At 30.7% G+C, this 115,343-nt stretch carries 94 protein-coding genes, 4 tRNA genes and 1 CRISPR repeat array (2 of these 99 running past the window's edge); of the genes, 14 read left to right on the forward strand and 84 right to left on the reverse strand.

Going from position 1 to position 115,343, the window contains the following annotated elements; genetic code table 11:
• The 4 genes from VJY32_RS07090 to VJY32_RS07105 all read right to left on the reverse strand — a co-directional run.
• Nucleotides 1-325 carry the 5' portion of a hypothetical protein gene (locus VJY32_RS07090; RefSeq protein ID WP_353677210.1) on the reverse strand. It extends 47 nt beyond the left edge of the window, so 325 of the gene's 372 nt are visible here — the first part of the coding sequence; its start codon is at nt 323-325; its stop codon lies beyond the left edge, outside the window.
• A gap of 11 nt (nt 326-336) precedes the next feature.
• Complete coding sequence (locus VJY32_RS07095) at nt 337-711, reverse strand: hypothetical protein (RefSeq protein ID WP_353677211.1); 375 nt, start codon at nt 709-711, stop codon at nt 337-339.
• Nucleotides 712-764: 53 nt separating this feature from the next.
• Complete coding sequence (locus VJY32_RS07100; RefSeq protein WP_353677212.1) at nt 765-938, reverse strand: hypothetical protein; 174 nt, start codon at nt 936-938, stop codon at nt 765-767.
• A 443-nt stretch (nt 939-1,381) separates the two neighbouring features.
• Nucleotides 1,382-1,660 (reverse strand): hypothetical protein, encoded by a 279-nt coding sequence (locus tag VJY32_RS07105; RefSeq protein ID WP_353677213.1) that lies wholly within the window; start codon nt 1,658-1,660, stop codon nt 1,382-1,384.
• 412 nt (nt 1,661-2,072) lie between these two features.
• Nucleotides 2,073-3,648: a CRISPR direct-repeat array (repeat unit 30 nt; unit sequence GTTTGAATCGAACCATAGTGGAATTGTGAC).
• A gap of 201 nt (nt 3,649-3,849) precedes the next feature.
• Here VJY32_RS07105 and VJY32_RS07110 point away from each other — a divergent pair.
• Nucleotides 3,850-4,062, forward strand: a complete 213-nt coding sequence (locus tag VJY32_RS07110; protein WP_353677214.1) for a hypothetical protein — start codon at nt 3,850-3,852, stop codon at nt 4,060-4,062.
• 793 nt (nt 4,063-4,855) lie between these two features.
• Here the strand turns inward: VJY32_RS07110 and VJY32_RS07115 are convergent.
• The 7 genes from VJY32_RS07115 to VJY32_RS07145 all read right to left on the reverse strand — a co-directional run bounded on the left by VJY32_RS07115 (nt 4,856) and on the right by VJY32_RS07145 (nt 14,735).
• Nucleotides 4,856-6,334 (reverse strand): type I restriction-modification system subunit M, encoded by a 1,479-nt coding sequence (locus VJY32_RS07115; protein ID WP_353677215.1) that lies wholly within the window; start codon nt 6,332-6,334, stop codon nt 4,856-4,858.
• A gap of 4 nt (nt 6,335-6,338) precedes the next feature.
• The gene (locus VJY32_RS07120) at nt 6,339-7,934 is read right to left on the reverse strand and encodes an RNA/DNA-binding domain-containing protein (RefSeq protein ID WP_353677216.1); all 1,596 of its coding nucleotides are present in this window, start codon (nt 7,932-7,934) and stop codon (nt 6,339-6,341) included.
• Entirely contained in the window at nt 7,931-9,484 is a 1,554-nt protein-coding gene (locus VJY32_RS07125) for a restriction endonuclease subunit S (RefSeq protein WP_353677217.1), read from the reverse strand. The genes VJY32_RS07120 and VJY32_RS07125 overlap by 4 nt, the downstream gene beginning before the upstream one ends.
• A gap of 71 nt (nt 9,485-9,555) precedes the next feature.
• On the reverse strand, nt 9,556-10,476 hold the full coding sequence (locus VJY32_RS07130) for a DUF3800 domain-containing protein (protein ID WP_353677218.1): 921 nt from the start codon (nt 10,474-10,476) through the stop codon (nt 9,556-9,558).
• Between the two features lie 29 nt (nt 10,477-10,505).
• On the reverse strand, nt 10,506-13,259 hold the full coding sequence (locus tag VJY32_RS07135; protein ID WP_353677219.1) for a type I restriction endonuclease subunit R: 2,754 nt from the start codon (nt 13,257-13,259) through the stop codon (nt 10,506-10,508).
• Nucleotides 13,260-14,452: 1,193 nt separating this feature from the next.
• Nucleotides 14,453-14,527 (reverse strand) — tRNA-Val (locus VJY32_RS07140).
• A gap of 135 nt (nt 14,528-14,662) precedes the next feature.
• Nucleotides 14,663-14,735, reverse strand: a tRNA-Gly gene (locus VJY32_RS07145).
• 84 nt (nt 14,736-14,819) lie between these two features.
• Here VJY32_RS07145 and VJY32_RS07150 point away from each other — a divergent pair.
• Nucleotides 14,820-15,494: a M50 family metallopeptidase gene (locus tag VJY32_RS07150; RefSeq protein WP_353677220.1), complete on the forward strand. Its 675-nt coding sequence runs from the start codon at nt 14,820-14,822 to the stop codon at nt 15,492-15,494.
• On the opposite strand, the gene VJY32_RS07155 is transcribed toward VJY32_RS07150, so the two are convergent.
• The 30 genes from VJY32_RS07155 to VJY32_RS07300 all read right to left on the reverse strand — a co-directional run bounded on the left by VJY32_RS07155 (nt 15,491) and on the right by VJY32_RS07300 (nt 45,446).
• Complete coding sequence (locus VJY32_RS07155) at nt 15,491-16,795, reverse strand: MFS transporter (RefSeq protein ID WP_353677221.1); 1,305 nt, start codon at nt 16,793-16,795, stop codon at nt 15,491-15,493. The two genes, VJY32_RS07150 and VJY32_RS07155, sit on opposite strands and share 4 nt — an antisense overlap.
• Nucleotides 16,758-17,240 (reverse strand): transcription antitermination factor NusB, encoded by a 483-nt coding sequence (nusB, locus tag VJY32_RS07160; RefSeq protein WP_353677222.1) that lies wholly within the window; start codon nt 17,238-17,240, stop codon nt 16,758-16,760. The genes VJY32_RS07155 and nusB overlap by 38 nt, the downstream gene beginning before the upstream one ends.
• Before the next feature lie 53 nt (nt 17,241-17,293).
• Nucleotides 17,294-18,319 carry a YdcF family protein gene (locus VJY32_RS07165; protein ID WP_353677223.1) on the reverse strand — a complete coding sequence of 342 codons (1,026 nt, stop codon included), beginning with the start codon at nt 18,317-18,319 and terminating at the stop codon, nt 17,294-17,296.
• On the reverse strand, nt 18,316-19,122 hold the full coding sequence (locus tag VJY32_RS07170) for an ABC transporter ATP-binding protein (RefSeq protein WP_353677224.1): 807 nt from the start codon (nt 19,120-19,122) through the stop codon (nt 18,316-18,318). The genes VJY32_RS07165 and VJY32_RS07170 overlap by 4 nt, the downstream gene beginning before the upstream one ends.
• A gap of 101 nt (nt 19,123-19,223) precedes the next feature.
• The gene (locus tag VJY32_RS07175; RefSeq protein WP_353677225.1) at nt 19,224-19,883 is read right to left on the reverse strand and encodes an energy transducer TonB; all 660 of its coding nucleotides are present in this window, start codon (nt 19,881-19,883) and stop codon (nt 19,224-19,226) included.
• A 97-nt stretch (nt 19,884-19,980) separates the two neighbouring features.
• On the reverse strand, nt 19,981-20,421 hold the full coding sequence (locus VJY32_RS07180; protein ID WP_353677226.1) for a VanZ family protein: 441 nt from the start codon (nt 20,419-20,421) through the stop codon (nt 19,981-19,983).
• Nucleotides 20,387-21,952: an NAD(P)H-hydrate dehydratase gene (locus tag VJY32_RS07185; RefSeq protein ID WP_353677227.1), complete on the reverse strand. Its 1,566-nt coding sequence runs from the start codon at nt 21,950-21,952 to the stop codon at nt 20,387-20,389. Before VJY32_RS07185 ends, VJY32_RS07180 begins: the two co-directional genes overlap by 35 nt.
• Nucleotides 21,953-22,411: 459 nt before the next feature.
• Nucleotides 22,412-23,845: an NADH-quinone oxidoreductase subunit N gene (locus tag VJY32_RS07190; protein ID WP_353677228.1), complete on the reverse strand. Its 1,434-nt coding sequence runs from the start codon at nt 23,843-23,845 to the stop codon at nt 22,412-22,414.
• Between the two features lie 14 nt (nt 23,846-23,859).
• Nucleotides 23,860-25,386: an NADH-quinone oxidoreductase subunit M gene (locus VJY32_RS07195; RefSeq protein WP_353677229.1), complete on the reverse strand. Its 1,527-nt coding sequence runs from the start codon at nt 25,384-25,386 to the stop codon at nt 23,860-23,862.
• 28 nt (nt 25,387-25,414) lie between these two features.
• Nucleotides 25,415-27,355, reverse strand: coding sequence for an NADH-quinone oxidoreductase subunit L (gene nuoL, locus VJY32_RS07200; RefSeq protein ID WP_353677230.1), 1,941 nt, complete (start codon nt 27,353-27,355; stop codon nt 25,415-25,417).
• A gap of 6 nt (nt 27,356-27,361) precedes the next feature.
• Entirely contained in the window at nt 27,362-27,670 is a 309-nt protein-coding gene (gene nuoK, locus VJY32_RS07205; RefSeq protein WP_353677231.1) for an NADH-quinone oxidoreductase subunit NuoK, read from the reverse strand.
• A gap of 19 nt (nt 27,671-27,689) precedes the next feature.
• Nucleotides 27,690-28,205 (reverse strand): NADH-quinone oxidoreductase subunit J family protein, encoded by a 516-nt coding sequence (locus VJY32_RS07210; protein WP_353677232.1) that lies wholly within the window; start codon nt 28,203-28,205, stop codon nt 27,690-27,692.
• On the reverse strand, nt 28,206-29,504 hold the full coding sequence (asnS, locus tag VJY32_RS07215) for an asparagine--tRNA ligase (protein WP_353677233.1): 1,299 nt from the start codon (nt 29,502-29,504) through the stop codon (nt 28,206-28,208).
• Nucleotides 29,505-29,641: 137 nt separating this feature from the next.
• On the reverse strand, nt 29,642-31,192 hold the full coding sequence (locus VJY32_RS07220; protein ID WP_353677234.1) for a Ppx/GppA phosphatase family protein: 1,551 nt from the start codon (nt 31,190-31,192) through the stop codon (nt 29,642-29,644).
• Complete coding sequence (locus VJY32_RS07225) at nt 31,189-32,289, reverse strand: glycosyltransferase family 9 protein (RefSeq protein ID WP_353677235.1); 1,101 nt, start codon at nt 32,287-32,289, stop codon at nt 31,189-31,191. Before VJY32_RS07225 ends, VJY32_RS07220 begins: the two co-directional genes overlap by 4 nt.
• Nucleotides 32,290-32,295: 6 nt before the next feature.
• Nucleotides 32,296-32,499, reverse strand: a complete 204-nt coding sequence (locus tag VJY32_RS07230) for a hypothetical protein (protein WP_353677236.1) — start codon at nt 32,497-32,499, stop codon at nt 32,296-32,298.
• 4 nt (nt 32,500-32,503) lie between these two features.
• Entirely contained in the window at nt 32,504-33,148 is a 645-nt protein-coding gene (locus VJY32_RS07235; protein WP_353677237.1) for a deoxynucleoside kinase, read from the reverse strand.
• An 8-nt stretch (nt 33,149-33,156) separates the two neighbouring features.
• The gene (gene folK, locus VJY32_RS07240; RefSeq protein WP_353677238.1) at nt 33,157-33,660 is read right to left on the reverse strand and encodes a 2-amino-4-hydroxy-6-hydroxymethyldihydropteridine diphosphokinase; all 504 of its coding nucleotides are present in this window, start codon (nt 33,658-33,660) and stop codon (nt 33,157-33,159) included.
• Nucleotides 33,650-34,018 (reverse strand): dihydroneopterin aldolase, encoded by a 369-nt coding sequence (gene folB, locus VJY32_RS07245; RefSeq protein WP_353677239.1) that lies wholly within the window; start codon nt 34,016-34,018, stop codon nt 33,650-33,652. Before folB ends, folK begins: the two co-directional genes overlap by 11 nt.
• A gap of 4 nt (nt 34,019-34,022) precedes the next feature.
• Nucleotides 34,023-34,931: a DMT family transporter gene (locus tag VJY32_RS07250; RefSeq protein ID WP_353677240.1), complete on the reverse strand. Its 909-nt coding sequence runs from the start codon at nt 34,929-34,931 to the stop codon at nt 34,023-34,025.
• Nucleotides 34,931-35,671, reverse strand: coding sequence for a peptidoglycan editing factor PgeF (gene pgeF, locus VJY32_RS07255; RefSeq protein ID WP_353677241.1), 741 nt, complete (start codon nt 35,669-35,671; stop codon nt 34,931-34,933). The genes VJY32_RS07250 and pgeF overlap by 1 nt, the downstream gene beginning before the upstream one ends.
• Before the next feature lie 27 nt (nt 35,672-35,698).
• On the reverse strand, nt 35,699-37,012 hold the full coding sequence (locus VJY32_RS07260) for a trans-sulfuration enzyme family protein (RefSeq protein ID WP_353677242.1): 1,314 nt from the start codon (nt 37,010-37,012) through the stop codon (nt 35,699-35,701).
• Between the two features lie 87 nt (nt 37,013-37,099).
• Nucleotides 37,100-38,077, reverse strand: coding sequence for a PLP-dependent cysteine synthase family protein (locus VJY32_RS07265; RefSeq protein ID WP_353677243.1), 978 nt, complete (start codon nt 38,075-38,077; stop codon nt 37,100-37,102).
• Nucleotides 38,078-38,122: 45 nt separating this feature from the next.
• Nucleotides 38,123-39,025 (reverse strand): methionyl-tRNA formyltransferase, encoded by a 903-nt coding sequence (fmt, locus tag VJY32_RS07270; protein ID WP_353677244.1) that lies wholly within the window; start codon nt 39,023-39,025, stop codon nt 38,123-38,125.
• A gap of 23 nt (nt 39,026-39,048) precedes the next feature.
• The gene (gene def, locus VJY32_RS07275) at nt 39,049-39,594 is read right to left on the reverse strand and encodes a peptide deformylase (RefSeq protein ID WP_353677245.1); all 546 of its coding nucleotides are present in this window, start codon (nt 39,592-39,594) and stop codon (nt 39,049-39,051) included.
• A gap of 1 nt (nt 39,595) precedes the next feature.
• Entirely contained in the window at nt 39,596-40,498 is a 903-nt protein-coding gene (locus VJY32_RS07280) for a hypothetical protein (protein WP_353677246.1), read from the reverse strand.
• Nucleotides 40,495-42,474, reverse strand: a complete 1,980-nt coding sequence (locus VJY32_RS07285) for a M1 family metallopeptidase (protein WP_353677247.1) — start codon at nt 42,472-42,474, stop codon at nt 40,495-40,497. The genes VJY32_RS07280 and VJY32_RS07285 overlap by 4 nt, the downstream gene beginning before the upstream one ends.
• 113 nt (nt 42,475-42,587) lie before the next feature.
• A complete protein-coding gene (locus tag VJY32_RS07290) occupies nt 42,588-42,980 on the reverse strand; it encodes an Hsp20/alpha crystallin family protein (protein ID WP_353677248.1) in 393 nt (130 codons plus the stop codon).
• Between the two features lie 61 nt (nt 42,981-43,041).
• Entirely contained in the window at nt 43,042-44,955 is a 1,914-nt protein-coding gene (gene dnaK / locus VJY32_RS07295; RefSeq protein WP_353677249.1) for a molecular chaperone DnaK, read from the reverse strand.
• 56 nt (nt 44,956-45,011) lie between these two features.
• On the reverse strand, nt 45,012-45,446 hold the full coding sequence (locus tag VJY32_RS07300; protein ID WP_353677250.1) for an Hsp20/alpha crystallin family protein: 435 nt from the start codon (nt 45,444-45,446) through the stop codon (nt 45,012-45,014).
• Between the two features lie 223 nt (nt 45,447-45,669).
• On the opposite strand from VJY32_RS07300, the gene VJY32_RS07305 reads away from it, so the two are divergent.
• Both VJY32_RS07305 and VJY32_RS07310 read left to right on the forward strand, forming a co-directional pair.
• Nucleotides 45,670-46,437: a biotin--[acetyl-CoA-carboxylase] ligase gene (locus tag VJY32_RS07305; protein WP_353677251.1), complete on the forward strand. Its 768-nt coding sequence runs from the start codon at nt 45,670-45,672 to the stop codon at nt 46,435-46,437.
• Nucleotides 46,438-46,446: 9 nt separating this feature from the next.
• Nucleotides 46,447-47,601: a cysteine desulfurase family protein gene (locus VJY32_RS07310; RefSeq protein ID WP_353677252.1), complete on the forward strand. Its 1,155-nt coding sequence runs from the start codon at nt 46,447-46,449 to the stop codon at nt 47,599-47,601.
• 101 nt (nt 47,602-47,702) lie between these two features.
• On the opposite strand, the gene accD is transcribed toward VJY32_RS07310, so the two are convergent.
• From accD to VJY32_RS07365, 11 genes are all read right to left on the reverse strand, one after another.
• Nucleotides 47,703-48,542 (reverse strand): acetyl-CoA carboxylase, carboxyltransferase subunit beta, encoded by an 840-nt coding sequence (gene accD, locus VJY32_RS07315; protein ID WP_353677253.1) that lies wholly within the window; start codon nt 48,540-48,542, stop codon nt 47,703-47,705.
• Nucleotides 48,542-49,261, reverse strand: a complete 720-nt coding sequence (locus VJY32_RS07320; protein ID WP_353677254.1) for a DUF1573 domain-containing protein — start codon at nt 49,259-49,261, stop codon at nt 48,542-48,544. The genes accD and VJY32_RS07320 overlap by 1 nt, the downstream gene beginning before the upstream one ends.
• Entirely contained in the window at nt 49,258-49,914 is a 657-nt protein-coding gene (gene tsaB / locus VJY32_RS07325; protein ID WP_353677255.1) for a tRNA (adenosine(37)-N6)-threonylcarbamoyltransferase complex dimerization subunit type 1 TsaB, read from the reverse strand. The genes VJY32_RS07320 and tsaB overlap by 4 nt, the downstream gene beginning before the upstream one ends.
• Nucleotides 49,911-50,336 carry a tRNA (adenosine(37)-N6)-threonylcarbamoyltransferase complex ATPase subunit type 1 TsaE gene (tsaE, locus tag VJY32_RS07330; RefSeq protein WP_353677256.1) on the reverse strand — a complete coding sequence of 142 codons (426 nt, stop codon included), beginning with the start codon at nt 50,334-50,336 and terminating at the stop codon, nt 49,911-49,913. Before tsaE ends, tsaB begins: the two co-directional genes overlap by 4 nt.
• Nucleotides 50,336-51,907, reverse strand: coding sequence for a T9SS response regulator signal transducer PorX (porX, locus tag VJY32_RS07335; RefSeq protein ID WP_353677257.1), 1,572 nt, complete (start codon nt 51,905-51,907; stop codon nt 50,336-50,338). The genes tsaE and porX overlap by 1 nt, the downstream gene beginning before the upstream one ends.
• 26 nt (nt 51,908-51,933) lie before the next feature.
• On the reverse strand, nt 51,934-58,584 hold the full coding sequence (gene sov / locus VJY32_RS07340) for a T9SS outer membrane translocon Sov/SprA (protein ID WP_353677258.1): 6,651 nt from the start codon (nt 58,582-58,584) through the stop codon (nt 51,934-51,936).
• A 534-nt stretch (nt 58,585-59,118) separates the two neighbouring features.
• Nucleotides 59,119-59,808 (reverse strand): metallophosphoesterase, encoded by a 690-nt coding sequence (locus VJY32_RS07345; RefSeq protein ID WP_353677259.1) that lies wholly within the window; start codon nt 59,806-59,808, stop codon nt 59,119-59,121.
• A gap of 2 nt (nt 59,809-59,810) precedes the next feature.
• On the reverse strand, nt 59,811-61,163 hold the full coding sequence (locus VJY32_RS07350; RefSeq protein WP_353677260.1) for an acetyl-CoA hydrolase/transferase family protein: 1,353 nt from the start codon (nt 61,161-61,163) through the stop codon (nt 59,811-59,813).
• A 27-nt stretch (nt 61,164-61,190) separates the two neighbouring features.
• Nucleotides 61,191-62,312, reverse strand: coding sequence for an alanine dehydrogenase (locus VJY32_RS07355; protein ID WP_353677261.1), 1,122 nt, complete (start codon nt 62,310-62,312; stop codon nt 61,191-61,193).
• A 102-nt stretch (nt 62,313-62,414) separates the two neighbouring features.
• On the reverse strand, nt 62,415-63,371 hold the full coding sequence (locus tag VJY32_RS07360; protein WP_353677262.1) for a 2-hydroxyacid dehydrogenase: 957 nt from the start codon (nt 63,369-63,371) through the stop codon (nt 62,415-62,417).
• 3 nt (nt 63,372-63,374) lie between these two features.
• The gene (locus tag VJY32_RS07365; RefSeq protein WP_353677263.1) at nt 63,375-64,988 is read right to left on the reverse strand and encodes a nucleoside recognition domain-containing protein; all 1,614 of its coding nucleotides are present in this window, start codon (nt 64,986-64,988) and stop codon (nt 63,375-63,377) included.
• Nucleotides 64,989-65,141: 153 nt separating this feature from the next.
• Between VJY32_RS07365 and VJY32_RS07370 the strand changes: the two genes are divergently transcribed.
• Nucleotides 65,142-65,903, forward strand: coding sequence for a nitrilase-related carbon-nitrogen hydrolase (locus VJY32_RS07370; RefSeq protein WP_353677264.1), 762 nt, complete (start codon nt 65,142-65,144; stop codon nt 65,901-65,903).
• A 327-nt stretch (nt 65,904-66,230) separates the two neighbouring features.
• On the opposite strand, the gene VJY32_RS07375 is transcribed toward VJY32_RS07370, so the two are convergent.
• The 18 genes from VJY32_RS07375 to VJY32_RS07460 all read right to left on the reverse strand — a co-directional run bounded on the left by VJY32_RS07375 (nt 66,231) and on the right by VJY32_RS07460 (nt 89,680).
• Nucleotides 66,231-67,499, reverse strand: a complete 1,269-nt coding sequence (locus VJY32_RS07375) for an NAD(P)/FAD-dependent oxidoreductase (RefSeq protein ID WP_353677265.1) — start codon at nt 67,497-67,499, stop codon at nt 66,231-66,233.
• 286 nt (nt 67,500-67,785) lie between these two features.
• Nucleotides 67,786-68,139, reverse strand: coding sequence for a nitrite reductase small subunit NirD (gene nirD / locus VJY32_RS07380; RefSeq protein WP_353677266.1), 354 nt, complete (start codon nt 68,137-68,139; stop codon nt 67,786-67,788).
• A gap of 51 nt (nt 68,140-68,190) precedes the next feature.
• Entirely contained in the window at nt 68,191-68,994 is an 804-nt protein-coding gene (locus tag VJY32_RS07385) for a uroporphyrinogen-III synthase (protein WP_353677267.1), read from the reverse strand.
• A 19-nt stretch (nt 68,995-69,013) separates the two neighbouring features.
• Nucleotides 69,014-71,563, reverse strand: coding sequence for a nitrite reductase large subunit NirB (gene nirB, locus VJY32_RS07390; RefSeq protein ID WP_353677268.1), 2,550 nt, complete (start codon nt 71,561-71,563; stop codon nt 69,014-69,016).
• A gap of 59 nt (nt 71,564-71,622) precedes the next feature.
• Nucleotides 71,623-72,033 carry a molybdenum cofactor biosynthesis protein MoaE gene (locus tag VJY32_RS07395; RefSeq protein WP_353677269.1) on the reverse strand — a complete coding sequence of 137 codons (411 nt, stop codon included), beginning with the start codon at nt 72,031-72,033 and terminating at the stop codon, nt 71,623-71,625.
• A 1-nt stretch (nt 72,034) separates the two neighbouring features.
• Entirely contained in the window at nt 72,035-72,277 is a 243-nt protein-coding gene (locus tag VJY32_RS07400; RefSeq protein WP_353677270.1) for a MoaD/ThiS family protein, read from the reverse strand.
• A 24-nt stretch (nt 72,278-72,301) separates the two neighbouring features.
• Nucleotides 72,302-73,267, reverse strand: coding sequence for a GTP 3',8-cyclase MoaA (locus VJY32_RS07405; RefSeq protein WP_353677271.1), 966 nt, complete (start codon nt 73,265-73,267; stop codon nt 72,302-72,304).
• On the reverse strand, nt 73,257-74,720 hold the full coding sequence (locus VJY32_RS07410; protein WP_353677272.1) for a rubredoxin: 1,464 nt from the start codon (nt 74,718-74,720) through the stop codon (nt 73,257-73,259). Before VJY32_RS07410 ends, VJY32_RS07405 begins: the two co-directional genes overlap by 11 nt.
• Nucleotides 74,717-78,241, reverse strand: coding sequence for a molybdopterin-dependent oxidoreductase (locus tag VJY32_RS07415; protein ID WP_353677273.1), 3,525 nt, complete (start codon nt 78,239-78,241; stop codon nt 74,717-74,719). The genes VJY32_RS07410 and VJY32_RS07415 overlap by 4 nt, the downstream gene beginning before the upstream one ends.
• Before the next feature lie 41 nt (nt 78,242-78,282).
• On the reverse strand, nt 78,283-79,596 hold the full coding sequence (locus tag VJY32_RS07420; protein ID WP_353677274.1) for a NarK family nitrate/nitrite MFS transporter: 1,314 nt from the start codon (nt 79,594-79,596) through the stop codon (nt 78,283-78,285).
• Nucleotides 79,597-80,254: 658 nt separating this feature from the next.
• Nucleotides 80,255-80,593, reverse strand: a complete 339-nt coding sequence (locus VJY32_RS07425) for a P-II family nitrogen regulator (RefSeq protein WP_353677275.1) — start codon at nt 80,591-80,593, stop codon at nt 80,255-80,257.
• 29 nt (nt 80,594-80,622) lie between these two features.
• Nucleotides 80,623-81,669, reverse strand: coding sequence for a porin (locus VJY32_RS07430; RefSeq protein WP_353677276.1), 1,047 nt, complete (start codon nt 81,667-81,669; stop codon nt 80,623-80,625).
• 21 nt (nt 81,670-81,690) lie between these two features.
• Nucleotides 81,691-82,983, reverse strand: coding sequence for an ammonium transporter (locus VJY32_RS07435; protein WP_353677277.1), 1,293 nt, complete (start codon nt 82,981-82,983; stop codon nt 81,691-81,693).
• A gap of 515 nt (nt 82,984-83,498) precedes the next feature.
• Nucleotides 83,499-86,057, reverse strand: coding sequence for a putative LPS assembly protein LptD (locus VJY32_RS07440; protein WP_353677278.1), 2,559 nt, complete (start codon nt 86,055-86,057; stop codon nt 83,499-83,501).
• Between the two features lie 82 nt (nt 86,058-86,139).
• Nucleotides 86,140-87,144 (reverse strand): Gfo/Idh/MocA family protein, encoded by a 1,005-nt coding sequence (locus tag VJY32_RS07445; RefSeq protein WP_353677279.1) that lies wholly within the window; start codon nt 87,142-87,144, stop codon nt 86,140-86,142.
• Nucleotides 87,141-88,376: a type IX secretion system plug protein gene (locus tag VJY32_RS07450; protein ID WP_353677280.1), complete on the reverse strand. Its 1,236-nt coding sequence runs from the start codon at nt 88,374-88,376 to the stop codon at nt 87,141-87,143. The genes VJY32_RS07445 and VJY32_RS07450 overlap by 4 nt, the downstream gene beginning before the upstream one ends.
• Nucleotides 88,358-88,597 carry a hypothetical protein gene (locus VJY32_RS07455; RefSeq protein ID WP_353677281.1) on the reverse strand — a complete coding sequence of 80 codons (240 nt, stop codon included), beginning with the start codon at nt 88,595-88,597 and terminating at the stop codon, nt 88,358-88,360. The genes VJY32_RS07450 and VJY32_RS07455 overlap by 19 nt, the downstream gene beginning before the upstream one ends.
• Before the next feature lie 165 nt (nt 88,598-88,762).
• Complete coding sequence (locus VJY32_RS07460) at nt 88,763-89,680, reverse strand: DUF4097 family beta strand repeat-containing protein (protein ID WP_353677282.1); 918 nt, start codon at nt 89,678-89,680, stop codon at nt 88,763-88,765.
• Between the two features lie 100 nt (nt 89,681-89,780).
• Between VJY32_RS07460 and VJY32_RS07465 the strand changes: the two genes are divergently transcribed.
• On the forward strand, nt 89,781-90,569 hold the full coding sequence (locus tag VJY32_RS07465; protein ID WP_353677283.1) for a phosphatase PAP2 family protein: 789 nt from the start codon (nt 89,781-89,783) through the stop codon (nt 90,567-90,569).
• 311 nt (nt 90,570-90,880) lie between these two features.
• Here VJY32_RS07465 and VJY32_RS07470 read toward each other — a convergent pair whose 3' ends face one another.
• From VJY32_RS07470 to VJY32_RS07480, 3 genes are read right to left on the reverse strand one after another with little or no spacing between them, the layout of a single operon-like run.
• Nucleotides 90,881-92,275, reverse strand: coding sequence for an NAD(P)(+) transhydrogenase (Re/Si-specific) subunit beta (locus VJY32_RS07470; protein ID WP_353677284.1), 1,395 nt, complete (start codon nt 92,273-92,275; stop codon nt 90,881-90,883).
• Nucleotides 92,276-92,283: 8 nt separating this feature from the next.
• A complete protein-coding gene (locus VJY32_RS07475; RefSeq protein WP_353677285.1) occupies nt 92,284-92,568 on the reverse strand; it encodes an NAD(P) transhydrogenase subunit alpha part 2 in 285 nt (94 codons plus the stop codon).
• A 9-nt stretch (nt 92,569-92,577) separates the two neighbouring features.
• On the reverse strand, nt 92,578-93,726 hold the full coding sequence (locus VJY32_RS07480) for a Re/Si-specific NAD(P)(+) transhydrogenase subunit alpha (protein WP_353677286.1): 1,149 nt from the start codon (nt 93,724-93,726) through the stop codon (nt 92,578-92,580).
• A gap of 371 nt (nt 93,727-94,097) precedes the next feature.
• On the opposite strand from VJY32_RS07480, the gene VJY32_RS07485 reads away from it, so the two are divergent.
• Complete coding sequence (locus tag VJY32_RS07485; RefSeq protein ID WP_353677287.1) at nt 94,098-97,433, forward strand: two-component regulator propeller domain-containing protein; 3,336 nt, start codon at nt 94,098-94,100, stop codon at nt 97,431-97,433.
• Nucleotides 97,434-97,462: 29 nt separating this feature from the next.
• Here the strand turns inward: VJY32_RS07485 and rpmA are convergent, their stop codons facing one another.
• The 10 genes from rpmA to glmS all read right to left on the reverse strand — a co-directional run bounded on the left by rpmA (nt 97,463) and on the right by glmS (nt 106,309).
• Nucleotides 97,463-97,723 (reverse strand): 50S ribosomal protein L27, encoded by a 261-nt coding sequence (gene rpmA / locus VJY32_RS07490; protein WP_353677288.1) that lies wholly within the window; start codon nt 97,721-97,723, stop codon nt 97,463-97,465.
• Between the two features lie 16 nt (nt 97,724-97,739).
• Nucleotides 97,740-98,048 (reverse strand): 50S ribosomal protein L21, encoded by a 309-nt coding sequence (rplU, locus tag VJY32_RS07495; protein WP_353677289.1) that lies wholly within the window; start codon nt 98,046-98,048, stop codon nt 97,740-97,742.
• Nucleotides 98,049-98,506: 458 nt separating this feature from the next.
• Nucleotides 98,507-98,579, reverse strand: a tRNA-Phe gene (locus tag VJY32_RS07500).
• Nucleotides 98,580-98,728: 149 nt separating this feature from the next.
• On the reverse strand, nt 98,729-99,631 hold the full coding sequence (locus VJY32_RS07505) for a DNA-methyltransferase (RefSeq protein ID WP_353677290.1): 903 nt from the start codon (nt 99,629-99,631) through the stop codon (nt 98,729-98,731).
• Nucleotides 99,628-100,110 (reverse strand): DUF6997 domain-containing protein, encoded by a 483-nt coding sequence (locus tag VJY32_RS07510; RefSeq protein ID WP_434968533.1) that lies wholly within the window; start codon nt 100,108-100,110, stop codon nt 99,628-99,630. The genes VJY32_RS07505 and VJY32_RS07510 overlap by 4 nt, the downstream gene beginning before the upstream one ends.
• A gap of 21 nt (nt 100,111-100,131) precedes the next feature.
• Nucleotides 100,132-100,410 (reverse strand): type II restriction enzyme, encoded by a 279-nt coding sequence (locus tag VJY32_RS07515; protein WP_353677292.1) that lies wholly within the window; start codon nt 100,408-100,410, stop codon nt 100,132-100,134.
• 69 nt (nt 100,411-100,479) lie between these two features.
• Nucleotides 100,480-101,412 carry an ornithine carbamoyltransferase gene (gene argF / locus VJY32_RS07520; RefSeq protein ID WP_353677293.1) on the reverse strand — a complete coding sequence of 311 codons (933 nt, stop codon included), beginning with the start codon at nt 101,410-101,412 and terminating at the stop codon, nt 100,480-100,482.
• Between the two features lie 333 nt (nt 101,413-101,745).
• Complete coding sequence (gene arcC / locus VJY32_RS07525) at nt 101,746-102,693, reverse strand: carbamate kinase (protein ID WP_353677294.1); 948 nt, start codon at nt 102,691-102,693, stop codon at nt 101,746-101,748.
• Nucleotides 102,690-104,009 carry a cyclic 2,3-diphosphoglycerate synthase gene (locus tag VJY32_RS07530; protein WP_353677295.1) on the reverse strand — a complete coding sequence of 440 codons (1,320 nt, stop codon included), beginning with the start codon at nt 104,007-104,009 and terminating at the stop codon, nt 102,690-102,692. The genes arcC and VJY32_RS07530 overlap by 4 nt, the downstream gene beginning before the upstream one ends.
• Nucleotides 104,010-104,476: 467 nt before the next feature.
• The gene (gene glmS, locus VJY32_RS07535) at nt 104,477-106,309 is read right to left on the reverse strand and encodes a glutamine--fructose-6-phosphate transaminase (isomerizing) (RefSeq protein ID WP_353677296.1); all 1,833 of its coding nucleotides are present in this window, start codon (nt 106,307-106,309) and stop codon (nt 104,477-104,479) included.
• 576 nt (nt 106,310-106,885) lie between these two features.
• On the opposite strand from glmS, the gene VJY32_RS07540 reads away from it, so the two are divergent.
• Nucleotides 106,886-106,959 (forward strand) — tRNA-Arg (locus tag VJY32_RS07540).
• A gap of 160 nt (nt 106,960-107,119) precedes the next feature.
• Here VJY32_RS07540 and VJY32_RS07545 read toward each other — a convergent pair.
• A complete protein-coding gene (locus VJY32_RS07545) occupies nt 107,120-107,794 on the reverse strand; it encodes a CDP-alcohol phosphatidyltransferase family protein (protein WP_353677297.1) in 675 nt (224 codons plus the stop codon).
• A 507-nt stretch (nt 107,795-108,301) separates the two neighbouring features.
• On the opposite strand from VJY32_RS07545, the gene cas6 reads away from it, so the two are divergent.
• From cas6 to csx2, 6 genes are all read left to right on the forward strand, one after another.
• Nucleotides 108,302-109,108 carry a CRISPR-associated endoribonuclease Cas6 gene (gene cas6, locus VJY32_RS07550; protein ID WP_353677298.1) on the forward strand — a complete coding sequence of 269 codons (807 nt, stop codon included), beginning with the start codon at nt 108,302-108,304 and terminating at the stop codon, nt 109,106-109,108.
• Between the two features lie 153 nt (nt 109,109-109,261).
• The gene (gene cas10, locus VJY32_RS07555; RefSeq protein WP_353677299.1) at nt 109,262-111,769 is read left to right on the forward strand and encodes a type III-A CRISPR-associated protein Cas10/Csm1; all 2,508 of its coding nucleotides are present in this window, start codon (nt 109,262-109,264) and stop codon (nt 111,767-111,769) included.
• Nucleotides 111,770-111,779: 10 nt separating this feature from the next.
• The gene (locus tag VJY32_RS07560) at nt 111,780-112,376 is read left to right on the forward strand and encodes a hypothetical protein (protein WP_353677300.1); all 597 of its coding nucleotides are present in this window, start codon (nt 111,780-111,782) and stop codon (nt 112,374-112,376) included.
• 2 nt (nt 112,377-112,378) lie between these two features.
• Nucleotides 112,379-113,095, forward strand: a complete 717-nt coding sequence (gene csm3 / locus VJY32_RS07565) for a type III-A CRISPR-associated RAMP protein Csm3 (protein WP_353677301.1) — start codon at nt 112,379-112,381, stop codon at nt 113,093-113,095.
• On the forward strand, nt 113,092-114,075 hold the full coding sequence (gene csm4, locus VJY32_RS07570; RefSeq protein WP_353677302.1) for a type III-A CRISPR-associated RAMP protein Csm4: 984 nt from the start codon (nt 113,092-113,094) through the stop codon (nt 114,073-114,075). Before csm3 ends, csm4 begins: the two co-directional genes overlap by 4 nt.
• 57 nt (nt 114,076-114,132) lie before the next feature.
• Nucleotides 114,133-115,343 carry the 5' portion of a TIGR02221 family CRISPR-associated protein gene (gene csx2, locus VJY32_RS07575; protein WP_353677303.1) on the forward strand. The gene runs 70 nt beyond the window's last position, so 1,211 of the gene's 1,281 nt are visible here — the first part of the coding sequence; its start codon is at nt 114,133-114,135; the stop codon falls past the right edge of the window.

Consider the following 115,343-nt stretch of genomic DNA (forward strand, 5'->3'; position numbering starts at 1 on the left):
GATTTCTTTTTTGTATAAAAAGAATTAAAACTGAGAGAGCATTTGACATCGTTAAACCCAATATAGCACCAGTTACTGCATCTCCAAATCCCAAAAATGAAATGAAAAAAGCTGTAGCTAATAAATCGATTAAAAAATATCTGCCATAATAAAAAAATAGAAATATGTTAATAAAAAATGCATAAATAGATTGTGCTGAAAAAAGTAAGATATTGTTTTTTTTATTTGGATAATAAATATTGTCAAGAAAAAATCGCAATTCATAATACCAGAAAATAACAGTAAGAATAACCATTGATATACCAAGTAATAATAACGCTGCCATAATATTTTATATTAATTTAAAATTTCAATTGGTTTTCTTTTGCCCCAGATATATTCCCATAAAATACTCTTTGCATATTCTAAAGCGCATTGGTATATATGCTCCTCATTTAATAATAAATTATCTTCAGGCAATTCCATAAAAATACCTATAATCGCGTTTTCTTTATAAATTATATCTTGCAGCATATCTTCAAAAATAACCATAGGCTTAGCATATATTTTCCATTTTTCATTTTCATCTCTACTAACTTTCAAAACAGATAATTCGTAAAATATTTCAAATGGAATTAACAAGTTGAATAAAGCTTCCAAAAATAATTTTTGCTTATCTGATAAATATTGAAGATTATTAATTGTTATATCGTAATTATTATTATTATTCATAATTGAATCTCATAATTCTTTTAACATACTAGTAGGCGAAAAACGAAATATTTCTAATTTTCTTTTGAATTATTTTCACCATTAGAATTATTATCAAGAAATGGTTCAATAAATATCACATAAATTATAAGAGCTATAACAATTAAGACATATATAAAGGGGGCAATTAAGCCAGCAAATAATAAAATAAAACCTGTAAGAATAATTTTATCAACTTGTAATTTCATTTTGCTTCATATAAAATTAATTCAATAAAATAAATTCTAATTTTAGATTAAGTTTTATATCAATATATGAGATAGAAGCAATAAAATTTTCTAAATTTTTTAAAAAAATTAAATAACAAAAAGATATGCATCAAAAATTAAATAGATAAAATACAACTTTGACTAAAAAACTCTATAACGAAATGATACTTTTAATATTATAATAAACTCACATTTTGATTTTGAAATAATGTAAAATACTGATAACCAAATTCTTATACACTTTTTAGACTGCTGCAAATATTTTTATTGACAATAAAATTGAAGACGTTACTTTTTCTGATGTACTTTCATCTTTTATAATCATTAACAAAATAACAACTTTGTTAATTGGTGTTATTTATTATCTCCTAATATTTAACATCAATAACAGCAACCGAAAATGGTAATACTTTTGTATATAATTACTTGAGTAATGCTAACACCAAAGTGTTGATAAAACTCTCAAAGGGAATTTTGTGGCCGTCTTTCTGTGCTGTGATTTTTCTGAGTCCGTCTCTCAAATAAACAACAGAATATTCCTGTTGTGCTATTTGTTGAGCTATGTTGTCATTCTTCGAAAAGTATTCTGACTCGATTATGACTTCATCAAGTCCATACTTTGCAAGGTCAAAAAACATGGGTCTGTATTGACCCATTTTCTCATTTGTGTCGATTGGACATATTTTGGCTTTTGAATACATAATACCTCCTGTTTTGATTGTGATTGAATAGGGGGTGGGCTCGCAGTGAAATTTCAATGGGACTCCTTAAGCCCACTTGATTAAGACCTGGTGTTGTAGAGCGAGAGGGGTTGTATAGAGGGTTAAATTAAATCAGAATAAAAAATACGAAAACAAGGTGCAGGTGAAAATTAGTGAATTTAGATGTTGAGAAAACAGCTCAAAATCGCAGGGAAATTCTCAAACCCCCGTTCAAAAAAGTAGACAGTGAGTGGCAAAGAGGTCAAAAATTGCGAAAACAGTTCAAAATCGAAACTCAAACCTCCCAGCATTTTTAAAGAAAAATAGGTTTGAGAAAATTTTCTTAAAAATTTATCAACAAAGTACTTGATTTTGAATTAAAAATGCATATTTTAGCACATAGAAATATACTGTTTGAATCGAACCATAGTGGAATTGTGACTGTGGCCACTGTATTACTGGTCAAGTGGGGTGACCAGCGGTTTGAATCGAACCATAGTGGAATTGTGACATAACAATACCAAAGTGTCGGCAGAAACTATCAAATGGGTTTGAATCGAACCATAGTGGAATTGTGACTGCCACCATATCTTTATGGTGACAATTAAAGAAATTAAAGTTTGAATCGAACCATAGTGGAATTGTGACCAAGGGCAGGACAACCTGCACCTTGCTTCAAGAGAGATTGGTTTGAATCGAACCATAGTGGAATTGTGACTGATCCCCGCATTATTGCTGTACATATTTATTTTTAGTTTGAATCGAACCATAGTGGAATTGTGACATGAGAACTATCAGTTCGAATGTGCTGAAAGATGGACTGTTTGAATCGAACCATAGTGGAATTGTGACGGGCGGAGTACATAGTTGCCTTTGTCTGTTGTAATGATTTGTTTGAATCGAACCATAGTGGAATTGTGACATGAGAACTATCAGTTCGAATGTGCTGAAAGATGGACTGTTTGAATCGAACCATAGTGGAATTGTGACTTTCTTTTTATTTATTCTAAATTTTGGCCCTCCTCATTCCGTTTGAATCGAACCATAGTGGAATTGTGACATATTTCGCAGTTTCAGGTTTGATGTCGGGGGGTATGTTTGAATCGAACCATAGTGGAATTGTGACGTAACCGTTGTGGTTATCTTTGGGAGACTGCTAAGGTTTGAATCGAACCATAGTGGAATTGTGACTTTGTATAACTTATAAGCTTCTTCAAAAAAACCAATCGTTTGAATCGAACCATAGTGGAATTGTGACTCTTTGACCGTCGAGTCAATGACTCTTTCTAAATTCGTTTGAATCGAACCATAGTGGAATTGTGACCAATAACTTCATTTTTCTAATATTTTCTTTCATAACATGTTTGAATCGAACCATAGTGGAATTGTGACCTCAGCCCCCACAAAGTTGATAAAATTTCTGCACATTGTTTGAATCGAACCATAGTGGAATTGTGACTATTCCACCAACCTTCGATACATTTTTGGGGAATTGTTTGAATCGAACCATAGTGGAATTGTGACTTTTGATAGTCGAGATTATCTTCGAGCTGTGGTTTAGTTTGAATCGAACCATAGTGGAATTGTGACTCGAGAATGCAAAGTTTTGTAAGTAAAACAGCTTTTTAGTTTGAATCGAACCATAGTGGAATTGTGACCTAATTATTTTGACTCCAAATTTTTTTAAAAAAAAGGTTTGAATCGAACCATAGTGGAATTGTGACCGCATTGGCCTTGCGGATCATCTGGTTTTTAATTTTGTTTGAATCGAACCATAGTGGAATTGTGACGCTTTGACATCCGGAGCTTCCTTGAGAGCACATTCGTTTGAATCGAACCATAGTGGAATTGTGACAAGTTGATATAAAGCTATAATTTTGTGCGTCTATATCAGTTTGAATCGAACCATAGTGGAATTGTGACGTTTCATCGTACCCTACGTAGGTACGAATGTTAAAGTTTGAATCGAACCATAGTGGAATTGTGACCTGTTGCCGTCGAGATAAATTTCCTCCACGGCAATTGTTTGAATCGAACCCCTGTTCGCCTCTGGCGAAATAGTGGAATTGTGACGGTGATAAAGAACAATTATCTCCCGTAACAGAAGAGTTTGAATCGAACCCTTGTTCGCCCCTAGCGAAATAGTGGAATTGTGACTTGTAGTTTTTAAGAATTAAGAGTAATGCATAATGAAGAAATTCGGTATCTTAATTGCAGTAATACTGGCTTTAGCACCAATAATTTTAATTGGTCAATTAGGCATATTGTGGATAGTATTTCTTACCCCTGTTTTTTTTACTCTGTCAAAGAAAGCCTTAAATGCAGCTATGGAAGATGATGAGGACGGAGATGCTGAAAATACAAACAACGATGAGGAAGTAAATTATAAACGCAGAAACTAATAAAGACAGTCGTTTTACTTCATAGAGTTATACTGGATTTGAATCGAATACTTGTACACCTCTGGCTAAATAGTGATATTATAACTCACTAATTTTCACGAAGAGCTAAATCTCAAAAAAATTTTTCAACCGAACTCCATCATTGCATATTCATAACTGTAGAACTCAACAATGTTTATCTTTGACAAAAAATTCATCATTGCCTTAGTTTAGAAAGGTTAGATAACCTATTTTTAAGAACTGCTCTGGACTTATCCCTAAGAATGAAATTTCCTCAAGAATATTCATCTGCTCAAAGTCATTCAAGAATATTCCAGCCATGCTTTTCTTTCAAGCAAGTCTTGAGAGTTCTTTCAACTTTTGTGGAATTTAAGGATTAGCTTTTCGAATGGAGAAACATTTACTCGGTGAGATTGTATGTAAGCTCTTTCTTTGGTAGGTAAGTATATGATTGTATAAAGCATTAAATGAGTTACTTTGAGGCTAAGCATGGGTGTATTAGATTCTATATTATAATCAAAGAATTTTTTTAAGAATTTACATAAAAATTTTTTCCATTCCTTTGACTCTCTAATATCAATTTATACAAATTATTTTACAGACTTAGTTAATATCTTTCATTTATTTCCTATCGAATGTAAGAACTCTATTTTTTTACATTATGTTCACATATATAAATTCTTCTATTTCATTTTTGTTATCAAGGAAACATTATATTGCTCAAATTTTAATCTTAGTTATACAATATCCTCTCATTGAGGAACTGAGTAATCCCAGAAATAATAAGATTGACTTACTCGTTTATGTTATTCCCAGTAATACTTCCAAATTGTTCAAGTGCTGATAGCAAATTCTCTACAATCTCTTGAGCAAGAATATCAGGGTCTGGCAAGTTTTCTGAATCTTCTAAACTTTCATCCTTTATCCAGAAGATATCCAAGTTGACTTTGTCTCTTTGCATAATTTCTTCGTAGCTAAAGCTTCGCCATCTGCCGTCGGGATTTTTCGGGTTCCATGTTGGTTTTCTGTCGTGGCGATTTGTGGGGTTATAGCATCGGATAAATTCTTCTAAATGCTCATAGCGAAGAGGATTGGTCTTTAAAGTAAAATTCATATTTGTTCTAAGGTCATAAATCCACACCTCTTTTGTCCATGGTTTTTCACTTGCAGGTTTACGGTCAAAGAATATGACATTTGCCTTTACACCTTGCGCGTAAAATATGCCTGTTGGAAGTCGTAAGATGGTATGCAAATCACACTCATCAAGCAATCTTCGCCTAACCACTTCGCCAGCGCCGCCTTCAAATAACACATTATCGGGAACCACAATTCCTACTCTACCATTTATTTTTGCCAATGATTTGACATGTTGCACAAAATTAAGCTGCTTATTGGAAGTAGTTGTCCAGAAATCGGGTCGCTCATATACCAGAGATTCTCTTTCTGCCCTTCCCTCGCCATTGACAATGGTGATACTGCTCTTTTTGCCAAATGGCGGATTGGTAAGAATTATATCATAATGTTCTTTTGGTTCTGCAACGAGTGAGTCACCTACTTCAATAGGACTTTCTTCACCGCCTATTCCGTGCAAATAAAGATTCATTACACACAAACGGGCAACATTATCAACAAGCTCTTTGCCAAAAATGGTATTGAATTTGAGAAACTTCTTTTGCTCCTTATCAAGAGTGTAGTTTTTCGAGAGGTATTCATAGGCCGCTAAGAGAAAACCACCCGTTCCACAGGCAGGGTCGCAAATAGTTTCACCTGGATTGGGCCTTATAACTTCAACTATGGCTTTGATAAGCGGACGAGGGGTAAAGTATTGACCTGCTCCGCTTTTGGTGTCTTCTGCGTTCTTCTGTAATAAACCTTCATAGATTTCACCTTTTATATCTATGTCCATTCCTATCCAGGTCTCTGCATTGATAAGTTCGATGAGCCTCTTGAGTTTTGCAGGGTCTTGTATTTTGTTCTGTGATTTTCTGAATATGACACCCAACATGCCTTTTTCTTTTCCAAGAGTTTCAAGGATATGACGATAGTGAACTTCAAGGGCGTCTCCATCCTTTTCAAGGAGACTTTGCCAGTCTAATCCTTTTGGAATTATAGATGGCTTATTAAACGGCGGTTTTGTTTGTTCATCTGCCATTTTCAAAAACAACAAATAAGTTAATTGCTCCACATAGTCACCGTAGCTTACGCCATCATCGCGCAAAACATTGCAATAATTCCAGACTCTTTGGACAATGGCTGGTGCTTCGTTGGGCATAATTCTATCTCCTTTTAATCCTTAGTTTTTTTACTTTATCTGTTATTACATAATGGCCTGTTTTAGGCGCACCTTTGAATTCTACAAAGCCTAATTTTCTTAATAAAGTTACATCCCTTTTAGCAGTTTTTTCTTGTATCATAAATTTTTCACAAAGAACTTTTAATTTAACCTCTTTATTAAACATTATATGTATGAGCTCATTTGCTAAACGTTTTTTAACAGCATCACTTACAGTATCACCCACAGCATCATTTACAACATTATGGACAACATCATTTACAGGGACATTTACAGGGACATTTACAGGGACATTTACTCCGCCAATTTCAATGCCAACCTTCTGGAATGTATTTATAATATCTTCAATAGTTTCAAACTCCTCTAACTCAATTTCTTCTGGTTTAATTATTTTCTTTTCCCTAATAGGAATTGGAATGATAGCCTTGAAAATATCCCCATCTATAAATTCCGGTTCTGCTCCTGGATAATAATGCTTCAAATATTTAGTTACATTCAATATTCCGGAACCTATTTCTTCAACTCTTCCAAGCTGCATAAAAAACTTTGATATTAGTGGATTTTTTGGATAAGGATGAAAGTTTTTAATATCAATTTTTCCATGATAATATGCTTTGTTTGCATTCAACAATTCTACTCTATCTTGATAGATGATAATTGAAGCTATATGGGCGTTGGTATATTCTCTATGAACAAGTAAGTTGGCAACTACTTCTCTAAATATTTTTTCTCGCAGGTCAATTCTTACTCCATTTTCAATAAAGAATTTATCGGGTAAATAAACAGACTTAAGTAAAAAATCCATAATTTTATCGTAAGCATCTATAAGATTTGTCGTTATAGTTAATCTATCATCATAGCGATCAACATCTTTAATTTTTACCAGCACCTCTATTTTGTAGTATGGGAGAATATTTTGAATGATCTCATCTTTTCCAAATAAAAGAGCAGCGGCAAGGGTATAACCTTCTTCACCTGTGATATAATCTTGCCGTTTTAAACCAGAAACTTTAAATATTTCTTCATTATTTAATGACAACCATAGATGTGATGGAGAACGACTTAAAATTAGATTTCTAACCTTTGGAAATAATTCTGTTTTGAAATCGCTAAATTTTATTTTGTTATAAATCTTCCCTTCAGTATAATAAGTGCTTTTTCTCAGATAAAGTTCTCTAATTTGTTGCTGGTTTCTTAATCTAAAGTCACCATCAGAATTTCTATCATAAATTTCGCCATTGCATTTATGAACCTGAGAACTTTCTGGCACCTGAATGTATATAATCAACCCTTCCTGTAATTGCATTTTCTGCGGGAAAAGGATAAAGGGGGGATTAAGTTTGGATGGATTATTGTAGGTGGTTACAATATCATTGATAATTTTATCTAAAACATCTGGGTTTACACCTGATATTTTCCCTTCATCATTAACTCCAAGGACTATTATTCCACCACCTCTATTTAAAAAAGCACATACGCTTTCAAACAGATCTGAGGGCATAGCATCTTTTGCTTCCTTAAATTCTACTTTTAATCCTTCACCCTGTTTGATGTATCTTCTTAGAATTTCTTCTGTCATTTTTTTCTGCTTCCTTTGGACTTATTTGCAAAATTGTTTCTGGTAATTTCAAATTGTTTTTCCTTCTCTGCCTTTATCCTTTCCAGCAACTTTTCCGCTGGTTCATCGTTTGGATCTTGTGGAACCAATTTTCCCTCGAATGCTCTTTTGAGGATGCTCTGACGCAACCGCTCTGCTTGCTTTAGGCTATTATCAATTGCCTTTTCTACCTCATCAGCCACAGAAAACCGCCGTTCGATTTCTTCGACGATTTTGTGCTGTTCGGAGAGCGGGGGGAGGGGGATTGGCATTAATGATAATTTTGTGCCATTTACATTGGCTTGTCCTACTTGTTGGGAGACCACAGATGCTATATATTCTTTGCCAAAAATTGAGTTTATAAAATATGATAATAAATCTGAAACATAAAAATTTTTATTTACTTTTATCCGAATCAGATAAGAAGCAAAAACGGCAGGAGGATGAAATTTTTTATAAACGGCAGTTTTACCTACTAATTCTGCACTGTTTGTTCTATTAAATAATATATCACCATCTTGGAGGATAAAATCATTGATGTATGGCCATTCTTTTGGAAAATATTTTAAATCTTTAAAAATAATTTTGCCATCTTGAATATTCCCCATCCTTAAGACTGGAATACCAGCAAATTCAGAAGTTGCTTTTTCAGACGTTCCATATTGTATCATTTCAGTGATCTCCCCCAATCTCACCCACACCCAGCCTTCGGGCAATTCAGGAAGTTCGGAGGTATCAACTGGCGGCAATTCTTTGTATTTTTTGCCGAGTTTCTTTTTTCGTTCTGCTTTTATTTTTTCAAGCAAGATAGAAGCGGGCTCGTAATTTTGAATGTTGAGTTTTGAATGTTGAATGTTTAATGTTGAGTTTTCGATTTGTTTTAATTCATCATTCAACATTAATAATTCAACATTATTCTTTCTCCATTCTTCAGTGAGTTTTCCTTCAAAGGCATATTTTAGCACTGCCTGACGATAGCGCTTGATTTGTTCTTTTGCTTTTTTCAGTGCCTCAACCCCGGCATCAAGCTTTGTGAAAAGCTCCTCTATTTTGGCAACAATGCGGTGTTGTTCGGGGAGAGGGGGTAGGGGGACATAAGAATTTTCAAACTTATACTTTGTTATATGTTGCATCCCTGTTCCATGAACTTTCCTTTTTAATTCTTCTATAAATGCCGTGAATAAAAAATATAAGAATTTTCTATCTATATACGGTTGTACTTTGAAAATATGTTGATTTAAAACAGCCTCTTCTCCCTTATAAATAAAAACTCCAAGTGTAGCAGACCATGAAATTAACAAATCTCCATTTCTAACAATAAATTTTTCTTCAATAGGTTTAGAATAGTAATTAATTTTATCAGTAGAGCCTGTAAGATTTTGTATTCTTATTATTGGTCGACCATGCTTCTCCCACTCAGACGGTTTAAATGCTCTCCCATTTATGTATTCACCAATCTCACCCAATCTCACCCATACCCAGCCTTTGGGGAGAGGCGGAAAAAAGGTTTTGTTTTTTAATTCATCATTCATAATTCAAAACTCTAGTTCAATAATTTGTAGATTTATATTTTCATAATTACTTATCCTTACAAATAGAATTTTCAAACACAACCAAAAAAATTTAATTGAGAGTTATCCATATCAATTATTCCCAAGGGTCCATTATTATAAATTAAACCATCATTATTCGGGAAATAACTAACTGAAAATTTTCTATGAAGTTTAAACTCTTGATTCCAAGGTTCTTTTCCAATATCTTCAATTAAGGGCAAAATTTCCTTTGCAAACCATATTTTTGTTTCTTTTTTTGTTTTCGGTTCTACCGCTGTTGCAATAGCCCCTAATAATAAATCTACCAACTGAAGTAATTCTTGCTCACAAGTGTAGGGCCCTCTTGAGGGACAATTTATACATTGAACTTGATCTAACAACTTTACTTTTGGACCATTATAATTATTTGTATCTTCTTTCAAACGCCTCATTAGGTAATATTCAAAATTATCGAAATTTATCCCGTCTCCCAAGATTCCTTGTGGTCTTCTGGTTTTTTCATCAGAAAATATTCTTAAATTTAAAAATTGTTTATCTTTAAAAAACCATAAAAGTCCACTCTTTATTGCTAAAGCAGTAAAACGGTTATAAGCATGGAAGTCCTTTGAAAACCTTTTATGATAATATTTTTTGTGCGTTCTATTAACTGATAATACATTAAAATATGACATATCTGAAATCTTGCCTTTCCATAAACTAAACCATTCTTTAGCCACTTGAGCTTTTCTACCAAAATCACCACCAAAAGATTTTGGAAATTTATTAAAGTGAATCTCTCCATTATAATTAAATTCTTTTCTTACATTCTGTAAATATTCACAAATTTCCTCTATATGCTCTTTATTAACCCATAATAGTCCAGTAAAAACCCAATTCCCAGAGTTATAAGATCCACTCTCATCGTGAAATACGTTAAATTCTTGTGGCGCCTCACTTTTGCCAAACAAATTCTTTGTTTCCAGTATCTCCATAATTCAAAATAAAAAATTCAAAATTAACATCACGCAACTAATGCCTCATTTAATTCTTCCAATATCTCATCAAGTTCATCCCCAAAAATCTTGTATGCCTTGATTAGCCCCCCTTCCTCATAGAAAGGCGATAGGTCAAAATCGTCTTTTTCAATGGTAAGAGAGGTTGCAATATGGTCTTTGATTTTAACAAGCCAGTCTATCTGCTCAGGTGTAAATTTTTTGCCCTGTTGTTCCTGCTCTTTTAGCCATTTATCAAACCGAAGATTGACAATCTCGGCAAAAGGAATAAGTTCGTTTTCCAAGCTAAGAGTAAATCGGAGAATTGAAATGATATCTGTCAAAAGCCTCTGTGGTCCTGCTTTTTTTACTTTTGACTTTTCAAGCTGTTCATACGCCTGCCAGAGAAGATCAGGTGTGAGATTGTATGGAGGTTTTTTGATGGCTTCTGCAAGTTCTTTTATTTCTTGATATGTAATATGCCGTCTGCCATAGGGTTTGTCATAAATCATCTGAAGTGCTGTGAGTTCATTTTTATTCTCTTCAATAAATTTTTTGAATGTATCAATGATTCCTTTTGCCCTCTCTTTTGCCTTATCATCGAATCCAGCCAATATAACTCTGTCTTTACTTATTGTATCAATAATCTGTTCATTTCTCTTCTTTATTTCTATCAAAAGATTCCTCAATTCAGGCTTATCAAATGGTGCACAGGCTTGGTTAATTAATGTCTGAGTTGCTTTATTTATTTGCTCTTGTGTAGGTTCTTCTGTTTTAAAAATCTCTTTTGCTTTTTCTATTGCCTTATCAGGGTCCGTTGCCTCTAAAAGATTATTGATTATTGTCTTTAGAGATTTTCCATCTGCTTCTTTTTCTATTTTTACTCTATCCTTTTCTTCAATTTCTCGATCCAACATGGCAAGCCTACCAGCCAGAGATGTGATTGAATCCGTATCTCTATTACCAAGTGCAATTGATAAAAGCAGTTTATCGAATGAAATACCCGGTTTTCTTTCAAGAGGGCGCGAGTCTGTTTTGTCGCTTTCGCAAACACCCACTGCATCTACAATAACAAAATGTGTTTTTTTGTATGCATCAGGGGTCACTGCATTAAGTTCAGTCTGTGAGAGAGTGCGAGTTCCTCTACCCTTCATCTGTTCAAAATAAACCCTTGATTTTACATCACGCATGAAGAGAATGCACTCAATAGGTTTTATATCTGTTCCTGTCGAAATCATATCAACAGTTACAGCAATGCGGGGATTGTAGGAGTTACGGAATGATTGAATAAGATCTTCAGGTCTTTCACCCGTTGTCTTATATGTTATCTTTTTACAAAATTCATTACCACGCCCAAACTCTTCCCTGACAATATGCACAACGTCCTCAGCATGCGAATCGTCCTTGGCAAAGATAAGCGTTTTGGGGACTTCTGTTCTACCCGGGAATATTTCTGTAAAAAGTTTCTCTTTAAATGTCCTAATCACTGTTCTTATCTGGTCAGGCGCAACAACGCTTCTATCCAGTTGATTTGGTGAATATTCAATATCTTCGTCAAGCTGTTCCCATCTCACTTTTCTGGTGAGTTTATCCCGCTTATCTATAAAGTAGCCTGCTTCTACTTTGCTTCCTTTTTCTGTAATTTCGGTTTTTATTCTATAAACCTCATAGGGCACATTCACACCATCAGCAACTGCTTTTTCGTAAGTATATTCCGAAACAAGGTTTTGATTGAAAAATCCAAACGTTTGCTTTGAAGGAGTAGCTGTAAGCCCGATGATATAAGCATCAAAATATTCCAGCACTTGACGCCATAAATTATAAATGGAACGATGACACTCATCGGTAATGATAAAATCAAATGTTTCAATGGGAATATTGGGATTATAGCTAATTTCTTTTGGTTGCAATTCATTGGGGTACACTTCAAAAATTGACTGTTCTTCCAGAGTTTCATCAAATTCTGTTTCGCCCTTTAACATAGAATAGAGTCTCTGAATTGTGGTGATACAAACCCGACTTACAGGGTCAATCACATTGGAAGTGAGATGCTGGATGTTATAAAGCTCTGTAAATTTTCTTCTGTCATCAGGCGTAATAAATTGCTGAAATTCCCTTTTTGTTTGTCTGCCAAGATTATTTCTATCAACAAGAAAAAGAATCCTTTTTGCATTGGCAAATTTAATAAGTCTATATACAAAATTAACTGCAGTATAAGTCTTCCCACTCCCTGACGCCATCTGAATCAAAGCCCGGGGTCTATCTTCAGCAAAGGACATCTCAAGATTTCTTATTGCTTCAATCTGACACTCTCTTAAGCCTTCTGTAATGAGAGGGGGAAGTTTACGAAGTCTCTGCCTAAGTGTTTCTTTTTGCATGAGCCATTCGGCAAGGGTTTCAGGTCTGTGAAAAGCAAAAACCCTTCGTGAGCGGGGTTCAGGATCTCGTGTATCTCTAAAAAATGTTTCTGTCCCTGTGGTCTCATAAGCGTAAGGGAGAGGTTTTTGTATTATAGGAAGATTTTTGGGTATTCCTGCAATATATGCCTGTGACTGTTCTGCTACTCCACTTAAAGTTGTACCTTCTGGTTTTGCTTCGATAACCCCAACCGCTTTTCTATCAACAAAAAGTAAATAGTCTGCAGTACCATTTTCCAGCGGAAACTCTCTTACTGCTACGCCCAAAGAAGCACCGAGATTTATACTCTGGAAGTCTTGAACTTTCCAGCCTGCAAGTTCAATTAGATGATCAATAGTTTGTCTCGCTTTTTCTTCTGGTTTCATATATAAATAATTTGCATATGAATTAAATTATCATAACCATTTATCATAGTTAAAATGACAATAATAATAGTAAGAAACAAAGCGGCACTATAAAAATTTTCATTAGGAATTCTTGTCCTCAATGCTGATAAATTTGTTATTAGTTTTTGATATCAGAACAACGAATAATGTTATTTTTCTAACCATGTAATTCTAAAAACTTTTGCATTTATAATTAGCATTTTAAAACTACACAGCAGTAATGGTATATCAACTAAAACAAGTCTATATGTTTATACAATGGTGCAATATAAAAAGCTAAGTCATTATCATCAATAAGAGAAATTACTAAGCACAACTCTTTTCGGTTATAGTATAAATATAAGACCAATAAATACAGAGAATTATCTGAATAAGTAACTTTGCATAAATGCCAATGAGGATAAAGAGATGAGGGTACGCTGTATCATTTAATTTTAATATACTTGAGGATCACAAGAACCTCAAAAAATATAGAGAACTGTTTGTAAAAATAATTCTCCATTTACAGACAATTAAATACAAATCAAGGAATACAACTGTCATCCAAACTGAAAATGAAATCCACTAAATTCGACCAACCATATGTAAGAAAGTCCTTTCATCATTAGAGAGATTGTAACAGAATTGCAAAGATTTTTTGAATGTAAGTGACTATCTCCTCTTCGCATATCTAACGGAAAGAATATCAATCCTTATAGTTGGCACTTGAGAGTTAGTATCTCTTATGTTAACTAAAGCAGTCTGACCCTTGCCCGATGAATGCAATCGGATTTCATAAGTGAGTTGAAAATTATTTTTGTTTTTTAAGTATGGATATGTTTTCGGGGAATTATGACTGTGTGAATATATTCTTTCGCGGAGAGGAATTTCTACTTCAGTTTCTACTTCAGTGATTTTTCTTTAAACCAAAAAGCCTTGTAACTTATTTAATTACAAGGCTTTATGGAGTGGGCGCTGAAGGATTCTGCCAAAGGCATTCCTTCGGAAGAACCTACGACCCCCTGCTTTGTTCTATGAAAACTTAAATTATTACTTTTAGCTGAATTTTAATATTCTTAATGCAAAATAGTTATTAAACTACTAAATTCGATTTTCTTTTCACAAATCACAAAGAAATGAATTACCAAAACCAAAAAGCCTTGTAACTTATTTAATTACAAGGCTTTATGGAGTGGGCGCTGAAGGATTCGAACCTACGACCCCCTGCTTGTAAGGCAGGTGCTCTGAACCAGCTGAGCTAAGCGCCCTTAAATATATCAATAAAAAATTATAGCTTTATTATCTTTTAAGATGAACCAGTAATTATAAAGAACTTTAAAATTTGCGCACCAATTATAGAATATTTAATTCAAAGTTTCAATTAGTTCATAAAAATTTTTTTGAGCGGGCGACGGGACTCGAACCCGCGACATTTAGCTTGGGAAGCTACTACTCTACCAACTGAGTTACGCCCGCTTCTATTACAAAAATAGAAATGACATAAATCTAATTCAAGACTTTTACTTAATTTTCTTCCTATAATTTTTATTAATTACGAACATGACTTCTTATAATAAGAATACCTTCGAACTCATACTTTTATTTTTATTAACCACTATTTCATTTTTCGTGTGGGATTCAATCTTATTTTTTCCAATTAAACTTTTTGTTCTCCTTTTACATGAAATTAGTCATGGTATAATTGCAATTATTACTGGAGGAAAAATACTTGCTCTTGAAATTAATTTTAATCTTGGAGGCAAATGTATAACTGAAGATGGGAATCAATTCTTAATTGCATTTGCTGGATACCCTGGCAGTTTCTTTTTTGGAGCCGCATTATTTTTTTCAACTTATAAACCTAAATTGAAAATTTTTATTTTATCCATTATAGCCGTTATTGTTTTTTTATTCGCAATAAATACAATGAATGATAATTTACTCAGTTTTATATCAATTATAATTGCTTTCTCTATTTTTGCCATTAATAAATTTGCACCTGTACATATTGCAAATTTTATTTTTAGAGTTATAGGTTTAATCAGCTGTGTTTATGTTATATATGATATTAAAGAAGATGTTTTTAACAATAACAATTATTTAAGCGATGCTTCTTTGATTGCAGAAATCACCGGGCTATCTTCTACTTTCTGGGGATTACTGTGGATTTTTATTTCTTTAATCGGGATTATACTCTTAGTAACTTTTTCTGTAAGAAATCACAAACTTTATTAATTATCTTTAACAAATGATAAAATTATTAAACCAACAATAAAGAAAAAACAAATCGATAGTATTGCATATTTTTGAGTTCCTGTTAGATAACTAACTAATCCAAAAATTAATGGTCCAACAATTGCGGAGCTTTTCCCAAAAAATGAATAAAAACCAAAGAACTCAGTTTTTCTATCAAAAGGAGTTAATTTTGACATCATACTTCTACTTGTGGATTGTGTTGCCCCCATGACACTACCCGCAAGTAATCCAATCAAATAAAAACTTGAATGTACAACAGTATCAGAGTCTAAAGAAAAGTTTTTAGAAATCAAAATGACTAAGAAACTTTCTTTTTCACTTGTTTGGAATGCTAATAAAATTGTAAACAACCAGATAATAAGTGAGATAATTAATGATTTTTTTGCCCCATAAGAATCTGCGATAACACCAAAAATTAACGAGCCCAATATTGCTGTCGTTTGAACAATAATGAAAAAGACAATAAGTTCTTGAAAAGAAAATTTTAATGTCGAACTTGCATAATTTCCTGAAAAATAAATTACTGTATTTACTCCTTCAATAAAAAAGAAAAATGACAATAAAAACAATGCAAGATTTTTATAATTCTTAAGATTGGTAATAGTATTTACTACTCTACTAAATCCTATCTTAAAAAATGAATTTTCTTTTACAACTTTTTTTCTCGAATCCTTTATAAAAAGGAATAAAGGAATTGCAAAGATTAAAAATATTAATGCAGAAAGAGGAAATATTTCTCTAATCATTTGCTTTTGAATAAATGGATAAATAATTGCAAGAGTTGTAAATGAACCAAGATAACCCATTGCAAATCCATAACCGCTAACTCTACCATAATTTTTTGGCTTTGTAATTTCAGGTAAGAATGAATCATAAAATACCAATCCTGCTTCAAACCCAATATTAGCTAGAATGAACAAAATTAACCCAGATAAAACATTCCCCTCATTAACAAAATAAAGAAATGATGTTGAAACAATACAAATAAGAGTGAAGAAAAGTAAAAATCTTTTTTTACCAGCTGAATAATCTGCAATAGCACCAAGCACAGGTGAAATTATTGCTGTAATAAGCATCGATATACTTGTTCCTAAACTCCAATAAAAATCACCAATTGGTTTTCCTTCCGCAACTGTCTGCTTAAAATAAACTGCATAGATAAATGTAACTACAATGATGGAGTATGATGTATTGGCAAAATCAAAAAGGGACCAGACAAATACACGAAACTTTTCGTTCTCTTTAAGAATCTTTAGATTTCTTGGGTAAAGATTTTTCAATAAGTCCTCTGCCCGATTTGTTTAACTGGCCGGAATTTTTTAGATCGTTATAAATTGCATCAAGAATGCCATTTATAAATTTATTGCTATTCGAAGTAGAAAAATCTTTTGCTATTTCAATTATTTCATTAATTGTTACTTTTGGAGGGATATCAGGGAAATATAATAACTCAGCAATACCAATTCTTAACAATATTCTATCAATAAGAGCAATTCTATCCATTTCCCAATTAGCAACTTTAGCTTGAATTTTTTCATCAAGAATTTCTCTATTTGCTATGGTTTTATTTATTAATTGTTTGGCAAAATCTATATCTGTTTGTGATGATAAATCTGACAATACAAATTCTGTAAGGGCAGATAATCCTTCTCCGTTTAATTCGTAAGCATAAAGAATTTGTAGAGTTTTTTCACGCAATAATCTTCTGTTCGATTTTTTTGCCATAATTTTCTTTAATTCTTTATTAGAATAATATTAAAGATAAATAAACTTAACAACTAAATAGCAAATAACCAGAATAAAAGTAAAGCCACACTTTCACGTAAACGGTAATAAACAGTTTTAGAGAAAGACAATTTATAGTTTGAAGCAACAGCAAAAGTTTTTAATCGAAAAAATTTACATATCTCAATAATTCGTGGTAGATGAAAACTATCTGATATTATTAATATTTTACTTTTATCGTCAAGATTTTTATTAAAATCTTGCAAATATTTAATTTGTTCTGTTGTTGTTGAAGTTTTCTTTTCAACAATCATATCACTTTCACGAACTCCCAGTCTTAAAAGTAATTTAAAAGCTGCTTCAGATTCAGGAATTTCTCCCGGAGCGTGGCTACCGGTTAAAATTATTTTATTAATTTTTTTCTCCTGATAAAGTTCAAATGCTTTGCGAATTCTTCCTTCAAATATTGGACTTGGTTTTTCTTTTTTCCAGACTGCAGCCCCTGGAATCAAAGCATAATCATAATGTTCATCTGGTTTAATATTTTCATTAAATCTCTTTACATTCCATACGAAAAAGGTTGAAAAGATTAGAAGGAGAATTATCATAAAGGAAGTTCTGACCAATGTTCTCAACTCATGTAATTTATCAAAAGCAAATATAAATCCCCAAACATAATTTATTGAGTATAAAATTAAAGTTTCGCTGATGATAAAGAAAAATCCAGTATAAACCTTCTTTATCTGAAAAGAAAAGAGATAAGTACTTTCATCATAGGTAAAAACTTTTACAGAAAGAAAAACAAGAATTAGTAGAATAACAGATAACAGCAGAAGTGTTGCTAAAAATTTATGTCTTGCACTATTAAAGTTTTTTTGTTTGACTTTAAGAATAACAATTCCAATCAATAAGAGAGCCGAAAAAATTATGTTGAGAACATTACCCATATAATCTACTTTATAAAACAAAATTGATATATCATTCAAATAATACTTAAGAAAAGATAAACCTATAAATTGAACGACAGTAAAAATGATAGTAATATTAAAAAAATTTAATATATTATTTTTATTACTCAATTTAATAAATCACCTGTATTTGGATTTATCAATACATTATAAATATTCTTTTCTCTTGATTTAAATATTTTTGTATGAACATGGAATACGTTTTGAATATTCTCTTCTGTAAAAACTAATTGCTTTGGACCACTTATGATAATTCTTCCATCGACAATAAATGAAATTTCATCTGAATAAATACCTGCTAAATTCAAATCATGAGAAACAGCAAGTATAGTAAGATTTTGTTCTTCTTTTAATTTATTAAGCAAATCAAAAATTGAAATCTGATGTTCAATATCAAGGTGAGCATTAGGTTCATCTAATAAAATAACTCTGGGTTTTTGAGCCAATGCTTTAGCAATTATTACTCGTTGAAGTTCTCCTCCAGAAATCTCATTAATTCCCTTCTTTCTTAAATGACTGATTTCAAGCAATTCAAGAATTTCGTTAACAATATTTCTGTCTTCTTTTGTTTCAAATCCAAGAAGGTTTAAATATGGGGTTCTGCCCATCATTACAATTTCATATACAGAATAAGGAAACAAAGTAACAATTGTCTGTGGAACATAAGCAACAAGTTTTGCATAATCTTTTCGGGAGAAAGTTTTTAATTCTTTGCCATCTAATCGAATGCTTCCAGTGTAATCATCAATAATTTTCATTAAGATTTTTAATAAGGTAGATTTTCCGCTTCCATTAGGTCCAAGTAGAATTGTAAAATTTCTTTCTTTTAATTTCCAGTTCAGAATTTGAAGACTAAAGTTATGATTGCTGGGTGAGTTGTAAGAAAACTTCAGATTGTCAATTTCAATAAGCAAGTTGATTACCAAAATTTATAATTAATAATATATAAATGAGTATGATGATTAATTTTGGGAAATACCGGATAACATAAAGGCGCTTTGAAAGCGCCCTTATGTTATTGAAGCTTAAATACTATAGGAATAGAAACCTGAACTTTAACAGGTTTACCTCTTTGTCTGCCGGGTTTAAACTTTGTTTGCATAACAGCTTGAATAGCAGCTTCGTCGCAGCCAGCACCAATACCTTTAATTACTTCAGCTCTAACAACATCACCATTCTCATTGACGAATGCTTTTATAAACACTCTGCCCTGAACACCCGCACGTTTAGCAATTTCTGGATAAACAATTTTTTGTTGAATTGCTTCTATTCCACCAATAGGTTCAGGTTGTTCTTCTACAGCTACAAAGAACACAGCTTCTTCTTCTTCTTCAACTTCCTGTTTTGGAGGTGGAGGCGGAGCAGTCGTTACTTGTGCATTTACATCTAACTCTGTTTCACTAATTGCTACATCTTCAAGCACATCTTCTGAAGGAGCTTCAATAGGTATTGGGGGCTTTGGTGGCGGAGGTGGTGCACTTTCCTGTTTAGTATTTACAACATCTTCAACATTTACTAATTCTTGAGCTGCCTCAAGTTTCACTTTTTCTTTTTGAAATTGTGGAAAATACTTAAAGGCAACTATCATTAATGCCAGAGAAATTATCATTGAAGTTTCGAATACTCTCTGGTATTTTCTTCTCAAATCGACTTTTGGGTTTTTCCTTAAAGCCACTTAAATCCTCCTTTTTCCCCATTTTTGCGATGACTAACTTAAGAAATAGGGAAAGAATTGTCAATGAATTCGCAAAATTTTACATTAATCTTTGCAATTATGTTTCCTGAATTTCATTTTTATTAGCATTTACTTTTATAAATGAATTCGATAAAAATATTCCAATTATTCCACCAATCATATCAGCACTCCAATCATAAATATCACAATAACGACCGGGCACAAAAAACTGATGAAGTTCATCAATAGTAGCATAAAGAATCAAAAAAACAACGGTAAACATTAAGTAATTTTTTGAAATCTTTACAGATTTTTTTTGAAAATGTAAACTCAAAGTAAGCAGAAATGATAATATAAAATAGGCTATTAAATGTTCAATTTTATCTTGAGATGTAAAAATTTGCGGCACTGCATCTAGAGGAATTGTTGTTAGAAAAAATAAAAAAATCCAATAAATACATAAGGGAAGATATAAATATAAATTTGGATTTGATTTTAAGATTTTATACAAACGAATTGATAATGAACTTAATCGCATAAGGAATTTTTTCCATTAAATCATTAGAAGTGTAACCAAATTCACTTTTTTCATTTAATAATAAATCAGCAGCAAGACTGTGAATGTAAACAGCACTTATAAGACTTTCTTCAATATCATCTGATTGTGCTTGAAATGATGCAATAATTCCAGTTAAAACATCTCCCGAGCCAAATTTTGCAAGCCCTGGATTTCCTGCTGAATTTATAAATGCTTCGCCCTGTGGATTAAAAATTATTGTTGGGGCTCCTTTCAATACAAGATAACAATTATTCTCCTTAGCAAAATCTTTCCCAATTTTCAAAATGTTGTTTTCTAAATCTTTACTCTCAATACCAATTAAATCTGCAAATTCTTTATGATGAGGAGTTAAAATTTTGCCTTTAAGATTTACTTTTTTGTATTCCTCATTTTTTAATGCAAATATTGCATCGGCATCAATCACGAAATTTTTTGATTTATAAGAACGTAATATTTCTCTTACTGCTATTTGAGTTTCTTCTTCCCTTCCAAGTCCTGGACCAATTGCAATTACATCAGCCCATTCAATTTTTTCTGATATTTCTTTTAAGTTATCTGAAGATAAAAAGCCTTTGCCGTTATCATCATAAGAGAAAACAATTGCAGATTCAATTTTTTGTTGAGCTAAAATTTTTAATGAATTTGGGAAAGCAAGAAAACATGCGCCAGCTCCTGATTTCATTATTGTATTTGTTGTAAAAAACGATGCCCCAGGCATTTTCGATGAACCTGCAATTACAAAAACTTTTCCAGCAGAATATTTATGAATATTTAAATCCTTTACCGGCAAACCTGAAAATGCATCTTCAGGTTCTATGAGATAATCATTCACAATTAATTTTTCGTAATATTCTTCTCCAATTCCGATAGAACCTTTTACTATATTTCCACAATTGATATATCCTTTGCCATAAAATAATCCAGTTTTAAATTCCGAAAGTGTAATTGTTAAATCAGCATTAAAAATTGTTTCTCCAGATGCAGTTTCTAAATCTAATCCCGTTGGTAAATCTACAGCGACATGGAAAGCGTTTAGTTTGTTCACATATTCCACTATTTCTTTGTATGGTTCTGATAATACTCCTCTACTTCCAGTCCCAAGCATAGCATCAATTATTATTTCACAATCATCAAGTGACGATAAATCTTTAATGTTTTGATAAACAATTAATTTCGATTCAGGGTATTCATTTAAAAGATTTTTAATAATTCTAAAATTAATTAGTGCATCTCCTTTTAATTCTTCCTCTGCCCCAAGTGAAATCACAAAAACTTTAAAACCATTATTAACAAAGTGACGTGCAGCAGCAAAACCATCACCGCCATTATTCCCTTTCCCGCAAATCAAACCAACGGTTTTACTTTTAATGAATTCTTGGGCATAATCAATTACTGCTGAATAAATGCTTCTTGCAGCATTTTCCATTAATACAATACTCGGTATTCCAAGTGTATTGATTGCATAATTATCAGCATCACGAACCTGTTGTGTAGTGTATAATGGAATCATATTGAAATAAGATTTTATTTTAATTCTTATTTATTGTACACAATAATACATTATTTCTTTTTGTAATTCTAAAGTATTTAATAAAAAAAATACTAAATTAAAATTCTCCATAATGTTTTGTGTAATTGGAAAATCTTCACTTTGTTTTTAATGAAATTACTTTTTCAAAGAGAATTATTTCTTCTTCGCAATAGATTATATGAAGTTATTCGTTAAAGTTGGATTTAGAAATACAAATCTTAACTTAAATCCGTTAATTATTCTTTTCAATCAACACTATTCCAAATCTTTTATTTATTTTTTTGAGTAATTGGATTTTTAATTTCATAAAATTCATAAACCACTTAAAATATCTAATTTAATATATAGCAAGAGTCATCAAGTAAGATAGAGGTAGATTTTCTTGACAAAATAACTCAATCAAAATAAAAGTAAGAAAAATAATTTCTTATAATCAAATTATAAATTAATTACTGATGTAATAATGTTCATTAGAATATCTGGCATAACTCCAAAAATTAAGACCAATGCACTACTGATAATTACTGAAGTTAAAGCCAACGGCGAAATTTCTAACTGAAATTTTTGAACTGGTTCTTTGAAGTACATATATACAACAACCCGCAAGTAAAAATATACACTTATAACACTCGATAGAACCCCAACAATAGCAAGCCATGTTAATCCACTTTCAATTGCACCTATAAATACATAATACTTACCGAAAAATCCAGCCAGAGGCGGTATACCTGCAAGTGCAAACATAAATAAAGACATTAATGCAGCAAGAACAGGACTTTTTGAATTCAACCCCGAGAATGAATCAATATCTATATGAGAGTCATTTTCTCCTTCTACAATTGATATGATACTGAAAGCCCCAATATTAATAAAAGTATATGCAGCAAGATAAAAAATAATTCCAGCTATACTATTAATATTTCCTGCAGCTAAACCAATTGTCATATAACCTGCATGAGCAATTGAAGAATAAGCGAGCATTCTTTTTAGATTATTTTGAGATATTGCAACTATACTGCCAAACAACATAGAAAGAGTTGATATAACAGCAAAATAATTTCTGAAATTATTTGGAGAATTTAGAGTAAAGATTGCTGTTAATGCTATAATTAAAACGCTGAAGGCAGCTGTTTTCCCTGTTGTTGACATCAAGCCTGTAACAGTTGTAGCTGAACCCTGATAAACATCAGGCACCCACATGTGAAATGGGACAGCGGCAATCTTAAAACTGAAACCGATAAGGAACAAAATAAATCCTGTAACAAAAATTATATTAGTTAATAGATTAGAAAAATTCGAAATTAAAATTGAAATGTTGGTAGAACCAGCAGCACCATAAATTAATGCAATTCCATAAACAATAAATCCAGTAGCAAATGCACCGAGTAAAAAATATTTCATTGAAGCTTCGTTTGCAGTTAATTTTTTTCTGTTAATTCCCGCGAGTATATAAAAACAAATTGACATTAATTCTAATCCAAGAAAAATCATTATTAAATCGTTTGACCCTGCCATTATCATCATTCCTAATACAGAGGACTGAATCAAAATGTAATACTCACCATAATATGTTCCATATTTCTTAATGTAATCAATCGAACTAATCGTAATTAGCATTGCCCCAAGATTAAAAATAAAATTAAATATGGCAGATTTCCCGCCAACCTGCATCATTCCATTAAATAACATTGCATGATTATTAATATTCAATAAAGAATATAAAGCAACAATAAAGAAAGAGATTATTGAAAGCCATGGAAGAATTTCTTCACTCTTTTTTATTGATATTTCTATAATTATAGAAAATAATATTGTGCTGCCTAAAAAAATAAAAGGCATAATCATTAAATATTCAGAAGTATTTGCTGGCATAGTAACTCAGTTGATTATTTCAAAAAATCAAATGTGTTGATACTTACATTTTGTAAAATTGTTTGAACTGAAACTTCAGTTAATTTCAAAAAAGTAGAAGGATAAATTCCAATCCACACAATCATTAAAATAATTGGCAAAAGAACCAATAATTCACGAGCATTCATATCAGTTAATTCTTGAAACAGATTTACATTTTTAACTTCACCAAAGACTACTCGTTGATACATCCATAATAAATACACAGCAGCAAAGATAACTCCTGTTGCGGCAAAAATTGTATACCACCAGCTATTCAGAACCTGAGATTTAAAAGAACCAAGCAAAATTAAAAATTCACCAACAAAACCATTTAGGCCGGGCAAACCAATTGATGATAAAGAAACAATCATTAACAAAGTAGAATAGACAGGAACTATTTTAGCAATACCACCGTAGTATTCAATTTCTCTGTGATGTGTTCTTTCATAAAGTACACCAACTAAAAGGAAGAGAGCTCCAGTTGATAATCCATGATTTATCATTTGAATAATTGCCCCTTGTGTTGATTCTACAGTCATTGCAAAAATTCCAAGAACAACAAAACCGAGATGCGAGACTGAAGAATAAGCAACCAGTTTTTTCATATCAGGTTGAACCATTGAAACAAGAGCACCATAAATAATTCCAATTACTGCAAGAATGGAAATAAAAGAAGCAAAATGCACAGCTGCTTGTGGAAATAATGGTAAACAAAATCGAACCAATCCATATGTTCCCATTTTAAGCAAAACTCCTGCTAAAATTACTGAACCAGCAGTTGGAGCTTCGACATGTGCATCAGGCAGCCATGTATGTAGTGGAAAAATTGGAACTTTTATTGCAAAACTTAAGAAGAAAGCAAGAAACATCCAGTTCTGTATTTTTCGAGAAATAGTAGGACCAACTTTATATAAATCTATTAGATTTGTTGTAAACATCCCTGTTTGACTTGAAGCATAAACAGCAAGCCATATAATTGCAATTAGCATCAACAAACTTCCAAGCATTGTGTAAAGAAAAAATTTTATAGATGCATAAATTCTTCTTTCACCACCCCATATTCCAATTATAAAATACATCGGGATTAGCATTGCTTCCCAGAAAATGTAAAATAGAAAAATATCAAGCGACATAAATACACCAAGCATACCGGCTTCGAGCAAAAGCATAGAGAATGTAAACATTTTTACATTTTTATCTATTGCTTTCCATGTGGAAAGAAGTGTTAAAGGGGTTAAAAATGTAGTAAGTAAAATCAATATCAATGATATTCCATCAATACCTACATGATAGCTAATATTCAAACTTTTTATCCACAACACTTTATGAATTAGCTGAAATTGCGGTTCGGCGGGATTAAATTGATTATATGCAATTAATGAAATAATAAATGCAATTATAGAAACAATAAATCCAAACCATCGAATAATTTTTTTCTGTTCTTCATCAAAAAAAAGAACAAACAAACTTCCTACTATAGGAATTATGAGTAAAGATGTTAAAATTAGATTTTCCTGCATATTTTCCATCAATACTTGGGTTTAGTTTTTATAAAGTAAATATAATCCATAAAAGAACTGCTGCAATTCCGGCAACAATTACCAGCGCATAAAGCTGCGCTATTCCAGTTTGTATTTTTCTTATAGATTCAGAAATTATTGCTATTATTTTAGCAATTCCATTTACAATTCCATCAATTATAAATGAATCAGTAAATTTCCATAAAACTTTCTCTGAACCAGTTACTATTGGTTTGACTATTACAGCATCATAAATTTCATCGACATAATATTTATTGAACAAAAGATTATAAAATTTTCGGAATCTATTAGAAATATTTTCTGCAATATTTTTATTTTTTGTGTACACATAAAGAGCAAAGTAGATTGCACTTAAAGCAAGTATTACAGAAATTGTCATCAATAAAATTTCTTGAGTATGAGTATGAAAACCATAATGATTTATTTTTTGTTCTGCAGGTTCATAAACAGGTGCAAGCCAATTTTCGAATAAATTTCCATTTTCTCCGGAAAATATTTCTGGAATTCCTACATATCCTCCGATAACAGATAAAACAGCAAGAATAATTAAAGGAATTGTCATCACTGGTGGTGATTCATGAGGATGAAATTTATGATGGTCAAATCTTTCATTACCTAAAAATGTAAGAGAGAAAAGTCTAAAAACATAAAATGCTGTTAACATTGCTGTTAATGCTCCAATCAACCAGAAGATAAATCCACCATTTGCATAAGCATACCATAAAATTTCATCTTTGCTAAAAAATCCTGATAATCCTGGGAATCCGGAGATTGCAAGTGCAGCAATTAAAAAAGTTGCATAAGTCTTAGGCATATATTTTTTTAATCCGCCGTAGTTTTGAATATTCTGTTCATTATGCATACCATGAATTACAGAACCAGCTCCAAGAAAAAGCAAAGCTTTGAAGAATGCATGAGTCATGACATGAAAAATAGATGCGCTAAAAGCACCAACACCTGCAGCTAAAAACATGTATCCAAGTTGACTTATTGTTGAATATGCAAGAACTTTTTTAATATCATTTTGCACTAAACCAATTGAAGCAGCAAATAAAGCGGTTAATAATCCAATTACAGCAATTAGCATCATAATTGCAGGAGCAGATGCAAATAATATCGAAGCTCTTGAAACCATGTAAACACCGGCAGTAACCATTGTAGCTGCATGAATCAAAGCCGAAACTGGAGTAGGTCCTGCCATAGCATCGGGTAACCAAACATATAATGGGATTTGAGCGGATTTACCAGTAGCACCAATAAAAAGGAAGAGAGCAATTAAACTAAAAGTAGTTTCATTTATTGATAATGATTGTGCTTTTGAAAATACTTCGTTGAAGTTCAGAGAATCGAATGTAAGATAAATCAAGAAGATGCCGAGTAAAAAGCCAAAGTCGCCAATTCTATTTACAATAAAAGCTTTCTTAGCTGCATCAGCTGTTGTACTTTTTTCAAATTTTTTGTCATACCAAAATCCTATTAATAAATAAGAACAAAGTCCAACTCCTTCCCAACCGAGAAATAGAACGACAAAATTATCTCCTAAAACTAAGTTCATCATTGAAAAGATGAAAAGATTAAGATATGCAAAAAATCTCCAGAATCCTCTATCGCCATGCATGTAACCAATTGAATAAACATGGATTAAAAATCCTACTCCGGTTACAATTAAAGACATTGTTAAAGAGAGCTGATCTACAAGATAAGCAAATTTTATATTTAATCCATTTGCTGAAAGCCAGGTAAATAATTCTACAGTATTTGCTCTTTGGTCAACAGGCAATGACAATGTTTGTAGAAATGCACCTAAAGAAATTATGAAAGATAAGCCAACTGTAGAACTTCCAATAATTCCTATAATAATTTCATTTTTTATTTTTTTGCCTATAAGTCCATTAATTAAAAATCCAATTAATGGAAAAATTACTGCAAGGTAAATGTAATTAATCATCAGCAATTACCATTTAAAGATATTTATTTCGTCAATGTTCACTGTCATTTTATTTCTAAATATAGCAATAATAATTGCCAGTCCTACTGCCGCTTCGGCAGCTGCTACTGTCATAACAAAAAATACAAAAACCTGTCCAGCCGAATTTCCGAGATAAGATGAAAAAGTAACCAATGCTAAATTAGCTGAGTTGAGCATTAGTTCAATACACATAAAAACTACAATTGCATTTCTTCTAATCAACACGCCAATTACACCAACAATAAACATAAAAGCACTTAATATTAAGTAATATTCAATTGGAATTGATGACATACTTATTCCATAATTTTAGTTACTCAAATTTTTTCTTTGCAAGAATTATTGCTCCAATTGTTGCAGCAAGCAACAAAAATCCAGCTACTTCAAAAGGAATAAAATAGTTTGTATACAATTCTTTGCCAATATTTTGTATAGTTCCGATATTGACACTCAATTCCTCATTAGGAGTTAATTTTCTTGAAGGTCTTCCATAAGAAATCAAATATGCAACTTGAATGAATACAAAAATACCAAGTGCTATAGCAAAATATTTTAATGATTTATTGTTATTTAATATTGATGGTTCATTGTCTGTTCTTAACAACATAATTACAAATAAGAAAAGAACCATAATTGCACCGGCATAAACTATAATCTGAACAACAGCAATAAATTGTGCATTTAACAATAAGTAAAGACCAGCCAGTGCAAAGAAATTTAATATAAGAAATAAAGCACTGATTACTGCATTTCTTCTTGTTATCATCATTACAGAAGAAACTGCAGCTATCAAAGAAAGAATTACAAAAAGTAAAATTTGCAAATTCATTTATGGTGTATTCCTGTAAATCATTCTTGGGAATGGAATTGCTTCTCTTAAGTGTTCAAGGCCACAAATCCAGCTTACTGTTCTTTCAAGGCCGAGGCCAAAACCAGAATGAGGCACCGAACCATATCTTCTTAAATCAAGATACCATTCAAAATATTCTTGTGGCAGATTATGTTCCTTTATTCTTTCGATTAACAAATTCAAATCATCTTCGCGTTGACTTCCACCAATAATTTCTCCATAACCTTCTGGAGCCAGAACATCCACAGCTAAAGCAAGTTTAGGATTTTCAGGGTCTCGTTTCATATAAAATGCTTTTACTTCTGCAGGATAATGATGTACCATAACAGGTCTATCAAACTGTTCTGAAATAATTGTTTCATCTCCACCGCCAAAGTCGTTGCCCCATTGAAAATCGATACCATTCTTTTTAAGAATTTCTACTGCTTCATCATAAGTTATTCTTGGAAAAGGACGAACAACTTTTTCAAGTTTTGAAGTATCTCGTTCAAGTTCTTTTAGTTCTTCTTTCTTATCTTCAAGAACTGTTTGAACAACATATTCCAGAAATTCTTCAGCAAGGTCCATATTATCATTCAAATCATAGAAAGCCATTTCTGGTTCAACCATCCAGAATTCTGTAAGGTGTCTTCTCGTTTTTGATTTTTCAGCCCTAAATGTTGGACCAAAAGAATATACTTTACCAAGAGCCATTGCACCACTTTCAGCATAAAGTTGTCCTGACTGTGTTAAATAAGCTTTACCTAAATCAAAGTAATCCAGTTCAAATAAAGTAGAAGTGCCTTCGCAGGCATTTGGTGTTATAATTGGTGGGTCAAAAAGAGTGAATCCATGTGAATCAAAAAAATCTCTAATAGCTTTTACAATACGATGACGAATTTTTAAGATTGCAACTTGTTTTTTAGAGCGCACCCAAAGATGGCGATTGTCCATTAGAAATTCTATACCATGCTCTTTAGGTGTAATTGGATATTCCTGGGAAAGAGAGATTAACTTAAGGTCTGTTACATCAAGTTCATAACCGCCAATTGCTCGACTTTCTGCTCGAACTTTTCCTTTTACTTCAAATGATGATTCCTGTGTAATTTTGTCTGCTATTTCAAATACTTCGTCACTCACATTATTTTTTACAACTACACATTGAGTATAACCAGAACCATCACGTAAAATTAAAAATTTGATTTTTCCACTTGACCTTTTATTATAAAGCCAACCTTTAAGTGTTACTTCTTCCCCGACATGTTTTGATAAGTCTTTAATATAAACAGCAGGTCTCATTATCTGGAAATTCTCGAATTTATTTTTTCAAATATAACTAAGAGATTGTCTATTATGCAAAAACAATGATTTATCTTTCATTAAAATACTTATAAAAATTTTTTATTATACTAAAACACAATTAATCAATAAGTAATTCAGATGCTTACTTTAATATTTTTTTTAAAGACTTCTTCAAATAATCCTTTGCGCCTATCAAAATTCCAAATTTCAATATCAGGTTTTAATGTTTCATCACATTCAAGATGAAGAATAACTTCTTCACCTTTAACTTCGGCTTTAATATTTTTTATTATCTGGCGATGAGTTCTATCAAAAGAATCAGCAATTCTTAAAATAGCAGATAACTTTTTAATAATTTGTTTTGTTTTTCCCGGTAACATTTCAAATTCAATATGACTTGGTTTGGGATGACTTTTTCGATGATATCTTGCTGTGTGTGCTATTATATCAATTTCATTTTCGTTGAAGCCAAGAAGCTCACTATTTTTAATCAGATAATAACTATGATGATGATGATTTGCATGTGAAATATTATATCCAACATCATGAAGAATTGCAGCTGCCTCCAGCAGTTCTCTGTTTTCATTATCTAATTGATGAAGAATTTTTAAGTTATCATACAGCTGAAGTGCTAATTTTGCTACATGTTCGCAATGCACTTTATCATAATTACACTTTTCAGCAAGTTGTTTAACTGATTCCTTTCTTATATCTGAAAGAATTGGTTTATTTGATTCTGAACTATGTTTTTGAAGTGTATCAATTATAATTCCTTCTCTTAATGCATAATTTGAAATTGTCATCTCCTGAATATTCAATAAATCAAAAATTGTTTTGAGAATAATTATTCCTGCTGGAATTATATCAGCTCTTTTTTCATCCATTGCAGGAATTTTTTTTCTTTTATCAGGAGTTTTTCTTTTAAGAATCTCATCAGTAATTTTTTCTAATTCATATTTATTAAAAACAAAATTGTTGAGATTAACAATTGAATTTGAGTTCCCTTTTTTTAATGCATTAATCATTTGCGCTGTAGACAAAATTGTTCCCGAGGAACCAATTGCTAATTCAAATCCTTCATTCAATAGATGATGAACAATTGGATAAATTTCACCTTTAACCCATTCCTGGCATTCTTTAATTCGTGTATCGGATAGGATATAATCCGGGAAAAATTTTTGTGAAAATCTAACAGCTCCAATTTTTAGACTGAAAGAATTAATTGGGTTCCCTTTTTCTCCTATTAAAAATTCTGTGCTTCCTCCACCAATATCAATTAGCAGAACTTTTTTATTAAAAATTGGTAATGCTTTTAATGCACCGAGATAAATCAATCGGGCTTCTTCAAAACCACTTATAACTTCAATTTCAATTCCAACTTCTTTATTAACCATTTGAATAAATTCGTTTTTATTATGAGCTTCTCTTACTGCACTTGTAGCCACAGCGCGAATTTTTGCATTGTAAGATTCTGCAATACCTTTAAATCTTTTCAAACAATTTATTGCTCGCTCGATTGCTTCCGGTAATATAACTTTTATGTCACCTCCGCTTCCCTCGCCTAATCTAATTACTTCTTTTTCTCTATCTATAATTTCAAAATTCCCGTTTTCAACAATTTTTACAACTATCAGATGAAATGAATTTGTTCCGAGATCTATTGCAGCTAAATTTTGTCCTTTCATATTTTATTCTTCCCTTTTTCCAGTATTAATTTGCAAATATTGAATACATCTTCTTCATTAACATCAGAAATTAATTCGGATTTACGAATAAAATATTTTTCTGCTCCAACAGGTGCCCAGTTGAAAGGATTAGTTGGACCAAAAATTGAAATTTGTGGTGTATCGGTTGAACCAGCTACATGCATAACACCTGTATCATTTGTTATGAATAAATCACTTCTTGAAATTAAAGCAGCAAGCTGAGGTATTGGTTTATTCAAAAAATATTTTGCATCAATCTTCAAATTTTTCTTTATGTAAGAAATTTCATTTTTATCAGCATTACTTCCTGTAAAATAGATTTTAATTTTGTATTTCTCATTGAGCAAATAAATTAAATTAATGAACTTATCAAGAGGCCATCTATTCTGTGATTTTCCAGCTCCTACATGAAAGCCGATTAAATATTCATAATCATATAAATTCATTTTGGAAATAAATTTATTTACTTCTTTTTCATCATCTTTTGTAAATACTATATGTGAACGAAAGTTTTGAGTTGTAATCCCAAATGGTTTAACTATATCAAGAATAAAATCCGATACATGAGCATCGGGATTTTTCTTCCAGTTCAAATTAATTCTATAATTAAAAAGAAAAGCAAAGGGATTTTCATTATTGTCTAACGAAGCAGGACCAATTTTTATCTTTGATTTAGAAAAAGCCGCCAATATGCAACTTGTTTTTGAAATTGCTACTGTTGCAGGAACAATTGCAACATCATATTCTTTTTTCAAAATTTTAATTAAATGTAACAAATAAAAAAAGTTAAATAATTTCTTTTTTTTGAAAACAAATAATTCATCTATCAAATTGTTTTTTGTAACAGCAAAGTAATTTTCAGGACTTGCAATCAAAGTGATTTTAGATTCGGGGAATTTTTCTTTTATTGCTCTAAACAATGAGGTGCTTGCAAGCATATCTCCAAATTGATTATGCTGCCGCACGATTAAAAAATTTTTTGGATTACCTAAAATGTAATCTTGTTTTTCTTCTTCAGAAAAATTTTTGCGCAGAATATCAATTAAGAATTTCAAAAATAAATTTTGACGGGACATTTAGAATCAACTTTTTGAGCTATCTTTTGGAACTATATCTTCAAATTTTGCTTCGATAATATCTTCATCTTTTATGCTGTATCTCGATTTAGTCTTTTTTCTATTGATTTCATTTTCTGATTTATACTCTGATGATAATGCTGCTTTTACCATTCTGACTATCTTGAAAATAATAAATATCAATAAGAACCAGATTATTAAACGTATCATAATTTCATTTCCTTGCTTCTGGGTTGAAATATTCTATGAATCCTCTGTCGTCACGAAATATTTGTTTATAGAGTTCATCAAAATCTTCTTCTCGATTAATAAAATCAATCTCTGTTGTATTAACTATTAATAATGGAGTTTCGTTATACTTAAAGAAAAAATCATTATAAGCTTCTGAAAGTTCTGCAAGATAAGCTCTTGTTAGATTTTTCTCGAATGTCCTTGCACGATGTTTTATATTCTGCATCAGTCTATCAATACTTGATTGCAGATAAATTACTAAATCAGGTTTTGGAATATTACGAGTAAGTAAAGGGAAAAGAGTATCATAAAGTTTTAGTTCTTCACCTGTAAGATTCAGGTAAGCAAATATTCTATCCTTATCAAATATATAATCAGAAACAATATAGTTATTAAACAAGTCAGGTTGGGTTAACTTTTGAAGTTGTTGATAACGACTAATCAGAAAGAATATTTGAGTTTGGAAAGCATACTTGCGTCTGTTTTCATAAAATTTTTCTAGAAAAGGATTTTCTTGAAATTCTTCAAGAATAAGATTGGCGCGTAATTTTTCTGAAAGTTTCATTGCTAAACTTGTTTTGCCTGCGCCAATAACACCTTCGATTGCGATATATCTAAGTTCTTTCACAGTATTAATTAAATTAGTGAGTAATCTAATTTACCTATTATATATTTTTCAATGTTCGATAAGTCTAATTCCCGCATTTTTTTCTTTTGACCTGGTGGAATAAAATCCGGAGCTATTTCAATTAACGGGATCAATGCAAAATCTCTTTTAAATACTTCGGGATGAGGAATTATTAAATCTTCTGTTTCATAAATTAAAGTATTAAGGAAGAGAATATCAATATCAATTTCTCTTGGCCCCCATTTTTCAAATGATTCTTTTCTACCAAGTTCTTTTTCAATATTCTTCAAAAAATTATACAATCCAATTACTCCAAGACCTGTATCAATTTCAATTACTGCATTATAAAAATTTTCTTGATTTGGATTTCCATAAGGTTTAGATTCATAAATTGATGATGCAGCAAGAACTTTGCAGCTCTCAAATCCGTGTATTTTTTTTACAGCTGCACGAAGAAAATATAAACGGTCCCCTTTATTAGAACCTAAACCAAGAAAAATATTATTCACCATTTTCTTTTACTACCTCCGCTTCTACATAATCCAGAACTCCGCCAACAGGCACATTGTGTTTGCGGACTCTTACAGCAATTTTTTGTATTGCAGGATATTTTTTTAGAAGTTCATTTGCTATAGTAGTTGCAAGAGTTTCAATTAAATAAAGTTTCTTATGGTGAACTATTTCTTTGATAAATTTATAAACTTCATCGTAATTAATTGTAAGCTTAAGGTCATCTTTCTCTGCTGCTTTTGAGAAATCTGTATAAATATCTACATCGGCTTCAAATCTACCGCCAATATTTTGCTCCTCTTTTAATGCTCCATGATATGCATAAAAACTTGCATTTTTTATTTTGATAATATTTATCATACTCTTATAATCTTTTTGCTTCAAAATATTTTATTAACCCTTTAAAATTAGCAAATAAAATCCCTATTAGCACTAATGAACTTCCAAAAATTGTATAACTTGATAATGATTCATCTAAAATTAGCCAGCCAAGTATTACTGCAACAATTGGTGTTATGAAAGAAGATAATGATAATAAAACAATATTAATCCTCTTAAGAAGCCAGTAGTAAATTGTAAAAGTAATAACTGTCCCGAAGAATGAAAGAAAAAGAATCGAGCCAATTGCTTTATAATCAAATTTCCAAAAAGAAGTATTTTCAAAAAGAATTGCAGCCATAATCATTATTAATCCAGAAAATAATAAAGGCAAAAAATTCATTGAAAGTGGATTTAAATGTTCTCCATATTTTTTAATAATAACTGCAATTGAAGCCTGCATAAATGCACTAAGCAATACTGCTAGTGTTCCCCAAAAATAATCCGATAATTGAAAACTTAAATTTTCTGAAAATATGATAACTATTCCTGTAAAACCTAAGAATACACCGGATAATTGATTGAATGTTACTTTATAATTATCAAAAGCAAGTAAAGAAAAAATTATTACACCAAAAGGAAGCATTGCAAATAAAATTGAAGCTAAACCTGAAGGGATAAATTGTTCTGCCCAATAAACTAATCCAAAAGGAATTGTAAAAGAAAATAATGCAAGAATAAAGTATAATTTTATAGATAATGAATCTTTTTGCAGTTCAATTTTATTTAATTTCATAAGAATGTAAATGAAAAGAGAAGCTAAAACAAATCTTATTCCTGCTGAAAAAATTGGAGTTAAGGAATCCAATCCAATTCGAATTGCAAGCCAAGTCGAACCCCAGATTAAACAAATTAAAACGTAACCAGATATTATTTTAAAATTTTCCGAAGTCATTAAATTTCCCTCATAGCTATTATTCCCAAAGCACGACCAGAAAATTTACCATCCCGCCTGTAGGAATGAAGCAAATCTTTTTCTTCAAAAGAACATAGTTCTGAAATCTCAATTTGTTCTGCAGGAATTCCATTTTCAAGAAGAATATCTTGATTTGCTTTTTTTATGTCGAGAAAAATTCTGCCATTAATTTTTTTTAAATACTTTGAATCGAATAATGAAGCCACATCTTCTTTAACTTCATAATTTTTTTGTGAAATTGAGGGGGCAATGTATGCAAATAAATTTTTTGGTTCAGAATGAAAATGCTCAAACATTAAATGAAGTGTCTTTTCAAGAATTTTTTTATGAGTTCCTTTCCAGCCTGAATGCACAGCTGCAATAATTTTATTTTTGGGGTCATAGATAAAAATAGCAGCACAATCTGCCGAAGAAATTGCTAAACCAATTCCTGAAACATGAGTTATTAGAGCATCACTAATCCCTGTGTATCCTGGTTTATCTACAATCTTAACTATATCGCTATGAATCTGCTTTTGATAAGCAATGCTAAAAGAATTTAATCCAAGTTCTTTAAAAAATTCTTTTCTATTTTTTTCTACAATTTCTTTTTTATCACCAACAGAATAAGACATGTTAAAATAATAAGGTTCTTTTCTGTTGAGTCCTACTTTAGTAGAAAATCCATAAATAATTTCTGGAAATTTTTTAAATAAATAACTCTGAATTATTTTCATCATTTCAAAAACAGAAGCATGTATAATTCATTAAATTATTTTTAAACATTGTTCAAGGTCATAAATTATATCATCAGGATTTTCAAGGCCGATTGCAAGTCTAATTCCACCAGCATCAATTCCTCTATCTGCAAGTTCTTCAGGTGGAACAACAGAATGAGTCATCGAAGCTGGATGTTCAAGCAAAGTTCGAGTATGACCAAGACTAACAGCAAGGGTCATTGTATAAGCATGTTCAGCAGCATAGTCCATAAATTTTCTTCCATTTTCTTTACTTTCCGCCGGGCTATTACCTTTTATTACAAAGTAAATTAAACTACCTGGAGCAAAATTTCCGTTGAAATCTCGCATCTGTTTTCTTGCGGTTTCATAAAATTTAAAATCGGGCAAACCAGGATAATTTACAAATTCAACTTTAGGATGAGAACTTAGGTACTCTGCTATTTTTATTGCTGAGTTTATTTGTTGTTTTAATCGAATTGGCAAAGTAGGCAAACCATAAGTCAGAATTGACCATGCACTTTTAGGATTAAGAACACCACCAAAATCTTTTCTATAAAGTTGGAGTATGTCTTGATATTTCTTTTTCCCGATTACAATTCCACCCATATCGGTTCCAAAACCACCAATACCTTTTGTAAGAGAATGAACTACAAAGTCAGCTCCAAGTTCAAGTGGTCTCTGACAGAATGGAGTTGCAAAAGTGTTGTCAATAACTATTTGAATTTTGTTCTCTTCGTTTCTTGTTTTGTTTATTTCATCAACAACTTTTCTAATTTCCTGAATATCAATTATCTGAAGATTTGGATTAGCTGGGGTTTCAAAATATACCACTTTAGTTTTTTCTGTTACATAATTGAACAGGTTTTGTGAATTAGTTAAATCAATTGGTGTCCATTTAATATTGTATCTTGGATACCAATTAGTTAATAACGAAAGAGTACAGCCATAAAGTGTATTATGAGTAATTATTTCATCACCAGATTTTGTAAGAATACCAAGTGCTGCTGAAATAGCACCCATACCACTTGCAAAACTAACTGCCATTTCTCCTTTTTCAACATAAGCTAAATTTTCTTCGAGCATGTCTTTGTTAGGTTCACCGAGTCTATCATAAATGAATATTGGAGCTTTTTCACCAAACTCTTGAGTGTGTGCAAATCTCATGAATCCTTCTGCACCTCTTTCAACAGAATCCAGTCGAAATGTTGTTGAAGATGAAATTGGAGCCGTTACATGATGTGAATAATCCCATTTATCGGTAATATACTTTCCATAAATTAAATGGGTATCCATTGAATATTTTGATTCGTCATACTTATTGTTTTTGGCATTATTAGCCATAATAGCCTCCGATTTTTCTGACGAAAATTAAAGAAAAGAAAAATGGAAAACTATCGAATGATTATAAATCTTTTCGGGGAGAAACAATCAAATCAAATTATTTTCTCTAAGCCAATCATCATTATAAATAGTAGAAAAATATTTATATCCGCTGTCATTTATAATAGTAACAATATTGGCTTCTCTATCAATTTCTTTAGCAAGTTTAACAGCACCCCAAATGTTTGCCCCTGATGAACCTCCTGCAATAATTCCTTCTTCGTATGCTAATTTTTTTGTCCAGCCAAATGCTTTTTTATCATCTACTTGATACATATCATCAAGAATATCAAGTTGTGCTGTTTTAATTAAAAATTCATCTCCCATTCCTTCAATTAAATATTTTGAAGGTTTGATAAGTCTTTTGTTTTTAAAGTATTCATAAAATATTGAACCTACAGGGTCAATGCCAATAACTTTTATTTCAGGATTTTTCTCTTTTAAAAATTTTCCTGCTCCAGTAATTGTTCCACCGGTTCCTATTGCCCCAATTAAATAATCAACTCTGCCTTTCATTTGTTCCCATATTTCCGGGCCGGTTGTCATATAGTGAGCTTCGTTGTTATCTAAATTATTATGCTGGTCAATGTAGTAAAGTGAAGGGTCGTTCTTTGCTAAATTATATGCATAATTGTTATAAGATTCAGGATGTTCTGGAGGAAGAGAAGCATCTACTTTAATTACATCAACTCCAAGTATTTCAAGCATTTTAATTTTTTCTTTGCTTGTTGTATCCCGTATTACAATTTTCAATTTGTATCCTTTTTGTCTGCAAACAATAGCTAAACCCATTGCAGTATTGCCAGAAGAATTTTCAATTATTGTGTCACCCGGCTTTAACTTTCCTTCTCTTTCTGCTTTTTCAATCATGTATTTTGCAATTCTATCCTTTAAACTTCCACCAGGATTCATGAACTCAAGTTTTGCGTAAATCTTTGCTTTCAAACCTTTTGATATATTGCCTAATTTAACAATTGGAGTTCTTCCAATGGCTTCAAGAATATTATCATAACAAAAATTTCTCATCTTTTCTCCACATTTACTGCAATAAATTTTTTTCAAAAATGGATTTTAAAGTAAAGAATAGCCTCTCAAAAATTCTTCCGCTGTCATTCTTTTTCTGCCTTCCGCTTGTAATTCCAATATTTGAATTGTTCCATTATTTGTGCCTATAAATATTTCTTTTTTTGTTTGAAGAATTTTTGATGGTTCTAAAATTATGTTCTCTACTATTTGAGTTTTATATACTTTATAAATTTTCCCCTGATGTTCAAAAAATGCACATGGGTGAGGTGATAATCCTCTTACAAGATTATGAATTTCTCTTGCACTTTTCGACCAATCAATTCTGCATAGTTCTTTTGTAATTTTTGGAGCAGGTGATGCTAAAGAATCATCTTGTTTGATTAATTGATAATTTCCCGAATTTATTAATTCAACCGTCTTTAAAACTACATCAGCCCCTAAATTCATCAATTTATCATGAAGACTACCAAAATTATCTTCATCTTCAATTTTAATTTTCTCTTGAAGAATAATATTGCCTGTATCTACACTTTCTTCAAGAAAAAAAGTTGTTACACCTGTTTCCTTCTCTCCATTAATTAATGCCCATTGAATTGGTGCAGCTCCTCTGTATTTGGGCAACAAAGATGCATGAAGATTAAATGAACCTTTAGATGGAATTGTAAATACTTCTCTTGGAAGGATTCTAAAAGCAACAACAACAAATAAATCTGCATTAATTTCTTTAAGCTGCTTAATAAAACTATCTTCTTTCAACGAAAGTGGAGTCAAAACTTTTAAACCTTTTGACAGCGCAAATTCTTTTACAGGGGTTGGTAAAATTTTTTTCCCTCTTCCTCGTTCTTTATCCGGTGCTGATACAACTAATTCAACTGAATAATTGCTGTTTAATAATTTTTCTAAAGAAGGAATTGCAAATTCAGGAGACCCCATAAAAACAATTTTCAAATCACGCTCCTTATAAATAATACTTAATCTTCAACAATAGGATAATCAATTTTAATTTCCTTTCTTTTAATCTTGTTCAATTCTTCCTGCAGCTTTTTCTTAATTTCTGAATCAACTCTATCAGGAATTAATTTCCCAATTAAATGGTCATATTCATGAAGAATTACTCTAGCGAACAAATCATCGGCTTCAATTTCAACTTCATTTTCGTCAGTATCAATAAACTTAACTTTAATTTGTCTTGGTCGCTCCACTTCTGCTCTTAAGCCGGGAAGACTTAAACAACCTTCTTCTAGGATTTCAGTTTCTTCTGATTTTAAAATTATTTCAGGATTAATCATTACGACTGGCTTGAACTTTTCATAACCATCAACACCTTTTAAATCAATTACAAAAAGTGATTCAGTGAATCCTACTTGATTTGCTGCAAGACCAATTCCATTAGCATTCCGCATTGTATCAAACATATCTTTAATTTTTTTTATTAAATCATCAGAAATTGATTTTACAGGTTTAGTTTTTTGCTTTAAAATTTTATTGCCATATATAGTTATTGGTAATATTGCCATATTATAATTCTTCCTTTTCTTCTGTTTGAATAACTCCTGCTGCAAGGTCCTTAAATAAAATAACCTCGCTTGAGCAAAATAACATCCTAATTAACAATCGAAAGATAATTAACATTTGTTGAAGAATAAAGGAACCGATTAAAAAGTAATAAGGTGTTCGAGGAATTTCTATTACAAGAAGATTATAAACTATTGAACCCAGCGCTCCAAGAAATGCAATAAATAAAAACACAAGAAATACTAAAGAAAAATTGTCTTGAATAAATTTTGTTGCATAAATAATTTCTTGAATTACTTTGGTTTTATCCTTTAATGCAAGTGAAACTTTAGAGTAATCTGAAATTAGTGTAATTATTCCAATTAAGAACAGTAAAAATGTATATCTTAAAAAGCGTATCAAAAATTCAGTTTTTACAAATTCAGTATTTCTAAAAACAATAGTAATTAAATCGCCAATAAGGTCATTCAATAAAAAAGCTACAGAATAAAAAATTAAGGATATTAAGAGAACTTTAAAAAATCTGAAGAAATATTTTACTCCACCATAAAAGAAATCTACATAATGATTTTTACTGAATTGATTGAATACAGATATTAAACCCCCAAGATAAAATGTTTGAATAATTGTATAAATTCCTGCAACTGTAAAAATTGCCCATGGAATCTGGTCAAGTGATATTTCATATAAATTTCTAAATTGCAGATACCAGAAGTAATCAAATCCTGAACTGAGTTTATCACTCATCAATGAATTTTTAAGGTCGTTTAAAAGCAAATTATAGATTGGCACACTAAGAACAATTGCGAATGCTGTGTTTGTCAACCAGAACAAAATTACAAATTTAATATTATAGCTTACTGCTCTTATTGAGTCTATTAATATTTCATTAATATTTTTAATCATCCAATACTTCCAATCATCATTAACGCATTTTGAACCCAGAAGAACCATCTGAGTGCAATAGAAATTGAAGCCCAATATCTTGGCTCTAATGTAAGAGAATTATTTGCAAAGTTTATATCAAGAAGATTTTTTCTGTGCGGGTCAATTTCTGCAGCAATAACTTTATCATTTGTGACAAACTCAAAAATTTTCCATCTTTCCCTGCCATCCCACTTTTGATATAAAGTATCTTTTTCTGTATAAAGTGCTATATCATTTTTAAAAATGCCATCGTACAATCTTTCTGCTAAAACACGATAAACATTCGATGCAACTTTTTTAATTGAAGTAATTCGATAATCAAATACTTTTGAGTTATAAAAAAAATTATCCCAGAACCATGACATATCTTCACTGCTACTATTATTGACTTCTCTTATAAAGTCTTCTGAAGTTGGATGTTTGTATTTATATTTTTCAAAATAATCACGCAGAATTTTCATCATTTTATCTAAACCAAGATATCTCTCGAGTGATAACAACATTAATTCAGGCTTATCATAAGAATTTACTATGTAAGAAAGTCTGGAAGGCAATTTGTAAGAAGTATCTGCTATAGAACCAATGATAAGATTTTTATAATAATCTTTCGCACTGTTAACACCTTCAACTATTGGAATATCTGCAATTGTATAAATTAAAGGTATATCATTAAAAGAAAGGAAATTTATTCCAAACACCGGCAGATAAGTAAGAATTCTGAAATTTTCTAAAATCTTTGGATAATACTTATACATTATCTTTGTAGATAAATAAGAGGCAAAACCTTCATCAAGCCAGGCTTCATAAACTTCGTTATTTGCAATAATACCATAAAAATATTGATGAGCAAATTCATGAGCTGTGAGATATTCAGGTGAACCTGTTGCTTCTGGAGAAAATAAATTTACATGAACTGTAAATAAAGTTGGATATTCCATTCCACCCGAAGCACTAGAATTCGGAACATCTACTAGTGAAATATTTTGATAAGGATATAGTCCAATATAAGTCTCAAAATATTCCAGACAATTTTTTACACACTTAATATATCGTTTTGAATATTTCTCATTTTCAGGTTGAATGTAAGCATTAATAAAAATTGGTGAACCATCTTTTCTTTTATAAATATCTTTTTTCAAAATAATTTCATCCGAAGCCATCCATGCAAAATCATGAACTCCAACTTGAGTAATTTTATACAAAGCAAATTTTTCATCGATTAATTTTTCTCTGCAAACTCCTGTAGAAGCCACAATGTAATTCTTTGGCACTTTTATATTTACATTATATTCTCCGAAGTCAGAATAAAAATTTAGATATGGATGATATTGACTGCATACCCATTTGCCATTTTCATATACCCCAACTTTTGGAAACCATTGAGAAACAAAATAAAAATTTCTTCCTGCAGCTCTGCCAAGTCTTTTAACCGAAACAGGAATTGTCATTGAATATTCGAAATAAATTTTTACAGAATCATCTGGCTGAACACTTTTATCAAGAATTACTTTAGCAACTGTGCTGTCAAAAGGATTTAAAATTTCGGGCTGGAAAAAAATTAACTCTGATTGCTTACCGTCAATATGAAAATTCTTAATCTTAATTTCTGTTTGATTTTCTTTTTCAAGTTTAAATGCAGCAGCAAATAATGTTTTGTTGTTTTTATAAGCATTCGCATAAAAATGAAAATGGATTTCTTTTGCAGGAAAGTTTGTTTTGTTTATCCAAATAATTTCTTCTTTTGCATTTATTAAATTTTGAGAAGGGATTAATTCTACATCAATATTATAATTTGCAATGTTCTGAACCTTATCATATTCTGATTTCAGAATACCTTTGAAATAAACAGAAGTATTCTGAACATCAAATTTCTGGTAGGAATCAAAATTATTTTCATAAAAATAGATAATACCAGAAAATAAGATTAAAAAAATCAGAATAAATATTTTTTTCATACATTAGAAACATAAGAACATAAGATATTTAATTCAATTTTATAAATAAAAAAGCTGCTCAAAATTTATCAGCAAAATCAGCAGTAAATTTTGGGCAGCTTTTAATTGAGAAATTACTTTATTTCTATTGTTTTTGGTTTTACACGTTCATGTTTGGGCAAACGAACTTCAAGAACACCGTTCTCAAGTCTTGCATCGATTTTTGATTCATCAATGCTATCTGAAATTTTGAATCTGCGGTAGAAGTTTCCAATTTCAGTTTCTTTGAGAACATATTTGCGATTTACAGCTTCGTCATAATCAATTCTGCCCATTATGACGAGATGACCGTCTTCAAGTTTAATCTTGAGATTTTCTTTTTTAACTCCTGGGATGTAAGCATTTAAGAAAAATTCATCATCGGTTTCATAAATATCAACAAGAGGAGCAACCCAGGATTCATTTTCTAATGCTTCTTCCCAGCTTTTCTGTGTTTTAACTTCTTGCATTTCTTTTACTTCTGCCATATGCACCTCCTTTTTAATTTTTCAAACTTATTTTTCAAATTAAGTTAAATTTATTTTCAATTTACTTTTTGTCATCATCAACAACTTCATAGGAAGCATCCTGAACATCTTTATCATCCTTTCCAGTGCCATCAGATTTAGCTTGTGAACCAGTATTAGCTTGAGAATATGCTCCCTGTTGTGCATAAAGCTGCTGAGCAATTTCATTCCATACTTTTGTCAAAGCATCAGCAGAATTTTTAATTCTATCAGTATCGTTAGTCTTGAGAGCATCTTCAACTTTCTGGATTTCACTTTCAAGTCTGCTTCGTTGTTCAGATGTTAGTTTATCTTTCAATTCTTGAATTTGCTTTTTAGTCTGGAAAACAAGATTATCAGCATTATTTCTTATTTCAACTGCTTCTTTTTTTCTCTTATCTTCAGCAGCATGTTCTTTAGCTTCCTGCTTCATTCTTTCAATTTCTTCTTTTGTCAAACCACTTGAAGAAGTAATTCTAATGCTCTGTTCTCTATTAGTAGCTTTATCTTTTGCAGAAACATGAAGAATTCCATTAGCATCAATATCAAATGTAACTTCTATTTGAGGCACACCACGTGGAGCAGGAGGTATACCATCCAGATGGAATCTTCCAAGTGTTCTATTATCTGCTGCCATTGGTCTTTCACCCTGAAGAACATGAATTTCAACAGATGGCTGATTATCAGCAGCAGTCGAGAAAATTTCACTTTTTCGAGTTGGAATTGTTGTATTAGCTGGAATCAAAACTGTCATTACACCACCTAAGGTTTCAATACCTAATGACAAAGGTGTAACATCAAGCAACAGGACATCTTTTACATCACCAGCCAAAACTCCACCTTGAATAGCAGCTCCAACTGCTACTACTTCATCAGGATTAACTCCTTTGTGAGGTTCTTTTCCAAATATTTTCCTTACTACTTCCTGGACTTTAGGTACACGAGTAGAACCACCTACTAGAATAACCTCATCAATCTGTGAAGGAGTTACCCCTGCATCTTTCATAGCTTTTTCACATGGAGGAATTGTTCTTTGAATTAAATCATCTATTAATTGTTCAAACTTTGCTCTCGTAATTGTTATATTTAAATGTTTTGGACCATCTTGAGTAGCAGTTATAAATGGCAAATTAACATCTGTCTGCATTGAAGAAGATAATTCAATCTTAGCTTTTTCTGCAGCTTCTTTTAATCTTTGAAGAGCCATCGGGTCTTTTCTTAAATCAATACCTTCCTGTTTCTGGAATTCATCAGCAAGATAATCAATTAATCTCTGGTCGAAATCATCACCACCTAAGTGGGTATCACCATTTGTTGATTTAACTTCAAAAACTCCTTCTCCAATCTGAAGAATAGAGATATCAAAAGTTCCACCACCTAAATCATAAACAGCAACAATCTGGTCTTTGTGTTTTTTATCAAGACCATAAGCAAGAGCAGCAGCAGTAGGTTCATTTATAATTCTTCGTACATTTAAACCAGCAATTTCTCCAGCATCTTTTGTAGCTTGCCGTTGAGCATCATTAAAATATGCTGGAACAGTAATAACAGCTTCTGTAACTTCGTGTCCAAGATAATCTTCAGCAGTCTTTTTCATTTTTTGTAATATCATCGCAGAGATTTCCGGCGGCGAATATAATCTATCTCCAATCTTAACTCTTGCAGAGCCATTTTCAGCAGCAACAACTTCATAAGGTACTTCTTTAGTTTCTTCATCTACCTCATCAAGTCTTCTACCCATAAATCTTTTAATGGAGAAGACTGTATTCTTTGGATTAGTTATTGCCTGACGTTTTGCAGGCTGACCTACAAGTATTTCTCCTGTTTTCGTAAAAGCAACAACAGATGGAGTTGTTCTTCCACCTTCAGAATTCGGAATAACTACAGGTTCATTACCTTCCATTACTGCAACACAGGAGTTAGTAGTTCCTAAGTCAATTCCAATAATTTTTCCCATTTTTCATACCCTTTAATTTGTTTATAAATAAAAAAAAGATAGAGTTGAAGTAGTGATTACTTCAACTCTATTACTTTTTCGTTTTTTGGTTTAGGATGCAATTTTTTCATGTTAATTCTGAGCATGCCATCTTCAAACTTTGCTTCAACATTGTCGGAATCAACTTCAGCAGGTAATGTGAAGCAACGTTTGAAGCTTCCAAATACTCTTTCAGCTCTGTAATAATTTTTTCCTTTCTTTTCTTCTTCTTTTTTCTTTTCACCTTCTATTGTCAAAATATTATCTTGCAATGTAATTTTTAAATCTTCTTTTTTTACGCCTGGTATTTCGGCAACAACATTGATATTATTGTCGTCTTCCGAGATATCAATTCTCGGATTGAAATTATCTGTAAAGGAGAAGCCAAAATTTGCAAAGTCTTCGAAATATCTTTGAATTCTGTCATGTAAGGTTTCGAGTTCTTTTAAGGGTTCAAATCTTACGAGTGTCATGGCTATCACCTCCTTCTTTTGTTAATTTTTGCAATTATATAAACAAGAGGTGTGCCAGACACAAAATATTTTCTTAAGTCATTATTTTACAATATGTTATAAGAATTTTATAATTAATCAGTAAATTTGAAAATTTGTCAGATGTTTCTGTATTTTCCTGCTAAAAATTAATTTTTGACAGAAACATATGTCAATTTTAACAAATAAGTAGTCGGAGGTAAAATTGTTTAACATCGAAGAATTTGATATTAAACTCGATACTGAATTTATAGGCCGCAATTTTATTTATTGCGATGAAGTTGATTCAACTAACACCGCATTGCTAACTAATAAAGATTTTAATCGAGATGGTACTGTTTTGCTTGCTGAATATCAGAGCAAGGGAAGAGGACGAAAAAATCGCACATGGGTAAGTAATGCTGGACAAAATTTAACATTCTCCATTTTATTGAAGGGAGATTTCAAAGAAAAAAAAGTCAATTTAATTAATCTTGGCAGCAGCCTTTCTGTTGCTCAATCTTTAGAAAATTTATATCAATTTGATGTTGAACTTAAATGGCCTAATGATGTTTTAGTTAATAAGAAAAAAATTGCAGGAATTTTACTCGAATCTACATCAAAAGGAAATAAGATTAACAAATTAGTAATTGGAATTGGAATTAATGTGAATCAACCAAACTTTCCCGGGAAATATGATATTCAACCAACATCTGTAAGAAAAGAATTTAAGTCGATAGTCAGCAGAGAAAAATTATTAAGCGAAGTTCTCAATAATTTTGAAAGTATCTTACAACTTGTTAAAGATGACCCTAATAAAATATTAAATGACTGGCGTAATCGATGCAAAATGATTGGAGAAAAAGTTAAGGTTGTTTTTGACGATAAGATTAAAGTCGGAATATTTGACGATATTGATGAAAATGGATTTTTAATTTTAAAGGCTGGCGATACAATAGAAAAAATTAATTATGGGGATGTCAGTTTAAGATAGAAAGTTATTATGAAAGTTTATTTTGATAATGCTGCTACAACGCCTCTTAATCCTCAAGTTTTTGAAAAGATGAAACCTTACGTTACAGAATTTTTTGGTAATCCATCTTCTATTCATTCATATGGAAGAAAAACAAGAGTTGCAATTGAAGAAGCACGAGAAGTAATTGCAGAGTTCATCAATGCCAAACCGGGTGAAATTTATTTTACGAGCGGAGGAACAGAGGCAAATAATTTTATTATAACAGGCATTACTAAAACTGAATTTTCAGAATCAAGAAAAAATAAAATTATAACAACAAAAGGAGAACACCACAGCGTTTTGGATACTTGTTATGAATTAACGAAATACGGTTTTGAACTTCAATTAATTGATATCGACAAAAATTCAAAAATTATTTTGAGTGATTTTGAAAATAAAATAAATGAAAATTGTGCTTTAACATCAGTAATACATATCAATAATGAAACCGGCAGTATTAATCCAATAGAAGAATTAAGTTCAATTACAAAAAGAAAAAAAATTTATTTTCATACAGATGCTGTTCAAAGTTTTGGAAAGATTAAAATTGATGTTAATGAATTAGGAATTGATGCACTTAGCGCCTCAGCTCATAAAATAAATGGTCCAAAAGGGACAGGTTTTGCTTATGTAAGAAGCGGTACACCAATATCACCGCTAATTTTTGGCGGTTCACAGGAAAGAAATCGAAGAGGTGGTACTGAAAATGTAGCAGGAATTGTTGGGCTCGCCGAGGCTGTTAAAATTGCAAAAGCAGAAATGGTAAAAAATTATGAGCATGTAAAAAAACTTCGTGATGAATTTGTAAAAGGCATAAAAATATTAGATAAGGATTTCATAAAAATTAATGGTGGAGAAGATGCATTCCCCTATATTTTGAGTATTACTTTTCTTTCTGAAAAATATAGAAATGAAGCAGAAGCAATGCTAATGTTTCTTGATATAAATGGAATTGCAGCTTCAAATGGAGCTGCATGTACTTCTGGAACTTTAAAACCTTCTCACGTAATTATCAATTCAGGGTATAAATTAGAAGATGCTGCAGGGACAATCCGTTTTTCCTTCGGATCGCAAAATACATTTAAAGAAGTTGAGTATGCATTAGAGATTTTGAAGAAAATGATCGAAAAATTTCGGAAATAAAATAAGAACACAGATAACACTGATAAAACATGATTTACACAGATATTAATCTTGTGGTCATCTGTCTAATCTGTGTTTTCTGTGTTCAACTAAAATTTTAATCAAGTTAAATAATCAATCATTAATGATAATTTTTCTTTCAGTTGCTTTCTGGGTACAATAAAATCAATAAAACCATTATCAAGTAAAAATTCAGATTTCTGAAATCCTTCTGGTAAATCTTTTCCTATTGTTTGTTTGATTACTCTTGGTCCTGCAAATCCAATTAATGCTTTTGGTTCAGCAATAATAAGATCTCCCAGCATTGCAAAACTTGCTGTAACTCCACCTGTTGTAGGGTCAGTTAGCACAGAAATGTATGGAATTTTAGCATCCGCAAGACGAGCAAGACGCGAACTTGTTTTTGCCATCTGCATTAATGAATAAGCTCCTTCCATCATTCTTGCCCCGCCGCTTTGACTGATAATAATCAAAGGAATTTTTTCTTCATAAGCCACATCAATTATACGAGCAATTTTTTCTCCGACAACTGCGCCCATACTTCCACCAATAAAATTAAAATCCATACATGCAAATGCAACTTTCTTCCCATCAATTTTTCCGACTCCAGTTCTAACTGCATCATATAATCCTGTTTTCTTTATAGTGGATTCAATTCGCTCAGTATATTTTTTTGTATCTTCAAATTGCAGCGGGTCGGCAGAACGCATTTTCTTATCATGTTCTTTGAAAGAACCTTTATCCAGTATCAAGGAAATGTATTGTTCACTACCAATTCTAAAGTGATATCCACACTTTGGACAAGTCCAGATGTTCACTTCAAGTTGTTTATTATGAATTATTTCACCACAATCTTCACATTTTGACCATTGCCCATCAGGCAATTCAGATTTTTTGCTATCAGGTGAAATATTTTCTTTTTTTCTTTTAAACCATGCCATTATTTTCTCTTCTTTATTGTTGCAGATAAAGTTATTACATGAACAGGTTGTTCAGGGTCATTCGAATAAATTGCTACAGTTCGCACAAACTGGCCAATTCTATTTGATGTGTCTAAATTTATTCCTATAGTTCCCTTTTCTCCGGGTTGAAGTTTTTTGCTGCTCAACATTACAGCTGTGCAGCCACATGTTGTTTTAATATCATTAATTTCAAGAACACCTTTCCCTTCATTCTTAAATTCAATTTTAGCTTCTACAACTTTACCTTCATCAACTTCGCCAAAATTATATTGATAACTGTTTAAAACTAATTTGGGATTATTCCCATCATTTGAACGAAAAAGCTTTTCAACTACAACTACATCAAAAGATAATCTGTATTGAGGTGTTTTTGGGTCATTTGAAAACACATATACATATTTTTTTTGTGGACCAATCCTTCCGCGAGAATCAAATTCTATCTTAATTTTTGTTCTTTCTCCGGGCTTCAAAATTTTCTTTTGAGGTTGAACTGCAGTGCAGCCACATGATGCTTTAACATCATTAATGATTAAATCAGCATTACCTTGATTAATAATTTCGTATTCATGTTCAACTGTTTGTCCTTCAAGAACTTCTTTAAAATTATAATTGGGTTCAGGTGAAAATATTTTTGGTTCTTTATCCTGTGCTAAAATTAATGTTGTAAAAATTAGTAATAATAAAATTATTCTTTTCATTTTTTCACCTTCGCAATAAATTGTTTTAAATAAAATGGTTCTAAATAATCGTAATTATAAGTTAATAATTCTTTCCCATACAAATATGACCATAAAGCTACATAAATCGCATGTGGTCCAGAGATAATTTTTATCTCAGGCGAAATATCTTTATCTGCAAATATAATATCAAATTCTGTTATTTTTTTATTTAATTCATTTTTGTGAATTAAAGATACATCTTCAATCTTTTTATATCCATTTTTTTCTGTTTCATAGACAGCATAATAAAAATCATTAATGCTTGCTGATTTTAATATTGCAAATTTTTTGCCTTCTGCCATTTTTTCTGAAATTTCAAGTGCCATTACTTCAAATGTTGGAACGGGAACAATAGGTAAATTACTTCCCAGTGCCAGCCCTTTTGCTGCCGATAAACCAATTCTTAATCCAGTAAAAGAACCCGGTCCAATTGATACTGCTATTTGATTAAAATCACTCAATTCTATTTTTGAACTTTTCACAACATAATCTATCATGTCAAAAATTTTTTCTGAGTGAATATGCTTTCCTTTAATATTAGATTCGACATAATATTTATCATTTAGCATTACAGCTACGCTGCATAAATCTCCTGATGTTTCTATTGCAAGTATGGGTAAGTTATTTGTCATATTTTTCTAATCGAGATTAATCGTGAATTTTCATCAATAAATTTAAAATTCATTTCATAATAATGTTCTGGCAAAATTTCTTTCCATAAATTTGCCCACTCAATAAATATTATAGCATTTTCTTTTAGGTAATCTTCAAAACCTAAGTCGTATAGTTCTGTAATTTTTTTAATTCTATAAAAATCAAAATGATAAATTTTTTTCTGTCCGTTGTATTCATTTACAATTGCAAAACTTGGACTTGAGACATTTTTAATCCCTAAATTTTCACAAAATGATTTAACAAAAAAAGTTTTGCCTGAACCAAGTTCTCCATTTAATGCAATTACATCACCTTCTTTAAAAATTTCACATAGAGACTTTGATAAATTTTCGGTCTCAATTACTGATTTTACCAAAATTTCATCAGGGATATTAATCATTATTTACTCTCTAAAGTTACGACTGGTAAAATCATTTCTTCCATCGAAATTCCACCATGTTGAAAACTATCTTTGTAATAACTCAAATATTTATGGTAATCTGTAGGATAGACAAAATAATAATCTTCTTTAGCAATAATATAACTTATTGCCACACCGCGTCTTGGAAGTTTATATTCTTGAGGATTTTTAATATAAAGTGCATGTTTGTCATCTACTTTTAGATTTCTGCCAAATTTAAATCTAAGATTAGTTGAAGCTTCGCGGTCACCTAAAACTTTTGCGCCTCTTAATGTTCTAATACTGCCATGGTCTGTTGTAACAATAATTTTTGCTTTAGGAATTCTTGAAATTAATCTAAAAGAATTAAGAAGATATGAATGTTGAAACCAGCTGTTCGTTAAAGACCGGTATGCAGATTCATCAGGAGCTATTTCTTTTAGAATCTGGGAATCAGACCTGCCATGAGCAATCATATCAAGAAAATTTACAACTATTGCCATAAAATGATTATTCTGAAAAGACAAAACATTTTGTTCAAATGAACGCCCTACATCAGGGTCAATAATTTTTATGTACTTCAAATCGTTTCTAAGTTTTATTCTTTTTCTATCTAACAATAATTGTAACAATTCTTTTTCATATTTATTCATGCTGTTTTCATCATCATCAGGAACGGAACTCCACAAATCCGGATAATATTTTTCAATCTCTGAAGGGAATAAACCTGCAAATAATGCATTGCGAGCATATGGAGTAGCAGTCGGCAGAATTGAAATGTAATAATCTTTTTTAATATTGAATAAATCCTTAAGATGCTTTTCCATAACAAGCCATTGGTCTAATCTCAAACAATCAATTACAAATAGAAAAATTGGACCTTGAGCATTAACAAGATGAGGCAGAACATATTTATTAAGAACCGATACTGTTAAAGTAGGATTGTCTTCGCTGTTTAGATTATCAATCCAGTTTTTATATTCATGTTCAACATATTTTGAAAATTCTTGATTACATTCTCGTTTTTGGTCAATTAATGTTTGACGAAAATCAACTTCTGGATGAATATCAAATTCCATATCCCAGTAAACAAGTTTTTGATAAATTTCAATCCAGTCCGAATAATCTGGGTTCATAATTAATCTTCTTGAAATCTCATTGAAATCACTCAAATAATCTTTTGCAACATATTCACTTGAGATTTTTTTACTTTCTAAAATTTTCTTACAAACCATTAAAACTTGAGATGGGACAATCGGTTTTATGAGATAATCACTTATCTTACTTCCAATTGCGTCGTGCATTAAAGATTCTTCTTCGCTTTTAGTAATCATTACAACAGGAATATCAGGATTAATTTCCTTGATTTGAGCTAATGTTTCTAAACCACCCAGACCGGGCATCATTTCATCAAGAAAAATTAAATCATATTGATTGTTTTTAACCTGGTCAATAGCATCTTCGCCGTTAGTTACAGTATCAACTTCATAGCCTTTTTCATTCAAAAAAATTATATGAGAACGAAGAAGTTCAATTTCGTCATCTACCCAGAGAATTTTATTTTTTTTCATAGCTTCCAAATTATTGATGATTAATTTTACTGAATAGCAATATGAACATCAACACCAGCTTCATTCGTAGTAGTAGGTGGAATTCTCGAAGCTCCCTGTGGTTGAATAGTTGTTCTTCTATAGAAAATTGACATTGTTACTCGTGAACTCATAACATATCTAATTTTTGGTTCAATAGTAATATTTGTTTTCCCATCTTGAGGAGTTCCATCATCTTTAAAATTTTCCATATCATAAATAACACTCGATGTTTTACCATTTGTATAAGAAAATGAAATTTCAATATCATTCTTCAATGAAATTCCAAACATGGGCAATTCAAAACCACTTTTGGAATAACTTGCTGAAATATTTATATCTCGAGATAAGCTTTCAGTAATATTTCTTGTTGATGCACTCAAGCTATAAGAAGTTCTTGCAGTATAACGAACTGTACTCTGGAAAGAACCACCAAATAAATTATCAAATTGAAAAGTCAATCCAAGCAATGGAGAAAATGCATAATCAATTCTCTGACTCTGGACTTCCTGCAATCCATCAGGATTAATTTTCCAGCCTTCACTATAAGTTGAAGTATAAGTATGACTCAAAGAAACTCTTTTTGCAAATGAGAAAATTTCATATTTCTCAAGGCCAGACCATGAAAAATTCCAGTTGGGTCTTGGAATATATTTAGCAAATTTAGAAAGAATAGGAATTTTTGATAAGAATGATGTTGTTTCAAATCCTTTTACAAAAGCATCAGAAAGATTTTGATTTGGATTGGGAGAACGTTTATCATAAAGTTCACTTACTTTTTTAATGCCATTCCCAAAAAAAGAAAAAATTAAAGTAGGTGGAAATGTTAAGAAGGAACGGTCTATTGTTCCTGTTGAATTCAGTGTAGTTGAATAAATATTCCCAAGTGAGTCTGTTCTGAATGTTATTGATTTATTAACTCCCCAGCCAACTTTCCAGAATATATCAAGTTGTGCACCTTCCCAGAGTGGCCGAGATGTTTTTAAATCAATATCATTTTTATGAGAATAATTATCAGATATATTTCCATTAGGTGCACGTGGACCAATATCATTCGATAGACCAAGCATAAATAATCTTGATGGGCCTTTTAATGGTGATTGTTTGAAACCCCAGAAATTATTGAACCCAGTTCCTTCACCAATTAAGCCACCGCCAGTGTAACTGCTCGATTGAGAAAAATTTATAGAAATCTGGTCATAATCAAAAAAGAGCCATTTAATTCCTAACTTTAAATACTGCAATGCAATTTGAATATTGCTTGGACCTGTTACTGTATCCTCTTCAGTTGCACTAAATTCAGTAAGCTGTTTTTTTGATTGTAATGTTGTATCGGTTACATTCGTGCTGTCATTAATTTTAGTTTGTTGAGTTTGAATTTTTTCATCAACATTTGTAGGACGCTGACTTCTTCTTCCTCCTCTTCCACCTTCAATTCGCTGTTGAGGTTGTACAGGAGTTTGAGTTTTCGGAGCTTCTTGAAATAAAGGTGCAAAAATTGATTTGATACGAAAAGTTACACCGCTCGAAATTCTATTTGAATAACCTGCACTTCTTCCAAGTTCTGCCTGTTGAAAATTATTTTGCCATGAATATGCAACTCCATAAGAAAAATTAACATTTATATACCTATTTAAATCCCAGATTGATGGAAGTTTTGGATTAAGTCGAAAATCTAAGTTTTGTCTATAATTAAAATCTCTTCCAAAAAGATTTTTACTGAATATGTCATGCCAGATTTCGCTTTCAGGTCTTTCAACCTCATTTACAACCCATAAATGAGTAAGAGTTGATTGAACATCAAAATTATATGCAAGAGAAAGATTTAACAAACCGCCTTCAGTAATATTCCAGTTAAATCCTGCACTTCTTGATGCAGTAAAATCTCTTTGAATATTTGGTTTATTGGCGAGTGTCCTATTTTGTGTAAAGCTCCTTCTCCTTGTTGCACTGACAGAAGCATTAAACATTTGTGGCAGAAAATAAATTCTAACATCTTTATAATCATTAAAGATACCCACTACATCTCCAATCAGAGGTATATCAACAGGTTTAATAAATAAATCTCTGCTTAAATTTACTGAATAACTTGCACTTGCATTCCATACCCAACCATTACTTTGTAAAATAATAGGAGAACGGCCAGAAGTTTTGTTATAATTAAATCCAAAAGTTAAATTATTTATAAGATCTCGTATGTACCATTTATCTGTAGGAACTTTTATTCGAATATTAGAAAGTGCCCATGTTTCAGAAAGATTTACAGTTTGAGATTCTCTTTTTATACTTTTAACTGAATCTTCAATTACTGCAGGGTCAAGATTTTTTTCTGTCAAATATTTTCTTAATTGATTTTGGGCTTCTACAACTTTTATATCTGTTCCGGGTTTGAATAATGGATTTATTGTTTGTTCATTACGTGAGTATGAAATTCTTAAATTACTTCCAGCAAGATTTATTGGAATTAATTTCAACAAATCCATGTCAACAGACACACCCCAATTTAATCTATCTTCTCGTGTCCCAAATCTATCATTCAATTTATGGAAATACGGATTAGATTGGTTGACATTAAAATTAACACGCATCAAATCAGCAAGAGCAAGAGAACCGCTGGCGCTATAAGCCCATCCGGGTGTATCGTCAGCCTCAAGTACACGCAATTCATTTATCCAAACAGTTCCAGAAATTTTTTCTCCTGGTGTTCCTTTGTTCGATGGATTAATAATTCCAATTGTAAAAAATGTAATTCTTGTTAAAGTTGGATTTCCTCTTATTCCATAAGTATGCCCTTCTTTCCCTTCGACAGGAACTGTGTATAATTCTTTATAGTGAGATGAATCTCTTCTTTGCTTAATTGCAGTAAGTTCCGAGAAAACAATTTTCACTTCGTTCCAATTTTTATCAGAAATTTTTTCACTTGGCCTTAATGGTTGACGATATTCATAAAAGTTAGATGTATCTGAACCAAATCTGATATATACTTCAGCTGCATAATCATTAATATCTTTGTAATACGATACATTACCAGGGAAAACATTTTCATCTGTATGAATAAATAATTTCATCTGTTTATAATTAAAAACATCAAGAGGTTTATAAAGATAACGAACAACTTCTCGTTTATCTCCATCTTCCAATCCTTTAATAATAAGTTCAAGAGATTGTTCATTCTTATAAATTTGATAATCTGGCTGACTTCTATCTCTTTCTCGATGAACTCCTGGTGGTGAATGATATTCAGGATTATCCTCAACATTTACAACTGAAACTGTAAGCACAGTATCGTCAACTGTAACTTTTCTGAGTTTATTACTGTTTGGAGGGTCAAGAACTTTTTGCCATTGATTTCCAACAAGATTCATTTCAGCGAATCTTAAGTGAACAGGTTTATTTGAACCTGAAATCCAGAATCGAATAAATTCAACAACAGAAAAACTTGGGTCCCCTACTTTTTCTTTAAAATCTTTTAATGGAACTCTGAATAAATACCATCCTGAATTACTGCCCCCACCTTGAACAAATGGATTAATCTGTTTATTTGTATCTATTGGAACTACATAGCGAAAATAACTATTCACTTTATCGAGAGTAAAATTATGATTCAAATCCTCAGTGTCTGGCAGTCTTCCTAAATCAATTGAAACTGCGTTTCCTTCTGTCCCGTTAATTTTTGAATAATCTGCATTTGCAGTTAATTGGAAAGCATAATTATCAAGACTTGGGTCAGGATTGTTCACCGGGTCATAATTAGGTTCTTCACTATCTTTTAATCCATCCATTCCAGTATCTTCACCTTGGTCAACAAGGTCGTTAAAATTTTTGTCTTCAGTATCAAGTCTGCCATTTGGAATCACATCTTCACTAATTTGTCCTAAATCAATATTTAATTTCAAATCAGGTGGTGCGTTCTCTATTTTCATCCAGAATTCTATGAATTGAATATTTTCTTCAACAAGATTATTTGCTGTAGAAGAAAGTACTTTCATTATACCAGCCCAGTTTTTGCGTGTATCGCTCAAATCTGGGTACCAGTTATAATAACCTGGTTTATCAGGCAAATAGACAAGGTCTAATGCTGTAATCAGATTTTGATCAGGTGGAGCTTGTTTTCTGTCACCATAAAGATCTCTAATTGTAACATCAGAAGGAAGTCTATTAAACCAATAAGCTTTTGCTTTGTAATTCATTTTTTGCAGTTCACTCATTCCTTCAAGATAAGGGATATCATCTGGCACACTTATATCTTTCCATGAACCATATTGCATACCAAGTGGAATAGTTCTTTTTGCACCTTCAAAATCGTCAATATAAGCAATGCTTTTTCCTTCATCACTTTCGATTGTACTTTTCTTGGTATTTGGGTCTGGACTCATGTAAGCATATTCAGCATTAATATTAAAAGTTGAAGCTGCACTTGTTGAAATTACTTTATCAAGAGCTTTTGTTATGAATGGCAAATTCATATTTGATTTAAAATCAATTCCAAACATTGAATTATTCAAAGGTTCTTCGCCAATTCGAACTTTGTCGCTAAGTGTTTGCTGATTCAAATTAAAGAATGAAAATCCGAGTGTAGTTTCGCGGTTAAATTCATAAAGACCTCTTAATCCTACCAAAGTTTTAGATGCAAGCTGAAATAAATCATTTTGTTCATAAGTAATTCTTAAATCAGCACCTGGAACAAGTGCCTCTGGTTTTCGAATAATAACCTGACCAATATTATAATCTACAGTATAATCAACTCCTTCGCGAAGTTGATTTCCGTTCAAAATTACTTTGACAGAATTTTCTACAACATTAAAACCAATACTGTAAGAAGAAGTAACTGCAGCAGAATATTCACCTGTAATTAAAAATTTATCTTTCGCACGGTCTTGTTTTGCAAAAGTTACAGTTGTGTCGTAAACAGCTTGATATCTTAATGTATCAGGCAAACCGTTTGAACCCGTAGGGAAATTTTTGCCAAATGGTTCAAGCACAGGAAAAACAATTTCACCTGTTTGAGGAAAAATTGTTCTACCAGGAAAGAAATCGAATGCACCATCTGGGCCTCCAGTTCCACTTTTATCTGTTTTATCCAGACCAAAAGCTTGAATTAATTTTATTCCATTATAATCACTTTGAGGTTCACCACCTTCAAATTGATATTTAATATCAAGTGTAAATCCTTCTTCTTTTACATCTCTTCCACCAATCGGATAAATATTTCTAAGCTGAAGTTTCCATGCTTTTTTGAATTGAGGTTGAAGATTTGGAGGTTTGACAAGTTTCAATACAATTCTTGCACTTGAATCTGCAGCAACATCTTGAATAAATTCACCATAATAAATATCATCATCCGGCGAAGAAGTAGGACCTTCAATTCTATATGCTACTGCAATTGCATCTTGATCTTGAATTTGTGTTTTAAAACTTATAAAACCAGTTTCCTTATGAATTACATAATCAACATCCTGCTGAAGCATAATCCAGCGTCTATCAATCTCTTTAACACCTGGAACAGTCTGTTCGTTTGTATTCCTTAGATTGTCATAACGTTGATTTTTTGTTCTTCTTGGCAAATCTATATAAGCATTTCCTTTACGTTCATTTGGGTTTACAAGGCCCGTAATAGTTTTCCAAACTTCAATATCTTTCACTCGAATTGAATCGTGAACAATTGGGATTGAATTTCCGTAATAATCATTAAACACATTAAGTCTTGGGTCAGCATAAACATCATTTATAAAAAAATGATTAGGTGAATAATCATAAGCATGAATTTGGAACTGTTGAGTTTTTGCTCCACCTGTTACAGAAACTTCCTGAACCTCGCCTTTCTTTTGAGAAGCTAAAGCAGTCAACTTAAATGGACCCATTTGCATTTGAGCTTTAATTCCGAATAATGCTTCGCTGCCACCAACAAGTGGAGAAGATTGCAAAGAAACATTCCCTGCTTCTATACTTTGAATTATTTCATCTTCATAACCTGTGTATTTTATCTTTAATTGATTTTCATATTGAAATGTCCTTTCTGTATTCCAGTCTGCTGAAAGATTAAGTTTATCTCCAATTGTACCATTAAGATTAATTTGCACCTGCTGTTTAAAATCGGGTTCATTTCTTGTATTTCCAAGTGCAGAGGTTGTGATACCTTCTGTTGTTTCATTACGCCAAGCACCATGAATATCAACTGCACCAGCTATTTTTATATTTATTTTTGGTGGACCAAAAATACTGAACAAGGATTTACTTGGAAGCGGAATTTCAATATTAGTAATGTCTGTTATTAATTGACTCAAATCTTTTTTTGTATCTTTTAATTTGTATTGATAACCAAGCTGTTCCCAGTTATCTCTTGTAATTGCTTCGAGACGTAATTTAATATACTCTTCGAGTGGCATTTCAAGAAATATTTTTGCTTCCTGCCCGCCAATTTTCTCTTTAATAATTACTTTAGTACCCGTTGAATCAAGTTGCACAATTCGATTTAAAGTGGCAGTTGATGGATAAACAAAAAATGGAGATTGTCTTTTAGGTCTGAATGGAACAACATAATAGTCTTCTCTAAATGCACGAAAATATTTTAACCTTGCAGTTGAATCTGCTGCAAGTGAATCAATTCTTTTAATTGAATCCTGCTTAGCCTTAAACTTAATCGAATCTGATCTTGACATTTTTACATGAACAGTATCTTTTCCAAGTAAGGGTTTTTCTTTATTATCTGTTGTATCCGGTATAATCAGCTGTGAATTAAGATATGCAAGATATTGATTAAAAAGTTCTTTTTGTGGTTTTGAAGGCTTATCAAATTCAGGATTTGAAGAACTAACAAAATTGAAGCAAGCATCAAATAAAATTAAATCGGTTTTTTGTCTGGATTGACTGGTAAATCCAAAAAAGACTATTACACTGAATAGAAATATCGGGATGAATAAAACTTTTATCCAGAAACTTAAAATATTTTTATTTGCGGAAGAGATAGCAGAACCTTCTAATTATTTACAATAATGGTAGAAAGAAAGTTATAAATCCTCCTTGAATTATTGGACTCAAATTTAATAAAAAAATTCAGGAAATATCAATTATCAAAATTGTCATTCTCTTCAAAATAAATATTATGTCTTTCTGATTTATTAAAATTTTTTGTGCATCTAAAAAATGATTGCAGCTTTTGGATTTGGCTTTTTTCGATTATCTAATCTTACAAATTAAATTATATCATTCAAATGCGTTTTAATTTGTATAGTATCTATAATTGAATTTTTATCGATTATGACGGCACTTAATTTATTACCCACACATGCACCAGTATCAATATAAAGAGCATTTGAATCTTCTACATAAGTTATATCTGGTTGTTTTGTATGTCCAACAATTTGAAGTTTACCAAGATTTAATAATGGGTCACGAGTCCACATAATACCTCTATCACTCGAAATATCATTTTCAATTAATGGAGCTAATAAATTTAGATTATCCCTAAAATCTGGAGGCAAATATTTTTCGTAATGAACTGAAATACCTGCATGAGAAATAAAACAATCATCAAGATTATGAAAAAGAGGAGCTGATTTAATGAATTCAATATGTTCAAACATTTCTTTTTCATGATTTTCATACGAAAGCAAAGTAGTTTCATTTCCATTAAAAAACCATGAGCGTGCAAAAATACTGGAAGGTTCTTTAAAAAAATGATAAAACATATAATCATGATTGCCTGGTGTTAGAATTATATTTTTTTCTTTTACAAATTTTATAACTTCATAACTGTAGTTGCCTCTATCGACTAAATCACCTACTGTATAGATTGGAACTTCGGGATAGAGCTCTATAATTTTATTATAGAGTTCTACCAAGGTATAATAGCAGCCATGAATATCACCAATTACAGCAACCATAATTAGATATGATAAGTTTTCTTAGCAAATTCAGTTAATTCATCTCGAAAAGCTGGGTGTGCAATATTAATAAGCGCTCGTGCTCTTTCCTGAATACTTTTACCAAATAAATTTGCAATCCCATATTCAGTTACAACATAATGCACATCACCGCGTGTTGTTACAACACCTGCTCCAGGTTTTAAGATAGGAACAATCTTGGAATATTTTAAATCTTTTGTTGCAGAAGGAAGTGCAATAATTGGTTTACCACCTTCGGAACGAGATGCACCTCGTATGAAATCAACCTGTCCACCAATACCGCTAAAAAATTTAGTGCCTATACTGTCTGCACAAACCTGACCGGTTAAATCAATTTCAATAGCAGAATTGATAGCCACCATTTTATTATTTTGTGCAATCAGGAATGGGTCATTAACATATTCTTGAGGATGAAATTCAAACACAGGATTGTTATCAATGTAATCGTATAATTTTTTTGTACCTAAAACAAAACCAGCCACAACTTTACCTGGATGCAAAGTTTTTTTCTCTCCATTTACAACACCTTCCTCAATTAAATCAATTAATCCATCAGAAAACATTTCTGTATGGACACCCAAATCATTTTTATCATGCATATAACGCAAAACTGCATCAGGAATTGCACCTATTCCCATCTGCAGAGTAGAACCATCCTCAATTAAACTTGCAACATTTTTGCCAATTTTATCAAATATATCAAGCATTTCTGGTGTTGCATCAGGATCAACTTGAGGAAGTTCCTGCAAAGGTTGGTCAACTTCAACTATATAATCAATTTTATTAACATGAATAAAACTATTTCCTAAGCCACGAGGCATTTGTTTATTAACCTGAGCTATAACACATTTAGCTTTTTCAGCCGGAGTTTTAATATTTCCCACATCGATTCCAAAACTGCAGAATCCATGTTCATCTGGCGGCGAAACATGAATTAATGCAACATCTGCCTGAATAACTCCTCTCTTAAATAACAACGTAACTTCTGATAAAAATATTGGAATAAATTCTGCTCTTCCTTCATTGATTGCATGACGTGCATTTGCTCCAATAAAAAATGCTTTGTGCTTAAAATGTTTTTCCATTCCAGGTTTTGTGTATGGTAAATCTCCTACAACAAGTATATGGTAAATTTCAACATCATAAAGTTCATCTTTCCTTTCTACAAGTGCATTTATCAATTCAAGAGGGGCAGCACAGCCTGGTTGAATAATAATTTTATCACCGCTTTTGACATATTTAACAGCTTCTTCAGCAGTTGTAACTTTTGAATTATATTTTTTAACCCATGCTGCATTAACAGGTTTATCAATTTTTATTTTTTCTATTGTCATACTAATTCCAAATTAATTTTAAGCAAATTAATTGGTCGGGAAAACATGAAGACGTCTGTATTCAAGATTAAAAGCTTCTGCAATACTTTCATTCGTACAATAGCCATTATAAGTACAAACACCTTTAGATAAACCGGCATCACTCAACAATGCTCTTGATAATCCATTATCAGCAATTTCTCCAATATAATCAATTGAAGCATTTGTTAAGCCATAACTTGCAGTTCGTGAGACCAATGCTGGCATATTGGGAACACAGTAATGAATTACATCATGCATTATAAAAATTGGATCTGAAAGAGTCGTTGGTCTGCTTGTTTCTATGCAGCCTCCCTGGTCTATAGAAACATCAACAATTACTGCTCCTTTTTTCATCGATTTAACCATATCTTCTGTTACAATATGAGGTGTTTTTCCAGCTTTTATTTGAATTGCACCAATCAAAAGGTCAGCAAATTTAACACCTCTGGCAATTGTATATTGATTTGCTGCAACAGTTGTAATACTTTTTGAAATCAAGTCATTAATTCTTTTTAGTTTTCTTAAATCTTTATCAAGAACAATTACATGTGCGCCGCGTGAATAAGCACTTCTAGCTGCATTAAAACCCACAACACCAGCTCCAATAATTACTACTGCAGCAGGAGCTACCCCTGCAATTCCTCCCATTAAAATTCCTCTTCCATATTGTGAATCACTTCCAAGAAATCTTTCTCCAACAGAAATAGCTAATTGTCCTGCAATCTCACTCATTGACTGCAGAACAGGCAGTTGTTCATCTTTTTCAATTAGTTCGTATGCAATTGCTGTTATTTTTTTAGCAAGTAATTTTTCTAAAATAATTTTTTTGCCTACAGCAAGATAAAGAAATGAAAAGATGATTTGCTCTTCTTGAAGTAAATCGACTTCATCTTCAGTCAAGGGAGCTACTTTAACAATCATTTCTGAGCGACGATACACTTCTTCTGCATTGTATACAATGTTAGCTCCAACAGCACGATATTCATCATCTGTAAAATGACTTTCAAGTCCTGCTCCTGTTTCAATAAAAACAGTATGACCTGCCTTTACAAGTGTATTAACTCCAGCAGGTGCAACTGCAACCCTCTTTTCTTCTCTTGTTATTTCTTTAGGTATTCCTATTCTCATTTTTTATGAAAATTAGTTAATAGATTTCTGTTCACTGTTTACTTTTTATTTGAACGAAAAATACTTATTAATATCTGTTTCTACAAACAATTATTTTTTTAATTAAACTGGCGTCAATGGTTTATTCCCTTTTAAAACTTCTGCTACATTTTGAGCAGCAAGCAAAGCCATTTTTGTTCGAGTTTCAAAAGTAGCACTTCCAATGTGAGGCAATAAAAATACATTATTTAGTTTCAAAAGTTCTGGATTGACATTCGGTTCATTTTCATATACATCAAAGCCGGCTGCAAATATTTTGTTCTTTTTCAATAATTCGATTAAAAATTTTTCTTCAACTACTTCTCCCCTTGAGGTATTAACTACAATTGCACTCTCTTTAAGTAAAGAAAGATTTTCTTTATTTAACATGTGATAAGTTTTTTCCGTAAGCGGGACATGAATTGAAATTATATCAGCATTTTTTAATAAATAATTCAAACTAACTCTCTTTGCATTGGTTTTCTTTTCAAGTTTATAATTTCTTGACCGGCTGTAATAAATAATTTTTGTTTTGAAAGCTTTCATTCGAATCGCTGCTTCTGATCCAATTCTTCCTGCTCCAATTATTCCAATTGTTTTATCTTTAATATCATAACCAAGTAATAATGATGGTTTCCAGCCTTTAAATTTTCCTTGCCGCATCATTTTATTTCCTTCGTGGAATCTTCTTGCACAGGCAAGTATTAATGCTACAGCAATATCGGCAGTTGCATCTGTTAAAACTTCAGGTGTGTTAGTTACAACTATATTTTTTGATTTTGCATATTCAACATCAATATTATTATAACCGACAGCATAATTGGCAATTATTTTACACTTTTTAAGATTATCAATTACTTCTCTATCAATTTTATTGCTTAGTAAACAAATTAAAGCATCTGTATCCGATGCTCTTTTTATCAATTCATTTTTTGTAATTATTCTATCTTTCTCAAAAGTTTCTACAATAAAACCATGTTTTTCTAGAAAGGACTCGATATTGCCCACAAGTTTTTGAGTTATAAAAATTTTCTTTTTCATATTTTATCCAAAAATTAATTTAACTATAAAAAATGCGCCAAGGATGCCAGCTATATCTGCAATTACACCCGCAGCTACTGCATGTCTTGTTTTACGAATGTTAATTGAACCAAAATAAAGAGCAAGGACATAAAATGTAGTTTCTGTGCTACCCATAATTGTAGAAACCAAAATCCCGATGAAAGAATCAGGTCCATGAACTGAAATAATTTCAGACATTATTCCAAGTGAACCGCTTCCTGAAAGAGGTCTCATTAGTGCCATTGGCAATGCTTCCGCAGGAAATCCAATCAAATTGGTTAATGGTGACAAAATAACAATTAAAAATTCCATTGCTCCGCCGGCTCTAAAAATGCCGATTGCAATTAACATTGCAACAAGATAAGGAATAATCTTTACAGCTATGTTAAACCCTTCTTTAGCACCCTCTACAAAAATTTCGTATAACTTTATTTTTTTTATCAATCCATAGATTACAAAAATTATAATTATCAGAGGGATAGCTAAAGCAGATAAAATTTCTATGAAATTTTTTATAACACCAACATCAATTTCTTTCAGATGATTCTTTATTAATAAGAAAAGTAAAATCAACCCAATTATTATTGAAAAAATTATGATAAATGATTTTATGTTTCTTTTAATTGATGAATTAAATTGATTAATTCCAAGAGGGAATTTTTCTAAAGTCTTAGCTGCAATAATTCCCATAATAGTTGCACATAAAGCTCCAAAAAAAGATGTCCCAATAATTATCGCTGGATTACTGCTGCCCGCTGCAGCACGAACAGCAATGGCAGTCGCTGGAATTAATGTTAATCCAGCAGTATTAATTGCAAGAAAGGTACACATTGCATTAGTAGCAGTACCTTTATTCGGATTTAGTTTGTCAAGTTCTTCCATTGCTTTTAAGCCAAAAGGAGTTGCAGCATTTCCAAGTCCAAGCATATTAGCTGAAATATTCATAATCATTGATGCAATAGCAGGATGATTTTGTGGGACATCGGGGAATAAGAATTTTGTTAATGGACGAAAAGCATTTGCTATGATTTTTATAACTCCTGATTCTTCAGCAATTTTCATAATACCAAGCCAGAATGCCATAATTCCAATTAATCCCAATGCAATTTTAACAGCAGTAGATGCATATTCAATCAAAGCATTTGTAACCTCTTTCATCTTTACAAAAGATACTTTTTCTAAATACATAGAAGCTGAATAATTAAGTGAATCTATTTTACCTTGCAATATTAATTTGCCTGTTATGTCGTCTTCTTTTCCAGAAGATTTTGCAATTGTATTCCATATTTCGGGGGAATTTTTTTCAAGTGTAAAATAAATTAAGAAGGTATTACGATTTTTAGTTTTAGTTAATTTGATATTTTGATTAATATCATTCTTGATGGTTGTCTTGTAAAAATCATTAAAAACTTTTGAACTGATGTAAAGTGTAGAGTTAAATGATTTTTTTTCTTCAATATCTTTATTATCAAATTGACAAATTACATTTAATGGTTGACCATTGTTATATTTGTTTGTTGATATGTCAATTATATCTAAAGTTAGTGCAGTACTAATTCCAAGAGCCAAAATAGCAAACCAGATATAATTGAGCATAATTTTTCTCAGAATAATATTTTTTGAACATCAAATTAAAAATTAATAATAAAAAACACAGATTTTTTTAGAGAATTGTTATCATTAAAATGAGAATTGAGTAATTTGCAATATCGTTACAAAAAATTTTTAATCACAAATAAAAAGTAAATTATGAAAATAGGATTAGTACAGTTTTCTCCTGTATGGGAAAACAAAGAAGCAAGCATTCAAAAAATTCAAAGATTGTTAAATGACTTATCCGAAAAAGTTGATATGTTAATTTTTCCGGAAATGACACTTACTGGTTTTACAATGAATAATAATATTCACGCTGAAGAAATTGACGGAATTGGAATGAAATATTTTTTATCGTTAGCTGCTAAACTTAAAACAAATATTTTCTTTGGTATAATTGAAAGAAACGGCAACAATACATTTAATTCACTCATTCATATTAGCCAAGAAGGATTGATAACTGCATACTACAGAAAAATTCATCCTTTCAGTTATACAAAAGAAAATAAATATTATAAAGAAGGTAATGAACCTGTAATCACTAAAATTGACCAGATAAAAATTGGATTAAGCATTTGTTACGATTTACGTTTCCCCGAACTTTTTAGGTTATATGCAAAAAATAGAGCAGAAATTTTAATCAACATAGCTAATTGGCCTGTTGACAGAATAGAACATTGGAAATGTTTACTCAAAGCAAGAGCAATTGAAAATCAATGTTTTATGATTGGCGTAAATAGAATTGGTGAGGACCCATTTTGTAAATACATTGGTTTTAGTGCTGTATTTGACCCAATGGGAAATGAAATTATAATTAATGAAAATGAAGAAAAAATTTTAACATGTGATATTGATTTAAACAGAGTAAATGAAGTAAGAACAAAATTACCATTTTTGAATGATATCAAATTAATTTGATAAGGACAGTTCAACACATTACAAATATTTTATAGAATTTATAATTCTTGCAGTTGTACTATTTTTCTTTGCTAACTTTACAAGAAAAATTAAACGCAAAGGACCCCAAGAACTGAATATTTAATTATCTTAATAACTTCCAGAAAGCATTAACAAATTATTATAAAATTTTTGAGTTATTAAAATCTTTGCAGACTTAACATTTTTCTTCGCGGACTTTGCGATTCAATAATTAATTACAAAATTACATAATTATAAAAATTGGTAAGTATTACTTAAACAAATGTTTATTCTTAATTCTTTATTCTTAATTCTAAATTCTTCATTCTATTTTTTCTCATTTAATTTATGTGTAATTAATCTTATACCATTTCTATTTGTAATATAAAGCCAAATCCATTCTGCCATTACACTATAGCGATTTCTAAAACTAATTAAATAAAGGATATGAACAAGGCTCCAGATAATCCATGCAAACAAGCCACTAAATTTTAATTCCGAGATTTGAGCAACAGCTTTTGCTTTGCCAATTGTAGCCATTATTCCCTTATCAAAATATTTGAAAGGTTCTCTATTTTCAGGTGTAATATTTTTCTTAATGATATTTGCGACATATTTACCTTGTTGAATTGCAACAGGAGCAATGGCAGGTAATGGTTTATTATTTTCAATGAATAAAGCAGCATCACCAATAACAAAAACTTCAGGATGATTTTTCAATGAACAATCTTTTTGCACTATTGCTCTGCCAATTTTATCTACTTCTACATTCAAGGATTGTATTAAAGAAGGGATGGAATTGCCTGCTGCCCAGATTACATTGTAAGTTTCAATAAACTTACCATTAATTTTAACACCATCTTTGTTAATCTCAGTTACTTTTGAATTTAGAAGAATATTCACACCTAATTTAGTTAATGATTGTTTTGCTTTTTCACTTAGAGAAGAATCAAAAGCAGGAAGAATTTTATCCGAAGCTTCGATTAAAAAAATTTTTGTTTTTGATGGATCAATATTGCGAAAATCTTTCAACATAGTTTTCTTAGCAATTTCTGCAATTGCACCTGCTAATTCAACTCCTGTAGGTCCGCCGCCAACGATTACAAAAGTTAAATATTTTTCAATTTCTTTGGCATCATTCAGCAATTCTGCTTTCTCGAAAGAAAGCAGCATTTTCTCACGGATATAAAGAGCATCAGAAATTGTTTTCAAACCTGGAGCATATTTAGCCCACTCATCCTTCCCAAAATATGAATGCTTAGAACCAACAGCTAAAATTAAATAATCATAAGAATACTCTTTCAATATCTCCTGTTCTTCTTCAATACTGACAAATACTTTTTTACTATCAAGGTCAACTTTTTTAACTTCAGACAAAATTACAGTAACATTCTTTTGTTTATATACAATTGATCTTATTGGAGCAGCAATATCTGCAGGCGATAAAGCAGCAGTTGCCACTTGATACAACAATGGTTGGAATAAGTGATGATTAGTTTTATCGATTAATAATATTTGACAATCAGAATTTTTTAATGACCTTGCTGCAGTCAATCCACCAAAACCAGCTCCAACGATAATGACATTCTTTTTCATTAGATTTAATCATACTTTTATAATTACAACAATTAATATCATTACTTAATTCAAATAAAAAAATACTGCCCTCTTTGCCCTCTTCAAATAGTAACAAAATTTACATTAGTAATTATTCGTGATATTATTTATGCTATATTATAAAATATTGGTATTTGTTATTGATTAAATAATATTTTCAAAAAGACTTAAAATATTCTTTACAGATATCTTAAGCATGTTTTATAAAATTATTTTTTTACCAAGATTATTAACTAACATAAAAATATTTTCCTATTACTGTGATTTATTCCTCATCTATTCCTATATATACTCTCCCCTTTTCTATTTTTACTGGGAACGTGTCAATCCTATAATCTTCTCCATCAAGATTATATCCCGAGATAAGTGAAAAATTTTTTTTATGAAACGGACAAGCTACTTTAGGTTCTCCATTTTTATCACCTATTATCCCTCTTGATAAAGCTAATTGATTTTTATGAGGACATAAATTTTGTACTGCATACCATTCACCACGAGAAGTGAAATTAAATACTGCAATCTGTTTATCCTCATATTTTATACATACACCGCCATTTTCTGGTACATCATTTACCGTGCAGGTATATAACCATATTTTTTTTTCAATTATATCTATCATATATATTCCCCTTTCTTTGTTAATTAATGTGTATTTAGGTAGTGTAGCAAATTACTTTTTTTGAATTACTTCATTAATTGCATTTATAAGATATATTAATTTGGGCGGGTTAGATTCTTTGGTTACATTAACTCCAAAATTCCTAAGTGCTGATGAACAAACAGGCCCTATTGAGATAATGAATACTCTATTTAAATTTTCTATTAATCTTTTTATTCTGTTTAATCGATTAGCTAATCTAAATAAATTACTTACTTGTGAAGCACTTGTGAATGCTACAACATCTATCCTATTATTTTCAAGTGCATCCATTAATCCAATTAGTGGTTGTACATTACTCGGCAAATCCCATTTGTAAGATGTAATTTCTGTAACATTTCCGCCTTTCTCGACAATAGTTTTTCGTAATAATTCATTTTTCTCCCCATAGTTTTGTATTACTATATTTTTATTTTTTAAATCGTATTTCATTAGTTCAATTATTACTTCAGATGTAGTAAATGGTTCTTTGGCATAGCCAGTAGGATGAACATTGTATGTTCTCAACGCAGCAGCAGGTTTATTACTACGTACAATGATTTTTGCTCTGTTTAGATGATAGAAAAATTTATCATTCAGTCCTATGTTTTTTACAGCCTCAAATAAAAACTTTACTCCTACACCGGTTTGAAATATAAAAATATCCGGGGGCATAATATCCCATTTAGTAATCAAATTAATAAGCTCATTAATATTAATATCAGGTACTTCAGAAATTGCCGGGGCTAAGAAAGGAATTCCCCCATTTTTTCTGATTAGATTTGCTAACTGTTCGCTCGTTCTATTTTCTAAAATTGCAATCACTTTGTTTTCCATAGTAATTCCTTAATAAAAGTTACACTTTATCGAGGCTGTAAATATTTCCCCAACCTTCAGGAATTTTTTGTCCTCTTACTTCTTTGAAAACTAATGTTGAATCCTTTTCGTCCGAATTAATAAAATATCTAAATTGTTTTTTTATAGTTTCATTTTCGATTGCTTCTTTCCATTCACATTTATATGAATCGACTAATCTTTGCATTTCTTCTTCTAATTCTTTACATATACCCAAAGAATCATTAATGATAACATCTTTTAGATATTCAATCCCTCCTTCCATATTATTCAACCAAGTTGCAGTTCGAGTTAAAGGGTCAGCTGTTCGAATATAAAACATTAGAAACCGGTCTAAATATTTTATACATGTTTCTTCATCTAAATCAGAAGCTAATAAAACAGCATGTTGAGGTTTAGCACCGCCATTACCACATACAAATAGATTCCAGCCTTTTTCTGTAGCAATTATACCGAAATCTTTTGCTTGAGCTTCTGCACATTCACGTATACAACCGGAAACGCCACCTTTAATTTTATGAGGTGCTCTAATTCCTTTATATCTATTTTCGATTCTTATTGCAAAGCTAACTGAATCCTGAACTCCAAAACGACACCATGTAGAACCAACACAACTTTTAACGGTTCTAACAGCTTTTGCATATGCATGACCGCTCTCAAAACCAGCATTAATCAATTCTTCCCATATTGATGGTAAATCATTTAATTGTGCACCAAACATATCAATTCTTTGACCGCCGGTTATCTTGCAATATAATCCATATTTCTTTGCAACACGACCAAGAGCAATCAATTTATCAGGTGTAATTTCTCCCCCGGGAATTCTTGGCACTACTGAATAAGTTCCACCTCTTTGTATATTTGCCAAAAATCTATCGTTTGTATCCTGCAAAGTTCTATGCTTTTTATCGAGTACATTTTCATTCCAGATACTTGATAACATAGAAGCTACTGCAGGTTTGCAAATTTCACAACCGTAACCTTTACCATAACGCTTAATTAAATCATCAAAAGTCTTTATTCTATGAAAACGAATAAGATCAAATAATTGTTGACGAGAGTAATCAAAATGTTCGCATAATATTTTCTTTTTGTATACCCCCATTTTTTTCAATGTATCATTTAATAAATCACTCAGCATTAAAGAGCAACCGCCACAGCCTGTTCCAGCTTTTGTTAATTTTTTTATTGATCCGACATCGCCCAAATTATTTTCTTTTATTGCATTACAAATTTTCCCTTTTGTTACATTTTCACATGAACATATTATTGCATCATCAGGCAAAGAAGATATACCAAAATTTTTATTATTGTTTTCACTTGTGATATTTTCAAATATTAAACTTTCTGGATTATCGGGAAGGATTAATTTATTCCTATACATTTGTAAGAGTTTATTATAATCATTAGTATCGCCAATTAATATTCCTCCCAATAAATATTTACCATCGGATGAAATATTTATTCTTTTATAAATTCCTTTATTATGATTTTTATAAACAATTGAATGATGTTCTCTTTCTTCACCCAATGCATCGCCAAAACTTGCAACTTCTGCTCCTATTAATTTTAATTTTGTAGACATATCAAAATTGACAAATTCTTTATTCCCGCCATTTAAATGAGAAACTACAACATCTGCCATTTCATATCCCGGTGCAACAAGTCCATAAATTGTATTGTTATGTAAAGCACATTCTCCAATAGCATAAATATCGGGATTAGATGTTTGTAAAAAATTATTAACAACAATACCCCCTTTATCCCCAATTTTTAACCCTGCCTGTTTTGCTAATTCATCTCTTGGACGAATTCCAGCAGAAATTATTAACATATCAGTTTTCAGTTCAGTGTTATCAGTAAATATAATCTTCTCAATTTTGTGATTCCCAATTATTTCTTTAACAGATTTATTTAAATGAACTTTAATGTTCATAGATTCTATTTTTGATTTAAGTAAATTGCCTCCTTCATTATCAACCTGTCGGGATAATATTCTGGATGAATAATCTATAATATGTGTTTCCAAACTCAAATCAATCAACGCTTTTGCTACTTCGAGACCTAATAAACCTCCGCCTAACACTGCGCCAATTTTTGAATGTATGCTGTAATCTATAATTTTATTTAAGTCATCAATTGTTCTATAGACAAACACACCTTCTTTTTCTCTGCCATGTATAGGTGGAACATAGGGGTAAGAGCCAGTAGCTAAAACTAATTTATCATAACTCAGTTCCAACCCGTTTTTTGCTTTAACAATTTTTAATTCAGGATTTATTGATATAACCGGATTATTTATATGTATAGTTATATTGTTTTCTTTATACCATTTTAGAGGTGCAAGAGTAAGTTTTTCTTCATTTCTATCTTTAAAATATTCTGTTAAATGAACTCTATCATACGCTATTCTCGGTTCTTCACCAAAGACTGTTATATCGAAACAGTTACTTCCTGCTTTTTCTATTAACTTTTCACAAAATTTATAACCAACCATTCCATTACCAACTACTATAATTTTCATATTCCCGGTTGAATTTAGCTTTATCATATTATTTACCTTTCATATTGTTTTTACTTCCTATTAATCTGTAATATCAAATTTTCGTTTTAAGGATTTGGGGACCACATATATGTTCCATCATTATAATATTCGCATTTCCAGATTGGAACTTCATGTTTAATTTTATCAATGATATATTGATTAGCCATATATGCTTCTGACCTATGTTCATGCTGCGTTATTACAATTACTGCTACTTCATTTACATTAACTTTTCCCATTCTATGGATTGCATTTGCGTGTAAAAGATTCCACTTTGTTATTGCTGATTCTAGAATATTTTTAATCATTTTTTCTGCCATTGATATATATGATTCATATAAAATGTATTTCACGGTTTTATTTTTATTATTTTGTCGTATTTTTCCACAAAAGATTACTACTGCACCTCCCTTAAAATTTGCCGCATCAGATACAATCTTATTTATATCAATCTTTTTTTTGCTTAAATACTGCATGTTATCCTCCGCTTACTGGAGGAATTATGTAAATAGTATTATTTTTTTTAATAATTGTATTATCATCTACAAATTCTTCATTTATTGCAAAACGAGAATTATCCAGTATGTTTTTTATTTGTGGTTGTTTATTAATTAATAAATTTCTCAATTGTTCTATAGAACTATCTTCATCAATAATTAACTGAAATTCTTCGGGTAAATAATCTTTAAGATTTGCAAATATTTTTATAGTCACTTTCATATTAATCCCGTTGATGTTTTATTATTAACCTCCTATTGCAATCATTGGTGTTGCACAACCTGTAAATTTTATAGATTGTTTTTGACTTAATGCTTTTATTAAACTATCTTTGAGCAAATTTTCATCATGAATAATATTTGCAATATTTTCTTTCACTTCACTGCTTATGCATCCATAAATATTACCATAACTGTCTAATCTTAATCGGTCACAATCAGAACAAAATGGTTGTGATTCGTTCGATATAGTTCCAAATTCATAACCATTTTCAATTTGCCAATATGTAGCAGTAGCATTTGCTCTTCTATAAGATTTAACTATCAAATACTTATTATTAATTACACTTATTATTTTATTTGTAGAATAAAAGTATTTATCGAACTCTTTGAAGTATAAATGACCCATTTTCATTAATTCTAAAAATCTAACCTTGATATTTTTTGATATCCCAAATTCCAACAATGGGATTATTTGATTTTCATTAATATTTCTCATAATAACCGAATTAATTTTTACAGAGATATTATTTCTAAGTGATTCTTCTATTCCTTCAATTACTTTATTAAGTGCATCGGTTCTTGTTATTAAATAAAATATTTTTGAGTCGATTGCGTCTAACGAAATATTAATTTTTCTTACTCCAGCTACGGATAAATTCTGTGCTATTTTCTTTAATAGGTATCCATTAGATGTAATCTTAATGTTATCAATGTTATAGAATCTTAATCTTTCAATAAAAGGAATTAGATTATGATATAAAGTAGGCTCTCCTCCTGTTAATCTAATAGACTTAAAATGAAATATTTTATTTAATACATTAACAATCTCAGCTAACTCCATATAGTTTAGAACTTTCAATCCATTTTTCTTTGATATAAAACCTTCTTCTCTGCAGTATGTGCAATAAAAGTTGCAAACATTTGTCAAACTTACTCTAAGCGTACCGAATGTTCGTCCATATTTATCTGAAATAAACATTTTATTCTTCATATCTTTCTAATGTTTTTAATCTTATTTCAAAGTTTTCCTTTGGAGATGAACAGATGTAGCAGGAATAAGTATCTGGCAATTCTTCGAAAGAAGTTCCTGGATTAATATTATTGAAAATATCCCCTACTTCAGGATCATAAACAGTATTACAATCTTTGCATACATAAATTTTACCAGGCACCCAATAATGTTTTACTTTTTTTGAATTCTGATTAGTCTGATTATTATTATGATAAAGTTTTTCTAAATCTTCGTAATACTTTTTTGATAAATATTTTATTGTGTTAATCAAATTACTTTTGAGATACTCACGACTAATAAATACTGAATTTTCTTTTACAGGATTAAAGTTCTCTGAATAATAAATATCATAGTATTTGAAAAATGGGAGTAAAGGAAATGGATTTTTTATTTTAATAGAAATGTCTGCTGTAAAATTAAAATCATCGTTTGTGCAAATACCATAAATCAAATCTGAGTTTTTTATTCCGTTTTTATATAATTCCTTAATTAGATATGATTTTAATTTTTCTGCTGATGTATTGAAATCTTCATGCTTCCAATAAATTTCTGATGATAAATGTTCTAAATTAAAGCAATGTTTACCAATTATTATTTTCCAATTAATTAAATCTTCCTCTTTTATGTTTTTTATTATGATAGTCTTCCATGTAGTAATATAGATTTTATTAATCTTTCTTTTTATACATTCTCTTAAAATATTCTCAAAGAAATTGACAGAATTTTCGGAATCAAAATTGAAGAGTTCTATCCACGAGTTATTCCCATTTGGATTTATTCTGTCATAATTGTTAGACGCCTTTTGAAATTTTAGTTCTTCATGTTTTTCAATAAAAATATATTTGAATTTTTCATTTATATATTTCTGAATATTTTCTATATCATAATCTTGCTTATCAATTATATATTCTTCTGCTTCTTTAGCTAAAGCTCCCAAATCGGAACTATATATTAGTTTATTCCAGCAATAAAATTTATTCTGCAATGGATTTTTAATAAGGAAGTACCAGAAATTATGATAGTTTGAAGCTACAAAACATAAATCACAATCAAAAGGTGATGCAAGATTCTGATTGATATCAATAATGTTGATTTTCAACTTAGGTTGATAATCAAATGTATCAAGGACATCGTTAAAAATGCTCTCTTTAATCCAGGAAGTTGTACCTTTAAGGTCTATTGCAACATAAGAGCTAACAATATTTGGATTATTCTCTACCTCAGTAAAATATTTTATATTGCTCTGATTAAGTGAATTAAGAATTTTATCAACATACTTATTGCTCAGAACTAAATATAAATTTTGTCTATTGCCTAAGTAAATCTTAATCCTGTTATAATTTTTAATAATATCTATTATTAATCGTAGCTGGTCTACATAAACAATTCCACCTTTAAAATTTATCTTTAATATGTTTTTTGTTTTTTTCATTGCAAAACTTCTTCCTTAATGATTGAACTAATGTTCTTAAGTTGTGCATCCAATATTTTTTTGATTTCTGGTCTGCAGCTGCCACAGCTTGTCCCAGCACTTGTTACATTACATAATTCATCAATATTTGTAATACCGGTTTTAATTTTATTTATCAGTGTTGATTCACTAATAGAATTGCAGGAACAAATTATTTTGCCATTTAATGAAATATCGTTATTAGAAGGTCTTAATAACTGAGACCTTTTTTCTTCAGAGAGTTCAATTTTATTTTTTATAAGATTTTTAAATTCGTTAACCTCGCTTTTATCTCCGATTAATACAGCCCCAATTAATCTCTGATTATGGACAATACATTTTTTATAGTATTTCTTTTTTCTATCGATAAATATTACTTCTTCATAATTGTTATCATCGGGTGGAATTTGTGTTGTTCCAATTGTAATGAGATCAAAACTATTCATCTTTAGTATATTCACAGACAATGAACCTTCATAGTAAACACTCATGTTGCCGCTTAAATGTTTTGCAAGAATTTCTGCTTGTTCTTTTATTGCAATAATATTTCCATAACAAATGTTATTGAATTCAGCAATTTCACCTATGGCATAAATTGACGAATCTGAAGTTTGTAAATACTTATTTACAATTACACCTTTACCACATTTTAGGCCTGCATCTTTAGCTATTTCAATGTTTGGTATTGTACCAGTAGCAAGTATTAAGGCATCACATTCAATATATTCTCCGCTTTTTAGTTTTATACTTGTCAGTCTTTCTTTTCCAAATACTAATTCAACTTCATTATTAAAATTAATTTTTATGCCTCTAGCGATAAGTTCATCAAGTAATAATTGACTTGCCTGCAGGTCCAGGTATTTATCCATTAAACGCGATGTTCTATGAATTATAGTTACTTGCACATCTTTTTCAGATAATGAAGAGGCTAATTCAATACCAAGCAATCCTCCGCCAACAATAACAATGCGATTATCTTTTTTACAATATGGCAGTAATTTATCCGCATCGTTAATTGTTCTCAAATAAAATATTCCCTCAATATTTAGATTAAGAGATTCAATAATTTTAGGTCTGCTTCCTGTAGACAAAATTAAAACATCATAATTATGTTCATTACCATTAGTATCAATAACAGTTTTAGATTCTCTATTTATTTTTTTAATAGCAACTCCTTTTTTTATGGAGATATTGCACCCATCATTTTTACTTTTCATTATAATTCTATGCCAGTTTAATTCTCCCGAGATATAATACGGTAAAAGTGTTCTATTGTAGAATGGTTGTAATTCTTCGGAAAAGATTTCAATGTCATCATTGGCATTAAGTTTTGTATAATACTTAATAAAATTGAATGCAGATATACCAGCTCCAATAAGTATTATTTTTTGTTTTTTCTTTAAATACTTTTTAACTTCTACCGCAGCATACTTAAGGTCAGGTTCTTTAGATAATGGATCGATTAGGTTGTTCGTTAGATTATTTGCACGGCATAAATCTGAATTTAAAATTTTGCCCCAATGCATGGGAAGAAAAACAACACCTTTTTTTATATCTTCATTTATCTTAGCTTCAACAATAACATTGCCTCTTTTATTTTTAATTTCTACAAGGTCTCCATCACAAATATTTCTTTCATCAGCATCAACGCGATTTATTTCCAAGTATGGATAAGGAATGTGTTGTTTTAATTTTTTTACTTTACCTGTTTTGGTCATTGTATGCCATTGATCACGAATTCTACCTGTTGTAAGTATAAGTGGAAAATCATCATTTGTATTTTCAGATTCATTCATATCAGGAGTTTTATGAATTAATGCTTTTTGAGTTTTTGTATAGAAATTAAAATCTGAAAACAATCTTTTTGCTTGAAAATCATCCAATGATTTAAATGGCCATTGGACTGTGCCTTTTTCTTTTAAGATAGAATAGTTAAGAGCCGATATATCAGCATTTGTTCCTTTTGATAACCTGCAATGTTCATCAAATATTTCACTCATATTTTTATAATTAAATGCTTTTCCGAAACCCATTTTATTAGCAAATCGTATTATAATTTCAGCATCGGGCAATGCTTCGCCTGGAGGTAATACTACTGGAGACAAGTAAGAAATTCTTCTCTCTGAATTTGTCATCGTTCCTTCTTTTTCAGCCCAGGAAGCAGCCGGTAAAATAACATCGGCATAATTCAATGTTTGTGAATTTTTAGATATATCTTGAACAACAACAAACTTTGCCATTTGCAGTGCTTTTTCAACTTTTCTTGAATCTGGCATACTTACCACAGGGTTTGTACATATAATCCAAATTGCCTTAAGTTTGCCTTCAATCAATGCATCAAACATTTCGGTTGCAGATAACCCTGGCTTGGATTTAATTTCCTTGCTTCCCCAAAATTCCTGTAAAAATTTTCTATGTTCAGGATTTGATAGTTCCCTGTGATTAGGTAAAAGATTACACATTCCACCAACTTCTCTTCCTCCCATTGCATTAGGTTGACCTGTTAATGAAAATGGTCCACAGCCAGGTTTCCCTATTTTTCCTGTAATTAGTGATAAGTTTATCATGCTTAAATTTTTCTTGACTCCTACTACACTTTGGTTTAATCCCATTGCCCAGAAAGAAATAAAGCCGTTTGATTTACCGATAAATTCAGCGGCTTTAATTATTAGTTCTACAGGGACATCACAAATATCAGATGCTTCACTTAGGCTTCGGTTCATAACTAATTTTTTGTATTCTTCAAATCCTTCTGTATGCTTCTCTATGAAATTTTTGTCTATATAATTCATTTCAATCAAACAACGCCCAATAGCATTGTTTAATACTATATCTGTTCCGGGTTTTAATTGAAGATGAATATCTGCAATAGAGCATGATTCAGTATGTCTTGGATCAGCTACAATTATTTTTACATCTGGATTATTGTTCTTATGTTTTTCAATTCTTCTGAACAAAATAGGATGACACCAGGCTGGATTTGCTCCACTTATATATAAACAATCTGCCAATTCAATATCTTCGTAACTACACGGAACTGCATCTTCTCCCAATGATAATTTATAAGCTGTAACTGCAGAACTCATACATAATCTTGAATTTGTATCAATATTATTCGAACCAATAAAACCTTTCATCAATTTGTTGATAACATAATATTCTTCAGTTAAACACTGACCTGACACATAAAAACCAATTGAATCTGGTCCATATTTTTTAATTAATGCTTTGAAAACATTGGCAATGCGATTCAAAGCATCATCCCAGGAAACTCTTTTCATTTGATGGCTGCGGGATAATCGCATCTGAGGATAAAGCAACCTGTCTGATTTGTCATTTACTGTAAAATGAAGATTAATTCCCTTTGAACATAACATCCCTTTATTTACAGAATTATCAGGGTCGCCTTCAACTATAATTTTATTTTCGGAAATTTTTTTTATCACTATACCGCAGCCTACACCACAGTAACAACATGTTGATTTATATGAATCGTATTTCATTATGCTACTTTCTAATTTGTTTCACATTAATAAAAAAATTATCAAGAGACAGATTCCAACTCTAAGTTTTCGAGTAAAATATTTTTTTCTTTTTTTGTTTGATTAAATTTCAACATAAATAACAATCCGATAATGAATACGGTTATACCTATGAAAACAAATGCTTCTTTATAACTAAATGAATCTGATTTAAACAAGAACCCTGCAAGAACTGCCCCAATATTTCCACCGGCTGCAACAATACCACTAACACTTCCAATTGCTTCTTTATTGATAAAAGGAACAATAGAATAATTAGCTCCGTTTGCCATCTTCAGAAATAATGCAAATACGAGCATGGAAATAACAGCAATGGTAAGGTTGTTAGTATTAGCAAATAGAATGATGCCTAGTCCTTCTAGTATTAATGTTATCCCTAAAAAAATTCCTTTTCCTTTAATACCATACTTACTACCAATTTTATCTGCGTAAATTCCACCTAAAGCACGCGCAAATAAGTTCATAATTCCAAAAATACTTGCAAGAGCTCCAGCAAAAACAATGTCTGCCTTGAAGTAATCCACAAAGTATATTGCTGCGACATTATCAAAAGTTATTTCTATACCAAAACTTGCAGCATATGCCATTGCAAGGAGCCATGTTCTGTAATCTGTTATTGCTTTATTTAATTTACCTTTGCTATTTCTTTTTATATATAATTTTTTACTTATTTCTTTATAATTACCATATGGTGTATCTTTTGTAAATTTATAATAGACATAAGCTAAGACCAATAATATTATCCCTGGAATAATCATAGCCAATCGCCAGGCTATAAATTTTGTAAAACCTATTGATACAATAGCACTAAATATTAAAGGCATAACAAGATTGGTAACCCCGCCACCTAAATTGCCCCAGCCGGCTGCAATTGCATTAGCAGTTCCAACAATTTTTGAATCAAACATTACAGATGTATGAAACTGAGTTATAACAAAAGATGCCCCAATAATTCCAATCAAGAACCTAAATATTAACAATGATAAATAGTCATTGCATAAACCTATAAATATAATTGGGATAGCACCTAAGACCAATAAAATTGTATATGATAATCTTGGACCTAAAGAATCGCATAATCTTCCAAATACAATTCGAGCAAAAATTGTTGCAAATACAGATGCAATAACAAGATTGCCTATTTCCTCTTTGCTTAATGCAAATTCTTCTCTTACTACAGGCATAAGAGGAGCAATTCCAAACCAACCAAAAAAACAAAAGAAAAATGTTATCCAAGTAATATGAAAGGTTTTCATTTGTATGCTTGAAAAGTTTATTAGATTTATTTTATCGAGTGGTTTTATAGAATTTTCCATTTTTCTATCTCCATAGTTAAATCAACCTTTTCTATAATTTTATTAATCTTATTGTATCTTTAATATATAATATTTATTTTTGATCGAGCAGGTAAGTAAACAGAAGCTAAAAAGAAAGGCAGATCCAAAATGGATTATACCTTTTAGAATGCTTCTCAACTATTTCACTATGAAGGAACCGCCAAGTTCATTAAAAATAGTGAAATAAGGTTATCTTACCTGCTCATTTTTTATATTACTTTAAAATAAAGCAGAATTGTTAAATTACCTTATTTTTTTAGTCATTATATAATTTTTCCCTTAATAAAATAGTAATTATATTTATTTCACCTACAATTATAAAGTTTATAAGATATAGTGTCAAGTATCACCAAAAATTTTTATAGAAATTTTTAAAGATTTTTTATTTAGTAAATTTACAAGTTAAGATAAATATCTTATTAATAATATGAATGCCTTAAAGTTTATTACAACATAATAATGGAATTCCAAAAAGGTATTTTAATGATTGAAAATTTATAACTTTCGGCGACCCTTTCTTTGGTATATCGAAGTTAGTGACTTAACTTTTTAACACCTTCTTAAAAGATGGGAAGTAAATATTTTTTCAGAGGCTGCCCCTGTAAAATTCAGGGGCAAACCTCTGAAAAAATGATAATTATAAAGCACTTTCTCCAGATTCACCGGTTCTTATTCTTATTGCATCTTTAACATCATAAATGAAAATTTTACCATCTCCAACTTGTCCAGTCTTTCCAACATTTATTATTATTTCAATTGCTTTTTCTAATTTATCATCAGAGCATATCAACTCAATTTTTACTTTTGGTACAAAATTGATATTGTATTCTGTGCCACGATAAACTTCTTTATGCCCTTTTTGTCTTCCGTAGCCTCGAACTTCTGAAACTGTAAGTCCGGCAAAGCCTGCTTCGCTTAATGCTTCTTGAACCTCATCCAACTTATGAGGTCTTATTATTGCTTCTATTTTTTTCATAACAACCTCTCAAAATAATTTTTTATTAATTAAAAACTAAAAGATAAACCTAATGAAATTGTATTTGAAGTTTTTGCAATACCATTTTCTTCGATAAATATTTCTTTATTAGCACTATCCAATCTATATTCAAGTCTGAATACTAATGCATCTAATTTGAATGTAGGTACAACTGTAAAATTGAAAGTTTTCAAATCAGTTATTCCAGTTCTTGCACCTTGTTCATCTGAGAAATATTCAGCTCGTAATCCAACATCAAAACCTTCACTTAATTTAATTACAGGTTGAATTCCAAAACCCAACCATTTTGTATCTTCATCATTAATTTTTTCCATCCCATAATTAAATTGGAAATTAAGTGCTACATTAGAAATTAAATTTGTAATACCAGTTATATCAAAAGAATTTCTTGCATTATTTGAATTAATCTGCTCTGCACCATATGAATATGAAAAACCTACAGAGAGAGGATTCCCTAAATTTAATCCTAACCGCGCTATAATGGTTTTATCCTTATTGTTATCTACAAGTAAATCCCAGCCATTTACAACTCCAATTTTTATATCAACCTCTGATGATGGTATATAATTAACATATCCACCAACATGAGTGAAAGGTTCAGCTAAACCAAAAAGATAACCACGTGATATTGTTGGATTACTCGGTCCTTCAATTACTTCAATTCCTTCAAATGTTACAAATTTGCCAGCTGTAAATTTCCATTGGTCATTAAATGAATAAGTTAAATAAGCTTCTTGTAGATCCACAGCAATAGGACCTGCTCCAATAGCTGTTTGATGCAAAATTCCATGAACACCTGCATCAGTTCCAAAATCTATTTGTGCGTTATAAGTTAATTTATCGGAAGAATTACCTGTTAATTCAAAATGAATATTATTAATTGCTATTTGATTTGCTTTTGCATCATAAGAGCGCAATGAATTAACAGTACTTTTACTCAGGTTATAATTATATGAAGTTTCCATATAACCATTTAAAGATAATTTAGAATTTTGGGCAAAATTAAATGAAAATGTTAAAAGAAGTATTATGATCAAATTATATATAGTTTTCATTTTATCACTCCTTTTTGTTTACTATTTAGCAACTTTTTCAAATTCTGGATATGCTTCCATTCCGTGTTCGCCAATATCCAACCCTTCAATTTCTTCTGTCATTGATACTCTTATACCAAGTAGTTTCTTCAAAATCAACCATACTACAAAAGAAATAATAAATGTAAAAGCTCCAACTGTTATTACTCCTATCAATTGATTGGTAAAAAGTTTAATACCGCCACCAAAGAATAATCCATTGCCAGTTGTTCCGGGCATAAAAACATCTTGTGCAAAAAGTCCAACTGCTAAAGTTCCAAACACTCCATTGACTAAATGAACAGATATAGCTCCAACAGGGTCATCGACTTTGATTTTATCAAAAAATATTACTGAAAAAACAACGATAACACCTGCAATAGCACCAATTATCAAAGAACTCTCTACACTTACAAAAGCACATCCTGCGGTTATAGCAACCAGACCTGCAAGACAACCGTTAATTGTCATACTTAAATCTGGTTTACCAAGGACTATCCAGGCTACAACAGTAGAACTTAGTAAACCAGCAATAGCAGCACTATTAGTTGTAACAACTATTCTTGAAATATTATTTACATCAGCTGCCATAGTACTGCCTGGATTAAATCCAAACCAACCGAGCCACAGGACAAAAACACCGATTGTTGCCGATGTCATATTATGACCGGGGATGGGATTGATTTTGCCATCTTTATATTTATTTAAGCGTGGACCTAATATAATTGCTCCTGCAAGTGCAGCCCAGCCGCCAACAGAATGAACAACAGTAGAGCCTGCAAAATCCCAGAAACCTAATTGAGCAAGCCAGCCTCCTCCCCAAATCCAATGACCTGTTATTGGATACATAATTGCAACTAAGATGAAAGAGAAGATAATGAAATCAATATACTTTATTCTTTCTGCTACTGCTCCAGATACAATTGTTGCAGCAGTTCCAGCAAATACAAGCTGAAAAAAGAATTTTGCAAGAAGTGGCACTGTTGCCCAGCTGATTGCAGAATAAACTCCAGAATAAGCATCACCTGTTGCAGGACTATTATCCGCTCCACTTAAACCTATTAATCCTTTATAACCTATAAAACCATTTCCATCTCCAAACATTAATCCCCAACCAATAAGCCAGAAGGCAAACGATGAAATTGCAAATACAATAAAATTCTTTGAAAGAATATTTACTGTATTTTTACTTTGTGTAAATCCTGATTCTACAAGAGCAAAACCAAGATTCATAAAAAATACAAGACATGCTGTGATAAGTACCCATATTGTATCAAAGATTATTTTATTTTCCATAAAGTATACCTCCGTTTATATATTAATTAACATTTATCAAATGAAAGATTAATGAGCATTTTTTATAAATACATTATCTATTTAATGTAATGAACAAATAGAGTTCAGATAAAATAAAATTAGATAAACCTCGCTTGACAATTGATGTTTCACATAATCTTAAAATATATGGACCCTACTTTATGCTTTATTGAAAGAGCAATTTTAGAACAAATTAAATAATGTCATGTAAATCCTGTATGGAACCAAATAAATAGAATGTTTATAGAGCTATATATTTTATTTAAGTTTATTGATGCCATTTGGGGATAATTTTATTGTTAAGAAAAATAAAGAAATAATTAATTAGGTATTATTGTTATATTACCTTAATATATTAGGTAATTCTATATACAAATATAGAATTATATGGTTTAAAGTCAAGTTCCCCTAAATATTTTTTTTATGAAATTAGAAGCTAAATAGAATAAATAAATGAAAAGTTAGATGGGGCTTCGGATATTTTCAGTCTATGATTATCTTCTCCCTGAGAATAATCCCCGGGATTTTGTAATCTTTATATCCTGCAGTTCAGGTGCTTTCATTCTAATTTCAAATCTAAATCCACGATAATATCCAAGTGGATTCCAGATGAAATTCATTTCCCAGCAGTGAAGGTCTCTGTAGATTGTAATTTGAGGAGTTGTAATTTGCTTTCGTTCAAAATCGTAACTGCCACGAATTGTAAACTTCCAATTTTTTGTTAAACTAAAATTTAGATTAGCACTTATATTAGAATACTTTGATACTGTTGAAGGGTCATTCTTACTCAAATTAAAATTATAACTAAGACTTAAATTCCACGGTATGGTAAATTCTGAGTTCTGAATTTCTGATGTTGATAAATCTCTTTTATCTGTTTGATTTGTTTTGCTAATTATAGATTTTTCACTTTTGCCTTTAGCACCAGTTAAATTTGTTGATACAGAAAAATAAAAATTGGTTAATCTAAATAAACCTTTACCTGCAGAAACTAGATATTTATTTACTTTTGTTTTATCCACATAATCATAAAATGTATAACTTGAAGAACCATTAAAACTAAGAACATTCCCAATTTGAGTTCTATAAGTGAGAGTTAAATCGGATAATTTAAATACCTGTGCATTAAAATTATATCCTAAATTAGCAGATAAATTTAACAACTGAATTTTATTGCTTTCAGAACTTTTAGATGTATCATCAGGACTTTTTGAAGTTTTCACCTCAAAGACATTCCCAATCGAAAAATTTAACATTTGTTTTTTGCCGGCATCTACACCTCTAAATACTTCGTTGCTAAATTTATCATATTTAATTTTTTCTCCTTTTGAAGTTGTGTAATAATCATAATAGCCCCAAAAATCATCTGCAAAGTCTGGTTGATATACATAAGAAATAGATGGTGTTAGTGTATGACGAAAAGCCTCGATACCAAAAATATTTGGTTGAAATATTCCATACAGTTTTGTATTTGCAGTTACACTCAAATCAAAAGTTCTGACAAAATTATATTCATTTACATCTGTAGTTACAACTGAATCTTCTTCTGTTACTTCACCAGTAATTGAATTTATTTTTTTGACAACTATAGTTTCTTTCTTAATTCTTTTGTTATACCATTTTTCTGTATAATTAATTCTTGGAGCTACACTGAAATATCCAATTTTAGGTGAAGCATTGATAGACAAATTATGTTGAATACCTCCTCTTATTGATAAATTACCCTTCACTTTATTTCTGTTATTTGAAAATTGACCTGTATATGTATATCCAATTTGTTCATACCATTTTTGTTTACCTACTAAATCAGCACTTTCTTTTTTGAATGGATAGGAAATATTTTTAGTAAATGTAATGTTTGGTAAATTTTCGTAAATATCCCCGCTAATTAAGTTTTGAGTTCGGCTATAATTAATAAATAAATTATTACCTGATTCTTCCCATCTTTTTGTAAATGTTGCATTTGAAATTATGTTTTGTGAAAGAATATCATAATAGTCTATGCTATTATTTTTTAAGTATGTTGAAGAATAAAATTGAAGATTAACATTTAATTGCGTTGTGGGATTAATCTGCTGATTGTGATACCATGAAAAATTCCAGTCGTTAACATTCTGCTTGTAAGCTGCAGGGTCTTCGGGTTCACCAATTTTAATTTTAGAATAACCAGCATTCAATGACCCATCAAAATTATATCTCTTAGCATATCTTAAACGAGAACGAAGTCCATATCCGCCTTTTGAATAATAATCTCCTGTAAATGCAGCATCAAAATAATCACTTATTGCCCAGAAATATCCAAAGTTATAAAAATATTGGCCCCGTCTCTCATCTCTGCCGTAACTCGGAACTATAATGCCGCTTCGTCTTCCACCTTCACTTGGAAATACTGCAAATGGAATCGGGATAGGAAATGGAACTCCTCCAATATGCATAAATATCCATCGTGCAAATACTTTATCTTTTTGAATTACTTTCATTTCACTTGCAGTAAAATAAGTATGTGGGGTATCCTTTTCACAGGTAGTAAACATTCCGTGCTGAATGAAATAAATATTTTTATCTACCTTTTTAACTTTTTCCCCTTCATACCTTGAACCCTGCATTTCATTTTTTGCAAGTGAGATAAATCCACGTTGAGTTTTAAAATTGTATCTTAATTGATTGCCTTCGTAAATCTCTGTCCCCTCTTTCAAAACCGGTGTCTGCTTTATTTTAACTTTTGCAGTATCAGAAGTATCAGGTATTCCAAAAGCTTCAAGTTCATTTGTATTATAATCAATATTAATTTTGCCACTTCTTAATTCTGTATCCTTATATTTCAAATTCCCATTCCCATAAATAAACATCTTTTTACTGCTTACATCAAAAACTATAGAATCTGAAGATGCTGCATAAACAACATCGTCTACATCAAATTTCTTTTTTGATTTTGTTGTGTCAATTGAAGAAATATCAACTGATGATTTTAAGGTATCAGTTTTTAAATAAATATATTCTTGTGCTAATAATGAAACATTTACTAAAAACAATATGAGAGTTATTTTCTTCATCTGAATAATTGATAGATAAAAATTGATATCAACTTTTTGAGCTGCAGTTTAATGTTTTTCCGATTTAGCAAATCACAAATATTTAGTTTATAATTTTTGCTCTTTCAATAGACTCTTCGATTTTTTTAATAATCATATCAGCAACTTTCAAGGCTTTAAGTCCATCGGCTCCTGTAACCGGTGGTTTTGTATCATTCAAAATCGAATTAACAAAAAGCTGCAATTCATACTGCAGAGGATTAATATTAATTTGAGAAGGATTTTCATAAATTACAATTTTCTTTTTTTCTCCAATCCCGATTTCTCCAAGATTCAAATAACCCCCTTTAGGTAAACTGTCAGGAGCCAATAATCGAATTATTTCTGTTTGTCCTTCAATAAAATCAATTGAAAAGTAAGTATCACGCTGAAAGAGTCTCATTTTTCTCATTCTCTTTTGCGATATTCTGCTTGCAGTAACATTTGCAACAGCAAAATTTTCAAATTCAATTCTTGCATTTGCTATATCAATATTATTTGATACAACCGCGATACCACTTGCTTTAATATCTTTAATTTCACTTTTAATAAGACTCAAAATTATATCAATATCATGAATCATTAAATCCAGAACAACTGCAACATCTGTTCCTCTCATATTAAATTGTGAAAGTCTGTCTGATTGAATAAACATCGGATTTAAATCATACTTCTCAAGAGCAACTAATGCTGGATTAAATCTTTCAATATGTCCCACCTGTAATTTTAATTTTTTTTCTTCTGAAATTTTTACGAGTTCTTCTGCTTCCCAGATATGAACAGTAATTGGCTTTTCGACAAAAACATGCTTGTTAAATTCAAAGGCTTTTTTAACCAATTCATAATGTGCACTTGTAGTAGCAACAATTACTACAGCTTCGGTGTCTTCAAGAAGTTTTTCTAATTCATGATATTGTTTAACATTAAATTCTTCCGCCACATTTTTTGATTTGTTAAAATCTTTGTCATAAACTCCAATTAATTCACAGTTATTAATTCCCTTAAGTAATTTTATATGCACTTTGCCTAAATGGCCAGTGCCGACGACACAAACTTTCACTTTGTTCATAATCCACCACTATTTATTTTTTTATAACCAATTATTTTATCAAATCCTCCTTTTTCCGGAGTTTTATAATACAGGAATATATGATAATCATTTTCAGTTTCCCAGAAATTACCTTCGAGAGCATACCAATTAATATTTTTTATTTCTTCATTAATATTATCTGCAGTAACATATTGATAGTCATAAATTCCTCTTTTTAGTTCAATGGTCAAATTAAGCAACCCATTATCATCAAATAATTCATACTCGGGTAAAATCTGCCAGTTATTAAAATCACCTACTAGAAAAACAGAAGAGGTTATATTTTCTGGCGGACGAATCATAAAAGTAACATTCAAATATTCAGCATAATCATTTTTATAATTTGTAAGAATCGAACCTCCATTTAAATCTTTTTTTCTTTTCTTAAAAAAACTTGACACTTCAATTCCATCATACTGAGCATTTACATTTTTCTGGTTGAAACGATTAATATCTCTCAAATCTGTTTGTCGATATTCATTTCCAGGTTTAATATCTTTTGCAATAAATAAAAATTTATTGCTACCATTCCATTCATAATAATTTTGATCTGTCAATTTTGTTCTATCGATTCGAATTGGGTAAGAAATTTTTTTGTTCTCAATAATTTCTACAAGTTGAATATTTGATTCAAACAGTGTATCAGGCAATGTGAATGAAGTAAATATTGTAATTGTTCTTCCCAATGCAGCAATTTCTGGAATTACACTTTCCATTCTGTTTTTTGTAATTGAGATATGCAAGCTTACTTCTGGAATAACAACTAAGAATTTCCCTTCTCCATAAATCTTTTCTGGATTTTGTGAATCCACTATAAAAAATTTCCACTTTCCAGAAAAAGGGAATGTTACATTTTTGTTAGGAAATATACCTGTGTAATGATATCTTGCATCAGTGACTCTTAGCGGGAGCTTTTCTAACCAGAGGTTATATTCAGTATTATAGCCAATATTTGCTAAAAAAATATTTTCATAAGGTTGCCAATCTTTATCACAAAATTTGAAAATTATATTAAGAGCAGGAGCATAATTCGCTTGAACATCGAATTCAATTGTAATTGTTTTTTTTGAAGAATCTGATTTGTCAATTATTGGAAATGATATTTCACTTAGTGAAGAATATACACGCAAGCTTTTTATTACGAAATCTTCCGCATTAATTTTTACAAAAGGGATAATTATCAGAAAAATAATTAAAATATTTCTACACATTTTATAGAAGTAAATGGTACAAAAATATTATATGATTGTTCATCCCGTTTAGATTCGAGCAATAAGCCATCATCATAAGCTGCAATCAATTTGCCTGTTTTAAATACAATTTCGTAAAAGGTTGGATGTTCATCTTCGGATTTGCCATAAACTACGCCATAATTTTCGTACATAGTTATATTAAGCATTTTTCCATTGAACTGAGACCAGTCTAATTTCATAGTGTTCCTCTTTCAAAATTATTTTAAATATTTATTCAAAAAGTATGGAAAAATGAAATCTTTTCCAATCATACAGGGAAGAGATTTATTGTAAGATTAGTAATAAAAAAGCACAGAAACAAAATATTTCTGTGCTCAATTAATGACAATCATTGGTTAAAAATTTTATTTTTCTTTTAAGATTATATCACCGCCACTTGTTTTAGCTTCAAGTTTTTCACCACCATTATTTAACTCTGCAATCAATTTATGCTTTGTTAATTTCTGTGTTTTAATATGTGAAAAATCGCACTCAATCTCGCCCCCAAATGTTTCGAGAATTGCCGAAGCATTTGTGTTAGAAGGTAATTCTAAAGCAATATCGCCCCCAGAAGTCTTGGCTTTTATACCATTAAAATTATTTTCTAAAGAAATTTTAATATCCCCGCCAGATGTAACTGCATCAATTTCTCCTTCTTTTGCTTGAATATTAATATCACCTCCAGAAGTATTCACACTGATTTTACCAGCAACATTTTTACATACAATATTGCCCCCTGAAGTTGCAGCATCAAGATTACCAGAAGTATTTACTAATTCAATGTCTCCCCCAGATGTTTTTAAAATTAATTCACCAGTTAAACCATTCAGTTTAATATCGCCACCTGAAGAAGTTAATTTAAATTTACCATTTAAGTCATCAGCATTCACATCACCACCAGAAGTTTCTACATTGACATTAAAATTTTTAGGAGTAAAAGCTTCTATCCTTAAGTTCAGCCCACCCCAGAAATTAAAAAAAGAATTCATCTTTCTTTTTGAAATTACTCGAACTTCAGTACCCGATTTTTCAATTACAAAATTGATTCTTTCTTCTGCACGCTTGCTTCCCAATATTTTAACATACACTTCATTTTTATCCCAGGATTTTATCTTCACATCAGCTCCTGATGTTTCAATTGTAATGGTTTCTCCTTGATTAACATTAAATGATTTTTCTTTTACGATTCTTTTTTCTTCAGCATTAAGTGCAATATTCATAACTAAAAGCGAAACAATTATCAAGAAAAAAATTATGCCAAGCTTATTTTGCAATTCTTTCATTTCAAATCCTCCGTTTTATTCATATCTTTAGACTAAGCTTTTAAGAGAAAGTTACATTTTTTATTTAATAACATTCACAGATTGTAACAAATAAATTTTTATGTGCTACAGAAAAATTTTTTTACTCCTGTATTTATTTTTCACATTAAACAATTATGCACAGAATAAATACAGTATATCTCAGTTCAGTGATGAATCAATTAAATTTATAAAACAACCATTTGAATGGGAAAAGAAAGACTGGATAAAATTAAGTGCTGTGAGCATTGGAACAATCTTAATAATGAACATTGACCAGCCTGTTCGAGATGAGTATTTGAAAGACAGAAGTTATTACAAAAGTATTCCAATTGAACTTGGCAGAAAATGGGGAGAAATTTATACAACAGTAATTTTTGGAGGAGCCTTTGGATTATATGGAGTAATTAAAGATGATAATTCAACAAAAAGAATTGGATATGAAATATTTCAAACTGCATTTTATTCTGGAATTATCACACAGTTCTTAAAAATTTCTATTGGAAGAGCAAGACCATTTACAAATAACGGTTCTAAATTTTTTAAACCATTTACAATTTTTAATGATGATTTTCATTCTCTTCCTTCAGGTCATACAACACTTGCATTCGCACTTTCTACAATATTATCAGAAAATGCAAACTCAAGATTTTTAAAAATTGCAGCGTTCGTTCCGGCAGTTTTAACTGCTGTATCCAGAGTCTATCAGGATAATCATTGGACTTCTGATGTTTTTCTTGGTGCCGCTATTGGATATTTTGTAGGTAACTGGGTTCATAAGATTCATAATGAAAATAATTTTTCATCTACTTCATTAGAACTTGGAAGCACTAATAATTATGAGTGGATAAGTTTTAAAGTAGCTTTTTAACATTAATTCTTTATTACATAAGGAAAATTTCTTAGTATCTTTATCATTACTTGCTATTTCACACATAATTTTATGATTATTCAAATAGACAGAAACTTCGACAAATATATTTGAATTGTCTTGTCATTCTCGCAGCCATAAGCATTGCAATGGAAGAAAACGGGAATCTAATTAATAATCAATGGACCTGTTTACAAAGAAATAACGCATTGAAATTTCTATAAACTCTATAATAAACTTTTTTAGTCATTAAATATTTTAAAACAAAAAAGGCTGACATCTTTGTCAGCCTTTAACTAAAAAAATTCTCATTAATAATTTTTAATCTCATGGACTAACTTTGTTATTGCATCTTTAGCATCGCCAAAATACATTAATGCATTTGGATAGAAGAATAATTCATTATCAATACCTGCATAACCAACATTTAATGACCTTTTATTTATTACAACTGTTTTTGCATAATCAACATTTAAAATTGGCATCCCATAAATTGGGCTGTTTTTATCATGCCGAGCTGCTGGATTTACAACATCATTAGCTCCAACAACAAAAGCTATATCTGTATTCGGGAAATCATCATTAATTTCTTCCATAGCAAGCATTTTTTCGTATGGTATTTGTGCTTCAGCCAATAGAACATTCATATGGCCGGGCATTCTTCCAGCTACTGGATGGATTGCAAATCGAACTTTTTTCCCTTTTGCTTCAAGAACATTTACTAAATCTCTTACAGCATGTTGGGCTTGTGCTACAGCCATTCCATAACCCGGAACAATAATAACAGATTCAGCTGCATCAAAAATCATTGCTAATTCCTCTGCATCAACAGATTTAACCTGTCCTTTTTGAGTTGTCGATGAAATTGCAGGACCGGTTGACCCAGCAGATTCCCAACCTCCTAAAACAACATTCATCAAAGAACGATTCATTCCTTTACACATAATGTTAGTCAAAATTATTCCAGAAGCACCAACTAATGCACCAGCGATAATTAATTCGTTATTTTGAAGAACAAATCCAGTAGCTGAAGCAGCAAGACCGGAATATGAATTAAGCAATGAAATTGCAACTGGCATGTCAGCACCGCCAATCGGAAGAACTAAAAGCACTCCAAGTAAAAGCGAAATTATTCCTATTGAAATAATTAACCATTGAAAAGAAGGATTCAAAACGAAATAAACTCCTCCAACAAATACTGCAATTAATAACAATGCATTCAATGGATGTTGCATTGGATAACGAACAACTTTTCCTGTAACCAAACCTTGTAACTTACCAAATGCAATTAAAGAACCTGTAAATGTCACAGCTCCAATTAACACACTTAATACAATAGTTATACTTGTTTGATAATCGTGAGTAAACTGAGGGAAATTAATTATTTTATAATATTCAGAAAAAGCAACAAGCATTGAAGCTCCTCCACCAAAACCATTCAGCAATCCAACCATTTGAGGCATACCTGTCATGGGAACTTTTAATGCCATCCATGTTCCTGCAAATGCACCAATTACAAATCCTAAAAGTATCCATTCATAAGTTAACACATGTTGGTCAAGCAAGGTAACAACAATTGCTATAAACATTCCTAAAGCAGCAAGGAAATTTCCTTTTCTTGCGGTTTTTGGTGATGCAAGAGATTTTATTCCGAAAATGAATAATATTGATGAAATTAAATAAGAAATCTCTATAAAAATTCTCATTTCTCAACTCACTTTTTTTTGAACATTTTTAGCATTCTATCGGTAACTAAAAAGCCACCAACTACATTAATTGTTGCAAATATCATTGCTATCAAACCAAGTATTGTGCTTACTGTAAATTCATGTAAGCCTGCACTTAAAATAGCTCCAACTATTGTTATTCCAGAAATTGCATTAGAACCTGACATTAATGGCGTATGCAAAGTTGGTGGAACTTTTGTAATTAATTCAAAACCAACAAATATGGCAAGCACAAATACATAAATTAACATTAAAATTCCAACACCGTCCATAAATACCTCTTAATTATTTAATAAAACTTTTGTTCTCTCGTGAACTACAACTCCATCTTTAACAATTGTAGCTCCTCCAATAATTTCATCATCCATATTGTGAATAAAATTTCCATCTTTACTTGTATAATCAATCAAATTAAATAAATTTCTTGCATACATCTCGCTTGCGTGATAAGGAATTAGACTAGGTAAATTAGGTTCACCAATAATTGTAACATTATATTTATTTACTACTTTCCCTTTTTCACTAAGTTCACAATTCCCTCCAAACTCTACTGCCATATCAAGAATTACAGAACCGGGTCTCATATTTTTTACCATTTCTTCAGTTACGAGCACGGGAGCTTTCTTGCCCGGAATTAAAGCAGTTGTAATAACAATATCTGCTTCAGTTATATGTTTGAAAATTAGTTCTTTTTGTTTTCTTAAGAACTCTTCTGATTGTTCTTTTGCATATCCACCTGCATCCTGCATTGATTCATCGGTTGGCACTTCAATAAATTTTCCACCCAAACTTTGAACTTCTTCTTTTACTTGCGGACGAACATCTGACACTTCAACAACTGCACCCAATCTTTTTGCAGTACCAAGCGCAGAAAGTCCTGCAACCCCTGCTCCCATTATCACAACTTTAGCAGGCGAAATTGTTCCGGCTGCTGTCATCATCATCGGGAAAATTTTATGCAAATAATTTGCTGCCAATATAACACTTTTATAACCAGCTATATTTGCCTGAGAACTAAGTGCATCCATTCTTTGTGCAATCGTTGTTCTTGGAATTGCATCCATTGATATGACATTAATTCCAAGCTCAGCAGCCATTTTAGCAACATCAGGATAATGAAGCGAATAAAAAAATGAAATCAACAATGTCCCTCTTTTCATTAATTCTAACTCATGTTTCCCCTTTTCGGGATGCATTATTGGTCTCTGGACTTTTAATACAATATCTGCTTTTGAGTATAATTCAACTACATCTTCAACAATATTTACACCTGCATTCTTATACTTCTCATCAAGAAAACCTGCTTTGTTTCCCGCTCCAGATTCCAAATAAATTTCAAAACCTTTTTTTATTAACTTATTTGCCACATCAGGAATTAATGAAACCCTGTTTTCCCCAGTCATTATTTCTTTGGGAACTGCTATTTTCACTTCTTACCTCTTTTATTTTTTTAACTACGAAACTTAATAATATCTATTTTTAATACCAATACTTTCCTTTTCTTAATTTTTGATTAATAAAATTATTTTAGATAACTTATAAATTGATTGATTAATTCTTATCAAGCATAACATTTTTGTAAATTTGAATATACATTAATATATCTTACTTAATTCATTTGTTTTATAATTTTAGATAATACTAAAATTTTTCTTATTCAAAACGATTATTAATTAAAATAATTTCTGTTAATAAAAACAACATGTTAATTTTAAATAAACTTGCCACCTATATCATTGAAAAAAAATCTTTTATGTTAATTTTTATTAATAAAGTTTCCTCAAAGTATAATTTTTTTATTTTGATTCTACTCATTAGTACATATACCACTACATACTCACAAACATATAGATTTGAATACCTAACTTCTGATATTGGTCTCTCTCAAAATTCTGTTCTTTCAATTTATCAGGATAGCAGAAATTTTTTATGGTTTGGAACATACGACGGCTTAAACAGATATGATGGATATTCTTTCAAAGTTTACAAAATAGAAAAAGATAATCCTAAAAGCATTCAAGGGCAAACATTCAGGTCAATTGTTGAAGATAAAGATGGGAATTTATGGATTGCTTCAATAGGCGGAGGCTTAAACAGATACAACAGATTAACAGATGATTTCACAAATTTTAATCATAATGAAAATGATAAAAATTCTATAATATCAGACAGAGTTAGAACTTTATATATTGACAAGAAAAATCGACTTTGGATTGGGACAGAAATAGGATTATGCAGATATGATTTTCAAAAAAATATTTTTATTTCTTATAGAAATAAGATTAATCACAATCAATTTCCAAAATCAGATTATATTTTATCTATATGCGAAGATTCAGAAGGCAATCTCTGGCTTGGAACTCAAAATGGTTTAATTAAATTCAATCCTGAAACTAATCAATATAAATTTTATCACAGTCAGGCTAATAATCCTTTCAGTCTCTCAAGTAATTTTGTTGGAAAAATCTACATTGATAGAAACAACAATATGTGGCTTGGGACAAGTGAAGACCTGAATAAATATGATAGAGAAAATGACAGATTCATAAGGTATGTTAATCCTTTCACTATTAATACAAAAGATAAAACAATAACAGATATAATTCTTGATAGAGATGGGAATTTATGGATAACAACTTTATTTAACGGACTCCAAAAATTCAATCCTAAAACTTCAACTTTTTCCAATTATAAAAGAGACTTAATGAATCCCGAGACAATCGGCAGCAATATTTTATTTACAATATATGAAGATAAATCCGGTATAATTTGGATTGGGACTGAAGGCACAGGAGTCAACAAATTAAATAAAATGAGGTCACATGTTGCTTATTACAAAAATATTCCATTTAACAATGAGAGTTTAAGTAATGACAAAGTTTATTCAATTATTGAAGACAAATCTGGTATAATATGGATTGGCACTTTTGGAGGAGGATTGAATCGTTTTGACCCCAATTCTAAACAAAAAAAATTCATAAGATATAATTTAGACCCTAACAATAGTAACTCATTGGTTGACGATAGAATACGCACTCTCTGCGAAGATAATGAAGGTAATTTGTGGATAGGCACTGAATATGGATTGTCAAAATTTAATGCCCGTACAAATAAATTTACAAATTATATTAGTGATGGCAGTAAAGGAAAGCTGAGCAACAATATTATCTTTTCAATCTATCAAATTAAATCTGGAGAAATATTAATTGGAACTTACGGTGGTGGTTTAAATATTTATGATAAAAAGACCAATTCATTTATAAGTTATGAATATAGTCCAGATAATCCTAAAAGTATAAGCAGCAACAACATCTGGTGCATATTCCAAGATAGCAAAGGGAACATCTGGATTGGAACCGATGACCAAGGATTAAATTTATTTGACATCAAGAAGAAAGAATTTTATCGTATAAAAAATCACCCACAAAACCCATCAAGTCTCAGCAGTAATAAAGTACTTAACATAATGGAAGATAGTAAAGGAAATCTCTGGATAGGTACAATTCAGGGATTAAATAAGATGATTGTTGAAAATAACGATTATAGAAATCCAAAATTTATTAATTATACTGTTGAAGATGGATTGCCTGATAATAACATTCAAGCAGTACTCGAAGATGACAAAGGAAATTTATGGATTAGCACTAATAAAGGAATTTCAAAATTTAATCCTGATAAAATTACCTTTACAAATTTTGATATAAGCGATGGATTCCAGAGTAACGAATTTTTTGTTAGAGCAGCTGCAAAAAGAAAAAAAACTGGTGAGATGATTTTCGGTGGTAATCAAGGATTTAATATTTTTCATCCAGATAGTATTAAAGAAGACAAACACATTCCAGATGTATTGATTACTGATTTTCTAATAATGAATAATCCAGTTAAAATAGGTGAAAAAATAAATGATGAAGTTGTTCTCAAAAAAAATATTACTGAAACAAAAGAGATAATTATTTCTTATAAAACCAACTTTGTTACATTCAACTTTGCTGCTTTGCACTTTGCTAAGCCTGAAAAGAATACTTTTGCTTATATGCTGCAAGGATTTGAATCAAACTGGAATTATGTAGGTAATATACATTCTGCAAGTTATAACTACTTGCCTCCCGGTAAATACATTTTCAGAGTTAAAGCAGCAAACCCAAACGGCTACTGGAATGAAAATGGTGCAAGTTTGGTGCTTACTGTAACTCCACCATTTTATCAAACATTTGTTTTTAGATTATTTATGCTCTTTGGAATTGGCTTGTTTATATATGGAATTTACAATCTTAAGGTTAGAGGAATTAAAAAACACCAACAAGAATTAGAACGATTAATTCAAGAGAAAACGGAATTAAATGAAAGATTAATGCAAGAAATAGAAGAAAGAAAAAAAATTGAACAAGAACTTATAACAGCAAAGGAAAAAGCTGAAAGCTCTGAAAGACTCAAATCTGAATTTTTAGCTCAAATGTCACATGAAATTCGTTCCCCCATTCATTCCATATTAAATTTTTCAGAATTAATAAAAGAGCAATTAGGAAGTACTGATAATGAAATTATCAAAGAAAGTTTTGATTCGATAGAACGAGCTGGTGATAGAATTGTTAGAACTATTGACTTAATTCTTAACATGTCCGAACTTCAAACTGGAACTTATGAATGTATTTACAAAGAAATTAATATTAATGAAAAAATATTGAAGCACTTATACCCTGAATATTTATACAAAGCAAAAAAGAAAAATTTAGAATTCACATGGAATATTCAGGAAGAAAATCTAAATGTTATTGCTGATGAATATTCAGTCACACAAATTTTTGTTAATCTAATTGATAATGCAATTAAATACACTCATAAGGGAAAAGTCGAAATAACTTCTTATCTTACTAATGATAAAAGAGCTGCTGTTAAAGTCTCTGATACAGGGATTGGAATTTCAGAAGAATTTTTGCCAAATCTATTCACAGCTTTTCATCAGGAACAACGAGGTTATACGAGAGAATTTGAGGGTAATGGTTTAGGTTTAGCTTTAGTAAAAAAATATTGTGAATTAAATAATGCAGAAATTTTTGTTGAAAGTAAGAAAGGAACAGGTTCTACATTTACAGTTATCTTTAATAACACAATAAAAAAAGCTGCAATCAATAACTGATGCAGCTTTTAAAATTATCATGAATATTTTTAAGATAAGGTTTCGTAAACACTAACGTATTTTCTATTATTTTTCTTTCTTTCAAATTTTACATAACCATCTATTAAAGCAAACAAAGTATGGTCGCCGCCTAATCCCACATTTCTGCCTGGATGAAAATTTGTTCCTTTTTGACGAACCAGAACAGAACCAGCAGTTACTCTTTCGCCGCCAAAAGTTTTAACACCAAGATATTGCGGATTACTATCTCTACCATTTCGGGATGAACCTTGACCTTTTTTATGAGCCATAATAAACCTCCAATTTCTAAGCTATCTTTGTAATTTCTATTCTTGTTAATTGTTGTCTATGACCTCTTTTACGTTTGTAAGAGATTCTTCTTTTCTTTTTGAAAACAATAATTTTTTCATCTTTAAGATGTTCTAATACTTTTGCGTGAACTTTTACATCACTCAAATATGGAGTGCCAATTTTTACTTTATCATCTTGATCTAATAAAAGAACACTATCAAAGACAATTTCAGAATTTGGTTCTGCATTTAATTTTGGCACATAGTATTTATTATTCTCTCTTACAATAAACTGTTGTCCTGCTATATTCACAACAGCAAACATTATTCCTCCAATTTTTCAAAATTTGAGTTGTAAATATATGGAATGAATTACCATTATGTCAATAAAGTTGTATAGCGAAAATAATTTTAATAGAGTATAGCTTATTTCTAATTTTTAGAAAAAGATTGATTCCAATCAACTTGATAGATCTTTCATTTATAATTTATTTCAACAAAATCTTTCAAATAAAAAGGGATGATTTCTCATCCCTTTCATTCGTGTGGGCAGAGACGGAATCCATGTCAGCCTTTGGCTGACCTGTCAGCCTTTGGCTGAGAACCACCACACAAGGATTTTCTTCAACAAAAAAGGGATGTTTTCTCATCCCTTTCATTCGTGTGGGCAGAGACGGAATCCATGTCAGCCTTTGGCTGACCTGTCAGCCTTTGGCTGAGAACCGCCGACACAAGGATTTTCTTCAACAAAAAAGGGATGATTTCTCATCCCTTTCATCTGTGTGGGCAGAGACGGAATCGAACCGCCGACACAAGGATTTTCAGTCCTTTGCTCTACCGACTGAGCTATCTGCCCAACCACTTCAAAATTTGTGGCACAAATCTATAGAAAAATGAAAATAATTTCAAAGTATTTTTTGACACTTTAAGAAAATTGAAAAGGATTTTTCTAATATTCACAAAATTTATAAGTAAGTAATCAATCTAACTAATAATGAGATGAATTTAATCTCTATTACTTCTAATAAAATATTCAGTCTGCTCATCAAGTAATGTAAGTTGAGCTTCAATATTCTTCAGTTCATATTTTTTCATGTTCAATCTATATTTTTCATCGATCTTTCCATTTTTTAATCTATCTAAAATCATGTTGTAATACTTTTCATCAATCTCAGCTGAAATAAATTGTCTTTTAAGAACTTTACAAATTTCTATTTCTGCACCGCTACCTCCAAAAAGAATTAAAACAATATCGTTTGGCATTGTACAAGATTTAATTAACATCTCAGAAAGTTTTTGAGGAATCTGGCATGCATGGAATGTTTTTTCTTTGCTTACATTTTTAACTAAATCGAAGTAAAACCAATCATAAGGCATTCTCCCTTTCGAACCATTGGCTATATTTTGTAATATTCTTTTATCCGTTGGATTTTTATAAGGAACGGCTACATTATCTTTGTAAAATTTATTATTCTTTGTTTTTCGGCAATGCAATATACTTCTGTGAGCAGTTGTAAAGCGTTTAGGAGTGTGACCAACATTTGTATTGTATACCCAAACGTAATCAGAAACTTCGTAACATACACTATCCAAATATTTTACTCGTAAATATGCATTTTGTTTTGGATAATTAATTAAAAACATGTTCCCTGTATCTTTTAATACTCTCAATGATTCTTTAGCTAACTCAATATACCATTCAATATATTCATCAAAATTCTTTGTATAAGATTTATCGCCATATTTTATGCCAACATTATAATCAGGATCTCCAAAAACCATGTCTACGCTTTTATCCGGCAATTCTTTCAGAAGCTGCATTATATCCATCAAAAATACCTTGTTTAGATATTTATCTATTTTATTTGATTCACTACCCATTTTTACTTCACCATGTACTAAAATCATCCAGATCTTTTAACAAGATTGTATTGAGCGCACTTCAATAATTTTATTGATGCCATATTATTTTCATCTTCAAAAGTATAATTATATAATTTAAGTATTGAATTACCTTCTTCTATTTTCCTTAAAACATAACAACAATTAATTTGTTTAATATCAAGTTTATTTTCTTCTTTTAACACAGAATAATATTTGAAAGGGTGAAATATTTGATAAGCAGCAAAGTTTTCCGGAAATCCATTCTTACCCTCAAATATTGTTATGACACCATTCAACTCCATCGTTAAATCAATTTCCATTTGTAAATTTTCACTAATTATCTCTTCATCACCTACATAATAATGTAAACTCATTTTAGTTCGCCTCGCATTATATACCTTTGGACTTGCTACAATATCTTCGTAAAGAAAATCATGAATTATTCTTTGGTTACTAGCTACAGATAATATATTTGATTCACTTGTATCAAATTCATTTAGAATACTCTTGCGATATCTCCATTTTTAAATATTATTACCATTAATCTCTTCAAAATCATGAAAACCATTTCTTATACCCTTAACAAACTTATGCCTTCCATTTCCAAGATGCAAAATAAAATAATCTTCATCTATTAATATCTGCGGAAATTTTGAAGTATCATCAAGCTTGGTTGCATCAAAAGGATTCCCGAAATTAAATTTTTTACACACGTCTTTTACTAAATCGTTGTCAAAAACATAATTATTCCGTCTCTGGCATATCTTAAAAATTTCTGTAATAACTTCTTGTTTATTTCCCATTTTTAATCTCTATATAAATTTAATTAACTGGTATTAAAAATTAAATATTTATTAATATAATTATTCTTCTCACATCACCAGTGCCATAATTGCTTTCTGAACATGCAATCTATTTTCAGCTTCGTCAAATACAATTGAGTTTGGTGAATCAATTACTTCGTCTACTACTTCTTCGCCTCGATGAGCTGGCAAACAATGCATGAATAAATAATCATCTTTAGCATGTTTAACCAATTCTAAATTCACTTGAAACTTTTGGAATACTTTTTTTCTTTCTTCAGCCTCTTTTTCTTGTCCCATACTTGCCCACACATCTGTGTAAACAACATCTGCATTTTTTACTGCTTCAACTGGGTCATTAACAATTTCAACTTTGCTTCCCATATATTTTGCAGTTTCAATTGCATGCTCAACAATTTCTTTCTTTGGTTCAAATCCTTTTGGAGATGCAATTGATATATCAATCCCAACTTTGGAACAACCATTAAGCAAGCTATTAGCTACATTATTTCCATCGCCGATATAAGCTAATTTTAATCCCTTCAACTTTCTTTTCTTTTCTAAGATTGTAAATAAATCTGTTAATACCTGACATGGATGCAATAAGTCAGTTAGCCCATTAATTACTGGGATCGTTGCATATTTTGCCAAATCAACTACATCTTGATGAGAAAATGTTCGAATCATAATTCCATTTAAATATCTCGAAAGAACTTTTGCAGTATCGTGAATATTTTCACTTCTTCCAAGTTGTAAATCGTTCTGATTAAAATACATTCCATGACCCCCAAGTTGATAAATACCTGTCTCAAATGAGATTCTTGTTCTTGTAGATGGTTTTGAAAATATCATCCCCAGAGTTTTTCCTTTTAGAAGCTGGTGTTCTTCTCCCATATAAAGTTTTTCTTTTAATGTTTTTGCAACATCAAATATTTCATAAATTTCTTCTAAGGAAAGCTCTGCAATTGAAATTAAATCTTTCCCTTTCATGTTTACAGCCATTTTAACACCTTTTGTTTTGTAGAATAATTATTATATAAAAAATTTTTTCGTGTTTTTAATCTTATTAAAAAGTTATAATAAATACTTCTTAATTTCTATTTAATAATTTTATATTCATTGTATAAGAAACGATAATAATTTTGTCAACCGAAAAGATCAGCTTTTAGCAAAAAATATATCTTTGACTTAGATTTAGCTACAGGAAACCTCAGAATAATAATTAAAATTACTTTTTTGAAATCTCCTCTAAATAAAATTTCCTCCAACTAAATTTTAATACTGAAATTTTTTGAAATATTTTTAATAATTCACAAACGAAAATAATACCAAAAATTATTCTAATACAATTCGAGTTCCGCAATTTTCTTTTTCAATTTCTTCCTCGTTAGTGATTATTGCTTCTTTCCCACCGCCTTCAATAAATTCAATTGCGGCTAAGATTTTAGGTCCCATACTTCCTGGAGGGAATTCGCCCATTTCGTAATATCTTTTTGCTTCTTCAACTGTAATTTTATCTAATGCTAATTGATTAGGTTTTTTATAATTAAGATAAACTTTTGGGACATCGGTGATTATATAAAATCTATCCGCTGAAATTTCTTTAGCTAAAAATGCAGAAGCAAGGTCTTTATCTATAACAGCTTCAATTGCTTCGAGATATCTGGTATCCTTATGCCAGTAGACTGGGATTCCACCACCACCAACTGCAATAACTATGTGACCTTTTTTCACCATATCTTTTATTACTCTTTTATTCATAATATCTATTGGTTTTGGAGATGGAACAACTCTTCTCCACCCTCTTCTTGCCGGGTCTTCTTTAAATATCCAACCATTTGTTTTTGACAATAGTTCTGCTTCTTCTTTCAAATAAAATCTGCCAATTGGTTTTGAAGGATTTTGAAATGCCGGGTCATTAATATCAATTAGCACTTGAGTTATAATTGCTAAAACATTTCTTCGAAGATTTGTTTTACTTAATGCATTTCTCATCTGTCGTTCAATCATGTAGCCAATTCCGCCTTGAGAATCTGCTACACAAATATCGAGAGGCATTTTAGGAATGTTATATAAATTAAAACCTGCTTCGTTGCGAAGTAAAATATTTCCTACTTGAGGACCATTGCCGTGTGTTATTACAAGATTATAACCGAGTTTGAGTAATCCAATTAACTTTTCACAAGTTCTTAAAGTATGTTCTTCTTGCTGCTCAATTGTACCAGCTTCGTTGCTTCTTAAGAGTGCATTGCCTCCTAAAGCAACAACAGCAATTTTTTTCATAAAAGACCTTTTAATTTCAGAACTGATTCTAATGTATTTTCTCCAATTTCCTGCAGTTCATACATCACACGCGTTGAAGGTTTGTTAATCTTCAATATTCTTCCAAGGTCAATTGGTGTACCGATAACAACAGAATCGCAGTCCGTTCTATTAATTGTTTCTTCCAAATCTTTAATTTGTTGTTCTCCATATCCCATTGCCGGAAGTAATTTACCTATGTTAGGATATTTTTTATAAGTATCAGAAATTGATTTTACTGTATATGGCCGTGGGTCAACAATTTCTTTTGCTTTAAGTCTTTGAGCAATTACTGTTCCAGCCCCATATTTCATCTCACCGTGTGTTAATGTAGGTCCATCTTCAACTATCAAAACTCGTTTACCTGTTATTAATTCCGGTTTATCAACTGTAATTGGTGAATTAGCTTCTATAACAATTGCATTTGGATTTACGAGATGAATATTATTCCTTACAGTTTCAATTCCTTCTTTTGTTGCAGAATCAATTTTATTAATAATTACTGCATCTGCTACTCTTAAACAGGTATTGCCTGGATAATAATGTAACTCATGTCCGGGGCGGTGAGGGTCTGTAACAGTAAAAATCAAATCAGATTTATAAAAAGGCATATCATTATTGCCGCCATCCCATAAAATTACATCTGCTTCTTTTTCAGCTTCTCTCAAAATTGCTTCGTAATCAACTCCAGCATAAATTACACCGCCTCTTGCAATGTGAGGTTCATATTCTTCTCGTTCTTCAATTGTACAATTATATTTGTCTAGGTCAGAATAATCAGCAAATCTTTGAACTTTTTGTTTTACTAAATCGCCATACGGCATTGGATGACGAACTGCAACAACTTTTTTTCCTGCCTGTGTTAATATCTTAACAATTTTTCTTGATGTTTGAGATTTGCCGCATCCTGTTCGAACAGCTAAGACCGAAATTACTGGTTTAGAACTTTTCAGCATTGTTTCAGAAGTTCCCATTAATCTAAATGATGCTCCTGCCGCATTTACAATTGATGCTTTAGTCATTACATAATCAAAAGGAACATCAGAATAGGCAAATACTACTTCATTTACATTAAACATTTTTATTAAATCAACAAGTTGTGATTCTTCATAAATTTTAATTCCATCTGGATAAAGTTTACCTGCTAATTCTGCTGGATAAATTCTTCCATCAATATTTGGAATTTGAGTTGCTGTAAATGCCACAACATTATAATCTTCATTATCTCTGAAATAAACATTAAAATTATGAAAATCTCTGCCGGCAGCACCCATAATTATTACATTTTTGCGTTTCATAAAATTCTCCTGTAATATTAGACTATAAGTTTTATAGTATCATCCCATTAGGATTTATTTTTAATTTGTGTAATTCGTGTCTAAAACTATATTATCTCTTATAGTTTGTTTAAAAATAATTTATTGTCATATCAAACAAGTAAAAATGCTCTAAAATTTACTTAAAATGAGATTCTTCATTCCGCTTCGCTCCATTCAGAATGACATATTCGATATTATGCAAAAAGTCAGCTTCGGAATTTGGTTTTAATTTCACTCTATTTTTTAGAAAATTTTTAAATTTTTCAACATCTGTTAATATCCGTGTAATCCGCGCGCCTAAATTATTATTTAATACATTCATAGAAAATCCATGCTTATAATTTGAACACTTCATCACATAATTTTTTTAAAACACATTATCTCTTTCATCAACAGTAAATATTATTTGAGTCTAAATTGTGAGTCAATATCATAAAATTTGTATGTTATTCAACAGTTACACTTTTAGCTAAATTTCTTGGCTGGTCAACATTAAGACCTTTTTTAACTGCAATATGATAAGCAAGCAACTGCAGAGGAATTACACTAAGTATCGGTTGCAACATATCAATTGTTTTAGGAACTTTTATAACATGGTCAACCATTTTATCTATATGATTATCTTCTTCATTTACAATAGCAAGAATTCTACCTTTTCGTGCTTTTACTTCTTGAATATTACTTAATACTTTTTCATAAACACTATCCTTTATTGCTAAAAATACAACAGGCATATTTTCATCAATTAAAGCAATGGGACCATGTTTCATCTCTGCGGCTGGATAACCTTCTGCATGTATGTAAGAAATTTCTTTTAACTTAAGAGCACCTTCAAGTGCAACCGGGAAGTGATAACCTCTTCCTAAATAAAGAAAATTTCTACAATCTGCATATTTATCAGCAATTTCTTTAATGTATTCATTTTGTTTTAAAATTCTTTCAACCTTAGAAGGAAGGCTTTGCATTTCTTTAATAACTTCCTGGCCTTCAAGCAAATTCAAACTTTTTCTTCGAGCAAGTAATAAAGTAATTAATGAAAGTACCACTAATTGAGAAGTAAAAGCTTTAGTAGAAGCAACTCCAATTTCTGGGCCGGCATGAATATAAACGCCTGCATCACTTTCCCGTGCAATAGAACTTCCAACAACATTACAAATTCCAAGACAGAGAGCCCCTTTCTTTTTTGCTTCACGAAGTGAGGCAAGCGTATCGGCAGTTTCTCCGCTCTGTGAAATAAAAATTAATGTATCATTAGAATTTATTACTGGTTTTCTATATCGAAATTCAGAAGCATATTCAACTTCTACTGGAATTCCTGCATACTGTTCTAACATATATTCACCAACCAAACCAGCATGCCAGGAAGTGCCACAAGCAGAAATAATTATTCTATCAGAATTGGCTATTCTTTCTTCATATCCTTGCAATCCTCCTAATTTTGAAATACCCTCTTCATAAACCAATCTTCCTCTCATAGAATTATAAATTGATTCAGGTTGTTCCATAATTTCTTTGAGCATATAATGAGGATAACCACCTTTTGTAATTTCATCTACACTTAAGTCAACTTCATGAATTTCTTTAATGATTTCTTCATCATGAATATTTTTTGCATGAAAATGGTCTTTATAAACTTCAGCAATCTCACCGTCTTCTAAATAAACAACTTGACTTGTATAAGTAATTAGTGCATTAACATCTGATGCCACAAAATTTTCATTTTTACCTACTCCAATTACTAATGGTGAGCCTTTGCGAGCAACTACAATTTTATCCGGTTCATTTTTATATATTACTGCAATTCCATAAGTACCCTCAACTTCATTTAGAGCATATCGAACAGCTTGAAATAAATTATTCTTTAATTTCAGATAGTGGTCAATTAAATGAGCTAAAACTTCGGTATCTGTTTCGCTGACAAATTGATAGCCTTCGTTTAATAAACCTTTTTTTAGAGAAGCATAATTTTCAATAATTCCGTTATGGATAACAAACAAAGTTTTATCATTGTTCATATGAGGATGAGCATTTTCAATACTTGGTTCACCATGCGTTGCCCAACGAGTATGACCGATACCAAGATTTGCAAAAATTTTTTCGTTATATAATAATTTTTCGAGGTCTGCTACTTTACCCTTAGTTTTAACAACTTTGCAATCTGTTTCGTTAATTATACCAATGCCAGCAGAATCATACCCGCGATATTCTAGTCTTTTTAAACCTTCCAAAAGAATTGGAACGCAATTTTTGTTGCCAATATAGCCAACAATACCACACATAGTGACTCCTAATTTTAATTAATAAAAAAATTGATGAAGAAATAAAAAACTAATGATCAGGGCAAGGGCGTAATAGTAGCAATTTTGACTTGATGGATTCCCTCTTTTTGTTACAATTATAATTTTGCTTTTTCATAATAACTTTTTAATCTCACAGCAAATTTCTAAAAAAGAAAATGCATTATCAACTAATTTCTTTTATGACAAGATTACTTATTAAAGGTTCACAATAAAATTGAGAAATTTTTCCCATGCCTATTCTTAACCAATTTTTAGATTTATTGTAATAAATATAAAATTGGACCCATACAAAATCTAATTTTAATATTACTCATCAATCAAAAAATAATTTTTGTTATCAAGCAATATTTTTCTTTCTCAAAAATTTTGTCAACATAAACATTTAATGCAAATTGTTCAAAAGAGATGATTTTATGGAAATTATAACTAATAAGAAATTTATTTTTACTCAACAAATTACTACACTCCGCAAAATTGAATGTTTTTAAATGTAATAGTATATTTGCTGCGCAAATTTTGATTATTTGCTCATAAAAATATTGCCATTGTAAACTTGCGCCCGTAGCTCAATTGGATAGAGCATCTGACTACGGATCAGAAGGTTGAGGGTTCGAATCCTTCCGGGCGTACTAAATGAAAATTCCTCTCTCAATCACTAAATTTCAAATCATAAAAAATTCATAAAATCGCAGATTATATAATTGTTACAATTTTATAAAATCTTTTTATAACAATTTCAAGAATCATCTACCTGCAAAAAATTATAACAAAAACTAACTTCAGATAAAATTATTTTTTTAAATTTTTCAATTCTTCAGCTTTTAATTTTTTTCCCTCAATAATTACAGAAACAACAAAAATGATTATAAAGGCAATAGCCAAGAATAAAGCTGCAAAATCAAGAAGAGTATAAATTTCATTTTCAATTAAAAATTCATAAGCACCAAAGAAATAAATAATTGTGTTGAGTAATATTATTATAACTCTAACTTCTGTTGGGCCAAAACCATAATAAGAAATTTTAAAAATACCATAAACATAAGTTCTTATATAAACAAGAATTGACATCAACAAATAACCAACTAGAGCAAACATAACAAAATCAAATCTTGCATAAGGTGAAAGTCCAGCACCAATAGCAATTGAAATTATACTTAATGAATCCAATGTATGGTCAATGAAAAAACCGTATTTAGGCTTCGTAATATTTCTATAGCGAGCTAAGTTGCCATCTAAACTATCACCAAACCAATTAACAACTAATCCCAAATTTGCCAGCCAGAGATATAATTCATCATAAACAGTTAAATAATAACTCAACCCCGTAATTAATGAACCTATTAAGCCAATTATAGTAAGTATATCGGGAGTAACAAATTTTGGCATTCTTTGAACTAACCAATTAATTGCAGGTCGTTCTAATGGACCAAGAAGAATATCATTAATACGAATATGTGAATCCATTAATTAACCTTTTGATATTTAGTTTTAATTTCTTTCCAAACTTAATAAAATATATTAAACAAATAAAAATTTTTTATCCAAACCATTACTGTCATAAAAATCAATTCTACTAATAAAAATTTTTTCCCATTTTTTTATGAAAAACTATTTACAAAACAAAAAAATATTTCTAACTTGCAAACGAAATTTCTAAAACAATACTTATGAATTTTGACGAATCCAGAAATCCAGTTAATCTTATAAGCAAAAAAAAGAAAAGCCTTCACCCCGCCGACATTAAGCAACACCATTTTGAAATAAATTCATTAATTAATTTTATTTATCAATTTTTAACTTATATTTATGCAGAGGGGCGCGCAAACCTTAAAAAATATTATTCGGAAAAAATAAATTCATATGCTTTTTTAGAAATTAGTAGTTTTTCTTACTCTTATTAAATGAGAATAAAATTTTATAGATATTAAAAAAGAAAAGGTAGCTTTTTTATTCTATAGTGAGGGTAATTTAATGAGATTAAAGCTATCGCTCAGAGCAGTTAAAACAAACAAAATAGCACTTAACTACAATTACAGTTTATCTTCTGCTATTTACAAATTACTTGAATTTGGCTCACCTGAATTTTCAACATTCCTCCATGATTTAGGTTACTCAATAGAAAACAAATATTATAAGTTATTTACCTTTTCAATCAAATTAGAAAAAACAGCTTTAGATTATAATTCATTAATATTATTATCTCCGAAAGCTGAATTATACATTACTTCCCCACTTATCGATGACTTTATAAAAAATTTTGTTATAGGGACTTTCGAAAATAGAACAATTGAAATCATGTCAGAGAACATTTTTACAAAATTTAATATTAATCAAGTGGAAATAATTCCAGAGCCAACATTTACTAATCAAATGCATTTCAAAATGATGACTCCGCTTGTATTATCAACATATAAATTATACTCAGGAAGATTAAATCAATATTACTTTAGATACAACGACAACATAGAAGAAATTAATAGAGTATTTCAGCAAAATTTAATTAATAAATATCAAGCAATAACAAAAAAGACATATAGTGGAAATGGAATAAAAATTTCATGGGACGAAAAATATATTGAGAATGCAACTAAGAAAAACAAAAGGTTATCAAAGAAAGTATCAATTATAAAAGATATCAAGAATCCAATAGACATCATTGGAATATATTGTCCATTTAAGCTTGAAGGTGACCCAGAATTAATAAAAGTAGGATACGAAGCGGGATATGGGGAAAAAAATCCTATGGGGTTCGGAATGGTAGAAGCAGTGAGTGGTTAAGAATTAGGAATTAGGAATTAAAAATTAGGAATTAGGAATTGGAAATTGGGAATGAAAATTTGGGAGTTGGAAAAAAACATTTTGAAAATGTTTTGGAGATTGGAAACGAAGAAGTTATAGAATAATTTTGAAATAAAATAAAAGGAATGCAGTATGACCGAAGAAGAAAAAATACTAATCCTTGGCGCACTTTTTCATGATATAGGGAAGTTTGAACAGAGGTGCACTGGAAATCCAGATAAAAAATTTCATCAAAAATTAGGGAAAGATTTTATCTTATCTGGAAGATTTAAGCACCGATTCGAAAAAATTGTGGGGATAGAAAACGTTAGTAGACTAGCTGAAGCCATAGAATTCCACCATAATATGGAAACAAATGATAGTTTAATAAAAATTATTCAAGAAGCTGATCGACTCTCTGCAAGTGAGCGAGTTGAAAAAGAGGAGGTTGAAGCATATCAGGATCAATGGAAACATAAACATCTTGCATCTTTATTTAGTAAAATAAAGATATTATCTAATGAATCAACTGAATTAAGATATTATAAACATAAATGGTTAACTAAAAAGGATTATGATGTAATCATCCCAACAGAAACAAAAGAAAGCAAGCTTAAAGAATTTGCTTATAAAGAAAGTGATTGGAATGCGTTTGTTGAAGATCTTGAGTATGTTCTCGATTTTTATAAAGGGGTTGAGGATTTTGAAAGCCTGATAAATCTTTTTCTTATAATTTTTGAAAAATATATGTGGTGTATTCCGGATTTTACTGGAAGTTCTGAGACCGATATTTCGTTATACAATCACTTGAAAGATGTTGCTGGCATCGCTCATGCAATTTATCTAACAAAAAAGGATAATTCAGGTTCGACTAATCTGAATTTAGTTATTGGGGATATACCAGGAATTCAAAGTTATATCTTTGATGTTGTCCATAAAAAACCAGCAAAAATCTTAAGAGGACGGTCAATTTTTGTTCAGGTTCTCACCCGCAATCTTGCGACTAAATTATTGAGAACCTTCGGGCTTACAGAAACTAACTTAATAATGCTAGCCGGCGGAAAGTTCTACTTAATCGCACCTTCTACAAAAGATTTCGAAAGAAAATATAATGAAGCACTTAATGAAATCAACAAATACCTATTTGATAATTTTAGAATGGGATTAAGCTTTAACTGTGCATATCATAATTTTGATTATATGGTATTAATGGATAAAAATCATCCATTAACTTTTGGAAAAATTGTTGAAGATGCATCGCATAAGCTTATTGAAAACAAATATAGACTTTTTAATGAAAGACTTTTCCCAGAGAATGGGATTAATTATCAGAATTATATATGGGAAGAGAAATATATCGCTGACGATGGAACTGGCACTGATTCAATAAAATGTAGGGTAACAGATAAGCCAATAAGATGGGGAAGAAAAAGTATAATACAAGATTTTGAAGAAGAAATTGTGGTAGATAAACAGGTAAAAAATGAATATGAAATAGGTTCAAAAATTACTGGGAATAATATCATTGCAATTTTGGATAATGATAACCTTTCAATTGATCCAAACAATATCATCCATATTAAAAGGTTTAGAGATGATAAAGAACTTAAAGAAAAAACAAAGATTCTACTTAACCCTACTTTAGATGAACTTTTAAAGAAAGAAAATTTAAGTAAGGACATATTCAGAAATACACACTATATCGAAGTTGCTAATTATTGTTCACGAAGTGAAAATGATGATATTATGTCTTTTGAGGATATGGCTAAATATAATAATGGAGCAAAGTTTCTTTCTTTAATTAAGGGTGATATAGATAATCTTGGATTAATTATGGCATACGGATTAGATAGAGATAAAAACTCAATCAGTGATGCTGATAAAAAAGATCTTACCAGTATCTCAAGAACAACGACATTAAGCAATCACTTGAAATATTTCTTTAGCTTTTTCTTAAATGGGTTTTTAGCTGAATGGGAACAAAAGTCAAACGACAATAAAGTATATACAATATTTGCTGGTGGTGATGATCTTATGCTCGTCACTTCCCAAAGTTCTGCATTAAGATTAGTCAAAGCAATAAATGATGAATTCTCAAAATTTACTTGTGATAATAAAGAATTACATATTTCATATTCAATAACGCATTTTAAAGATCATACGCCGATAAGAATAGTTGCTGATTTTGCGGAAGAAAATCAAAAAGAGGGCAAGAGATACACAAGAGATTCTCAATATGAATTATTAAAGATGAAAAATTCAAGAGCATTTTTTTCAATTAATGACAAAGCCGGAACATATTTATTTGACACGTATGTGAAGAACGATGATTTAAGCTTTTTAATGGATCAGGTAAGTAAATTAACAGCATATACTCGAGATGAAAAGAATGGTTTAAGTCATGGCCTTATACGAAAATTGCTTGAACTATCAGAATCACTAAGAAAATATGAAGAAACGGAAGATGCTACGCATTTAATTGCCTATGCAAGACTTAATTATACCGTAAATAGGTTATTAAAAAATAAAGATCAAGAAATCGTTAAATTTTTTGAAAATGTTTTAACGATCAATAAAGAAGGGAATGAAGAAGCTCAAAGGTTAGAAAAAATTCTTCATCCACTTGTTTGTCAGATAATTTATAATATTAGGAATTATTAAAGGTTTAAATATGAAACAAAATGGAATTATAACTAAAGTCATTGAAAATAAAAAAATTTTCTTTATTGATGACAAATATTTTTGTCACTTTAATAAAGTAGATTTTTCACCAAAAGAAGGTGACCACGTAATGTACATTCCACATTCAACAAGCGAAGGTAAATTAGAAGCGAAAGAAGTAAAAAGACTAAAAAGTGATTGGGACATTTACTTAGAGTCTTTAGAAAATGGTTATTTTGATGAAGAAGGTAAAATCAAGAAAGAATTTGTTATAGATTTTCCAATAATATTAGCGAGTATTTTCAGTAAAGAAAGAGGCAAAGATTTAAATAAACCAACACAGATTATGAAATGGTTTTCATATTGCAAAAACGTTGAAGGTATTTATAAATTAAAAAAAGACTTTGGTGAAGTTAAAGTCTCATTATGGAAATTAATCTCTTATTCTAATGATGCATTAGGTAGAAAAAAAATTTCAGAGAAATTCCAATTATTCTTGTATAAAAACATAAACTTAGCAACCTTGAATCCAAACAACTTTCTAAAAGGATTTATGCAACACTTTGAAGCATTCATCGGCTTTTTTAGAAACAAAAAAGGAGAATAAAAATGAACGGACAAGATAAACTAAAAGTTAAGAAGCTCATAAAATATGTTAAAGCTTCAACTACAATTGAATTTCTTACTGGATTCCACATCGGTGGTCCAAAAGAATCAGTTAAGATAGGCGGAATAGATAATCCTGTAATTAGAAATCCAATTACGGAGCAACCTTATATTCCTGGGAGTTCCCTTAAAGGTCGTTTTAGAATGGCTCTGGAGAGAAAATACAATGATTTCACTATTGTTTATAATTATGATAATGAGAAAAAACCAATATCAATTAAATCGGTTGAACCTTCTTCAGATACAAAAAATCCTAGTAAAGTTACTTTGCTATTTGGTAATGCAAGTGCAAGTGATAAAGAAGATCGAGAACCTACAAGATTTTTATTTCGGGATGCTTATTTATCTGAAGATTCTCTTGAATTTGCAGTTGGAGAAGAAAAAATTGAACTTAAAATGGATCGTCAAACAATGAAAGGTTCTTCTGGGGGTAATAGAACTCAGGAAAGGATACCTGCAGGAGCAAAATTCAAAATGGAAGTCACAATTCGTGTATTTGAGGGAGACGATTTGGAATTATTTAAAGAAAGGCTTGAAGAAGCAAGACAAATAGTTGAGCAGGAATTTATAGGTGGTTCTGGTTCAAGAGGTTATGGGCAAGTTAAAATCGAGCCATTCACTTTTACAGATGTATTAATAGTACAAGAAAATAAACAATGAAAATATTTTTACTTTCTTTAATGCAGAAATCGGGACTATTAACCGATCTCCTGTCTGATACTATTTACGGACACTTTTGCTGGAGATTGAAAGATAGGTTTGGTGATGATAAACTCATTGATTTCATAAATCTTTATAAAAATAATAAGCCAGTGTTTCTTATTTCTGATGGGTTGATAAAAATAGGAGATTCTATTCGTTTTCCTAAACCATTTTTATTTCAAAAACCTGAAGCAAAGGCAACTAAATTTGATAAAGTTTTTGAATTTGTGGAAAGGAAAAGGGATAAAGAAAGAAACTACTTAACTTTGAGTGAACTAAACAAGTTTCTTTTAACAGGGGAAGTTGAATTGGAAGAAAGAAATGAACGATTTTCTCTGAACAAAAAGCGTAAAAAGAAAAAAAGAGAAATTGAAGAAAGTCTCCGGGTTAGTGTTCAAATTAATAGAAATACATATTCTTCTGCAGAAGGAAGATTATTCTCTTACAAACCAAAATTTACTCGTCAGGATGTTTCCTTCGTTGTACTTGTTAAAGTTTTAGATGAAAAAAATTTCGATGAGTTTAAATGTAAAGAGATTCTTCAAGAAGCATTTATAATTGGTTTTGGAAAAAAGAAATCTTCAGGTTATGGTCAATTTGAAATTATAAATTTTGAAGAATATAATGGACTTAATGAGCCACAAAATAGCAACTATTTTTTTGTTCTAGGAAATTATCTTCCATCAATAGAGGATAAAATTTCTCCAATTGGTTATGATTTTAATACAAAATATGGAAAATTTGGAGAGGAACTTGCTTTGTCAGAAAATCCTTTTAAGAATCCGATTGTATTTCTAACTGCTGGGAGTTGTTTTAAAACGGAGAATAAAAAAGAATTTTATGGTAGAGTTACGATTGAAGGTGAAATATCTGGTTTGAATAGCTTTGCAGTTCAATTTGGTATGCCGTTTATTCTTCATTTTAACTTAGTGCTCTAAGTGTGAATAGTAATTCAAAAAATTAAGTAAGGTGCTTATCTTAAAAAATTAAATGTTATGAACAAATCTTTTATTTCAATTTTAGGAACAAATGATTATTTAGAATGTCTTCATTCATTTAATGACCAAAAAAGCACTCAACCTGTCAAGTATGTTCAAGAAGACTTAATTAATTTTTTTTGTAAAGACTTTAACGAAGGCGATGAAATAAGAATTTTTTTAACCGACTTAGCCAGAGAAAGGAATTGGAAAAATGATGGTTTTGGTAAACCTAATGAAGGATTGAAAAGCAGACTTGAGAAGTTAGATTTAAAATGCAAAGTAATAGACATACATATTCCTGATGGAAATAATGAAGAAGAAATCTGGGATATATTTGAGATTATTCTAAATACATTTCAAAAAGAGGAAAGTGTAATTGTTGATATAACTCATTCCTTCCGATTTCTACCGATGATCCTTACTACTTTATTGAATTATGCAAAATATCAAAAGAACATTTTGGTCAAGGGTATTTATTATGCTGCATTTGAAAGTCTAGGAACCTACAATGAAGTCAAAAACATTCCAATCGAGCAAAGAATAGTTCCCATATTTGATTTAACATCTCTTTCGAAATTACAGGACTGGACAGTTGCTTCATTCGATTTTATTAAAAACGCTAATATTTCAACACTTAAAAAACTTGTAAATAACGAAAGGTATTACGAAAGAGGAAATTACTTAACAGGAAATGTCATTAACAAGCTAGAAGAATTAATTTTGAACATCGCTTTATGTCGCGGTAATGAGCTTGTTCAATTCAATTATGATGAAATTAAATCACAAATTTTAGAATTGAAAAATATGGAAGAACTTACCAAGCCATTCTATTATTTGATAGATGAGCTATATAAGAAAATACAAAATTTCAGTAACGATATTAACGTTCTCGCTTTACAACTTGCTGAATGGTGCTTTGAACACAATTATTATCAACAGATGGTAACTCTGTTACAAGAATTTTCGATAACATTAGTTCTTAAAGCAAATAATATAGATTTCACTAACAAAGATCTTAGAGAAATTTCCTCTCAGGCTTTTAGAATATATGGTGAGAAAATTCCTCAAGATAAATGGAAAGAGCCGGCTAAATGCTGTCCCGAAGTAGTCAAACAAATTCATAATACTGAATTGTTTATAAAACTATGCAATTTATTTCAAACTCTAACAGAAATTAGAAACGATATTAATCATGCCGGATTTTTAAAAGATTCCAGAAAGGTTAA

It is taken from the genome of Rosettibacter primus (assembly GCF_036860675.1).
GTDB lineage: Bacteria > Bacteroidota > Ignavibacteria > Ignavibacteriales > Melioribacteraceae > Rosettibacter > Rosettibacter primus.

Bases quoted from the DNA above. Each gene is read 5' to 3' on its own strand.
- VJY32_RS07095 (WP_353677211.1), bottom strand. From the start codon at position 711: ATGAATAATAATAATAATTACGATATAACAATTAATAATCTTCAATAT.
- VJY32_RS07100 (WP_353677212.1), bottom strand. From the start codon at position 938: ATGAAATTACAAGTTGATAAAATTATTCTTACAGGTTTTATTTTATTA.
- VJY32_RS07105 (WP_353677213.1), bottom strand. From the start codon at position 1,660: ATGTATTCAAAAGCCAAAATATGTCCAATCGACACAAATGAGAAAATG.
- VJY32_RS07110 (WP_353677214.1), top strand. From the start codon at position 3,850: ATGAAGAAATTCGGTATCTTAATTGCAGTAATACTGGCTTTAGCACCA.
- VJY32_RS07115 (WP_353677215.1), bottom strand. From the start codon at position 6,334: ATGCCCAACGAAGCACCAGCCATTGTCCAAAGAGTCTGGAATTATTGC.
- VJY32_RS07120 (WP_353677216.1), bottom strand. From the start codon at position 7,934: ATGACAGAAGAAATTCTAAGAAGATACATCAAACAGGGTGAAGGATTA.
- VJY32_RS07125 (WP_353677217.1), bottom strand. From the start codon at position 9,484: ATGAATGATGAATTAAAAAACAAAACCTTTTTTCCGCCTCTCCCCAAA.
- VJY32_RS07130 (WP_353677218.1), bottom strand. From the start codon at position 10,476: ATGGAGATACTGGAAACAAAGAATTTGTTTGGCAAAAGTGAGGCGCCA.
- VJY32_RS07135 (WP_353677219.1), bottom strand. From the start codon at position 13,259: ATGAAACCAGAAGAAAAAGCGAGACAAACTATTGATCATCTAATTGAA.
- VJY32_RS07150 (WP_353677220.1), top strand. From the start codon at position 14,820: ATGACTTCTTATAATAAGAATACCTTCGAACTCATACTTTTATTTTTA.
- nusB (WP_353677222.1), bottom strand. From the start codon at position 17,240: ATGGCAAAAAAATCGAACAGAAGATTATTGCGTGAAAAAACTCTACAA.
- VJY32_RS07180 (WP_353677226.1), bottom strand. From the start codon at position 20,421: ATGCGATTAAGTTCATTATCAATTCGTTTGTATAAAATCTTAAAATCA.
- VJY32_RS07185 (WP_353677227.1), bottom strand. From the start codon at position 21,952: ATGATTCCATTATACACTACACAACAGGTTCGTGATGCTGATAATTAT.
- VJY32_RS07190 (WP_353677228.1), bottom strand. From the start codon at position 23,845: ATGCCAGCAAATACTTCTGAATATTTAATGATTATGCCTTTTATTTTT.
- VJY32_RS07195 (WP_353677229.1), bottom strand. From the start codon at position 25,386: ATGCAGGAAAATCTAATTTTAACATCTTTACTCATAATTCCTATAGTA.
- nuoL (WP_353677230.1), bottom strand. From the start codon at position 27,355: ATGATTAATTACATTTACCTTGCAGTAATTTTTCCATTAATTGGATTT.
- nuoK (WP_353677231.1), bottom strand. From the start codon at position 27,670: ATGTCATCAATTCCAATTGAATATTACTTAATATTAAGTGCTTTTATG.
- VJY32_RS07210 (WP_353677232.1), bottom strand. From the start codon at position 28,205: ATGAATTTGCAAATTTTACTTTTTGTAATTCTTTCTTTGATAGCTGCA.
- asnS (WP_353677233.1), bottom strand. From the start codon at position 29,504: ATGAGACCTGCTGTTTATATTAAAGACTTATCAAAACATGTCGGGGAA.
- VJY32_RS07220 (WP_353677234.1), bottom strand. From the start codon at position 31,192: ATGAAAGGACAAAATTTAGCTGCAATAGATCTCGGAACAAATTCATTT.
- VJY32_RS07225 (WP_353677235.1), bottom strand. From the start codon at position 32,289: ATGTCCCGTCAAAATTTATTTTTGAAATTCTTAATTGATATTCTGCGC.
- VJY32_RS07230 (WP_353677236.1), bottom strand. From the start codon at position 32,499: ATGATACGTTTAATAATCTGGTTCTTATTGATATTTATTATTTTCAAG.
- folK (WP_353677238.1), bottom strand. From the start codon at position 33,660: ATGGTGAATAATATTTTTCTTGGTTTAGGTTCTAATAAAGGGGACCGT.
- folB (WP_353677239.1), bottom strand. From the start codon at position 34,018: ATGATAAATATTATCAAAATAAAAAATGCAAGTTTTTATGCATATCAT.
- VJY32_RS07250 (WP_353677240.1), bottom strand. From the start codon at position 34,931: ATGACTTCGGAAAATTTTAAAATAATATCTGGTTACGTTTTAATTTGT.
- pgeF (WP_353677241.1), bottom strand. From the start codon at position 35,671: ATGATGAAAATAATTCAGAGTTATTTATTTAAAAAATTTCCAGAAATT.
- VJY32_RS07260 (WP_353677242.1), bottom strand. From the start codon at position 37,012: ATGGCTAATAATGCCAAAAACAATAAGTATGACGAATCAAAATATTCA.
- VJY32_RS07265 (WP_353677243.1), bottom strand. From the start codon at position 38,077: ATGAGAAATTTTTGTTATGATAATATTCTTGAAGCCATTGGAAGAACT.
- def (WP_353677245.1), bottom strand. From the start codon at position 39,594: ATGGCAATATTACCAATAACTATATATGGCAATAAAATTTTAAAGCAA.
- VJY32_RS07280 (WP_353677246.1), bottom strand. From the start codon at position 40,498: ATGATTAAAAATATTAATGAAATATTAATAGACTCAATAAGAGCAGTA.
- VJY32_RS07285 (WP_353677247.1), bottom strand. From the start codon at position 42,474: ATGAAAAAAATATTTATTCTGATTTTTTTAATCTTATTTTCTGGTATT.
- VJY32_RS07290 (WP_353677248.1), bottom strand. From the start codon at position 42,980: ATGGCAGAAGTAAAAGAAATGCAAGAAGTTAAAACACAGAAAAGCTGG.
- dnaK (WP_353677249.1), bottom strand. From the start codon at position 44,955: ATGGGAAAAATTATTGGAATTGACTTAGGAACTACTAACTCCTGTGTT.
- VJY32_RS07300 (WP_353677250.1), bottom strand. From the start codon at position 45,446: ATGACACTCGTAAGATTTGAACCCTTAAAAGAACTCGAAACCTTACAT.
- VJY32_RS07310 (WP_353677252.1), top strand. From the start codon at position 46,447: ATGAAAGTTTATTTTGATAATGCTGCTACAACGCCTCTTAATCCTCAA.
- accD (WP_353677253.1), bottom strand. From the start codon at position 48,542: ATGGCATGGTTTAAAAGAAAAAAAGAAAATATTTCACCTGATAGCAAA.
- VJY32_RS07320 (WP_353677254.1), bottom strand. From the start codon at position 49,261: ATGAAAAGAATAATTTTATTATTACTAATTTTTACAACATTAATTTTA.
- tsaB (WP_353677255.1), bottom strand. From the start codon at position 49,914: ATGACAAATAACTTACCCATACTTGCAATAGAAACATCAGGAGATTTA.
- tsaE (WP_353677256.1), bottom strand. From the start codon at position 50,336: ATGATTAATATCCCTGATGAAATTTTGGTAAAATCAGTAATTGAGACC.
- porX (WP_353677257.1), bottom strand. From the start codon at position 51,907: ATGAAAAAAAATAAAATTCTCTGGGTAGATGACGAAATTGAACTTCTT.
- sov (WP_353677258.1), bottom strand. From the start codon at position 58,584: ATGTCAAGATCAGATTCGATTAAGTTTAAGGCTAAGCAGGATTCAATT.
- VJY32_RS07345 (WP_353677259.1), bottom strand. From the start codon at position 59,808: ATGGTTGCTGTAATTGGTGATATTCATGGCTGCTATTATACCTTGGTA.
- VJY32_RS07350 (WP_353677260.1), bottom strand. From the start codon at position 61,163: ATGACAATAGAAAAAATAAAAATTGATAAACCTGTTAATGCAGCATGG.
- VJY32_RS07355 (WP_353677261.1), bottom strand. From the start codon at position 62,312: ATGAGAATAGGAATACCTAAAGAAATAACAAGAGAAGAAAAGAGGGTT.
- VJY32_RS07360 (WP_353677262.1), bottom strand. From the start codon at position 63,371: ATGAAAAAGAAAATTTTTATAACTCAAAAACTTGTGGGCAATATCGAG.
- VJY32_RS07365 (WP_353677263.1), bottom strand. From the start codon at position 64,988: ATGCTCAATTATATCTGGTTTGCTATTTTGGCTCTTGGAATTAGTACT.
- VJY32_RS07370 (WP_353677264.1), top strand. From the start codon at position 65,142: ATGAAAATAGGATTAGTACAGTTTTCTCCTGTATGGGAAAACAAAGAA.
- VJY32_RS07375 (WP_353677265.1), bottom strand. From the start codon at position 67,499: ATGAAAAAGAATGTCATTATCGTTGGAGCTGGTTTTGGTGGATTGACT.
- nirD (WP_353677266.1), bottom strand. From the start codon at position 68,139: ATGATAGATATAATTGAAAAAAAAATATGGTTATATACCTGCACGGTA.
- VJY32_RS07385 (WP_353677267.1), bottom strand. From the start codon at position 68,994: ATGGAAAACAAAGTGATTGCAATTTTAGAAAATAGAACGAGCGAACAG.
- nirB (WP_353677268.1), bottom strand. From the start codon at position 71,563: ATGATAAAGCTAAATTCAACCGGGAATATGAAAATTATAGTAGTTGGT.
- VJY32_RS07395 (WP_353677269.1), bottom strand. From the start codon at position 72,033: ATGCAGTATTTAAGCAAAAAAAAGATTGATATAAATAAGATTGTATCT.
- VJY32_RS07400 (WP_353677270.1), bottom strand. From the start codon at position 72,277: ATGAAAGTGACTATAAAAATATTTGCAAATCTTAAAGATTATTTACCC.
- VJY32_RS07405 (WP_353677271.1), bottom strand. From the start codon at position 73,267: ATGAAGAATAAAATGTTTATTTCAGATAAATATGGACGAACATTCGGT.
- VJY32_RS07410 (WP_353677272.1), bottom strand. From the start codon at position 74,720: ATGAAAAAAACAAAAAACATATTAAAGATAAATTTTAAAGGTGGAATT.
- VJY32_RS07415 (WP_353677273.1), bottom strand. From the start codon at position 78,241: ATGAAATACGATTCATATAAATCAACATGTTGTTACTGTGGTGTAGGC.
- VJY32_RS07420 (WP_353677274.1), bottom strand. From the start codon at position 79,596: ATGGAAAATTCTATAAAACCACTCGATAAAATAAATCTAATAAACTTT.
- VJY32_RS07425 (WP_353677275.1), bottom strand. From the start codon at position 80,593: ATGAAAAAAATAGAAGCAATAATAAGACCTCATAAGTTGGATGAGGTT.
- VJY32_RS07430 (WP_353677276.1), bottom strand. From the start codon at position 81,669: ATGAAAACTATATATAATTTGATCATAATACTTCTTTTAACATTTTCA.
- VJY32_RS07435 (WP_353677277.1), bottom strand. From the start codon at position 82,983: ATGGAAAATAAAATAATCTTTGATACAATATGGGTACTTATCACAGCA.
- VJY32_RS07440 (WP_353677278.1), bottom strand. From the start codon at position 86,057: ATGAAGAAAATAACTCTCATATTGTTTTTAGTAAATGTTTCATTATTA.
- VJY32_RS07445 (WP_353677279.1), bottom strand. From the start codon at position 87,144: ATGAACAAAGTGAAAGTTTGTGTCGTCGGCACTGGCCATTTAGGCAAA.
- VJY32_RS07450 (WP_353677280.1), bottom strand. From the start codon at position 88,376: ATGTGTAGAAATATTTTAATTATTTTTCTGATAATTATCCCTTTTGTA.
- VJY32_RS07455 (WP_353677281.1), bottom strand. From the start codon at position 88,597: ATGAAATTAGACTGGTCTCAGTTCAATGGAAAAATGCTTAATATAACT.
- VJY32_RS07460 (WP_353677282.1), bottom strand. From the start codon at position 89,680: ATGAAAGAATTGCAAAATAAGCTTGGCATAATTTTTTTCTTGATAATT.
- VJY32_RS07465 (WP_353677283.1), top strand. From the start codon at position 89,781: ATGTGCTACAGAAAAATTTTTTTACTCCTGTATTTATTTTTCACATTA.
- VJY32_RS07470 (WP_353677284.1), bottom strand. From the start codon at position 92,275: ATGAGAATTTTTATAGAGATTTCTTATTTAATTTCATCAATATTATTC.
- VJY32_RS07475 (WP_353677285.1), bottom strand. From the start codon at position 92,568: ATGGACGGTGTTGGAATTTTAATGTTAATTTATGTATTTGTGCTTGCC.
- rpmA (WP_353677288.1), bottom strand. From the start codon at position 97,723: ATGGCTCATAAAAAAGGTCAAGGTTCATCCCGAAATGGTAGAGATAGT.
- rplU (WP_353677289.1), bottom strand. From the start codon at position 98,048: ATGTTTGCTGTTGTGAATATAGCAGGACAACAGTTTATTGTAAGAGAG.
- VJY32_RS07505 (WP_353677290.1), bottom strand. From the start codon at position 99,631: ATGATTTTAGTACATGGTGAAGTAAAAATGGGTAGTGAATCAAATAAA.
- VJY32_RS07515 (WP_353677292.1), bottom strand. From the start codon at position 100,410: ATGGGAAATAAACAAGAAGTTATTACAGAAATTTTTAAGATATGCCAG.
- argF (WP_353677293.1), bottom strand. From the start codon at position 101,412: ATGGCTGTAAACATGAAAGGGAAAGATTTAATTTCAATTGCAGAGCTT.
- arcC (WP_353677294.1), bottom strand. From the start codon at position 102,693: ATGAAAAAAATTGCTGTTGTTGCTTTAGGAGGCAATGCACTCTTAAGA.
- VJY32_RS07530 (WP_353677295.1), bottom strand. From the start codon at position 104,009: ATGAAACGCAAAAATGTAATAATTATGGGTGCTGCCGGCAGAGATTTT.
- glmS (WP_353677296.1), bottom strand. From the start codon at position 106,309: ATGTGTGGTATTGTTGGCTATATTGGCAACAAAAATTGCGTTCCAATT.
- VJY32_RS07545 (WP_353677297.1), bottom strand. From the start codon at position 107,794: ATGGATTCACATATTCGTATTAATGATATTCTTCTTGGTCCATTAGAA.
- cas6 (WP_353677298.1), top strand. From the start codon at position 108,302: ATGAGATTAAAGCTATCGCTCAGAGCAGTTAAAACAAACAAAATAGCA.
- cas10 (WP_353677299.1), top strand. From the start codon at position 109,262: ATGACCGAAGAAGAAAAAATACTAATCCTTGGCGCACTTTTTCATGAT.
- VJY32_RS07560 (WP_353677300.1), top strand. From the start codon at position 111,780: ATGAAACAAAATGGAATTATAACTAAAGTCATTGAAAATAAAAAAATT.
- csm3 (WP_353677301.1), top strand. From the start codon at position 112,379: ATGAACGGACAAGATAAACTAAAAGTTAAGAAGCTCATAAAATATGTT.
- csm4 (WP_353677302.1), top strand. From the start codon at position 113,092: ATGAAAATATTTTTACTTTCTTTAATGCAGAAATCGGGACTATTAACC.